The sequence below is a fragment of the Proteus mirabilis ATCC 29906 genome, assembly GCF_000160755.1.
Classification (GTDB): Bacteria; Pseudomonadota; Gammaproteobacteria; order Enterobacterales; family Enterobacteriaceae; genus Proteus; species Proteus mirabilis.
Genome location: NZ_GG668583.1, coordinates 69,563 through 184,905 on the forward strand (window position 1 = coordinate 69,563; position 115,343 = coordinate 184,905).

106 protein-coding genes (2 of these 106 running past the window's edge) are annotated in these 115,343 nt (G+C 38.7%); 59 read left to right on the forward strand and 47 right to left on the reverse strand.

Annotation, left to right across the window (positions count from 1 at the left end):
• From HMPREF0693_RS16260 to HMPREF0693_RS16270, 3 genes are all read left to right on the forward strand, one after another.
• On the forward strand, positions 1 to 495 hold the 3' portion of the coding sequence (locus HMPREF0693_RS16260) for a dihydrodipicolinate synthase family protein (RefSeq protein ID WP_004246689.1). Its footprint begins 399 nt before the window's first position; the window shows 495 of its 894 coding nt (coding positions 400–894); its start codon lies beyond the left edge, outside the window; its stop codon occupies positions 493 to 495.
• A 178-nt stretch (positions 496 to 673) separates the two neighbouring features.
• Positions 674 to 1,363, forward strand: a complete 690-nt coding sequence (locus tag HMPREF0693_RS16265) for a hypothetical protein (RefSeq protein ID WP_004246692.1) — start codon at positions 674 to 676, stop codon at positions 1,361 to 1,363.
• Between the two features lie 118 nt (positions 1,364 to 1,481).
• The gene (locus HMPREF0693_RS16270) at positions 1,482 to 3,461 is read left to right on the forward strand and encodes an acyltransferase family protein (RefSeq protein WP_004246693.1); all 1,980 of its coding nucleotides are present in this window, start codon (positions 1,482 to 1,484) and stop codon (positions 3,459 to 3,461) included.
• A gap of 90 nt (positions 3,462 to 3,551) precedes the next feature.
• On the opposite strand, the gene HMPREF0693_RS16275 is transcribed toward HMPREF0693_RS16270, so the two are convergent.
• From HMPREF0693_RS16275 to HMPREF0693_RS16285, 3 genes are read right to left on the reverse strand one after another with little or no spacing between them, the layout of a single operon-like run.
• On the reverse strand, positions 3,552 to 4,265 hold the full coding sequence (locus tag HMPREF0693_RS16275) for an MgtC/SapB family protein (protein ID WP_004246695.1): 714 nt from the start codon (positions 4,263 to 4,265) through the stop codon (positions 3,552 to 3,554).
• Positions 4,266 to 4,303: 38 nt separating this feature from the next.
• Positions 4,304 to 5,551, reverse strand: a complete 1,248-nt coding sequence (locus HMPREF0693_RS16280) for an MFS transporter (RefSeq protein ID WP_004246696.1) — start codon at positions 5,549 to 5,551, stop codon at positions 4,304 to 4,306.
• Between the two features lie 13 nt (positions 5,552 to 5,564).
• Entirely contained in the window at positions 5,565 to 6,386 is an 822-nt protein-coding gene (locus HMPREF0693_RS16285) for an MBL fold metallo-hydrolase (protein ID WP_004246698.1), read from the reverse strand.
• Between the two features lie 344 nt (positions 6,387 to 6,730).
• On the opposite strand from HMPREF0693_RS16285, the gene HMPREF0693_RS16290 reads away from it, so the two are divergent.
• Positions 6,731 to 8,932, forward strand: a complete 2,202-nt coding sequence (locus HMPREF0693_RS16290; RefSeq protein ID WP_004246699.1) for an extracellular solute-binding protein — start codon at positions 6,731 to 6,733, stop codon at positions 8,930 to 8,932.
• A gap of 72 nt (positions 8,933 to 9,004) precedes the next feature.
• On the opposite strand, the gene HMPREF0693_RS16295 is transcribed toward HMPREF0693_RS16290, so the two are convergent.
• The 3 genes from HMPREF0693_RS16295 to HMPREF0693_RS16305 are packed head-to-tail and all read right to left on the reverse strand — an operon-like array spanning position 9,005 to position 12,956.
• Positions 9,005 to 9,904, reverse strand: coding sequence for a dimethyl sulfoxide reductase anchor subunit family protein (locus HMPREF0693_RS16295; RefSeq protein WP_004246704.1), 900 nt, complete (start codon positions 9,902 to 9,904; stop codon positions 9,005 to 9,007).
• Positions 9,901 to 10,542 carry a DMSO/selenate family reductase complex B subunit gene (locus tag HMPREF0693_RS16300; RefSeq protein WP_004246705.1) on the reverse strand — a complete coding sequence of 214 codons (642 nt, stop codon included), beginning with the start codon at positions 10,540 to 10,542 and terminating at the stop codon, positions 9,901 to 9,903. The genes HMPREF0693_RS16295 and HMPREF0693_RS16300 overlap by 4 nt, the downstream gene beginning before the upstream one ends.
• Positions 10,539 to 12,956, reverse strand: coding sequence for a DMSO/selenate family reductase complex A subunit (locus HMPREF0693_RS16305; RefSeq protein WP_004246706.1), 2,418 nt, complete (start codon positions 12,954 to 12,956; stop codon positions 10,539 to 10,541). Before HMPREF0693_RS16305 ends, HMPREF0693_RS16300 begins: the two co-directional genes overlap by 4 nt.
• A gap of 410 nt (positions 12,957 to 13,366) precedes the next feature.
• Here HMPREF0693_RS16305 and HMPREF0693_RS16310 point away from each other — a divergent pair, with 410 nt between their 5' ends.
• On the forward strand, positions 13,367 to 14,137 hold the full coding sequence (locus HMPREF0693_RS16310) for an AraC family transcriptional regulator (protein WP_004246707.1): 771 nt from the start codon (positions 13,367 to 13,369) through the stop codon (positions 14,135 to 14,137).
• A 24-nt stretch (positions 14,138 to 14,161) separates the two neighbouring features.
• On the opposite strand, the gene HMPREF0693_RS16315 is transcribed toward HMPREF0693_RS16310, so the two are convergent.
• Positions 14,162 to 15,661 carry an MFS transporter gene (locus HMPREF0693_RS16315; RefSeq protein WP_004246708.1) on the reverse strand — a complete coding sequence of 500 codons (1,500 nt, stop codon included), beginning with the start codon at positions 15,659 to 15,661 and terminating at the stop codon, positions 14,162 to 14,164.
• A gap of 91 nt (positions 15,662 to 15,752) precedes the next feature.
• Here HMPREF0693_RS16315 and HMPREF0693_RS16320 point away from each other — a divergent pair, with 91 nt between their 5' ends.
• Positions 15,753 to 16,304, forward strand: coding sequence for a TetR/AcrR family transcriptional regulator (locus tag HMPREF0693_RS16320; protein ID WP_004246709.1), 552 nt, complete (start codon positions 15,753 to 15,755; stop codon positions 16,302 to 16,304).
• A gap of 61 nt (positions 16,305 to 16,365) precedes the next feature.
• On the opposite strand, the gene HMPREF0693_RS16325 is transcribed toward HMPREF0693_RS16320, so the two are convergent.
• From HMPREF0693_RS16325 to HMPREF0693_RS16340, 4 genes are read right to left on the reverse strand one after another with little or no spacing between them, the layout of a single operon-like run.
• Positions 16,366 to 17,121, reverse strand: coding sequence for an iron ABC transporter ATP-binding protein (locus tag HMPREF0693_RS16325; protein ID WP_004246710.1), 756 nt, complete (start codon positions 17,119 to 17,121; stop codon positions 16,366 to 16,368).
• A gap of 1 nt (position 17,122) precedes the next feature.
• Positions 17,123 to 18,130: an iron chelate uptake ABC transporter family permease subunit gene (locus HMPREF0693_RS16330; protein WP_004246711.1), complete on the reverse strand. Its 1,008-nt coding sequence runs from the start codon at positions 18,128 to 18,130 to the stop codon at positions 17,123 to 17,125.
• The gene (locus HMPREF0693_RS16335; RefSeq protein WP_004246712.1) at positions 18,117 to 19,079 is read right to left on the reverse strand and encodes an ABC transporter permease; all 963 of its coding nucleotides are present in this window, start codon (positions 19,077 to 19,079) and stop codon (positions 18,117 to 18,119) included. The genes HMPREF0693_RS16330 and HMPREF0693_RS16335 overlap by 14 nt, the downstream gene beginning before the upstream one ends.
• A gap of 9 nt (positions 19,080 to 19,088) precedes the next feature.
• Entirely contained in the window at positions 19,089 to 20,048 is a 960-nt protein-coding gene (locus tag HMPREF0693_RS16340) for a siderophore ABC transporter substrate-binding protein (RefSeq protein ID WP_004249039.1), read from the reverse strand.
• Between the two features lie 453 nt (positions 20,049 to 20,501).
• On the opposite strand from HMPREF0693_RS16340, the gene HMPREF0693_RS16345 reads away from it, so the two are divergent.
• The 6 genes from HMPREF0693_RS16345 (at position 20,502) to chbG (ending at position 25,854) form a co-directional block, all read left to right on the forward strand.
• Positions 20,502 to 20,828: a PTS sugar transporter subunit IIB gene (locus HMPREF0693_RS16345; protein ID WP_004246718.1), complete on the forward strand. Its 327-nt coding sequence runs from the start codon at positions 20,502 to 20,504 to the stop codon at positions 20,826 to 20,828.
• A gap of 89 nt (positions 20,829 to 20,917) precedes the next feature.
• Positions 20,918 to 22,276, forward strand: coding sequence for a PTS N,N'-diacetylchitobiose transporter subunit IIC (gene chbC, locus HMPREF0693_RS16350; RefSeq protein WP_004246720.1), 1,359 nt, complete (start codon positions 20,918 to 20,920; stop codon positions 22,274 to 22,276).
• 61 nt (positions 22,277 to 22,337) lie between these two features.
• Positions 22,338 to 22,685 (forward strand): PTS N,N'-diacetylchitobiose transporter subunit IIA, encoded by a 348-nt coding sequence (gene chbA / locus HMPREF0693_RS16355; RefSeq protein WP_036932496.1) that lies wholly within the window; start codon positions 22,338 to 22,340, stop codon positions 22,683 to 22,685.
• An 8-nt stretch (positions 22,686 to 22,693) separates the two neighbouring features.
• Positions 22,694 to 23,542 carry a transcriptional regulator ChbR gene (gene chbR, locus HMPREF0693_RS16360; RefSeq protein ID WP_004246722.1) on the forward strand — a complete coding sequence of 283 codons (849 nt, stop codon included), beginning with the start codon at positions 22,694 to 22,696 and terminating at the stop codon, positions 23,540 to 23,542.
• 160 nt (positions 23,543 to 23,702) lie between these two features.
• Positions 23,703 to 25,055, forward strand: a complete 1,353-nt coding sequence (locus HMPREF0693_RS16365) for a 6-phospho-beta-glucosidase (RefSeq protein WP_004246723.1) — start codon at positions 23,703 to 23,705, stop codon at positions 25,053 to 25,055.
• A 37-nt stretch (positions 25,056 to 25,092) separates the two neighbouring features.
• A complete protein-coding gene (gene chbG / locus HMPREF0693_RS16370; protein WP_004246724.1) occupies positions 25,093 to 25,854 on the forward strand; it encodes a chitin disaccharide deacetylase in 762 nt (253 codons plus the stop codon).
• 108 nt (positions 25,855 to 25,962) lie between these two features.
• Here chbG and HMPREF0693_RS16375 read toward each other — a convergent pair whose 3' ends face one another.
• Entirely contained in the window at positions 25,963 to 26,529 is a 567-nt protein-coding gene (locus HMPREF0693_RS16375; protein WP_004246725.1) for an Ail/Lom family outer membrane beta-barrel protein, read from the reverse strand.
• A gap of 200 nt (positions 26,530 to 26,729) precedes the next feature.
• Positions 26,730 to 27,425, reverse strand: coding sequence for a hypothetical protein (locus tag HMPREF0693_RS16380; protein ID WP_004246726.1), 696 nt, complete (start codon positions 27,423 to 27,425; stop codon positions 26,730 to 26,732).
• Between the two features lie 434 nt (positions 27,426 to 27,859).
• Here HMPREF0693_RS16380 and HMPREF0693_RS16385 point away from each other — a divergent pair, with 434 nt between their 5' ends.
• The 6 genes from HMPREF0693_RS16385 (at position 27,860) to HMPREF0693_RS16410 (ending at position 33,675) form a co-directional block, all read left to right on the forward strand.
• Positions 27,860 to 28,639 (forward strand): class I SAM-dependent methyltransferase, encoded by a 780-nt coding sequence (locus HMPREF0693_RS16385; RefSeq protein ID WP_004246727.1) that lies wholly within the window; start codon positions 27,860 to 27,862, stop codon positions 28,637 to 28,639.
• A 21-nt stretch (positions 28,640 to 28,660) separates the two neighbouring features.
• Positions 28,661 to 30,238, forward strand: coding sequence for a nickel ABC transporter substrate-binding protein (gene nikA / locus HMPREF0693_RS16390; RefSeq protein ID WP_004246728.1), 1,578 nt, complete (start codon positions 28,661 to 28,663; stop codon positions 30,236 to 30,238).
• A gap of 62 nt (positions 30,239 to 30,300) precedes the next feature.
• Positions 30,301 to 31,227 (forward strand): nickel/cobalt ABC transporter permease, encoded by a 927-nt coding sequence (gene opp1B / locus HMPREF0693_RS16395; protein WP_004246729.1) that lies wholly within the window; start codon positions 30,301 to 30,303, stop codon positions 31,225 to 31,227.
• Between the two features lie 2 nt (positions 31,228 to 31,229).
• A complete protein-coding gene (opp1C, locus tag HMPREF0693_RS16400; protein ID WP_004246730.1) occupies positions 31,230 to 32,099 on the forward strand; it encodes a nickel/cobalt ABC transporter permease in 870 nt (289 codons plus the stop codon).
• Positions 32,077 to 32,886 carry an ABC transporter ATP-binding protein gene (locus HMPREF0693_RS16405; RefSeq protein ID WP_004246731.1) on the forward strand — a complete coding sequence of 270 codons (810 nt, stop codon included), beginning with the start codon at positions 32,077 to 32,079 and terminating at the stop codon, positions 32,884 to 32,886. Before opp1C ends, HMPREF0693_RS16405 begins: the two co-directional genes overlap by 23 nt.
• Positions 32,887 to 32,922: 36 nt before the next feature.
• Positions 32,923 to 33,675, forward strand: a complete 753-nt coding sequence (locus tag HMPREF0693_RS16410; RefSeq protein ID WP_004246732.1) for an ABC transporter ATP-binding protein — start codon at positions 32,923 to 32,925, stop codon at positions 33,673 to 33,675.
• A gap of 216 nt (positions 33,676 to 33,891) precedes the next feature.
• Here HMPREF0693_RS16410 and HMPREF0693_RS19600 read toward each other — a convergent pair whose 3' ends face one another.
• On the reverse strand, positions 33,892 to 34,155 hold the full coding sequence (locus tag HMPREF0693_RS19600) for a hypothetical protein (protein WP_004246733.1): 264 nt from the start codon (positions 34,153 to 34,155) through the stop codon (positions 33,892 to 33,894).
• 436 nt (positions 34,156 to 34,591) lie between these two features.
• Between HMPREF0693_RS19600 and HMPREF0693_RS16420 the strand changes: the two genes are divergently transcribed.
• The 9 genes from HMPREF0693_RS16420 (at position 34,592) to HMPREF0693_RS16460 (ending at position 45,283) form a co-directional block, all read left to right on the forward strand.
• A complete protein-coding gene (locus tag HMPREF0693_RS16420) occupies positions 34,592 to 36,178 on the forward strand; it encodes an FGGY-family carbohydrate kinase (protein WP_023843633.1) in 1,587 nt (528 codons plus the stop codon).
• 50 nt (positions 36,179 to 36,228) lie between these two features.
• Positions 36,229 to 37,875: a hypothetical protein gene (locus HMPREF0693_RS16425; RefSeq protein ID WP_004246735.1), complete on the forward strand. Its 1,647-nt coding sequence runs from the start codon at positions 36,229 to 36,231 to the stop codon at positions 37,873 to 37,875.
• A gap of 10 nt (positions 37,876 to 37,885) precedes the next feature.
• Entirely contained in the window at positions 37,886 to 38,815 is a 930-nt protein-coding gene (locus tag HMPREF0693_RS16430; protein ID WP_004249052.1) for a dihydrodipicolinate synthase family protein, read from the forward strand.
• 22 nt (positions 38,816 to 38,837) lie between these two features.
• The gene (locus tag HMPREF0693_RS16435) at positions 38,838 to 39,890 is read left to right on the forward strand and encodes a sialidase family protein (protein WP_004246737.1); all 1,053 of its coding nucleotides are present in this window, start codon (positions 38,838 to 38,840) and stop codon (positions 39,888 to 39,890) included.
• Between the two features lie 20 nt (positions 39,891 to 39,910).
• Positions 39,911 to 40,885 (forward strand): tripartite tricarboxylate transporter substrate binding protein, encoded by a 975-nt coding sequence (locus tag HMPREF0693_RS16440; protein WP_223293382.1) that lies wholly within the window; start codon positions 39,911 to 39,913, stop codon positions 40,883 to 40,885.
• A 57-nt stretch (positions 40,886 to 40,942) separates the two neighbouring features.
• Entirely contained in the window at positions 40,943 to 41,404 is a 462-nt protein-coding gene (locus HMPREF0693_RS16445; protein WP_004246739.1) for a tripartite tricarboxylate transporter TctB family protein, read from the forward strand.
• A gap of 19 nt (positions 41,405 to 41,423) precedes the next feature.
• Positions 41,424 to 42,938, forward strand: coding sequence for a tripartite tricarboxylate transporter permease (locus HMPREF0693_RS16450; RefSeq protein WP_004246740.1), 1,515 nt, complete (start codon positions 41,424 to 41,426; stop codon positions 42,936 to 42,938).
• 60 nt (positions 42,939 to 42,998) lie between these two features.
• Positions 42,999 to 44,003 carry a LacI family DNA-binding transcriptional regulator gene (locus HMPREF0693_RS16455; RefSeq protein ID WP_004246741.1) on the forward strand — a complete coding sequence of 335 codons (1,005 nt, stop codon included), beginning with the start codon at positions 42,999 to 43,001 and terminating at the stop codon, positions 44,001 to 44,003.
• A gap of 689 nt (positions 44,004 to 44,692) precedes the next feature.
• Positions 44,693 to 45,283 carry a DUF4291 domain-containing protein gene (locus HMPREF0693_RS16460; protein WP_004246743.1) on the forward strand — a complete coding sequence of 197 codons (591 nt, stop codon included), beginning with the start codon at positions 44,693 to 44,695 and terminating at the stop codon, positions 45,281 to 45,283.
• Between the two features lie 48 nt (positions 45,284 to 45,331).
• On the opposite strand, the gene metF is transcribed toward HMPREF0693_RS16460, so the two are convergent.
• Positions 45,332 to 46,231: a methylenetetrahydrofolate reductase gene (gene metF, locus HMPREF0693_RS16465; protein ID WP_004246744.1), complete on the reverse strand. Its 900-nt coding sequence runs from the start codon at positions 46,229 to 46,231 to the stop codon at positions 45,332 to 45,334.
• 287 nt (positions 46,232 to 46,518) lie between these two features.
• Here metF and HMPREF0693_RS16470 point away from each other — a divergent pair, with 287 nt between their 5' ends.
• Positions 46,519 to 46,875, forward strand: coding sequence for a DUF488 domain-containing protein (locus tag HMPREF0693_RS16470; protein ID WP_004249056.1), 357 nt, complete (start codon positions 46,519 to 46,521; stop codon positions 46,873 to 46,875).
• Between the two features lie 133 nt (positions 46,876 to 47,008).
• Here HMPREF0693_RS16470 and glpD read toward each other — a convergent pair whose 3' ends face one another.
• The 6 genes from glpD to HMPREF0693_RS16500 all read right to left on the reverse strand — a co-directional run bounded on the left by glpD (position 47,009) and on the right by HMPREF0693_RS16500 (position 52,293).
• Positions 47,009 to 48,502: a glycerol-3-phosphate dehydrogenase gene (gene glpD, locus HMPREF0693_RS16475; RefSeq protein ID WP_004246748.1), complete on the reverse strand. Its 1,494-nt coding sequence runs from the start codon at positions 48,500 to 48,502 to the stop codon at positions 47,009 to 47,011.
• Between the two features lie 297 nt (positions 48,503 to 48,799).
• A complete protein-coding gene (locus HMPREF0693_RS16480) occupies positions 48,800 to 49,558 on the reverse strand; it encodes a DeoR/GlpR family transcriptional regulator (protein WP_004246753.1) in 759 nt (252 codons plus the stop codon).
• 38 nt (positions 49,559 to 49,596) lie between these two features.
• Positions 49,597 to 50,436, reverse strand: a complete 840-nt coding sequence (gene glpG, locus HMPREF0693_RS16485; RefSeq protein WP_004246754.1) for a rhomboid family intramembrane serine protease GlpG — start codon at positions 50,434 to 50,436, stop codon at positions 49,597 to 49,599.
• A gap of 18 nt (positions 50,437 to 50,454) precedes the next feature.
• Entirely contained in the window at positions 50,455 to 50,781 is a 327-nt protein-coding gene (glpE, locus tag HMPREF0693_RS16490) for a thiosulfate sulfurtransferase GlpE (RefSeq protein WP_004246755.1), read from the reverse strand.
• 180 nt (positions 50,782 to 50,961) lie between these two features.
• Positions 50,962 to 51,540: a Fe-S biogenesis protein NfuA gene (gene nfuA / locus HMPREF0693_RS16495; protein ID WP_004246756.1), complete on the reverse strand. Its 579-nt coding sequence runs from the start codon at positions 51,538 to 51,540 to the stop codon at positions 50,962 to 50,964.
• Between the two features lie 60 nt (positions 51,541 to 51,600).
• Positions 51,601 to 52,293 carry a DNA utilization protein GntX gene (locus HMPREF0693_RS16500; RefSeq protein WP_017827133.1) on the reverse strand — a complete coding sequence of 231 codons (693 nt, stop codon included), beginning with the start codon at positions 52,291 to 52,293 and terminating at the stop codon, positions 51,601 to 51,603.
• A 39-nt stretch (positions 52,294 to 52,332) separates the two neighbouring features.
• Between HMPREF0693_RS16500 and bioH the strand changes: the two genes are divergently transcribed.
• Positions 52,333 to 53,118 (forward strand): pimeloyl-ACP methyl ester esterase BioH, encoded by a 786-nt coding sequence (gene bioH, locus HMPREF0693_RS16505; protein ID WP_004246758.1) that lies wholly within the window; start codon positions 52,333 to 52,335, stop codon positions 53,116 to 53,118.
• Positions 53,119 to 53,143: 25 nt separating this feature from the next.
• On the opposite strand, the gene HMPREF0693_RS16510 is transcribed toward bioH, so the two are convergent.
• The 6 genes from HMPREF0693_RS16510 to yihI form a co-directional block, all read right to left on the reverse strand.
• Positions 53,144 to 53,590, reverse strand: coding sequence for an OsmC family protein (locus tag HMPREF0693_RS16510; RefSeq protein WP_004246759.1), 447 nt, complete (start codon positions 53,588 to 53,590; stop codon positions 53,144 to 53,146).
• Positions 53,591 to 53,807: 217 nt separating this feature from the next.
• Entirely contained in the window at positions 53,808 to 54,041 is a 234-nt protein-coding gene (locus HMPREF0693_RS16515; RefSeq protein ID WP_004246761.1) for a FeoC-like transcriptional regulator, read from the reverse strand.
• A gap of 20 nt (positions 54,042 to 54,061) precedes the next feature.
• The gene (gene feoB, locus HMPREF0693_RS16520) at positions 54,062 to 56,392 is read right to left on the reverse strand and encodes a Fe(2+) transporter permease subunit FeoB (RefSeq protein WP_004246762.1); all 2,331 of its coding nucleotides are present in this window, start codon (positions 56,390 to 56,392) and stop codon (positions 54,062 to 54,064) included.
• A gap of 49 nt (positions 56,393 to 56,441) precedes the next feature.
• Entirely contained in the window at positions 56,442 to 56,678 is a 237-nt protein-coding gene (feoA, locus tag HMPREF0693_RS16525) for a ferrous iron transporter A (protein WP_004246763.1), read from the reverse strand.
• Positions 56,679 to 57,070: 392 nt separating this feature from the next.
• Positions 57,071 to 58,519: a DUF4026 domain-containing protein gene (locus HMPREF0693_RS16530; protein WP_004246764.1), complete on the reverse strand. Its 1,449-nt coding sequence runs from the start codon at positions 58,517 to 58,519 to the stop codon at positions 57,071 to 57,073.
• A 213-nt stretch (positions 58,520 to 58,732) separates the two neighbouring features.
• Positions 58,733 to 59,233 (reverse strand): Der GTPase-activating protein YihI, encoded by a 501-nt coding sequence (yihI, locus tag HMPREF0693_RS16535; protein ID WP_004246765.1) that lies wholly within the window; start codon positions 59,231 to 59,233, stop codon positions 58,733 to 58,735.
• A 189-nt stretch (positions 59,234 to 59,422) separates the two neighbouring features.
• Between yihI and HMPREF0693_RS16540 the strand changes: the two genes are divergently transcribed.
• Both HMPREF0693_RS16540 and HMPREF0693_RS16545 read left to right on the forward strand, forming a co-directional pair.
• Entirely contained in the window at positions 59,423 to 60,898 is a 1,476-nt protein-coding gene (locus HMPREF0693_RS16540) for a glycosyltransferase family 39 protein (protein ID WP_004246766.1), read from the forward strand.
• 1 nt (position 60,899) lies between these two features.
• Positions 60,900 to 61,448, forward strand: a complete 549-nt coding sequence (locus HMPREF0693_RS16545) for a GNAT family N-acetyltransferase (RefSeq protein ID WP_004246767.1) — start codon at positions 60,900 to 60,902, stop codon at positions 61,446 to 61,448.
• Positions 61,449 to 61,524: 76 nt separating this feature from the next.
• Here the strand turns inward: HMPREF0693_RS16545 and HMPREF0693_RS16550 are convergent, their stop codons facing one another.
• Positions 61,525 to 62,883: an NCS2 family permease gene (locus HMPREF0693_RS16550; protein WP_004246768.1), complete on the reverse strand. Its 1,359-nt coding sequence runs from the start codon at positions 62,881 to 62,883 to the stop codon at positions 61,525 to 61,527.
• A 450-nt stretch (positions 62,884 to 63,333) separates the two neighbouring features.
• Between HMPREF0693_RS16550 and HMPREF0693_RS16555 the strand changes: the two genes are divergently transcribed.
• The 14 genes from HMPREF0693_RS16555 to HMPREF0693_RS16620 all read left to right on the forward strand — a co-directional run bounded on the left by HMPREF0693_RS16555 (position 63,334) and on the right by HMPREF0693_RS16620 (position 78,700).
• Positions 63,334 to 65,850, forward strand: coding sequence for a two-partner secretion domain-containing protein (locus tag HMPREF0693_RS16555; protein WP_004246769.1), 2,517 nt, complete (start codon positions 63,334 to 63,336; stop codon positions 65,848 to 65,850).
• 74 nt (positions 65,851 to 65,924) lie between these two features.
• A complete protein-coding gene (gene acpS / locus HMPREF0693_RS16560; RefSeq protein WP_004246770.1) occupies positions 65,925 to 66,293 on the forward strand; it encodes a holo-ACP synthase in 369 nt (122 codons plus the stop codon).
• Positions 66,294 to 66,314: 21 nt separating this feature from the next.
• Positions 66,315 to 67,070: an SDR family oxidoreductase gene (locus HMPREF0693_RS16565; protein WP_004246771.1), complete on the forward strand. Its 756-nt coding sequence runs from the start codon at positions 66,315 to 66,317 to the stop codon at positions 67,068 to 67,070.
• Between the two features lie 12 nt (positions 67,071 to 67,082).
• Positions 67,083 to 67,661 (forward strand): hotdog family protein, encoded by a 579-nt coding sequence (locus HMPREF0693_RS16570; protein ID WP_004246772.1) that lies wholly within the window; start codon positions 67,083 to 67,085, stop codon positions 67,659 to 67,661.
• A gap of 12 nt (positions 67,662 to 67,673) precedes the next feature.
• Positions 67,674 to 67,994, forward strand: coding sequence for an acyl carrier protein (locus HMPREF0693_RS16575; RefSeq protein ID WP_004246773.1), 321 nt, complete (start codon positions 67,674 to 67,676; stop codon positions 67,992 to 67,994).
• A 30-nt stretch (positions 67,995 to 68,024) separates the two neighbouring features.
• A complete protein-coding gene (locus HMPREF0693_RS16580; RefSeq protein ID WP_004246774.1) occupies positions 68,025 to 69,173 on the forward strand; it encodes an aminomethyltransferase family protein in 1,149 nt (382 codons plus the stop codon).
• Between the two features lie 63 nt (positions 69,174 to 69,236).
• Complete coding sequence (locus tag HMPREF0693_RS16585; RefSeq protein WP_036932498.1) at positions 69,237 to 71,798, forward strand: beta-ketoacyl-[acyl-carrier-protein] synthase family protein; 2,562 nt, start codon at positions 69,237 to 69,239, stop codon at positions 71,796 to 71,798.
• The gene (locus tag HMPREF0693_RS16590; protein WP_004246776.1) at positions 71,795 to 73,012 is read left to right on the forward strand and encodes a beta-ketoacyl synthase N-terminal-like domain-containing protein; all 1,218 of its coding nucleotides are present in this window, start codon (positions 71,795 to 71,797) and stop codon (positions 73,010 to 73,012) included. Before HMPREF0693_RS16585 ends, HMPREF0693_RS16590 begins: the two co-directional genes overlap by 4 nt.
• Complete coding sequence (locus tag HMPREF0693_RS16595; RefSeq protein WP_004246777.1) at positions 73,009 to 74,043, forward strand: hypothetical protein; 1,035 nt, start codon at positions 73,009 to 73,011, stop codon at positions 74,041 to 74,043. Before HMPREF0693_RS16590 ends, HMPREF0693_RS16595 begins: the two co-directional genes overlap by 4 nt.
• Positions 74,016 to 74,762, forward strand: coding sequence for an ATP-binding cassette domain-containing protein (locus HMPREF0693_RS16600; protein ID WP_223842436.1), 747 nt, complete (start codon positions 74,016 to 74,018; stop codon positions 74,760 to 74,762). Before HMPREF0693_RS16595 ends, HMPREF0693_RS16600 begins: the two co-directional genes overlap by 28 nt.
• The gene (locus HMPREF0693_RS16605) at positions 74,743 to 75,411 is read left to right on the forward strand and encodes a hypothetical protein (RefSeq protein ID WP_004246779.1); all 669 of its coding nucleotides are present in this window, start codon (positions 74,743 to 74,745) and stop codon (positions 75,409 to 75,411) included. Before HMPREF0693_RS16600 ends, HMPREF0693_RS16605 begins: the two co-directional genes overlap by 20 nt.
• Entirely contained in the window at positions 75,411 to 76,718 is a 1,308-nt protein-coding gene (locus HMPREF0693_RS16610; RefSeq protein WP_004246780.1) for an ABC transporter permease family protein, read from the forward strand. The genes HMPREF0693_RS16605 and HMPREF0693_RS16610 overlap by 1 nt, the downstream gene beginning before the upstream one ends.
• An 11-nt stretch (positions 76,719 to 76,729) precedes the next feature.
• On the forward strand, positions 76,730 to 77,668 hold the full coding sequence (locus tag HMPREF0693_RS16615; RefSeq protein ID WP_004246781.1) for an ACP S-malonyltransferase: 939 nt from the start codon (positions 76,730 to 76,732) through the stop codon (positions 77,666 to 77,668).
• 153 nt (positions 77,669 to 77,821) lie between these two features.
• Positions 77,822 to 78,700, forward strand: a complete 879-nt coding sequence (locus HMPREF0693_RS16620; protein ID WP_237612767.1) for a hypothetical protein — start codon at positions 77,822 to 77,824, stop codon at positions 78,698 to 78,700.
• A gap of 57 nt (positions 78,701 to 78,757) precedes the next feature.
• Here the strand turns inward: HMPREF0693_RS16620 and HMPREF0693_RS16625 are convergent, their stop codons facing one another.
• From HMPREF0693_RS16625 to greB, 11 genes are all read right to left on the reverse strand, one after another.
• Complete coding sequence (locus tag HMPREF0693_RS16625; RefSeq protein ID WP_004246783.1) at positions 78,758 to 79,507, reverse strand: amino acid ABC transporter permease; 750 nt, start codon at positions 79,505 to 79,507, stop codon at positions 78,758 to 78,760.
• A 1-nt stretch (position 79,508) separates the two neighbouring features.
• A complete protein-coding gene (locus tag HMPREF0693_RS16630; RefSeq protein ID WP_004246784.1) occupies positions 79,509 to 80,246 on the reverse strand; it encodes an amino acid ABC transporter permease in 738 nt (245 codons plus the stop codon).
• Between the two features lie 97 nt (positions 80,247 to 80,343).
• On the reverse strand, positions 80,344 to 81,183 hold the full coding sequence (locus HMPREF0693_RS16635) for an ABC transporter substrate-binding protein (RefSeq protein WP_004246785.1): 840 nt from the start codon (positions 81,181 to 81,183) through the stop codon (positions 80,344 to 80,346).
• A 202-nt stretch (positions 81,184 to 81,385) separates the two neighbouring features.
• A complete protein-coding gene (phoU, locus tag HMPREF0693_RS16640) occupies positions 81,386 to 82,120 on the reverse strand; it encodes a phosphate signaling complex protein PhoU (protein ID WP_004246786.1) in 735 nt (244 codons plus the stop codon).
• Positions 82,121 to 82,134: 14 nt separating this feature from the next.
• The gene (gene pstB / locus HMPREF0693_RS16645; RefSeq protein WP_004246787.1) at positions 82,135 to 82,911 is read right to left on the reverse strand and encodes a phosphate ABC transporter ATP-binding protein PstB; all 777 of its coding nucleotides are present in this window, start codon (positions 82,909 to 82,911) and stop codon (positions 82,135 to 82,137) included.
• A gap of 30 nt (positions 82,912 to 82,941) precedes the next feature.
• A complete protein-coding gene (gene pstA, locus HMPREF0693_RS16650) occupies positions 82,942 to 83,844 on the reverse strand; it encodes a phosphate ABC transporter permease PstA (protein ID WP_004249075.1) in 903 nt (300 codons plus the stop codon).
• Between the two features lies 1 nt (position 83,845).
• Positions 83,846 to 84,805, reverse strand: a complete 960-nt coding sequence (gene pstC / locus HMPREF0693_RS16655) for a phosphate ABC transporter permease PstC (RefSeq protein WP_004246789.1) — start codon at positions 84,803 to 84,805, stop codon at positions 83,846 to 83,848.
• Between the two features lie 75 nt (positions 84,806 to 84,880).
• Entirely contained in the window at positions 84,881 to 85,921 is a 1,041-nt protein-coding gene (gene pstS / locus HMPREF0693_RS16660) for a phosphate ABC transporter substrate-binding protein PstS (RefSeq protein ID WP_004246790.1), read from the reverse strand.
• A 202-nt stretch (positions 85,922 to 86,123) separates the two neighbouring features.
• The gene (envZ, locus tag HMPREF0693_RS16665; protein ID WP_004246791.1) at positions 86,124 to 87,464 is read right to left on the reverse strand and encodes a two-component system sensor histidine kinase EnvZ; all 1,341 of its coding nucleotides are present in this window, start codon (positions 87,462 to 87,464) and stop codon (positions 86,124 to 86,126) included.
• Positions 87,464 to 88,186, reverse strand: coding sequence for an osmolarity response regulator transcription factor OmpR (gene ompR / locus HMPREF0693_RS16670; RefSeq protein WP_004246792.1), 723 nt, complete (start codon positions 88,184 to 88,186; stop codon positions 87,464 to 87,466). The genes envZ and ompR overlap by 1 nt, the downstream gene beginning before the upstream one ends.
• Positions 88,187 to 88,334: 148 nt before the next feature.
• Positions 88,335 to 88,814: a transcription elongation factor GreB gene (gene greB, locus HMPREF0693_RS16675; protein WP_004246793.1), complete on the reverse strand. Its 480-nt coding sequence runs from the start codon at positions 88,812 to 88,814 to the stop codon at positions 88,335 to 88,337.
• A 181-nt stretch (positions 88,815 to 88,995) separates the two neighbouring features.
• Between greB and HMPREF0693_RS16680 the strand changes: the two genes are divergently transcribed.
• The 5 genes from HMPREF0693_RS16680 to hemN all read left to right on the forward strand — a co-directional run bounded on the left by HMPREF0693_RS16680 (position 88,996) and on the right by hemN (position 95,727).
• Positions 88,996 to 91,329, forward strand: a complete 2,334-nt coding sequence (locus tag HMPREF0693_RS16680) for a Tex family protein (RefSeq protein WP_004246794.1) — start codon at positions 88,996 to 88,998, stop codon at positions 91,327 to 91,329.
• Between the two features lie 453 nt (positions 91,330 to 91,782).
• Entirely contained in the window at positions 91,783 to 92,463 is a 681-nt protein-coding gene (locus tag HMPREF0693_RS16685) for a CsgG/HfaB family protein (RefSeq protein WP_012368537.1), read from the forward strand.
• A gap of 24 nt (positions 92,464 to 92,487) precedes the next feature.
• Positions 92,488 to 92,838, forward strand: coding sequence for a DUF4810 domain-containing protein (locus tag HMPREF0693_RS16690; protein ID WP_004246796.1), 351 nt, complete (start codon positions 92,488 to 92,490; stop codon positions 92,836 to 92,838).
• A complete protein-coding gene (locus HMPREF0693_RS16695) occupies positions 92,835 to 93,491 on the forward strand; it encodes a DUF799 domain-containing protein (RefSeq protein WP_004246797.1) in 657 nt (218 codons plus the stop codon). Before HMPREF0693_RS16690 ends, HMPREF0693_RS16695 begins: the two co-directional genes overlap by 4 nt.
• An 862-nt stretch (positions 93,492 to 94,353) precedes the next feature.
• A complete protein-coding gene (gene hemN, locus HMPREF0693_RS16700) occupies positions 94,354 to 95,727 on the forward strand; it encodes an oxygen-independent coproporphyrinogen III oxidase (protein ID WP_004246798.1) in 1,374 nt (457 codons plus the stop codon).
• A gap of 29 nt (positions 95,728 to 95,756) precedes the next feature.
• On the opposite strand, the gene glnG is transcribed toward hemN, so the two are convergent.
• From glnG to glnA, 3 genes are all read right to left on the reverse strand, one after another.
• Positions 95,757 to 97,178 (reverse strand): nitrogen regulation protein NR(I), encoded by a 1,422-nt coding sequence (gene glnG / locus HMPREF0693_RS16705; protein WP_004246799.1) that lies wholly within the window; start codon positions 97,176 to 97,178, stop codon positions 95,757 to 95,759.
• 10 nt (positions 97,179 to 97,188) lie between these two features.
• On the reverse strand, positions 97,189 to 98,235 hold the full coding sequence (gene glnL, locus HMPREF0693_RS16710; RefSeq protein WP_036932500.1) for a nitrogen regulation protein NR(II): 1,047 nt from the start codon (positions 98,233 to 98,235) through the stop codon (positions 97,189 to 97,191).
• Positions 98,236 to 98,414: 179 nt separating this feature from the next.
• The gene (gene glnA / locus HMPREF0693_RS16715; protein ID WP_004246801.1) at positions 98,415 to 99,824 is read right to left on the reverse strand and encodes a glutamate--ammonia ligase; all 1,410 of its coding nucleotides are present in this window, start codon (positions 99,822 to 99,824) and stop codon (positions 98,415 to 98,417) included.
• A 359-nt stretch (positions 99,825 to 100,183) separates the two neighbouring features.
• On the opposite strand from glnA, the gene typA reads away from it, so the two are divergent.
• Positions 100,184 to 102,019, forward strand: coding sequence for a ribosome-dependent GTPase TypA (typA, locus tag HMPREF0693_RS16720; RefSeq protein ID WP_004246802.1), 1,836 nt, complete (start codon positions 100,184 to 100,186; stop codon positions 102,017 to 102,019).
• 330 nt (positions 102,020 to 102,349) lie between these two features.
• Here typA and HMPREF0693_RS19710 read toward each other — a convergent pair whose 3' ends face one another.
• Positions 102,350 to 102,484: a hypothetical protein gene (locus HMPREF0693_RS19710; RefSeq protein WP_004246803.1), complete on the reverse strand. Its 135-nt coding sequence runs from the start codon at positions 102,482 to 102,484 to the stop codon at positions 102,350 to 102,352.
• Positions 102,485 to 102,809: 325 nt separating this feature from the next.
• On the opposite strand from HMPREF0693_RS19710, the gene HMPREF0693_RS19605 reads away from it, so the two are divergent.
• The 7 genes from HMPREF0693_RS19605 to rluF all read left to right on the forward strand — a co-directional run bounded on the left by HMPREF0693_RS19605 (position 102,810) and on the right by rluF (position 107,996).
• Entirely contained in the window at positions 102,810 to 103,496 is a 687-nt protein-coding gene (locus HMPREF0693_RS19605) for a hypothetical protein (protein WP_004246804.1), read from the forward strand.
• A complete protein-coding gene (locus tag HMPREF0693_RS16730; RefSeq protein ID WP_004246806.1) occupies positions 103,474 to 103,890 on the forward strand; it encodes a hypothetical protein in 417 nt (138 codons plus the stop codon). Before HMPREF0693_RS19605 ends, HMPREF0693_RS16730 begins: the two co-directional genes overlap by 23 nt.
• 328 nt (positions 103,891 to 104,218) lie before the next feature.
• Positions 104,219 to 104,527 carry a helix-turn-helix domain-containing protein gene (locus tag HMPREF0693_RS16735; RefSeq protein WP_004246808.1) on the forward strand — a complete coding sequence of 103 codons (309 nt, stop codon included), beginning with the start codon at positions 104,219 to 104,221 and terminating at the stop codon, positions 104,525 to 104,527.
• 341 nt (positions 104,528 to 104,868) lie between these two features.
• Positions 104,869 to 105,486, forward strand: coding sequence for a glucose-1-phosphatase (gene yihX, locus HMPREF0693_RS16740; RefSeq protein WP_004246809.1), 618 nt, complete (start codon positions 104,869 to 104,871; stop codon positions 105,484 to 105,486).
• A gap of 80 nt (positions 105,487 to 105,566) precedes the next feature.
• Positions 105,567 to 106,004 (forward strand): D-aminoacyl-tRNA deacylase, encoded by a 438-nt coding sequence (dtd, locus tag HMPREF0693_RS16745; protein WP_004246810.1) that lies wholly within the window; start codon positions 105,567 to 105,569, stop codon positions 106,002 to 106,004.
• Positions 106,005 to 106,027: 23 nt separating this feature from the next.
• Positions 106,028 to 106,942 carry a fatty acid biosynthesis protein FabY gene (gene fabY, locus HMPREF0693_RS16750; protein WP_004246811.1) on the forward strand — a complete coding sequence of 305 codons (915 nt, stop codon included), beginning with the start codon at positions 106,028 to 106,030 and terminating at the stop codon, positions 106,940 to 106,942.
• A 175-nt stretch (positions 106,943 to 107,117) separates the two neighbouring features.
• A complete protein-coding gene (gene rluF, locus HMPREF0693_RS16755; protein WP_004246812.1) occupies positions 107,118 to 107,996 on the forward strand; it encodes a 23S rRNA pseudouridine(2604) synthase RluF in 879 nt (292 codons plus the stop codon).
• Positions 107,997 to 108,083: 87 nt separating this feature from the next.
• Here rluF and HMPREF0693_RS16760 read toward each other — a convergent pair whose 3' ends face one another.
• From HMPREF0693_RS16760 to HMPREF0693_RS16770, 3 genes are all read right to left on the reverse strand, one after another.
• On the reverse strand, positions 108,084 to 108,323 hold the full coding sequence (locus HMPREF0693_RS16760) for a hypothetical protein (protein ID WP_004246813.1): 240 nt from the start codon (positions 108,321 to 108,323) through the stop codon (positions 108,084 to 108,086).
• 83 nt (positions 108,324 to 108,406) lie between these two features.
• Complete coding sequence (locus HMPREF0693_RS16765; protein WP_004246814.1) at positions 108,407 to 110,095, reverse strand: AsmA family protein; 1,689 nt, start codon at positions 110,093 to 110,095, stop codon at positions 108,407 to 108,409.
• A gap of 245 nt (positions 110,096 to 110,340) precedes the next feature.
• Positions 110,341 to 111,732, reverse strand: a complete 1,392-nt coding sequence (locus HMPREF0693_RS16770; protein WP_004246815.1) for a uracil-xanthine permease family protein — start codon at positions 111,730 to 111,732, stop codon at positions 110,341 to 110,343.
• Between the two features lie 242 nt (positions 111,733 to 111,974).
• Here HMPREF0693_RS16770 and gltS point away from each other — a divergent pair, with 242 nt between their 5' ends.
• Complete coding sequence (gltS, locus tag HMPREF0693_RS16775) at positions 111,975 to 113,189, forward strand: sodium/glutamate symporter (protein ID WP_004246816.1); 1,215 nt, start codon at positions 111,975 to 111,977, stop codon at positions 113,187 to 113,189.
• A gap of 112 nt (positions 113,190 to 113,301) precedes the next feature.
• On the opposite strand, the gene recG is transcribed toward gltS, so the two are convergent.
• On the reverse strand, positions 113,302 to 115,343 hold the 3' portion of the coding sequence (recG, locus tag HMPREF0693_RS16780) for an ATP-dependent DNA helicase RecG (RefSeq protein WP_004246817.1). It continues 46 nt past the right edge of the window; only the last 2,042 of its 2,088 coding nucleotides appear in the window; the start codon falls outside the window, past its right edge; the stop codon is at positions 113,302 to 113,304.

Below are 115,343 nucleotides of genomic sequence, written 5' to 3' on the forward strand. Positions count from 1 at the left end.
TTCTACTATTATCATTCCACCATGTCAGGATTAAGCATTGATATGGAAAAGTTTTTACAAGCAGCAGGTAAAGTGATCCCCAATTTATCTGGTATGAAATTTAACTCCCCTGATATGTATGAATTTCAGCGTTGCTTACGGGTAGAGGGAGGCAAATATGATATTCCATTTGGCGTTGATGAATTTATTCCGGCAGGATTAGCTTGCGGTGCATTAAGCGCTGTAGGTAGCACCTATAACTACGCTGCACCGTTATATCTTGAGTTAATTGAGAAATTTAATCAGGGTGATCACCAAGGTGTGGCAGATTGCATGGATAAAGTTATCGCTATTATTCGAGTTTTAGTCGAATACGGTGGCGTTGCTGCAGGCAAAGTAGCAATGCAATTGCATGGTATTGATGTTGGCGCTCCTCGTCGTCCTTTACGCCCACTGACAGCTGAACAAAAAGCAGATGCATTGGCGAAATTTAAGGCGGCAAATTTCTTATCATAAATTGCGTTTTGCTTAGAGCATAACATTGTAGATAAACCTATCCTTTAACATCTCCCCCATTGGATGTGACAGTGGCTTTCTCTTGAGAGCCACTTTTTTATTATCTACTTTATGACTTGATTTTAAGTACCATTCAATTCAATGTACTAATAACAATCTTCGTTACCGAGGTTTATCGATGGCCTATTCATTTTTAACCCAAGCAACAGTTAAAAAATTATCGCGCAATGAAAAGTGGTTACAACAGATTAATAATGAAGATATTATCGATTTGAGTTTAAATGCGGGGCAGCTCATTATTGATAAACCAAAGGTGGATGAGGATTTTATCCCTTTTAGCCAACAATTAGATGTTTATTGTCAGCAAATTGCTCAGCAATTTCCTTTTATAGCGGTGACTCCACAATTACAACTTCATTGCACTTTGTTGACCATTTTTAATCAACCTATAGCGTTATTTGAGCCTCAGAAATTAATGTTACTGGCTTGGTGTCAAAAAATAACGAATATCTTTAATAAGATAGGAAAGATTGAGATCCTATTTAATGATATTATTTTAACGACTAATGGAAGCGTGATATTAATAGGTGTATCAAAAACATTAACGCAGTTTAGACAACAGGTTTACCAGCAAATCCCCATTGATCATCATCTGCATAAAAATATTATTCACATTACGCTTGGGCGCTTACAGGAAAGCGTGTCATCAGAAAAAATAACACCACTTTTTCAATTTTTAGCACATAATCGATTATCACTTCCAATCAATATTAAAACCAGCATTAACTATCCTAAATTTGTGGTGAGCAAAGGCTCACTATCGTCTGAGATATTGTTAAATAAGACGATAGAGTTTAATCAACAGTAACAGTAGATATTTGAAATCATTTATATCAATATTAAAAATATTCTCTTTACAACTAAAGTGATATTTTTAATTGATGTATAATCCAGCAATTCTTTTTATTTGGATAGTACATTGAGTTATGAATATAAAATATCGTGCTGATATTGACGGTTTAAGAGCAATTGCTGTTATTTTGGTTATCTTCTTTCATTTAGATAATCGCTTAATACCATCAGGTTTTATTGGTGTTGATATCTTTTTTGTGATCTCGGGTTTCTTGATCTCGTTAATTATTAAAACATCACTTTTACAAGGTCATTTTTCATTTGGTGATTTTTATATTCGCCGATTATGGCGTTTACAGCCACTCTATCTTTTTGTTTTAGTAGCAGTTCTTGTAATTTCAGGTATTTTCTATCTACCTAGTGATTATCTTGATATCACTAATAGTGAAAAATATGCTTCAGCTTTTCTGTCTAACAAATATTTTGCAAGAGCAACGACTAGTTATGCAGCGCAAGATGCACTCTTCTTACCGTTATTACATACATGGTCTTTAGCAATAGAATGGCAGTGGTATCTATTCTTACCTTTTGTACTCTATTTTCTTCACAAAATTAATCATAAAGAGAAAATAAATAATTTTTATTTTATTGTTTTTATTACAATAATTTCTTTCTCCTTGGTGCTTGTTTATCAAAAAGATCAACCTAAGAATTATTATTACTTTAGTACGCGTATATTTGAGTTTATGTTAGGGGCTTGTGTTGCTTATTTACCCGTAAAAGTAATCATTAATCAAAGAGTTAATAGTGTTATTAGTCTCATCGCCTTAGGGGTTATCTTTTGGGTAGCCGTTCAAAAAGATGTGATTGCTGGTTATCCGAATTTCAATACGTTATATGTTTGTCTTAGTGTTGCACTAATTATTTATACAGGACAACATGGCAGTATTATTCAAAAAGTGTTGTCATTAAAGCCAATAGTGATCATTGGATTATTATCTTATTCACTTTATTTATGGCACTGGCCCTTATTTGCTATTGCGCGTTATATAGGCGTATTTAACACCGAGATACAAAAAGGGTTATTTTTAGCATTAACATTTTTACTCTCTATTTTTTCTTACCTTCTTATTGAAAAACCGTTTAGAAGACAGCGTTTGAACTTTAAATATTCGATAACATTATTGTTTGTTATACCTATTTTATTGGCTTTAGGATTAAATGCATTAAATGAAAAGTATCATGGATTTGGAGTAAGGCTTGGGCAAAATTACGTTAATTTAGAAAACAAACTCAATCAATTCGATTATCCCAATCGAGGTAATTGTATGAATTTTCAAGCCTCTGATCCTGATAAGATGTGTCATATTGGTAAAGTGGGTAGCCAGAAAAAAGCCTTTTTATTAGGGGATTCCCATGCTAATCATTTTTGGGGATTTATGGATATTTTAGGTAAAGATGCTGAGCTTGATGTCTATGCGCAAGCAACTTCATCATGCATTACTATTCCTAATATTTATCTTTATGATTGGTCTAATCATAAGAATACGGTTTATCAACGTTGTTATGATCAAACAGCAAAATATTACCAGATTATTAAACATAATCGGTTTGATTATGTGATTTTTGGACAGGTTTGGAATAATTACGCCTCAAATCATGTTATTAATAAAATAGGTGATAAAAGAACGGTTGAGGCATCTCGTCAACGTGTGGAAAAATCGATGCGTGAAGCGCTTGATATCATTGTTGCTACTGGAGCCAAACCTGTTTTTATAAAAACCGTTTATTCAATGCCTAGTGGTTTTATGACCTGTTTTTATGAAAATGCCAAGTTAAGAAAAGATTTTGCTGATAACAACTGTAATCCCAAAAACTATAAAGGTGAGGGGAATACATGGATGAACCAATTATTTGCTAAATTAAAACAGGACTATCCAAGCTTAATTATTATCGATCCTAAAGATGTACAATGCGATAAAGATACCTGCTTAACAGATATTGAAGGAGTGCCGGTTTATCGTGATGTAGGACATATTACTGATTATGCATCAACGATTTTTGGCATGATGTATCTTAATAAGATGGGTAATCCATTTAAAGAGAACCAATAACCAAGCTGTTTTTACTTAGATTATAATAGTGCCACCTATTTAAGAATATAGGGGCACTATGGTTGTTTCTCTATCAATAATAGAATTAATTTAATGATCTAGCGAAACAGAATGTACATGCTGTAATTGTTTTAATGAGCAATAAAACTCTGGTAAGGTTATTTTTTGTCGCACAAGTAGTTTTAAGTTAACTTCAACGCGCTCCTTTTTAATATCACGAATAGTCAGGTTTTCAATAACGTTTTTGTTGCTTTTTAAATAGTCAATTAAAAGAGGAACACCACTTTCATGAGTAAATAGCATTCGCACTTTAATTTTACCTAAGCGTTGATTATTCATTTGAAACAGCACTACTTGTGGGCTCAGTTTAATAGCCATAAAAAAGAGGAAAGTCACAACGATAGCATGCCAATAAAAGCCGGAGCCACAGGCGATACCCACTCCCGCAGATGCCCAAACAATGGCCGCAGTCGTTAATCCTGAAATGGCATCATCTCGTCGATGTAAAATAACACCAGCGCCCAGAAAGCCGACCCCACTGATAATTTGTGCAGCTAACCGCATGGGATCACTGCGAATATTGTCAGAAATATTGGCGTAATATTCGGCTGATTGAATAGAGACAATGGTTAATAAACAACTGGCAACAGCAATAATGACACAAGTTTTAAAACCAACTGGTTTTCCCTTTGATTCACGCTCTAAGCCAATAAGACCGCCTAAGATAAAGGCGGCCAGTAATTTAGCAATACTTGATAGTGATAATGGGCCAATAGTGTCAACAAACTGTATTAATGCATCCATGGTTTGCTCCTGACGTTGGCTTATTTTTTATTTTAAAATTAAGGTGCTGTAATTCCTCGTGATGTTTCTTTATTTTCACTATTTCTTTTTTTAGAAACATCATCTTTAAAGAAGAAAATAAAGAATAGGGTTACCACCGCCGCTACAATGGCAGGATAGACCCAGAATGTTGACCATTGTGGTAATGCTGCATCACCTGTTTCAGTTACGGTTGTGTTAAAGATTTGACCACAAATAGTGGAAGCAAATAGTAAGCCGAAACCATTAGAGACAATAAAGCGCAGACCTTGTGCTTGTGCACGAATTTCAGGTTTTGCTTTGCGATCGACATAGATATCTCCTGCAGTAAAGAAGAAATCCCAACATAATCCCTGTAGCATTAATCCGATGACGATAAAGTAAAGCTCTGTATTTACTGCAGCATAAGAGAAAAACATAGAGCGTATGATCCAGCTCACGGCTCCTAGCAGTAGTGTAATTTTGAAGCCAAATTTCATTAAGAAGAATGACAAAACAAACATAAACAGAACTTCGCAAGCGATCCCTATTTGCATAATAGAAGCTGCATTATCAAAGCCTAATGCTTTAATAAAGACAGGAATATAAGCAGAATAAGCTGTTTTGGGGATCATTAAAATAAAGATGCTAAACATCAAAATAGCAAAGTGGCGATCTTTAAATAAAGACAATGCATCTAAACATAAAATATCGCGTAGTGAGAAAGGCTGGCCTTTCGCTTTAGGTGGCGTATTAGGTAATGTAAAACAATAGAAACCGAGTAATACACCAACTGCAGAAGCGATATACCAAGTCATTGTGCTACCAGAGAAGCCCATTTCACCCAATATAAAACCAATTGCCATAAAACCAAACGTACCAAATACGCGAATAATTGGGAAATATTTAACCCCATTAATATGGGAGAAACTAATGCTATTAGATAGCGCAGTGGTTGGATAAAACAATAAGCCAATAATAAAAATTAAAAATAATGTCATGCCACTGTTTTGTGCTTCAATAAATTGGGGAACACAGAGAATAACGACGGCATTAATTAAATGAAGTATCCCCATGACTTTTTGTGAAGCAAAGAAACGATCTGCGACCATACCAATAAATAAGGGGGAGATAATTGTCGCGACACCTAATAAGGCATAAGCATTGCCGATAATGCTTGCCATACCATAACTACTTAATACGAGTCCCATGGTCATATTCCATGCTCCTTGCATGAAATATTGCACAAACATCATAATAAGTAGGCGAGAAGTTATTTTCATATCCATTGTCGTACCCCTCTTAATTGGTTTCTAACGTTAATCCGTCGTAGGCAACACGGATATGATGAGGAGCACAAACCGTTTCTAATTCATGATGCAGTAATTTACCGCTATGTGAGATATGCGAAACGACAATCTGTGTAGCTTGATGTAAACAGCCTTGTTGTTGCAGTTTTTCTTTGGCGGCAAAAACCGTTTCTAAGCTCATATGATTATCTGTACGATCTTTTCCATTTAAGCCATAAGTACACTCAAAAACAACAATATCAAGCGGTTTGTTTTCTAACCATTGCCAAGTTAATTCTGGGAACCAACCCGAATCATGGCCATAGAAAATAGCTTTGCCGTCTTTTTCAATATGATATACATAACAAAGTTCCCATTTCGCATGATTAGCAAGCAGCGGCGTAATTTTATAACCATTTCTTTCGACCGTAACGAAAGGGATTAAGCAATGAAATGCAAATCGCTCTTTCGTATAACCTGGTAATACTTCAATACAGCCATTGATAGCGCGATCGTTACCGAAAATATGTAAAGGATGGTTAATTTTAAAACCATAGCCTTCCATTCTGCTAAATAGTTCACCAACATTAAAATGATCAGGATGAGTATGAGTAAATAGCAAACTTTCAAAATGTGTTGCGTCCATACCATCACGCATCAGTTGGTAACTAAAAGTGGGGGAGACATCGATCAACATAATGTCATCCACAATAGCAGAAGAGTGCGTTCTAATATCTTTACCGGCTAATTTTCTTGCTTTCAGACAGTGTTCACAACGGCAGAAGGGATTCGGTATGCCTTCTGAGGCAGCCGTCCCTAAAAAATGAAGCTTCATAATAAATCCCCTTATCTTATTGTTTATTAGTATTTTATTAATTTTCTGGTGTTGGCTATTTGTAGGTTACAAACAAATTTGAACGTTCCAATAATAAAATGACATGTGTTATTTGCCAATAAATGAAGATCAGATCAGTGATCTTATTCAAATATTATTTACTAATATATTGATTAATATATGTATTTATTTTAATTGGTATTGATAATTATTTATTATCTTTAATTTTTAATAGATTGATTTATCAGCTAATTGTAAGTGGAACGTTCAAATCAATTATCAGTAGTCGTGATAAATAATTCAGGTATGCTAGTGAAGGTGGAAATAGAGGTGAAAGAAGAGAAATGGCGACGATCAAGGACATTGCAAAACTAGCGGGTGTTTCGCATGGTACGGTATCTAACGTATTGAATAAACGTGGAAATGTAAGTGTTGAAAAAATTGAAGCAGTCTATCAAGCTGCTAAACAGATGGGCTATCAATTAAATACACAAGCCCAACTACTAAGAACCAATAGAAGCCATAAAATTGCGATCTTATTACCCCAACTGGTTTCTGAAAAATATGCGATCTTCTTTAATGCTTTTAGACAGTCGATCGTTAATTTTCCAGAGATCAGCTACGATCTTTTTTTAACAGATCTTCTTGAGACCACTGAGCGTGATCTACTACAAAAAATTGCTGCAGGTGGCTATAAGCAAGTAGTCACCGTAAGTTGTCTTAAAGATGCTAAATACTATTTTGACACGTTAAAACTTCCACCTTCACAAATTATCTTTATTTATCACAAACCCCTCAATGCACAACGTTTTTTTACGTTAGATTTTGCACAAGCGGCGGAGTCAATTTGCCAGCAAGTGTCACAAACAGCTGGCAAGGTGGTGGGGATTTTTGGCGATAATCAAGATGAATTAAATAGTCAGGTTTTTGCTAATCAATTGCAAATACGGCTTTCTCAAACTGCACCCGATAAAAAATGTGTCATACTTAGCGCTTCTGATGAAGAGAGTTATAAAATTGCTTTTGATTTCTTTTCTATGGAGCAAGTCCCCGATATCTTTGTCACACAAGATATTGAGAAAGCTCGCTATTTAACACAAGCAAGCTATTTTGGCAGTTCTTCAGATTGTCCTATTATCTTTGCTCTAAGTGATAATATTCCGCCGGTAATAAAAGGGTTATATTGTTTTCCAATGAACTATGCTCAGCTTGGTTTGGAAGTCGCTGAGGCACTATTAATCGCAGAGCCGCATGAGTATAAAAATAATAATGTATCTGTCGCAAATCGAAGTTCATATCTGTATACGGCAACACCAGCAGTAATGAGTGATGATAAATCACAAATTAGTCTTAATTTACTAACGTTGCCAAGCCCTTCAACAACGGCATTAAAAAAACTACTTCCTCATTTTTATCGTCAAACTGGTATCAAGGTGAATTTAGCTATTCATCCTTATGATGAAGTCTATCAAATTTTAAGCCAACTTCATTTACACCCTTATTATGATCTGTTGCGTATTGATATGGCGTGTTTTCCATGGTTTGCTGAGCGAATATTGCGACCATTAGATAAAATTGGTGATGGATTAACTGATTTATTGAGTCACTTTTCCTTACCTACGCAACAAAAATTTGGTTTGGTTAATGATGTCGCTTATGCAATGCCGTTCGATGCTAGCGCTCAATTACTGTTTTATCGTAAAGATCTGTTTGAAGATACTATTTTAAAAAGAATGTATTACGAAAAAACAGGTAATGAATTAACTGTGCCGACAACCTTTGAAGAGTACGATAATGTGACTCAGTTTTTTACTGAGTTGCATCAAGCCGGGCAAGCTCATTGTCCGATGGGAGCTTCAACCACATTAGGAAGTGCGGGATTAATCGCAACTGAATACTTATTACGTTATTACGCTAAAGGTGGGCGTTTAATCGGTAGTGATAATATTCCGCGCTTAGCGATGCCCTTGGCCGCTGAGGTATTAGCAGATTATTTGCATCAGTTGTCGATCACCGAAAATATCAACCATAAATGGTGGAGTGGCTCGGTCAGACAATTTGAGCAAGGTCATCTGGCAATGCTTATCTCTTATATGAATTTATTTAATGATGTCGCACATAGCGATATTTTACCTAAAATTGGTTTTGCTCCCGTTCCAGGTGGTGTACCACAATTAGGGGGTGGGGTACTTGGGGTGTCGCGTTACAGTAGAAAATCATCTTACGCTGAACTGTTTTATCGTTGGCTTTATTCTCCTGTTGTGATGGATCACTTAATTTTATTGGGTGGAAATAGTAACCATGAAAATTTTAGTCATAACCAAGAAATTAGCCACCGTTATCCATGGATGACACTAGCTTATCAGGAAATTAATCAAGGAATACGAGAATCATCAGTGCCGAATGGTAAATTATTTAACTTAAGGCAAGCTGAGATTATTATTGGTCAGGGTATTACTAATGTGATTAATCATATTATGACAATAGAAGAAACGATTGATTATATTAATCAACGTCTATTGATTGATACTCAGGGTGAACGATGATCTTTGATAAAAAAATCAGGGGCTAATAATTCCCCTGATAATTGTCATCTTCAATAACTGGCTGATCGTGATTTAGTGAATTGAATAAAACACATAACGCAAAGCAAATTCTGCAATAATTGCCATGATACCGCCATAGACAAAAATGGACTCCGTTGATTTTTGCTGAGTTTGGCCCATCAAATATTTTACTAAACTATAGCCACACACCAATACAGCCAAAGTTGCTAAGATCCAACTGGTCATACGTAATGGGCCAATGGAGTAATAGACTTCAATAGGTGATAACGGAAAGGTTACCGATGTTTGGCTATAGAGCGTACGAGTTAAATAGTGTTCATAAAAAGGTTGATAGAGTAATCGGCCAATTAAACTAAATGCCATGATCCCCCACAATTGCCATTTCCAACGGATAGGGAAAGGGGCTGATGGTATTTCTATCCCTAATTTATTGCCTATACGCTGCAATATCTTTAGCAGCAAAAAGAATATTGTTGCCCCTAATGTGAGCATCGCGCCAAAAAACATCACATAAGTGTTGTTATCCATCCATGTTAAAATGGAAGTATGGCGATAAATGGATGCCATGCAATAAATGTCAAACAGACCAATCAGAAGGCTTGCACTAAATAGCAGCATCGAAAATTTACCGGTACGCCATAGCCATAAAAAGGTGATCCCTAAACATCCTACAAAAATGGCAGTGACAGCAACTTCGCGACTTAACCAAGCTGAAAAGACATTTCTAATGGCATTCGGAGCATTTAACGGTACGCCTAAGTGAGTAATGGAGGCAATAGAGCCTAAACCGGCTAATCCACAAATCACCAATAAGGTTAGTAACATAAAGCGATAATAGCTTTCAGCACTGAGATAATGTGCAAGACGGCGTGCAAAAAGGCCTGTTATGAGTGTTAAGCCAATAGTGGCATTCATCATAAAGGTGAAAATCAATAATGACCATTCATTCATTTTATTTCTCCTTTATTATTTATAGTGTCATTATTTGCCCCTTGGTGAGGGTTGATCACTAGGTTTGGATGAGTTATTTCAGGAGAAGGCAAACCAGTGACATAATTAACTTCACCATAGCGTTCACGTAGTTCATCAATTGGACCAAATTGAATGGCCCCAAGTGGGCAGGTCGCAACGCAAACAGGCTGTTCACCTTTTTGTTGTAAGTCGATACAAAAATCGCATTTTGACATCTGCTTGGTTTCAGGATCCATTTGCGGTGCGCCATAAGGACAAGACCACGCACAGGCGCCACAACCAACACATTTGTCAGTATCTACCATCACAATGCCATCACCTTCGCGTTTATGCATTGCGGTAGTTGGGCAGTTTTTAACACAAATGGGATCATCGCAATGATTGCAAGAGATAGATAAAGTGTAAGCAAAGACATTATTAATTAATGCACCGTTAGTATTACGGCTATAACCACCACCAGTGATTTCATATACACGGCGAAATTTGCGGCCAACATCGAGGTTATTTTTATCTTTACAAGCAACCTGACACGCCTTGCAGCCCGAACAGCGAGCACTGTCGATATAAAACCCTAGCTGTTTACTGCTTACTGCGGGATAAACGATAAATTTACTCATGCTTTTACTACCTCGACCAATAAAGTTTGGTGAGCATTACCGTGTGCCATAGCGGTGCTACGGGATGAGGTTAAGACGTTGGCACATCCCCCTTGATCGATACCTTGTTTATCTGGTTGCCACCAAGCACCTGCTTGTAAGGCAACGACACCAGGCATAATGCGTTGTGTGAGTTTGACGGGTACTAAGGTGATCCCACGGTCGTTATAGACTTTGACTTTATCGCCTTGTTTGATATTTCTATCTTCGGCATCTAATGGGTTGATCCATAATTCTTGACGTTGTACTTCTTGCAGCCAAGGATTAGCAAATTGTGTTGAGTTTGCGCGGTTACGTCCTTTCCACGTGATGAGTTGTAGTGGAAATTTATCTGTTAACGTATCTTCGGGCCCTTCAATGGCAGGCACATAATGAGAAAGTGCGGGGATCTCGCTATTCTTCATCTCATATAAGCGTTTAGAGAAGATCTCAATCTTTCCTGATGGGGTTGGAAATGGATTATTTTCTATATCTTGAATATTTTTCTCAAACGCAACATTTTGGGTATGAGGGCGATGTTTTAGCAGATGACGACGTTTAACCAATAATTCATCAAAGGTAGGAATACCATCTTCAGGACGTTTAATACTGGCATCATTGACTAAATATTCAATCCAGTCGCGATCAGTGGCTTTACCTTCGCTAAATTGTTCACCGACCCCCAGTTTATCAGCCACTTCACGTAACCAATCGTAGTCGGTACGACGTTCAAACTCTGGCTCTATCACTTTTTCGGACAGAATAATATAATCGCCATAACTCCATGTGCCTCCAATATTCCAGCGCTCTAAAAAGCTGGTTTCAGGCAGTAAGATATCCGCATATTTGGCGCTAGGTGTTAAATAGAGGTCGCTACAGACGATAAATTCAACTTTTGATTCATCTTCAAGCACTTTAGCGGCATGAAGAATATCGGTATTTTGATTCACCATATAATTACCCGCCATTGAGAAAATCATCTTGATTTCAGTATCAAGTTTCTCGGCATTGAGTAAGCCATTTTGTGGTGTGACCAAATTTTTATCTTCACACGCTTGCACCCAATTGGTGATATTGATTTTTGCTTTAACGGGATTGGTCAATAAACTTGGGCCGGCAATGGTTTTACGTAACTCAGAGTTTAATGCCATGCCATAGCCAGCCGCCCAGCCACCGCGTACACCAACGTTGCCGGTAATAGTCGCTAACAGTGTCGCACCGCGTGCCGTCCGTTCACCACAAATATGACGTTGTGGCCCCCAACCTTGGATTAATGCTGCCGGTTTTGTAGAAGCATATTCACGGGCTAATTGACGAATAGTATCTGCGGGTACTTTAGTGATAGGCTCCGCCCATTCAGGGGTTTTCTTGATCCCGTCTTTCTTCCCCATTAAATAGGCAACTAAAGACTCATTTTCACCAACGCCTTCTGGCATCTGATGCTCATCGAAACCAAGGGTGTATTTGTCGATAAAGGCCTGATCATGCAGGTTTTCACTGACAATGACATACATCATGGCATCTATCATCGCGTTATCAGTGGTCGGTAACAGCGGGATCCACTGGTCAGCTAAAGAAGAGGCAGTATCGGAATAACGTGGATCAACGACAATAAATTTAGTGCCGTTTTTTTTCATTTTTTGGAAGTAATGATTGGAATGCCCAAAAATAGTTTCATTAGGATTATGTCCCCATAGAATAACTAAAGGGGTATTTGCTAATGTATCTAATGTACTTCCGCTAGCGGCTGTACCGTAAGTATAAGGGGTAACGGCAAGGGTGTTACCATTACTCACGGAGTGATAATTCTCCAGAAAGCCGCCGGTTAGGTTAAACAGACGGCGTAGCATATTAGCACCAGAAAAAATGCCACCAGTCACCCCAGTGCTTAAACTGACAAAACGTGAGGCAGGGCCATATTGCTTGGTAATGCGTTGCATATTTTGTGCAATAAGCGTCGTAGCTTCTTCCCAAGTGATGCGCTCAAATCGACCTTCACCACGCTTACCTACTCGCTTCATGGGATATTTTAATCGATCAGGATGATAGACAAATTTACGATAACCACGACCCCGTACACAGGCTCGCATGATAGGCATCTCTTCATCTAAATCGGCGTCAGGTCGAGTGCTAATACGTGTCACTTTGCCATCTTTAACGTGCGCGCGAATATCACATTTTCCGCCACAGTCAAAACTACTACAGGTAGAGACAACACGCTCATTCTCTTTGGCGTCAATCGTTTTTTCAGCTATTGCATGATCTTGTGTTGCCGCCATCGTGTTGGAGGAAAAAAAGGGCAGTGTGACTAATGCCGAACTCGCTTGAATAAAATGGCGACGACTTATATCACCGGAAATTGGCTTAATACTATGATGATCGGACTGATTGCTCATATAAATGCTACCTTAGACATAATAAGCGGAAGCCAATTTACCCGATACTTGATATAAAGATGTGTATGCGTTTTCTAGACTATTGATATGGGGATATCTGGTTTCCGCTGCATTATTATTGAATGCATACCGCGTTGCAGAGCGCCTGAAACAACCTCTGCAAGAGGGATAGTAGAGGATTAATCGCTTTCCAACATGCCAAGATCAGACAATGACATTAGAATTTCGGCCTATTTATTGACAGTGTTAATAATAAGTTTTATAGCTGTTAACGGGATAGGGTGGCTAAATAGCGAAAGGGGTTAATTCGCCATCTTGCAATGTGATAGTGACCAGATTTGCTCATCAGCAACAGTAGACAAGTTGCGCTATTAATCAGTCAGCAAGAAAGATAAAAAAGTAGGTTTAATGTGAGAAATGTGCCGTTAGAAAGTGTTGATCTCCTTGAGAGAGATGTGATTGCGCTGGGTACAGATTATCTGCCTAATACGCTATTAGAAACGCATCGACATCGACGAGCGCAATTTTTATATCCCGCTACCGGATTGATTGAAGTGAGCACAAATGATGGGGAATGGGTTATCCCTCCCTCTTGTGGTGTGTGGATCCCTCCTCAGACGGGGCATGAAACACGCATGTTAGATGTGAGTACCAGAAGTTTATATATTGAGCCAGCGGCAGCTCCTCGTCAGAGTCAACAGTGTGAAGTGTTAAGAGTGTCACCGCTTTTACGTCAATTACTTCTTGAAGCCGTTGATGTGCCTGCGCAATATGATAAAAAAGGGCGCGATGGTATTTTAATGCAACTTATCTTATATGAGTTAGCGAAAGCAGAACCTTTGCCTTTCTTTGTTCCTATTCCACAGGACAGTAAATTAGCTAAATTATGTCGCGATTTTATTCGTCAGCCCAAAATTGACGCTCTACCTCAGCAGTGGGCCGAGAAATTACATAAAAGTGAACGCTCGTTTAGCCGTTTTTTCCGCCAACAGACGGGAATGGCATTTTCACAATGGCGTCAGCAAGTCTGTCTTTTAAACTCACTCACGCAAATTTTATCAGGGCATAGCATTACCGCTGTGGCTTTTGATTTGGGCTATAACAGCGCTAGCTCTTTTTCTACTATGTTTAAAAAGCAGATGGGACAATCACCTTCTGATTTTGTGAGAAACGCGCCATAACGGCGCGTTTTCTATGAGCTTGAATTAGTGGCTGGGCTTGTTTTCTCTTACCGCATTACGCAAGCAATAAGGGAGTGCAATTAAGCTTATTGTAGTCACAATGGCTGTGGCGATCAGAACGATAGAAAAAGCATATTCAAACGCACTATTAGCCTGTGCGATTAAGAGGGTCGCCGCTGCTTCGGGAAGCTTTTCAGCGACAATAAGTGCTTCATCTAAACTATCATAAACGACACTATTGACGTTAAGCGTATCCGGTAAAGTTAGTTTTAAGGTATAGAGGGTGCTCATTAAACTCCCCATAAAGGTCACGCCAATCACGCTACCCAACTCATAGGCGATATCTTCAATAGAAGCGGCCATACCTGCTTGTTTATCGTCGACACTTAGCATAATAGAGGTCGATGCGGTGGTAAAAATAATGCCTAAACCAAAGCCAATCAAAAAGAGGCTACCCATTAGCATTATCGGTGAGTTTGAAATGGCAATTAACCATAAGTTACCCATTAATGTTAGGGCGAATCCGATAATAATTAAGCGCACTGCACCTAAACGCGCTAGCCAAAACCCAGCCAAAGGAGAGGCTAATACTGAGCCGATAGGGATAGGTAAAATCACTAAAGCTGCATTCAGTGGTGTAAAGCCGGCGACTAACTGTAAGCGTTGGCTTAGCAGAAATTCAATACCCACGATGATCACCATAGAAAGAGTCGACATTGCCACACCGACACTGAAATAGCGCTTTTTAAATAGGCTAAAATCAATCATTGGATGCGTTTGACGACGTTGGCGCCGCGCAAATAGTGTGAGAAAAATAATGGCAATAAGGGTGGCGATGATCACTTCATTCCATTGTGTATAAGCCTTACCTATCTCTTTTAAGGTATAAATAGCGCTGACTAAGCCAATCAAAATAAGTATTGAGCTTAAATAATCAATTTTATGCTGCCGTTGTCCCGAAAAGTGAGGAATTAGCCAAATCGAGAAAGGAAGCACAAGTAGTACAATAGGGACATTGATCAAAAAGACTGAGCCCCACCAGAAATGGTTTAATAGCAACCCACCAATTAAAGGCCCTAATGCCGCGCCACCAGAAGCAACAGCAGACCAAATACCGATGGCGACGGCACGCTCTTGTGGATGAGTAAATACTTGTCTCACAATAGACAACGTTGCAGGCATGCTCATAGCAGCACCGATGGCCAAGAAACCACGAGAAATAATTAAGCTGGTGGCACTAGGGGAATAAGCCGCACATAATGAGGCGATGGCAAAAAGGGGTAATCCGCTAATAAATAACGTCTTATGACCTATTCTATCAGTAAGCATACCTGCTGCTGGCAACAGCCCTGCGACAATCAGCGGATAGGCATTCATGATCCATAGTTTTTCTGAGGCGCTCGCATTGAGATCATGAGTTAAACGCGGTAGTGCGGTATAAAGTACGGTAACATCAACAACAATTAGAAACAGCATACTTGATACTAAAAGTAAGACTATCCAACGCTTATAATCTTTTATCATATAAAGTCTCAGTGGTTATCTTAGGTGTTATATTTAGCTAGGAATAATAATTTTAAATCCATACGGTCGTATTGAAAAGAGGTTTTTTTAAATGGGACGCCAAAGAACGATTGATAGAGAAAAGTTACTTGAGGCTATTTTTGACATCGTGATGGAGCAAGGGGCTGCCGCTCTGACTATCGATACGGTGGCCAAAAAAATGGGGATTTCTAAAGGTGGTGTCCAATATTGCTTTAATAGTAAAGAAGCGATGATTGATGCCATGTTTGAACATTGGGAAGGAGGATATGAAGCGCGATTTAATCAGGTGGTTGCCAATGATAACTCAGCCAATAATCGCGTTAGAGCACATATTCATGCAACTCATGATCACGATAAGCTCTCTTTTGCCAAAGGAGCCAGCTTAATGGCTGCGTTACTGCAAACGCCAGAATATTTGCAAAGTACTAAAGCGTGGTATCAGCAAAGATTAGCGGGTGTCGATACCACAACAGTAGAGGGAAAACGGGCGAGACTGGCTTTTTTAGCCACCGAGGGGGCTTTCTTGCTACGTTATTTTGGTTTAATGGATATTGATGATAATGAGTGGGAAGAGATTTTTAGCGATATCGATTCTGAACTGGTTACAGTGACTACGAAGTAATTAAACAGCATATTGTTTAAAAGTAACAATATGCTGTTTGGCTTTTGGTGAAATAGCAATATTAGTAATACATCGCGATAAGCTTATCATCCAACTCTTTAACGTCGACGGGAGTATCGAAAATATCTTCGATAATATCGGATTTCATGATCTCTTTAGGTGAGCCATGATAGTAAAGTTGCCCGTTGCGCATGGCTAAAATATAGTCGGAATACACAGAGGCGAAATTGATATCATGAATGACGATGATAATGGTTTTTCCTAGCTCATCGGCGGCTTTACGCAGTAATTTCATCATAATGACCGCGTGTTTCATATCAAGATTGTTAAGCGGTTCATCAAGCATCACGTATTCAGTATCTTGACATAATACCATTGCGACATAAGTACGCTGGCGTTGCCCTCCGGATAATTCATCAAGATAACGGTGACGAAATTCAGTCAAATTAAGAAAATCGAGTGATTCATCAATCACTTTCTTATCTTCTAGCGTTAAGCGTCCTTTACTATAAGGGTAGCGACCAAAACCGACTAACTCTTCAACAGTTAAGCGACTCACAAACTGATTTTCTTGGCGTAGTATGGAAAGGTTTTTGGCTAATACATCACTCTCTGTAGCCGCAACATCCATGCCATTTACACTGACCATACCGCTTTCTGGCATCAGTAGACGGCCTATTACAGAAAGTAAGGTAGATTTACCCGCACCATTGGGTCCGATGATTGAAGTAATACCGCCACGTTGAATGGTTGTTGTAATATTATCGAGCACCGTTGTGTCTTGATAACGTTTTGATATCTTACTGATTTCAATCATATTAAAGTCTTCTTAATACCAAATAAATAAAGAACATACCACCAATAAACTCAATCACAACAGAGAGAGTACCTGTCATTTTTAAGCCATACTCTAAAATCAATTGTCCGCCAATCAGTGCGATAGTGCCTAATAAGAATGCCACAGGCATTAAAAAGCGGTGCTGACTGCTACCACTAATATGATAAGCCAGATTAGCAACAATTAAGCCTAAAAATGTCAACGGCCCTACTAATGCTGTTGATACCGCAACCAGAACAGAAATAAGTAATAGAATATAAGTCGTTTGCTTACGATAATTAATACCAAGATTAATCGCATTCGCCTGGCCTAAGGCCATCACATCAAAACTATAACGCATACGCCAAAGTAATACGCCGACGACGACAATAATGGCTAATGCACATAAGATAAGATCAGGAGTGGCTCGAGTAAATGTCGCAAACATACGGCTTTGTAAGACAGAAAACTCATTTGGGTCCATGAGGCGTTGTAATAGCGTTGCACTGCTACGAAATAGGGTGCCTAAAATAATACCAATCATAAGGACTAAATTGATATTAAAGCGCACTGAACTAAATAGCCAACGATATAGAACCACCGAAAATAACACTAATAAGGCCGACTCTAAAAAGAACTTCGTCAGATTGGCCATCCAAGAGGCGGGCATATCCCCTTCAAAAAAGATAAAGAGCGTTTGTAGCAATACAAACAGAGCTTCTAAGCCCATTAATGAAGGAGTAAGAATGCGGTTATTGGCGATAGTCTGAAACAGTATAGTAGAAACGCCTGCCGCAAAGGCGACGATGATCATCGTCAGAATAATATAAGCGCGGTGTGTCAGAATATAAGAGATATTACCGTTTAGGTTGATCGTCATAAACAGCGCAATGGCTAATAATGAGACGCCAAGTAAGAGCCAAATACGCGCCATAGGTGAGAGGCGCACTTTCTTAGGTTGAACAGCGCCAGTATATTTGCTAATCATGGATGAATTAACTTTTTGCATAACGTTGCTGCTTCAGTAGTAAGAAAAGGAAGATCACAGCACCTACCGCCCCTAAAATGACACTTGCGGGGATCTCAAATGGATAACGGATCAGGCGACCAATCACATCACAGAGTAAAACAATGGCTCCACCGCTTAAGCATACCCACGGGATGGTTTTGCGAATATTATCTCCCATCACTAGGCTAACTAAATTTGGCACGATCAAACCAAGGAAAGGTAGAGCACCAACAACAGACACCACCACACCACTAATTAAAGCGATAATAGATAAACCGATAATCATCACTTTACGATAGTTAAGTCCAACGTTGATGGAAAATTCACGTCCCATACCTGCCACGGTAAAGCTATCCGCGACCCAACACGCCATTAATGCAAGGGCACCGACAAGCCATAGCAGCTCATAACGACCTTGTAAGACACTGGAGAAGTCTCCGCTAGTCCACGCATCTAGTGATTGTAGTAAATCAAAATAGACGGCAAGAAAGATGGTTAGAGCACCTATCACTGCACTTAGCATAATACCGACAAGTGGCACGATTAATGCGGTCTTTAAGGCAATTCTCTGTAGCAACAACATAAATAACACAGTGCCTAAAAGTGCAAAAACAGTGGCTACCATCATTTTGGTGAAAATGCCTGCCGCGGGGAAAAGCAACATCACGACTAATAAACCGAGACTGGCTGATTGTGTTGTACCTGCAAGAGAAGGCTCAACAAAGCGGTTTTGCGTGAGCAGTTGCATGATTAAACCAGCAACACTAATTGCGCCCCCAGCAAGTAATAATGACAGGGTTCTTGGTACGCGACTAATAAAGAAGATATCGCGCATATCGGGATCAGTAAAAAGCGAAGCAGGAGTGATATCTCCTGCGCCGATAAATAGACTGATCATTGAGAGGATAGCGATAAGTCCTATCCCCAATGATAAATGGAACGTTTTCATTCAGTTACTTTATTTTTTTTGATCCAACGCCTGATTAATTGTATCCATTAAGCGAGAGTAAGTTTGTATCCCACCTGAGATATAAATCGAGCTGGCATCAAGATAGATAATTTGGTCTTTATTCCATGCATTAACCTTTCTAACTAGGGCATTATCAAGCACTTGTTTTGCAGGTTGTGAATCTTCACGACCAATTGCTGCATCACGGTCAATGACAAACATCCAGTCTGGATTAAGTTTTAGCAGTAGTTCTGAGTTAACAATATTACCGTGAGAGCCTGGGCTATCGAAAGTATATGCAGGTTCAAAGCCCAATACATCGTAGATAAAACCAAAGCGAGAGCCTGGGCCATAAGCGGAAATTTTACCGCCACTGACTAATACGACCATTGCTTTACCCGCATCTGGGGTTTTTGCTTTTACCGTATCAATTTTGCTATTGAAGTCAGCTAATAATTTTTTAGCTTGTTCTTCTTTACCAAAAATTTGACCTAAAGTCGTTGTACGCTCAGTGAGACTGTCAATAAAGCGTGTGCTGTCGATATCCATAGAAATGGATGGTGCGATTTCACTTAATTTGGCATATGCATCGCGAGCACGACTACCCGTTAAAATCAGATCAGGGGCAGTAGTACTGAGTTTTTCGTAGTTTGGTTCAAACAGGCCACCTTCGTTGATGTACTCATTTTCGTTGGTGTATTTCTCTAGAAATTTAGGTAGGTGGACGTTTGTTTGTGGTAGGCCAACAACAGGTACGCCAAGAGCATCAACAATATCAAGTGTTTCCATGTTCATCACAACCACTTTTTGTGGGTGAGCAGGGATCTCAGTGGTGCCTTGAGCATGTTCGATAGTGAGAGTTTGTTTCTCTGTGGATTGCGTTGTTGAGGTATCTTGTGCGTTATCACAACCTGCGATAACCAGAGAAGACAGCAATAAGAACAGTGGGCTTAATGATTTTTTAAACATTCTCTTTCCCATATTGTTGCGATATGAAATAGCACAGTTTACTAGCTGTGACCTAATAATGAGCTTCACAAAGGAAACAATGATTATACCAAAAAACTAAAGAGTAATGATACTAATTCACATTCTCACAATAATAAAGGATTAACTTATATTATTGTGCTGAATCTTTGCATCAGATCATGTGAAGAGAAGAATGGACAAATTTTGTAACGCGAAACAATGCTAAAGATTTTTTGCTTAATTTGTGAAGAGGGTCAATACGCTAGGTCAATCAGAGACAATTATGAGTCAGTAAAAAATATCGTTAGTGAGTATCATTGCGTATACTTTATTCAATCAGAAACAATCTTAATTGCTAAATTTTACTTTAATTCTGTACTGACATCTTAATCAATGCACATGAGAAAGTAGCATTATCTCTAGGGCAGAGTGTGGCCAATTTGAGAGGGTTTTATGCAAAAGAAATATATTTATCTATTTTGTTCTGCTGGCATGTCAACATCTCTGTTAGTGACAAAAATGCGTGCACAAGCAGAAAAATATGATGTACCCGTTATTATTGAAGCTTTTCCAGAAACATTAGCAGAGCAAAAAGGCCAAGAAGCGGATGTCGTTTTATTGGGGCCACAAATTGGTTGGATGCTCGCTGATATTCAAAAATTATTACCCAATAAACCTGTCGAAGTCATTGATTCATTGTTATATGGGAAAGTGGATGGATTAGGTGTATTAAAAGCAGCAGTAGCTGCCATTAAGAAAGCATCAGCAACAACTAATTAATTTTTTTATTGTTATTTTTATTTATTCCAGTCAAAGAGTGAATTTTTCAGCTAGCCGAGCAATTAGCGGCATTTTAAGGGTATTTTTCTATGAGTAAGGTCATTGGTTCACTTGAAAAGGTACTCCTTCCTTTTGCGGTTAAAATTGGAAAGCAACCTCATGTTAATGCGATAAAAAATGGTTTTATCCGTTTAATGCCATTAACACTTGCCGGGGCAATGTTTGTACTTATCAATAATGTTTTTCTCAGTTTTGGTGAGGGCTCCTTTTTTTACTCTCTTGGTATTCGTTTAGATACCTCAACAATTGAAACACTTAATGGTTTAAAAGCCATAGGTGGTAATGTCTATAACGGTACGTTGGGAATAATGTCATTGATGGCGCCGTTCTTTATTGGTATGGCGCTGGCGGAAGAGAGAAAAGTCGACCCTATTGCGGCGGGATTACTTTCTATCGCCGCCTTTATGACGGTAACACCTTATGACGCTGGTGGCGCTTATGCTGTGGGGGCGAACTGGTTAGGAGGTGCCAATATTATTTCAGGGATTATTATTGGCCTTGTGGTTGCCGAAATGTTTACCTTTATAGTGCGTCGTAATTGGGTTATCCGTTTGCCCGATAGTGTACCTGCCTCCGTTTCGCGCTCTTTTTCTGCCTTAATTCCTGGTTTTATTATTTTATCAATTATGGGAATTATCTCTTGGGGATTAGCGCATTACGGTACACATTTCCATCAAATCATTTTAGATTCTATTTCAACGCCATTGGCTTCGTTAGGATCAGTTGTTGGGTGGGCTTACGTTATTTTTACCTCTTTGCTGTGGTTCTTTGGTATTCATGGTTCACTGGCGCTGGCGGCACTTGATAGCGGTATTATGACACCTTGGGCATTAGAAAACGTCTCTATTTATACCGAGTATGGTTCAGTTGAGGCGGCACTTGCTGCAGGCAAAACGTTCCATCTTTGGGCAAAACCGATGCTAGATTCGTTTATCTTCTTAGGAGGAACAGGGGCGACGTTAGGTCTGATATTAGCTATCTTTATTGCATCGCGTCGAGCAGATCACCGTCAAGTGGCGAAGTTAGCATTACCTGCAGGTCTATTCCAAATTAATGAACCTATTATTTTTGGTTTACCTGTGATTATGAATCCAGTGATGTTTATTCCTTTTATTCTTATTCAGCCAATCCTTGCTGCTATTACCGTAACCGCTTATTACCTTGGGATTATTCCGCCGGTCACAAATATTGCACCTTGGACGATGCCAACAGGGTTAGGGGCATTTTTTAATACCAATGGCAGTATTGCCGCACTGTTATTAGCACTCTTTAACTTAGCTGTTGCAACACTGATTTATCTGCCTTTTGTGATTATTTCGAATAAAGCACAAACCGAAATTGATAAAGAAGAAAGTGAAGAAGATATTGCTAATGCATTGAAATTTTAACGAATAGACAATGGCTGTGCAGCGCTTATTTTGCACAGCTAAGCACCAAAGAGGGGGAATGATGTTAGATATTGAGAGTTGTGTTGATAGCTCAGCGACAGATGATGAATTTGAAGAAATTATCATGGGGTTAATTATTAATTCAGGGCAAGCACGAAGTATCGCTTATGCAGCGTTAAAAAAAGCGAAGCAAGGTGATTTTGCACAAGCCAAGAAAATGATGGAACAATCTCGAGCAGCATTAAATGAAGCTCATAAAATACAGACCCGCTTAATTGGTGATGATCAAGGATTGGGTAAAACGAAAGTGAGCTTGGTACTGGTGCATGCTCAAGATCATTTAATGACATCTATGTTAGCCAGAGAGCTTGTCACAGAGCTTATCGAGTTACATGAAAAAATAAAGTAAGGCGAATGATGATGCACTCATTAAAAGCGCAAGCTGAAATACGCATGGTATATGAAAACCAATTATTTAATGGTAAGAATTTTCATGTGTTTATTTATAACAAAACAGAAAGCGTCAGTGGGTTGCATCAGCATGATTATTATGAATTTACTATTGTTTTAACAGGGCGCTATTATCAAGAAATTAACGGTAAAAAGGTGTTATTAGAGCGTGGTGATTTTGTCTTTATTCCTATTGGCTCGCATCATCAAAGTTTTTATGACTTTGGTGTAACTCGTATTTTAAATGTGGGAATAAGCAAAGCTTTTTTTGATAAACATTATCTTCCTTTATTGCCCGCTTATTTTGTTGCTTCTCAAGTTTATGCATTAAAAAATGAGTTTCTTTCTTATATTGAATCCGTGATTAGCTCATTAAATTTCAGACATACAGAATTTAATGAATTTATTGAAATTGTCACCTTTAATGTGGTGAATAGATTACGACATTATAGAGATGATGGTATTGAAGATGATATTCCCTTATGGCTAAAAGACGCCATTGATGGAATGCATGATAAAAGCCGATTTGGGGAGAATGCATTAGCAAATATGGTGCAATTATCAGGAAAATCGCAAGAGTATTTAACTCGAGCAACTCGCCGTTATTATGATAAAACGCCGATGCAAATTATTCATGATATTCGAATTAATTTTGCTAAAAAACAATTAGAAATTACGAATTACTCCGTTACCGATATTGCTTTTGATGCAGGTTATAGTAGCCCGAGCTTATTTATTAAGACTTTTAAGAAGATAACATCGCTCACACCAAATAGTTATAGAAAGAATTTATACAGTATTAAAGAGACTAACTAATTTATAATTAAGCGTAAAAAGCAATCAATAATATCAATTGATTTTTATTAAATAGAGAGAGAAAGAAGAAAATAACGTTATTTTCTTTAGGGATTTTTACGCCTTAATTTTGCCATTAATAGACAAATAACAGCATGATTGTGCTGTATGGGAGTATTTTATGAGTCATAAGTTAAAAGTGGTCACCATTGGTGGAGGAAGTAGTTATACACCTGAATTATTAGAAGGATTTATTAAACGTTATCATGAATTGCCGATCACGGAATTATGGTTGGTTGATGTTGAAGAAGGCAAAGAAAAACTGGATATTATTTTTGCGCTTTGCCAGCGTATGATAAAAAAAGCGGGTATCCCTTTAACCATTTATAAAACACTTGATCGTCGTGAGGCATTAAAAGAGGCTGATTTCGTCACAACACAGTTGCGAGTTGGTCAATTAAAAGCAAGAGAATTGGATGAAGCCATTCCGTTAAGCCATGGTTATTTAGGCCAAGAGACCAATGGTGCCGGTGGGCTATTTAAAGGATTACGTACTATTCCGGTTATTTTTGACATTATTAAAGATGTTGAAGAAATTTGCCCTAATGCGTGGATCATAAACTTTACTAACCCTGCAGGTATGGTGACGGAAGCGGTTTATCGCCATACCAATTTTAAGAAATTTATTGGTGTTTGTAATATTCCTATCGGTATGAAAATGTTTATTACTGATGTGCTTAAGCTAACGGAGCAAGATACGCTTTCTATTGATCTGTTTGGCTTAAATCATATGGTGTTTATTAAAGATGTAATTGTTAACGGTCAATCCCGTTTCCCTGAATTATTAGAAGGAGTTGCTTCGGGGACGTTAACCGCAGGCTCGGTGAAAAATATTTTTGATTTACCTTTTAGTGAGGGGCTAATTCGTTCTCTTAATCTGTTGCCATGCTCTTATTTACTTTACTACTTTAAACAAAAAGAGATGTTAGCCATTGAAATGGGGGAATACTATAAAGGTGGTGCTAGGGCTAAGGTTGTTCAGCAAGTCGAAAAACAACTGTTTGAATTGTATAAAGATCCGCATTTAAATATTAAACCTAAAGAGTTGGAATTACGTGGAGGGGCTTATTATTCTGATGCTGCTTGTGAAGTGATTAATGCGATTTATAACGATAAACAGGCGGAACATTACGTCAATATTCCTCATCATGGTCATATTGATAATATCCCTGCAGACTGGGCAATTGAAGTGACGGCTATTTTAGGTAAAGACGGAGCCAAACCACATCCACGTTTAACCCATTTTGATGAAAAAGTGCTGGGGCTTATTCATACTATCAAAGGGTTTGAGATCGCAGCCAGTCAAGCGGCTATTAGTGGTGAGTTTAATGATGCATTACTTGCGATGAATTTAACGCCGCTGGTACTTTCCGATAAAGATGCTGAAGTACTGACTCGTGAGATGTTATTAGCACACAAAGCGCACTTACCTAATTTTGCTCATGCGATTGCCCAATTAGCAGCATCAAACTAAGTGATTTAGACTCAATAAATCATAAAAAGGAGACAGAATGGCACATTTGTTAATTGTCAATGCCGATGATTTTGGGCTGAGTAGAGGGCAAAATTATGGCATTGTTGAATGTCATCGTCATGGCATAGTGACATCAACGACAGCGTTGGTGAATGCTGAAGGTATTGAGCATGCTGCACAATTATGCAAGGAGCTACCTCATCTTGGTGTCGGGCTTCATTTTACATTGACTATGGGACAGCCGCTGTCTCCTATCCCTTCTTTAACGCGTAATGGGGTGTTAGGTAAATGGCTATGGCAAATGGCAGAGCAAGAGCAGTTACCTTTAGATGAGATACGAGTGGAGCTTAATGCACAATATCAGCGCTTTGTTGAGTTGTTTGGTTGTCCCCCCGACCATATAGACAGCCATCATCACGTGCATATGTTTAAACAAATTTTCCCCATCGTGGCAGAGTTTGCACAACAAAAAGCATTACCGATACGTGTTGATAGACTGTTGGCACAAAAAGAAAGTCTTAATACTCAAGGGGTTATTAGTAGTGATGGTTTTGATAGTCAATTCTATGGTGATGAAATCAGCCAAGCCTTATTTTTAAAGACACTGGATGACGCTAAAGCACGTGGTGAACAATCACTTGAAGTGATGACACATCCTGCTTTTATTGATAATCCTTTACGTGCGAGTGGTTACTGTTTCCAACGTTTAACGGAATTAGAGGTGTTGACGCAATCATCGTTAAAACAAGCGATTGCTGAGCGTGGATATCAATTAGGTACTTATCAAGATTTAATTTAATAATATTATCTCGTATTTTAAAAATATCCCAGAGTGTGTCTGTGAAATAATTTGCCTCTGTTATTGATAATGACAGAGGCTTTTTTTATAATTTAATTAAATCAATAATTAGAAGCTATAACCAATATTTGCAATAAAGCCATCAATAATTAATTTATTATCACTTAATTTATTCATTTTATAACGGCTGTTTTCATAGCCAACGGAAACAGAAAGCATATCGATAGGGTTAATGGTAACACCGGCTCCCCAGCTAAAAGCATTTTTCTTGATTATACTTTCAGGTACTTGTCTAGTATCTAAACCTTTAAATTCGATTTGAGCCATACCTGCCACACCATATACACTAATATAGTCATTGAGGCGCAAGGTTGGCCCCGCCATCACTGAATAATAGCGGGCATCAACATCTTTTATTAATTGTTTTAAAGGCTTATTTAAATCATATTCATTTTGCGCATAGGTAGCAATTGCCATAATACCTAGCTGTTGATTGAATTCTTGACGTATAGAGAGATTACCACCGCGCATAATGCCTGATTGGCCGGCAATTTTTATTTGTGCATAACCTGCAGAAATTGTTGTTTTATCTAATGAGGTATTTTCATGTGCTTGAACGGTAGAAATAGAAAATATTCCACTGATAAATAATGCTGATAATAGTTGTTTTTTCATTTTTAATATCCCATTTGCTTACTATTTAGAATGGTGAATTATAGTAATGACAATTGTTTAAATTGGAATAAAAAAAGATAAATGAGATAAAATAGGTTTTTTTATATAAAAATAATAATTTATTGGCGTGTTTGTTTTTATAAATAAATAGCGTTTATATCAATATAAAACGCTATTTTTTATTTTATTTAATACCTAAGTTATTTATTTGTTGTTAGGTTATCTTGCTTATTAGTCGTATTAGTTGTAGCTGTCATCGTTGAGGTAGAGTGAGTTGCGACAGCGGTCGCTGAAGTATTATTGATAGAAGGCGTTGTATTGATATCAAAACATCCTCTTAACCATGAGACTAAGGCAATTAAAACCAATAATAATACCAGTAACCAACGTAACCAACGGTGGCGAGTTTTTGGTGATATTTTTGCAAGCGCCGCTCCGGCAGCCGCTGCACTAGAGCCAGCAGTGACTTGTGCAACAGTCGGCGCTAAAGGTGTGGTACGAGGCCACCAAGTAATAATGGGTTTTCCATTAATGATATAGATGCTCTCTGCATCGGGTAGGGTTGAGGCGGTATCAAGCAGATGGCGCTCTTCATCGGTAATGCGTTGCTGTGAAGCAAGTAATGCCGTTTGCTCTTTAAGATTTTTTAAATCATCATCGAGAGCATCTCTTATCTCTTGGCGTTGTTGCTCTGACAATGCATTTAATGCCACTGGCTGACCGGATAATTCACCATACCATTCAATAGTATCTTCTGCGGTTTTTTGCGGGGTTGCAAACAAGGTGTGATATTTAGCAGGAAAGTGTTGTATCAGTAACTGTATTAATTGCTGTTGATGAGCTAAGGCAAAATCAGCACGAGTGGTATTGGTTGTTAATCGTGAAATGAGATCCATATGAGAGTGCCTTTATTGATAGCGAAAAGAAAATTATCAATCAACATGACTATCTAATCACTATAGCGCTTTTGTGTGCAAGAAGAAATCAAGGCCGCTATTTTTTATCCTTAATAAGAACACTATTTGGGCGACGTAATAGCGGTTATTAAGCTATCTGCGCAAATTGTTTCTAGATCTTCTCTATCGTCAGTATTAGCCTAAATTCTGTTTGCTTGGTATCCATTTTACACCTTACGATAACGCGTTTCGGTAAAAATCGATGTGAGTCAACGAAAGCCAGCTTGCCTTTGGAGAGCTAAAAATCATTGATATAGCACATGGAGGATCTCGAAACTAAAAGGTAAGGTGGCTGACGAAGACACACAATCCCCTTCTTTTTCTCGTTTAGGGAATTTTTACCTCTCTTATGTTGATACAACAGCAGGTTTTTGATGACAAATAAAATCGATAATAACCAATTACTTCATGATGTGACCCGTTACTGGAATATCCGCGCTGAAAGCTATAGTGCTGCCAACCAGCAAGAGTTATTAAGTGAAAAACAGCAAAAATGGCGTCAATTATTGTTAAGCCATGTCAAAGAAGGGGAGACATTAAATGTTCTTGATATCGGTACGGGGCCGGGATTCTTTGCTATTTTATTAGCGTTGTCTGGCCACCAAGTCACTGCAATTGACGCCACGTCTGGGATGTTGCTTGAGGCTAAAAATAACGCCAGCCAGCATAATGTTTCTATTAACTTTGTTTGTGGTGATGTGCAAGATCTTCCCTTTGGCGATGAACAATTTGATTTGGTCGTCAGCCGTAATGTGACATGGAATTTAAAATCACCCTGTGAGGCTTATCAAGAGTGGTTTCGCGTATTAAAACCTGGGGGAAGCTTAATTAATTTTGATGCCAATTGGTATTTACATCTGTTTGATGATGAATATTGGCAAGGTTTTCTTGCTGATAGAGAGCGAGCGGCGCAAAAGCAAGTTGCTGATCACTATGTTAATACCGATACAAAAGAGATGGAAAGAATTGCTCGCCAATTACCATTAAGCCAAGTTAAGCGTCCACAGTGGGATATTAATACACTACTAGATATCGGTTTTATTCGTTATAGCGTGGATATTCGTATTGGTGATCACGTTTGGGATGAAGAAGAAAAAATTAATTACGGCTCAACCCCTATGTTTATGATCCATGCTCAGAAAAATAATCGATGAGAATGATAAAAGGAAAATAATGTGAAACCTCTATTTACAGTTATTCCTACACTATTATTAACATTGGCGTGCGTATTTCCTGCTTTTGCCAATCAAAGTAATAATATATTGGATTATGCCAGTACAAAAGATATCCGTGATATTAACCCCCATCTTTATTCCGGTGAAATGGCTGCACAAAACATGGTATTTGAACCCTTGGTTTTAAATACCGATAAGGGTGTTGCACCTTATTTAGCACAACGCTGGGAAATTTCTCCGGATGGTAAAAGTTATACCTTTTTCTTGCGCCAAGACGTTACATTTAGTGATGGCGAACCTTTTAATGCGCAAGCGGTAAAACTTAATATTGAGGCTGTATTAGATAATTATCAGCGTCATGCATGGCTAGAATTGGTACGTCAAATCGACAGTGTCGAGGTTATCGATCAGTATACTGTTAAGCTAAATTTAAAAAATCCCTATTATCCAACCTTAACTGAACTTGGCTTAACTCGCCCATTTCGTTTTATTTCACCTAAATCATTTATTAACGGTAAAACTAAAACAGGGGTGAGTCATTATATTGGTACGGGGCCTTGGGTGCTCACGGAACATAAGAAAGATCAATATGCTGAATTTAAGGTTAACCCTCATTATTGGGGGCAAAAACCAGCATTAACTGGGGTGATGTGGCGAGTGATCCCCGATAGACAGACAATGCTATTATCCTTACAAAAAGGAGATATTCAGCTAATTTTTGGTGCAGATGGCGACATGTTAGATATGGACTCTTTTGACGCATTAATGGCATCTGATAAATTTAAAACACAAATGAGTGCACCTATTGCTTCTCGTGCTATTGTGCTCAACAGTAGTCGCCCTATTACTTCAAGCCAAAAAGTACGCCAAGCATTAGAGTATGCCGTTGATAAAGAAGGGATTGCTCAAGGTATTTTAGCGGGAAGTGAAAAAGTCGCTGATACATTAATGGCAAGAAGTGTACCTTATTGCGATTTTGATTCACCAACTTATATTTATCAACCGGAAAAAGCTGCCTCGTTATTAGAAGAGGAAGGCTGGCTATTACCTGCGGGTAAAACAGTGCGTGAAAAACAGGGAAAACCGTTGCAGTTATTGCTCTCTTATAATGTGAATAATGCGGTTGAAAAAGAGATAGCCGAACTATTGCAAGATGATTTTAAGAAAATTGGCGTTGCACTGACGGTATTAGGGGAAGAGAAACAGGCCTTTTTAGATAGACAGAAAAGTGGTGATTTCGATTTACAGTATTCTCTTTCGTGGGGAACACCTTACGATCCCGCCTCTTTTGTCTCATCCTTTAGAATTCCAGCTCATGCTGATTACCAGGGACAGAAAGGGTTAGCCAATAAAGCACAATTAGATGCGATGATTGGCGAGTTGTTGATTACGCCAGATGAACATCGCCGTCAGACATTATATCAACGCTTATTTACCTCATTAGCGGAGCAAGCCGTCTATATACCATTAACCTATTCGCGTACTAAAGCGATTTACCGTAGTGAATTGGAAAACGTTGGTTTTAATCCATCTCAATATGAAATACCTTTTGAAAAGATGCGTTTTAAAGCCGAATAACCGATTAATTTAAGAGGTTACTTCAATATGGCACTGATCCGGTGCCATATTGGTTAAAGCAGATGTTACGTTATCTATGTTGGCGCCTATTGGCGATATTGCCACTAGTGTTGATTATTTCGTTTATTGCCTTTGTTTTGCTGAATTTAGCACCGTCTGATCCGGCAGAAGTGGCTTTGCGTGTTAACGAAATTGTACCGACGCCCGAAGCGATTGAAGGTATGCGCCGTGAGCTTGGTTTAGATAAGCCTTTTTTCACACGCTACTTTTTATGGCTTTTAGCGGGATTTCAACTGGATTTTGGCACCTCTTTTTTGACCCGAAAACCGGTGATACAAGAGATGTTAACTGCTCTCCCCCCCACGCTTTGGTTAGCGGCTACCGCATTATTATTTACGCTTATTATCGCGTTACCTTTAGCCTTATGGTGTGTGGCAAAACCACATAGCTTGATAGACAAAAGTATTCGGCTGATTGTTTTTGTGTTAACCGCAATTCCTAATTATTGGTTAGGGTTGTTGTTAATTTGGGCGGTGGCGGTTCATTTAGATTGGTTACCTGTCAGTGGTATGTTGACACCACAATCGGTCATTTTACCGGCATTTGCACTCTCTTTAGGTTATATCGGCACTTATTTACGTTTGTTACGGGGCGCAATGCTTAATCAATGGCATCAGCCTTATGTATTTTATGCCCGAACAAGAGGATTACCTGATAAGCTGATTTTGCGTCGCCATATATTACGTAATTCACTCGCTTCTGCGCTGACGGCGCTAGGAATGAGTATTCCGAAACTTATCGCGGGCACGGTCGTGATCGAGAATATTTTTGCATGGCCTGGGGTGGGGCGACTGTGTATTAGTGCCATATTTGGACGCGATTATCCGATGATACAAGCTTATATTTTAATGATGTCATTGTTATTTCTCTTTTTTAATTTTCTGATAGATATCATTCAGATGAAAGTCGATCCTCGTCTAAGGCGGTAACAATGTGGCGGTTATTCTGGCAACGACTTGCGCAAGATAAAAGTGCACAACTCTGTTTATTGGTGATAGTGATGATTACCATCGCCGGAATAGGCGCACCTTGGTTTGCACCTCATGATCCCACTTTAACATCGATACGCTTAAAATTTCAGCCAATCAGCTTTCACTATCCACTGGGTACAGATAATTTAGGGCGTTGTGTGTTTTCACGTTTACTCTTTGGTATTCGAACCACCGTTTTTTATGCCATATATGCGATGGGTATAACACTGCTGATCGGTTGGCTAATGGGGATGTTGGCGGGCTATTTTCACGGTAAAACGGATACAGTGATTATGCGTTTATGTGATGTGGTATTGTCATTTCCTGCGGAAATTATGATCTTAGCCTTAGTGGGCATAATGGGGCCTGGAATAGGTAACATCTTGATTGCGGTGATCTTGGTTAAATGGGCTTGGTACGCCAGAATGATACGAGGCATTGTTCGACAATATTCACATCGTCACTATATTGCTTATGCTCAAGTGATTGGCGCACCACCAACACATATTTTACGACGCCATTTATTACCCGTGACATTAGCTGAAACTATCGTTTTAGCCTCAAGTGATATTGGTAGTGTTATTTTAATGATCTCTGCTCTTTCATTTCTGGGGTTAGGGGTACAGCCACCCACCCCAGAATGGGGTAATATGCTGAGTGAAGCAAAAAATGTCATGGTATTACATCCCGAACAAATGCTACCTGCGGGGATAGCGATTACGGTTGTTGTTACGGCATTTAACTTTTGGGGCGATTTTTTACGCGATGTGTTCGACCCCGATAATCGTCAATCAGTCGGGGATAAATATGAACAATTTACTGACGCTTAATCAAGTCTCAATCTATGATCCTCACAGCGAAAAAAAGCGGGTAGATAATCTCTCCTTTAGCCTTAAACAGGGGCGAACGTTAGCTATTGTCGGTGAGAGTGGTAGTGGTAAAAGCTTAATCAGTAAAGCCATTATTGGCTTACTTCCAAGTACACTTGCACTATCGGGAGAAATTTTTTTTGATGAAAAGCCCCTTCATTTATATTCAGAGCAACAACGGCGTGCCCTATTAGGGACATCGCTAGGTATGATTGTGCAAAACGGCATGAGTGCTTTTGATCCGTTGATAAAAATAGGCAAGCAAGTTAGCCAAACTTTAATTTACCATTTTTCTTATACTAAATTACAAGCATTCAATGCCACTAAACAAGCATTGGATGAGGTGTTTGAGCATCAATCTTTAATGATTATGCAGGCATTTCCTCACCAATTAAGTGGGGGGCAATTACAACGTGTGATGATTGCCATGGCTTTGGCGTTATCACCAAGGTTATTAATTGCTGATGAACCTACTACCGCATTAGACGCTCCCTTGCGCAGAGAAATATTACAGCTATTGCAACGTATCACGATATCTAAAAACACCACCTTAATTTTTATCTCCCATGATCTAGGATTAGTCAGTCAGATTGCTGATGATATTTTAGTGATGAAAGAGGGAAAATTAATCGAGTTTGGTGACAAAAACAGCGTATTAGATACACCTAAGCAAGCCTATACCCGTTATTTAATTGAGGCTAGAGCTAAGCTTTCCCAACGTTTTGCACAGGTGCTTTATGCTCGGTGATCAGCATGAAACGGCGATAAACAACAAGAGGATCGAATGCTATTACGAGTAGACAACGTCAGTAAATATTATTATCAAAAAGGGGCGCGCTTTTTTAAAGAAAAAGTGACTATTCTCGATGCGCTCTCTTTTAATATACAAAAGGGTGAAGCTTTCGGGTTAGTTGGAGAAAGTGGCAGTGGAAAAAGTACCCTTGCACGGTTAATCAGTGGCTTAGAATTACCTGATCAAGGGGCTATTTATTTAAATGATAAGCCAGTGACGAAACGATGTTATCGACAAGGTGTAATAAGTATTGTGTTTCAGGATCATATCGCTTCAGTCAATCCGACTTTTACAGTGGGTGAAATGATTGCTGAACCTATTAAACTGATTAATCCGACTCTCCGTCATAACGAGTTAGAAACAATTATTTTTTCTTTTTTAGAGAAGGTGCAATTACCTAAAAGTTGTTATCAGCGTTATATTTTTGAATTGTCTGGTGGGCAAGCTCAACGAGTTTGCTTATGTCGTGCGTTAGCATCTTACCCACAACTAATTATTTTAGATGAGGCAATAAGCTCTCTCGATATACCTACACAAGTTGAAATATTGGATTTATTAAAATTATTAAAAGAGGAACTCCAATTATCCTATCTTTTTATTAGTCATGATATTCAAACAGTGACTTATTTTTGCGATAAAGTCATGTTTATTTTACAAGGTCAACAAATTGAATTATGCGAGATAAATAAATTAAGTACTGTTACTCATCCTTATGCTAAAAAATTAATTCAATCTGTTATTTAATCAACAAGCAATAATGTATTATCGCATCATTGCTTGCTGTATTTACTCTATTTAGAGATTATTCATTAAATGCGTTTGAATAGCGTTGGCATCATTTGCAGCATTAAAATCAATACCAAAATTCAGTGTCCCATCTTTAAGTTCAATACTACGAGGTGACGCTTTAGAGCAGGTAATATTCTGTATTTTCTCTTTTACGGTTTCTTGTGCTATTTTCTAGCTTTCACAGGTATTAATGACACCTTTTAACCCTTCACTGCAATAACCATCAATACCTGTTGTTTTTAGATCCTCAACAGTAAATGCCGACCAATCAAACGCAACTTTTATATTAGCATCACAGCTTTTATTTAAGTCAACAACACGAGATTGAATATTTTCTTCAAATTTCTGTTGTAATTCTCTTTCTGCCAGTGTGGCTGAAAAAGCCGAAGAAGTGATAAGAAGTAAAGAAAGACTGATAGCAATATTTTTCAACATAATTTAATACTCCAAAAGTGAATATATAACTAAAGATTAGTCTATTAAAAATAAAATGATTGAATATGATAAAAATAGAAAAATGGTTATTTTTAACATATTACTCTTTTTAAAAATAAATTTTACTATTAGTTAGGTATATTTTAATAACATCCTATATTGATAGTGATATTAATATGTTAACCACGGTTTTTACTCTCATTGATAGTTAAATGTTCGTTTGTTTTATAACGAACATAATCGTTTCAGTTCGCTATTAAAATGGTGAACAAAGTGAAATAAATAAATTTCTTTCTAAATCAATGTATTAAATTATTGATGTAGATCTGCATCACAAACCAATCCTATTGTGATTGTTTTTTCTCCATGCTCGAATTAACTTGCTAACTCGAAGTAGCAAAAATTAGCATAGCGTTAGCAAATGATGAGGGTTCGCATGGAACAACAATATTTTATTGGCGTTGATGTTGGCTCAGCCAGTGTCCGTGCAGCAGTATTTGATAGCTTTGGAAAGCGTCTGGGCTTTTCAGTGCGTCCAATTGCACAATTTCGCCCGAAAACGGATTTTGTCGAGCAATCTTCCGCTGATATTTGGCAACAAGTATGCACCACTGTAAAAGAGTCGGTGAAATTATCAGCCATCGATCCTCTCCATGTGAAGTCTATTGGTTTTGATGCCACCTGCTCTTTAGTGGCCGTTGGTAAAGAAGGGCAAGCACTTTCGGTTTCACCCAGTAATAAACCTGAGCAGGATATTATTATGTGGATGGATCACCGGGCAGTACAAGAAACAGTGACCATTAATCTGACTAACGATCCCGTTTTGCGGTATGTCGGGGGCGAAGTGAGCATTGAAATGGAATTGCCTAAAATTCTATGGTTAAAAAATCACTATCCGGAGCGTTATAAACATGTCTGGCGATTCTTTGACTTAGCTGATTTTTTAGTGTGGAAAGCAACCACTGCTGATGTTGCCAGTATCTGTACATTAACGTGTAAATGGAACTATTTGGCACACCAAGGGCATTTTAGTGAAAGCTTGTTAGCTGATGTAGGTTTGGATGAATTATTAGAAAAAGTACCACAAACCATTTTGGCTTTAGGTGAATCGGCCGGATGTTTAACGACCTCTGTGGCTGAGGCTTTTGGATTACATACTGGCGTCATAGTTGCTAGTGGCATTATTGATGCTCATGCGGGTGGGTTGGCGTTAACCGCATCACAACCTGAGGGAAGTTTGGCCATTATCAGTGGTACATCTAACTGCCATATGATTGTCAGCCAATACCCGATTATGGTGCCCGGGGTGTGGGGGCCTTACTTTGGCGCAATGTTACCAGAGTTATGGCTAAACGAAGGGGGGCAAAGTGCTGCCGGTGCGCTCGTTGAATGGTCTATCCGCCGTCATGAGTCATGGGCTGACTTAGAACAAGAAGCGAAAGAAAAAGGTGTTAGTTACTATACCTTATTAAACCAAGCCGTCGCTGAATTGGAAGAAAATGAACCTTATCCAACAGCACAATTTCATGTTTTAGCTGACCATCATGGCAATCGCTCTCCACGCGCTAATCCTGCCGCCAAAGGAATGGTCAGTGGATTAACCCTTGAAAGTGGTCGGGTTGCCTTGGCTCGTTATTATCTTGCGACACTGCAGTCTATTGCCTATGGCACTCGCCATATTATTGACACCCTTGAAGATGCAGGGCACCAAATTAATCGCCTTGTTATGTGTGGGGGAGCGACCAAAAATCCACTGTGGTTACGTGAATATGCCAATGCAACAGGTCGTGAGATCCATTTAGCGCAAGAAGAAGATGCGGTGAATCTAGGCGCTGCTTTATTAGGCGCCGTGGCATGTAAAGCCTTTAATAACTTTTCTCAAGCAGCAAATACCATGGTACGAGAAGGCGGCGTTATTACACCTGATAGTGACACCTTTGCTTTCCATCAAGCGAAATACCAAGTTTATTTACAGATGTATCAAGATCAGCAGCGCTATAACGACATGATGGCAGATTGCTGACCATAAATTTTTCCGATTATGAATCGAGTTTACCTTACCAGGGATATCTTATGTTGAACTTAAATCTACCAAAATTACCGGACGTTATCAGTGCAGAAGCTAATGAGATCCTGATGGTTACTAATGCAGACTTACGTGAGCCTGCAAACGTAACATGCTGGCCTGTGCAGAAAAAATTTGAAGATAAGCTAGCCGCTGCATTAAAAGCACAAGGTTACACCATGAAACGTGCACATAAAATTGATGAAGCACGAGGCCATGGTTTTATCAGTAGTCAGCGTGAAGGTTGCGATATGTTTGCGGCTATCGATCCTGATGCACCCGTTATTGTGCTATTAACCGCATGGCAATACTCACACCATATTGCCTCTTCATTAGCGCATCATCGCGGGCCAATTCTGTTGCTGGCTAATTTTGATGGTACATGGCCGGGGCTAGTTGGCATGTTGTGTTTAGCGGGGACGTTAACCAGTTTAGGTAAAAATTATTCACGCTTATGGTCAGAAAATTTTGACGATACATTTTTTATTGATGGCTTAGCTACATGGTTGAAATATGGTTATGTAAATCATCAGCTTAGCTATCTTAAAGAAGTTGCGCCAACACACAGGGTAATGGCGACAGAAGCTGGCGAAGTGGGTCGAAAAGTCGGCGAATATATAATTAAAAATAAAGAAATAATAGGTTTGTTCGATACATTCTGTATGGGAATGATTAATGGGGTCTTCCCACAACAGGCAATGATCGATATTGGTATGCCCATTGAATCACTCTCTCAATCTGCATTATTGGTCGAAATGGCAAAAGTACCTGATGCATTAAGAGAAGAGTGTGTGCAATGGTACGAAAATAATGGCATGACGTTTAAGTTTGGTACAGATGATAAAACTGAACTGACTCGTGAACAGGTGAAAGAGCAGTGTGCCATGATGATTGCAATGGCGCGTTTCGTTAAACGCTTTGGCTTAACCGCTGTAGGCGTGCAATATCAGCAAGGATTGAAAGATTGTTGTCCTGCCTCTGATTTTGCCGAAGGTGCAATTGGGTCAACGGCACGCTTCCCGTTACCGGATGAAAATGGCGACATTATCAGCCCTAACACACCGATCCCTTGTATCAACGAAGTCGATATGGGTACAGCTATTCCACAAACGATGTTATGGCGTTTATTAACCTCGTTAGGCTTGCCTGCAGAAACAACATTACACGATATTCGTTGGGGGAGTGAGTATCAGGGAACCTTCTACTGGGATATGGAAATTTCCGGCTCTGTGCCTTTTGAACACCTTAAAGGTGGGATCAAAGGCGCAACAGGTTACCGTCAGCCAGCTATGTTTTTCCCTAAAGGGGGATCAACTATAGCGGGTCAAGGTAAAGCAGGGCGTTTGTTATGGGCACGTGCACACTATCAAGGTACAGATGTGATTATGCATATTGGTACAGGTATGGCGGTGGAATTACCGGAGGCAGAGTTTGAACGTCGCCGTCGAGCCACTAACTACGAATGGCCATTACTCAACTGTACTTTAGATGGTGTAACTCGTGATGATCTTATGGCGGGACATCAAAGTAACCATATTACAGTGGCTTATGTTGATGACGATAAATTGGCGTTTGTGCTACAAGCCTTTGTTGCTCAAGCACTGACTCAAGGTATTCAAGTGAAAGTGGCAGGTGATGCCATTAATTTACTGTAAGGAATTTATAATGAGTCAGCAAAAATACGTTGGTGTTTGGCCTGTGATGCTCACTCCTTTTGATACTAAAGGAGAGATTGATTGGGCGTCATTAGAGCGCCTTGTCGATTGGTATATCGATGCAGGTGTACATGGGTTATTTGCCGCCTGTCAATCAAGCGAAATGTTTTATTTGAGTGATGAAGAAACACAAGCACTCACCCGCTTTATCGTTGAAAAAGCGGATGGAAGAGTACCTGTTGTTGCTTCTGGCCATACGGCAACGGCCTTAAGCCAGCAAAAAGAACAACTGCAGGCAATGGCGAGTACCGGCGTTGATGGTGTTATTATGATCAGTAATCGCTTAGCGCAAGTGGGCGAGTCTGATGATAAGGCGCTGGAAACGCTACAATCCTTAACCCATGCTGTACCTAAAGAGATTGATTTGGGTATTTATGAATGCCCTTATCCTTACAAACGCTTGTTATCTGAAGAGATAGTAGAGTGGTGCGCACAAAGTAATCGCTTTACCTTTATTAAAGATACTTGCTGTTCTCTTCCTCTCATAGAACGTCGCTTAGCATTATCAAAAGGAAGTCGTTTGCATCTAGCCAATGCTAATAGTCAAACCTTATTAGCGTCATTCCAAGCAGGATGCCAAGCATATAGTGGTGTTATGGCTAACTTCCACCCCGAACTTTATGTCTGGCTGTATGAAAATTGGCAGGATAAACCAGAGCAAGCTGCGCTATTAGCTGATTATTTATCAACAGCTGCGATGACTGAAACGCTGGATTATCCTGCCTGCGCTAAATATCATCAGCGCCTGATCGGCAATTTCGCGACACTGGTTTGCCGCTCTCGTAATAGTAGTCAGTTTGAAAACTCATTTTTCCCTTCTGCTGTTAATAGCATGACGGCATTGGGTGAAAATATGAAGAAGTGGCTTTCGTTAAATTAATTTAGGACACAGGAGTAGGAATATGCCTTTCGTGATGAAGGAAACCCAGTTTGTGCTGGATAATGCACATTCACTTTTTAATCACTGCCATGCTTCAACGATTGTGCGTGTGCCTAACTCTGAGCGTTTATTAACCGCTTTTTTTGCTGGCGATAAAGAGGGTAGCGGTAATACCGCTATCTGGTTGGCGATAAAAGAGGGAAATGATTGGCAACCCGCTCAACCTGTGGTTAAAAATCCAGGTGTTGCGCACTGGAATCCAGTTTTACATGTTGACCCATCAACAGGTAATATCTGGCTGTTTTATAAAACGGGTCCTGATGTACATAGTTGGACGACCCAATACGTTATCTCGAAGGATGGCGGAAATAGCTGGAGTTTACCAAGTGAATTGGTTTCGGGTGATGTAACACCTAGAGGTCCTGTGAAAAACAAAGTATTAGTGATGTCAAACGGCGAGTGGTTAGCACCGGGGTCGGTGGAGGATGATCGATACTGGGATGCGTTTGTCGATATTTCTAGCGACAATGGTCAACACTGGCAGCGAGTGGATATTCCGATTGCCCATCATCAAGGAGGGCAAGCGGAGCATGAAATCTGGCAAGGGCTAAAGGACGATGCCTTGTGGGAGACTGATCTACAACGTGTTTTTCAATGGGATGGCGTGATACAACCAACACTATGGGGATCTCAGCCTGGACATGTGCATGCCATGATGCGCAGTACGCGCGGTAAAATTTATCGTAGCGATTCAACGGATTATGGGCGCAGTTGGTGTCCGGCTTATGCAACAACCTTACCAAATAATAATAGCGGCATTGATGTCGTCTCCTTCGCAGATGGTCTGTTGGCATTGGTATATAACCCGAATTCAGGCAACTGGAGTCGTCGTTATCCTATCTCTGTCAGTCTTTCATCCGATAATGGCAGTACTTGGTCTGAACCATTCGATTTACTCGATGGGGAAGGCGAATTTTCATATCCGGCTATTATTGCTGAAAACAATACCCTACATGTGACTTTTACTTGGAACAGAAAAAACATTGTTTATCAGCAGTTAATAGCTACTCAATAAAAATGTGGAGAAAGGGTTTTATGAAAAAGAGTCTACTCGCAGCGTTGGCGCTTACGATGACATTGGGCATGGGGAATGCTGTAGCCCAACAGTTAACGTATCCTACTAAAAATATTGATGTGGTTATCCCAAAAAACCCGGGGGGAGGTACTGATACTTCTGCACGGACTATCATTGAATTTGCTAAAGATGTGATGCCAGCAGGGCGTATCTTTGTACCGGTTAATAAACCCGCAGGTAATGGTTTAACTGGGTTAATTGAAGTGGCAAATGCGCGTCCTGATGGCACTAAATTAGTCATGACGACGGTTGAATTAGCGATGTTCCCACATCAAGGTAAGTCACCCGTGACCTATAAAGACTTTACCCCGATTGCGACAACGATTGCTGATCCGGTTGTGCTCGTGGTGAATGCTAATTCACCTTATAAAACATTGGAAGAATTTATTGCCGGAGCAAAAGCGAACCCTGGTAAATTAAAAATTGGTAACTCAGGTATGGGAGCTATTTATCACCTCGCGGGGGTGAATATCGAACGTACTACGGGAACTAAGTTTAATCATATTCCTTATAACGAAGGTACAGGCCCCTCTATTGCTGCATTAGTGGGCGATCATATCGATGGCGTATTAACCACACCCGGTGCGGTTAAATCACAAGTTGATGCGGGTATTTTGCGCATTCTCGGTGTGATGGATGAACGTCGCTTCCCACTTATTCCGGATGTTCCAACCTTTAAAGAAGCCTTAAATCTCGATACCAACGTGAAAATGCGCGCATGGGCTGTATTAGCCACAACAGCAGGTGTGCCTGATAACGTTAAAAATGAGTTAGTGGGGGCATTTTCAGAAGTGGTTCAAAAACCAGAATATCAAGAAGCATTGAAAAAACAAGGTATTATGCCAGTATTTATCGTCGGTGACGATGCGTATCAAATGATGAAAGAAGATCATGAGATGTATGCTGAATTAATCTCAGCCACCCTGAAAAAATAACCTTTCTATAATAAACCACCCTATCCGCAAGTCGGATAGGGTCGGGGAGATCCCGACATGACTAAAATCAATACAATCATCGGTGCGATTTCAGTAGCTTTTGGGCTACTTATTATCTATCTCTCCCGTGATATGAGTATGTTTGATGAATATGGTGTACCTGGGGAGCGTTTTTGGCCTTACGGTTTAGCCATCTTATTTATTTTACTGGGGATTTTTCAATGGATAGGTGTCGTGGTTGATAAAATTAAACATGTACACCAGTCCGTAGATTTAAGTTCGACCGCAGTTAAGCGTGCTTATGGCTTAGGCATTTTTATGCTGCTATATGCAACAGGTTTATATCTATTTGGCTTTATTGTTCCATCATTGCTTCTTATCCCAATCATTATGTGGTTGATGAATGAGAGGAAACCTATTGCCATGGTGGTGATCCCGATTGTGATTGTAGCCGCGGTTTATGTTTTCTTTGACATTATTTTTAATTCACCTCTGCCAACCTCTGTCTTTTTTGAGTAAGCGGTAAAGGAGCCTTGGTATGGAAATTTTAGATGCTTTAATGGTCGTTTTTAGTTTAGAAACGATAACAATGATCCTGTTAGGGGTTTTCGCGGGGATTATTATCGGCGCATTACCGGGTTTAACAGTGAATATGGGCATTGCACTGTTACTCCCACTGACTTACTCCTTTCAAGGAATGACGGGGATCTTATTATTATTGGGAATGTATTGTGGGGCTGTTTATGGTGGCTCCATTACCGCGATATTAATTAGTACACCGGGCACACCTGCATCTGCAGCCACCGTCTTAGATGGCTATCCGATGGCTAAAAAAGGTGAAGCAGGGCGAGCATTAGGCTTATCAACCATGGGGTCGATGTTTGGTGGTGTATTTAGTACTATCGCTTTAATTGTTATTGCTCCTCAATTGGCAAAAGTGGCGACGGGATTCTCTGCTGCTGAATATTTTGCTCTTGCGGTATTTGGCATAAGTATTATTACCAGTGTATCATCGCAATCGATTGTGAAAGGATTAATGGGGGGCGCGATTGGTCTTGCAATTGCCACTATCGGGCTTGATCCTATGACAGCAGGGCCACGTTTTACGTTTGATACCGTGTATCTTATGGGGGGCGTCTCGTTTATTCCAATCCTCGTGGGACTCTTTGCATTTTCTCAAGGCTTGATTAGCTTTGAAGAAGAGTATCGTGAGCGCAAGCAGAAGAAAAGCGAGAAAATTAATGCCCGTATTCATCGTGTATTACCTACGTGGCTCGATTTTAAACGTGTTTTACCTACCTATTTTCGTTCATCAGCGATAGGAACGGCTATTGGTGCTATTCCTGGGACTGGGGGAGATATTTCATCTTTTATCTCGTATAACGAAGCAAAACGTTGGTCAAAACACCCTGAAGAATTTGGAAAAGGATCACCCGAAGGGGTTTCAGCACCGGAAGCGGGGGCTAACTCGGTGACGGGTGGCACCATGGTACCTCTAATGACTTTAGGTATTCCCGGTGATGGCGCAACGGCGATTATTATGGGAGCTTTTATGGTGCAAGGATTAGCGCTAGGGCCACAGTTATTTACGGATAATCCCGTTGAAGTGAACAGTATTTTTATCGGCTTAATGATGGCGAATATTTTTCTCGGTATCTTAGGCTTCTTGTGTATGAAACTGTTTGTACGTGTGATGGATGTACCACGAAGAGTATTAGTACCCATTATCTTTGTGTTGTGTAGTGTGGGGGCTTATTCAGTTAACCATAGCATCATTGATGTTTTTGTGATGATGGGGGCAGGATTACTGGCTTATATTATGATTAAGCTCGATTTTTCGATGTCTCCGGTGGTGATAGGTATTATCCTTGGGCCAATGGCAGAATCTAACTTACGCCGTGCTTTAATGATGTCTCAAGGGGATTTATCGATTCTCTATACACGACCTATTACTGCGACATTCCTCGCTATTGCACTATTAACACTGCTGTTACCTATTGTCGGACCTGGGTTAAAATCAATGTGGAAAAAATGGCGTAGTCAATCTGCTTAATAAAGGTTAATCCGCCCTCATTGTTAGCAAAATGAGGGCAATATCAATGACGGAACATTAATGGCAAAAACAGTTGAACAAATTGCAAATGATCTGAATTTATCTATCACCACAGTACGATTAGTACTCAATGGTAAAGGTGATCAATATCGGATAAGTGCAAAAACCCAGAAAAAAATTGCTGATTATGTCGAAGTTTTTGGTTATACCGTTAACCATGCGGCAAGAAGCTTAAAACTCAATAAAACAGATACCTATGGTCTGGTTATTCCTCGGCTGTCCAACCCCTTCTTTGCTGCTTTAGCGGAAAAGTTAGAGATGCATTGTCACCAAATTGGTTGCCAGCTGATGATAAGTTGTACCTATGGTGATATTAAAAATGAAAATAAGCTCGTAAAGTCTATGGATGAGCGTAATGTTGATGGGATTTTTATTGTTTCAGCGAGTCGAAAAAATCAGCAACATCACGTTAAACATCGTCAAAAGCCTTTAGTGTTCTTAGATAGAGATTTTTCTGTTAGTAATGCAATTTGCGTGGCGTCTGATAACTGTGATAGTGGTGCACAATTAACGAAAGCGATGATACAGCAAGATGCGCCAATCCACTTTTTTGCCGGTGATGCTCTTCTTCCTACTATTGCAGCCCGTTTGCGCGGTTATGTTCAGGCGATCAAAGCCCATTATGGTGATGAAAGCCATGTAACCGTTTCCTATGCAGAACATAACACCACCAAAGATGGTGAACGGATGATGAAGCAATATCTTGAACAACATCGGCAGATCCCCAGTCATTTTATTGCCTCATCACTGCCCATTTTAGAAGGCGTATTAAGTGCTATTCGCCAAACAGAAGGTGTTATTCCCGCACATATCAATATAGGTACTTTTGATGATCACGTTATGTTAAGTTTTTTACCCAATAATGTCTGGTCAATGAAGCAAGATGAAACCTTATTGGTAGAAAAAGCCTTTGAAATCATGACAGCTAAGATAGCTGGTAACGTAGTGAAAGCACCTCCATTAATTAAAACACAACTTATCAAACGCCTAATTGCAGGAGCATGAGTCAAATATCGTGATTATTCGCCTCACTTTGTGAGTAGAATAAGCTTTCTATTCGCCTCATTGGGGGGATGTATGTGGTTAATGGCTACCCATTCTCTTCTGATATGATGAATGTTATATCATCAGATATGCGACTTTAATGTAGGCTATGTATGAAAAAAATATTTTCTTTTTTTTAAAAGACTTTAAACAATCTTTAATATTAAGCATTATTGCTATTTTTTTGTTCTTTATAGTGTTTTGATTGTTCGGTTTTTTCCCTATTTCTATGGTCGAATACTATTAGTATCATTTGTGATTATTTGCTTAATATTTTCCTTTCTTCCTATAAAGAAAGAAGGAAAGAGAAAATAATTATTTAGTCAGCGCTAGTGATCAGAAAATAAAAGAGAACTTAATATAAATTTCGTGATCGAGTCGTTTTGATAATCAGTACAATGTATTGAGCGCCTTGGGCGCTGGTGGACGTAGTGTAAGATATATTTTGCAAGATTAAATTTTTTATTATTGCAGCGATAATGGCCATTTTAATTTATGCGCTTTATGATCATTCTTTTGTATGGCTTGTCACGGTGTCATATTCTATTAAATCCCTAATGAAAATAGGGACTCTTGATTATCTCTGGTTAGAGGCTCATAATTTAAGCAGATAGCTCCATTTTATTAATATAAAAGGATATTAAAGAAAGATGAACGATGATGTTGACCGATGTCCTGAGTGTCAAGTAAGGGCATATTATACGGATGATTTTGTCCGTGTTTACCAAGCCTATTCTACTACTATCGCTCAGAGCGCAGTCGCAAATGGTACTTTTGTTTCTCCCCCTTTTAGTATGACCCGTATGACTTGGGTAAAACCCTCCTTTCTTTGGATGATGTATCGCTCAGGGTGGGGGCGCAAAGATCCCAATCAAGCGTCTATTTTGGCTGTTGATATTACCCATGAAGGCTTTCAACAGATGCTAACACAAGGTGTGGTCAGTCATTTCGATCCAGACCACTATGTGAGTGCCAAAGAATGGCAAGAAGCAACAGAAACCAGTGATATTCGTATTCAGTGGGATCCTGAACGAGATATTTATCTTAATCGCTTAAGTTATCGCACTATTCAAATAGGGTTACGTAATCAAGCAGTAGAAAAATATTGCAATGAGTGGATTGTTAATATTACCGATATTACTGATAAAGTGCGTAAAATAGATACTTGTATTACTAATGGCGATCTAGATACTGCATATAGTTTACTTCCTATCGAGCAACCTTATCATTTTGCAAAATAATCTCGCCTAGAAAAACCCCGCCAATAGACTATGGGCGGGGTGATAAGACTAAACCTTCGCAAGTTGTGGGCGAACACCTAATGTATGGCAAATGGCGTAGGTCAATTCAGAGCGGTTAAGAGTGTAAAAATGGAAATCTTTCACGCCCTCACGGCTTAAAATTTTCACCATATCAATAGCGATAGAAGCCCCAACCAGTGCGCGAGTTTCTGGATCGTTATCTAAGCCATCAAACATTTTATGCATCCAACCGGGGATCTTCACATTGGTTAATCCGGCAAAACGTTTTAACTGTTTAAAATTGGTGACAGGTAAAATACCCGGAACAATTTCTACATCAATACCCGTTGAAACACAGCGATCACGAAAGCGTAAGTAACTTTCTACATCAAAGAAAAATTGTGTAATGGCTCGATTAGCGCCCGCATCAACTTTCTTTTTTAAATTAATAAGATCAGCCTGTGCGCTTTTAGCTTCGGGATGCACTTCTGGATAAGCAGCAACCGAAATATCAAAATCTCCTACATCTTTCAGTAAATGAACCAGATCAACGGCATACATATCTGGCTTCTGGCTGTTATCAGGTAAATCTCCCCGTAGCGCCACAATATGACGAATGCCACTTTGCCAATAGTCTTGGGCAATATGCTGTAATTCTTCACGACAGGCATCAATGCAGGTTAAATGTGGTGCCGCCTCAAGGCCTGTACGCTCTTTTATATCTTTAATAATGGCATGTGTTCTATCTCGTTCACCTGAATTTGCACCATAAGTGACCGAAACAAAGCTAGGTTTTAAGGTATTTAAACGAGCCAGTGATTGCCAGAGTGTATTTTCCATCTCTTGTGTGCGAGGAGGAAAAAACTCAAAAGAAACTTGGATCTGGCCATCTAATTCAGCAAGATTTTGATTAAGCGCTTCATGCTGGCTTGCGTGATAAAAGCTCATACCTATACCTCATCAATCGTTGTGTCACATGTTGTTATTGTTATTCCGTTAAGTATCGCTACTTATTTACCCATCTAACCATTTAGACGTCTAGATGTAGATTCTCTTAATTCGGTTATTTAGTCAACAGTTATTCACCTTAGTTTCAATGAGGATAATTCAATCGGAAGAAGAGAAAATTTCATGTTGTACGATGACAACCTTAAATAACGTAAAGTCGCAGGAGGGATACGTTTGAAGATTTTCTTCTATAATAAAATTAACTCATTGATTGAATGGGAGTAGAAATGATCACTTGTAAACGTGTCTATGATGATAAAGACGGTAAGCATGAAGGTTATCGTGTATTAGTGGATAGATTATGGCCTAGAGGGGTGAAAAAGAGCGATTTTCATTATGATGAATGGAATAAAGCGCTCGCGCCTTCTACTGAATTAAGAAAATGGTTTCATGAAAATGGCGATTTCACACAATTTACGGCTCGCTATATAAAAGAATTAGAAGCAATACCGGAAAGTTGGCAACCACTATTGAAGGTAGCCAAAGAAAAACCATTAGTGTTACTGTATTCCGCTAAAGATGAAAAACAGAATAATGCTGTGGTTTTAATGGAATTTTTGCAAAAACAGTGCAAAACCAGCTGAAGCAATTATCGATGGGTTTGTCAGGTGTAATGTCAATAGCATCATATGCGGCAATAAAAAAAGTGGCGCTATTATCGCGCCACAAAAATTGCTAATAAGAACATTGAACAGAGTCAGAGAATATTTTACTGCATTATGCTGTGTGCGTATTTGCCTCTAACCATTGCGTAATACGTTGTTTTTGTTCATCATTAAGCCACATACCAAGTTTGGTACGACGCCAAATAGCATCATCAAGCTCAATCACCCACTCATGTTTAACTAAATAACGTAATTCAGCTTCGTAAAGATTATGACCGAAATTTTCGCCCATTCCGGCTAAATCAGTAATTCCTTCTAGCAACACTTCAGTATTGCTACCATAAGTGCGAGCAAAACGTAGTGCTAATGCTTCTGGTAACCAAGGATGACGTTGGCGAATAAGGCGTGAATAGCCATCACGATCGTAACCTTCTAAGTTCCCCCCCGGTAATTGACCCTCTTTTGTCCACGCTTGACCCATATTAGGGAAATAAGCATTTAGCTTATCAACCGCGTGTTCACCGAGTTTACGATAAGTCGTTAATTTACCACCAAACACAGAGAGTAGTGGTGTTTTACCATTATCATCATGTACATCTAAGGTATAGTCACGAGTGATAGCTTGTGGCGAATCGGATTCGTCATCACATAATGGACGCACCCCTGAATAATTCCAGACGATATCGTCTTTGGTCAGTTGTTTCTTAAAGTGGTCGTTATAGACTTTTAATAAGTACTCAACTTCATTGTTATCAATAGCCACATCTTTTGGATCACCTTTGTATTCAACATCAGTGGTACCAATAATAGAGAACTCATCCATCCAAGGGATCACGAATACAATGCGGTTATCTTCATTTTGTAAGATATAGGCTTGGGGTTCATCGTGAGCACGTGGGATCACAATATGGCTACCTTTGATTAAGCGAATACCATAAGGTGATTTTAATTTTAACCCTTCATCGAATAATGTTTTAACCCAAGGACCGGCTGCATTCACTAATGCTTTTGCTTGGTAGCGAGAAGTTTCTCCGGTGCGTAAATCTTGTGCTTCCACCATCCATAAATCGTTTTCACGCCAAGCGCGCGTCACTTTGGTACGAGTACGAACTTCACCGCCACGACGAACGATCTCTTGCGCATTTAATACGACTAAACGAGCATCATCTACCCAACAGTCGGAATATTCAAAACCACGAGTTAATTCAGGTTTTAAGACAGAGTTAGCCCCGAATTTAATACTTTTACTGCCCGGTAAACTGACACGTTTGCCTAGGTGATCATAGAGGAATAAACCAATGCGGATCATCCATGCTGGGCGTAGATGAGGTTGATGCGGTAAACGGAAACGCATCGGAAATGCGATATGAGGCGCCAAACGCAATAAAACTTCACGTTCAGCCAATGCTTCACTGACTAAACGGAATTCGTAATGCTCTAAATAGCGTAAGCCACCATGAATTAATTTTGAGCTAGCGGAAGATGTTGCACTGGCTAAGTCTTGAGCTTCCAGCATTAATACTGAAAGGCCTCGGCCTGCTGCATCCGCCGCAATTCCAGCGCCGTTTATTCCGCCGCCGATGACAATCAAGTCTTTAGTTTCCATAACATCCTCCTAAGAATGCGCGAAACAATTCTTTAATGTTCGTTTTCGCTCATAATTGTAATGAATTTTGTTGGAAATGCCAACTATATAACCGATAAAAAACATTACTGCGTGATATAAATAACAATTTATTATCATATCCCTACATTTAGTGTGCTTATTAACTGAAAAGAACAAATGATGTTATTGATAAGAATAGGAAAGGGAATGAGGTTTGACAAAAGAATAAATAGGTAAAAAAAGCGGAAAATTTTAGGAAAAAGTACCTCGAAAGGTACTTTTTAATAGAGGGTTATCCTAGCAAAGCTCAAGCTGAACGTTATGTTGTTCAATAATTTTTTGAATGCCTGATGGTGGCTCTTGGTCGGTGAAAAGGTAATCAATCAGATTCATATTACCAAGATTGACCATCGCGTTACGGCCAAATTTAGAGTGGTCGGTCACTAGCATAACACAACGAGAATTTTCGATTATGGCACGTTTAGTGCGGACTTCATGGTAGTCAAATTCCAACAAAGATCCGTCCATATCAATACCACTTATCCCTAAGATGCCGTAATCAAGGCGGAATTGAGAGATAAAATCCAGGGTGGCTTCACCGACAATACCACCATCACGGGTACGCACTTCGCCACCCGCTAAGATCAAGCGAAAGTCTTCTTTATCCATCAATAAAGTGGCGACATTCAGATTATTAGTGACGATACGCAGATTTTTATGGTTAATCAGTGCATGGGCTACGGCTTCAGGGGTAGTACCAATATCAATAAATAGTGTTGCACCATCAGGAATTAAGCTAGCAACACGTTGGGCAATACGTGATTTTTCATCAGACCACATGATCTTACGGTCGTGGTAAGCGGCATTCACTGAGCTAGATGGTAATGCAGCGCCTCCATGATGACGTTGGATTTTGTTCTTTTCCGCTAATTCATTTAAATCACGTCGGATAGTCTGTGGGCTGACCTCAAAATGTTCCACCAATTCTTCGGTGCTGACATAGCCTTGTAAGCGTACCAGTTCGATGATGGCATCATGCCGTTGTGTTTGCTTCACAGGTGTCCCCTAAAGTTAAAAATATCATGTTAATTTTATTATGATTGACGAGATAATTGATGTCGATTATCCCACAAAGCCATCAATAAGCCGATAAGGAAGCCGGCAAAATGTGCAGCATTTCCGATAGAATCACCTAAAACGCCCATATAACCCGCGATTATCCACAATATGGAAAAAACAATTAAGCCGGTAGGAACACCGATCCCTTTTTCTGGAGCCCGCAAACCTGTTAAGCCAACATAGCTAATTAGCGCGTAAACAACACCAGAAAGTCCACCAAAGTTGGATTCTGCAAACAGTGATTGTGCCCAATTACTAAATAGCGCAGAAATGAGCATAATGACAAATAATTTGCCTGTACCCAGTTGTTTTTCTGTTTGGCTGGCTAAATACCACCACATCGCTAAATTAAAGGCGATATGCATGAGCGAAAAGTGAACAAATGCTGGGGTGATATAACGCCATAGTTCAAAATCGAGACTAGCATCGTATGGCCATGCAAGGTGTAACATGACATTGTAATCGCCCACTATTTGCTGCCAGATAAAGACGAGCACACATAAAATAATGGTCAAAACCGTTAAAGGGCCTGATTGTTGCACCATGCTTTTGATTGAAAAAGCCGGGCGATATTGTAGACCCGTACGTTGAGGCGTACCTGTTTGCCAACTTGCCGCTTGGTAACGAGGGTGAAAAGGTTCACGAAGAAAGGTTTTTAGCTCACTTTCAACCTGATTGAGTTGTTGTTCGTTTTCCAACCAAAGGCTGACTTGTTGATTTTCTGTTTTTGCGTGGATCCGAACACCTTTTGTCGCCATATAATTGACGAACATATCAGCAAGTTGCGGGTTAGATAGTGTGATAATGTGGATCATTGAGAAACTCATCTGTAATTATTGCAGAGAAGTTATCGCTTGAGGAAACTCTCTTAGCCATGCTTCAAAACCGCCATTAATACTATATACGGTTTCAAAGCCCATATTGACCAGATATTGTGCTGCGCCTTGGCTACTATGACCGTGATAACACATCACCATCACAGGAACATCAAAATCCGCATCTTGTAGAAATTGGTTAAGCGTATCATTTGTTAAATGAAAAGCGCCAGTGGCATGACCAAGACGATAACTTTGCGGATCTCTTACATCAACTAAAATAGCCGATTGAGATACCCAAAATTGATAGGCTTGTTCAATACTAAGAAATTGAAAACTATCCATAATTGTCTTATTTATTATATTGTTAATTACATTGTTATGTTCTGAGCGAGAGAACGATATCACTATAATAACGTCAAATCAGTAAAGATGGCGTTACCTTTTGTAAATGATAATGGCATATACACAAATCCCCTAGGATATCTGTGCAGGTGAATATCAAAGGGGATTTGTAATAGAGGATCAGTAGTAGGAGTGATCACCACGTTGGTGTTCGGTTAAATCTTTCACGCCTTTTAACTCTTCTGGGAACAGGTTAAGTAGCTCTTTTTCGATACCATCTTTTAAAGTGACATCAATCATGGAGCAGCCATTACAACCACCACCGAATTGTAAGATAGCATAGCCATCTTCAGTGATTTCCATCAAGCTTACGCGGCCACCGTGACTCGCTAACTGTGGGTTGATTTGTGATTGCAGTACATATTCAACACGTTCAATTAAAGGCGCATCGTCAGCCACTTTACGCATTTTTGCATTAGGTGCTTTTAATGTTAATTGTGAGCCTAATTGGTCTGTGACAAAGTCAATTTCTGCATCTTCTAAGAAAGGTGCACTGATGTCATCAACATAAGCAGAAAGTTTTTCAAATTTAATTTCTGTGTCGTTCGGCTCTACTGCATCGGGTGGACAGTAAGAAACGCCACACTCAGCGTTAGGTGTTCCTGGGTTAATGACAAAAACACGGATTTGAGTATTGGGTTCTTGATTAGCCAATAGTTTGGCGAAGTGTGCCTGTGCGGCATCAGTAATAGTAATCATATCGTCTTGCTCAATAGTTGACTGTTCTGGTTGGTTATCATACGCCCAATTGACGGTTAACTACAAGGTTCGGCAAATAGCCCATACCTCAACAGAGCGTGCTCCAGCACGAAATAGCAAAGGTACAATAGCATTGAGCGTTGCGCTTGTGGTGATAACATCATCAATCAGTGCCAGATCCTTGCCTGCCACTGACACTGTGCGATTTACGATAAAGGCATTATCTAAATTTTGTTGCCTTTGTTTGGCATTAAGATGTGTTTGTGCCAGTGTAGCACGAGTTCTTATCAAGGTATTAGGGTGATAAGGACAATTTAACCATCTTGCCAAAGGTTTAGCGATAGCCTCAACTTGGTCGAAGCCTCTACGCCAACGACGATGTCGATGTAGCGGTACGCTAATAATTTGCTCTGGCTTGCGAACTAAATTCTCGCGACGATGAGCAAGCCACCGTAATAAAAAAAGTTTCGCAAGACATAATGCTATCTGAGGGCGAGGATGATATTTATAAAGGTGTAATAATTTATTAAGCGGTGGGCGATAGTCAGTGACTGTCAACATCTGTTTCCAGCGAGGTGGTGATCGCAAACACCGTCCACACAATATCATTGAGTGGGTAGAGGGATACAAACATCCCGGACAACGATTATTTTGTTGTGGCAGATGACGAATACAACTTGAACAAATGCTGTGGTTACCATACCGCAATGGTTGACGACATAACCAGCAATATCCTGCTATTGTTATCAGCATAGTGAACATCCCTGTAAAATAAGAGAAGAGAGCATAACAATGAATAAATTGTATTGGCAGACTTTAGGTGAAGGAAAAACGCATCTTGTGCTGTTGCACGGATGGGGCTTGAATGCTCAGGTTTGGCAATCAATCATCACGCGATTAAGCTCGCATTTTACCCTGCATCTGGTTGATTTACCGGGATACGGCAGAAGCCAAGGTTTTCCTGTGCTAACGCTTAAAGAGATGGCTGATATTGTTTTTTCACAGGCACCTGAAAAAAAAGCCATTTGGCTAGGATGGTCATTAGGGGGATTAGTGGCAAGCCGTATTGCACTTGATAATCCTAATAATGTACGGGCGTTAATTACCGTTGCCTCTTCCCCCTGTTTTGCTGCTCATGAAACATGGCCAGGAATTAAGCCAGACGTGTTAAAAGGTTTCGAGCAGCAATTGAGTGATAACTTTCATCGAACGGTTGAGCGCTTTTTAGCCTTGCAAACACTCGGTACTCAAAGTGCTCGTGAAGATACTAAGGCCTTGAAAGCGGTCGTGTTGGCACAACCTTTGCCTTCCGTTGAAACATTAAACGGCGGGCTGGAAATTTTACGTACAGAAGATTTGCGAGAACAGCTTACTACCTTATGTTGTCCTTTTATTCGGCTTTATGGTTATTTAGATGGTTTAGTGCCAAGAAAAGTCGCAGCTTTATTAGATGCTCATTATCCTGACTCTCCTTCGGTTATTTTTCGCCATGCCGCACATGCTCCCTTTATTTCTCATCCGGATGAATTTAGTGAAACCTTGTTAAAGCAGTGTGAGGCCTTATCAATTCTGGCATGAATGAAGAGGTTATAACGCTAATAGACTATTCAAGATGATATAGAGTTTCGCATTCTGGTGGGTTGGTTATGGTATCTAATATAGGGCAGGTTCGTTCAATAAAGGCGATAAAAGCTTCTATTTCTGTTTTACTATTATCTGCTTGGATATAGAAATGCGTCGTTATCTTACTAAAGCCGATTTTAGCCTGTTTATTCTTTCCCATAAAGCCATCGATATCTAGCTCGCCTTTTACCTCAATACGAATATTATGGAGATTAATATGGTGTAGGCGGGCGAAGCTCTTAGCAACAATGCATTTACAAGCACCGAGTGTGCCAAGTAGCGCTTCAACGGGGGTCATCGCGGTGTCGTTTCCACCCAATGAAATAGGCTCATCAAGTAATAATTGAAATTGGCGAGAAGCACATTGCATCTGCAACCCACCTTGTGTACCCGTAGAGATAATGGATGAGAATTCAGTGATCGGCATAATTTATTATCCTAATAAAGGTAAATGTATATAATTTCATTTTGGACATTTAGATGTCTTTATGGCTATTTAAGGATTGGATTATGCGCAGGTGGTGGGAAAAGTAAAATGAAGAATAACCAGCAAAAGTTGAAAAAAATTCATTTTGATTATCAGAAAAACCCCCTGTGAGATAGCAGGGGGATATGGAAGGTATATGTTTAAAAGAGACAGTGAGTTAGGAGCGTAACTGATAAACTTTAGTCTGACATGCGGTGGCTTCAGGGCAGCTTTTACAGCTACCCACCAAGCACTCTTCTACATCGACCTCTTGTAATTTACCCATTAACGTAAGCCGCTCTAACATCGCTTTTACCATAGGTTCAGGCATATTAAGCTGATGGCTGACAAGACGAGCATCAGCCCGACCGTTAAGCGCGACACAATCACGAACTTGCATCAAACTTGCCATCTTATTTTTCCTTTTGTGACTTAGTGACAGCTACCTTGTTTACCACAGCACTGTTTCGCTAATGAGCGTTTGTTACTTAAATTAAAACTGAGACGATGACGAGATTTACGTAATAGTACAAAGATAATTAAGTTAAATATCAATACAGCAGCAATGGTGATGGTACTACTTTGTGGATGTTCGCTAAATGTCGCTGTTTGGTAGAATAACGCGGCAAGTGAGTAAGCAATATTTAATCCCCAAAGAATAGAGAATGTCATCCAACCACGACTGGTTTCACGAGCAATAGCTCCCATTACGGAGACACAAGGCACATATAGTAGAACGAAAATTAAGTAGCTATAGGCCGCTATTGCACTACCAAATTTGCTGCCCATGGTACCCATAGTCCCCGTATCCATTTCACCATCACCTTTACTTGCCTCAATAGGATTGGAAAGTGCGGCGAATGTAAAGGTTTCTTTTAAGCTATCCCAAGTTTCAGCAAAGGCGTCACCAATTTCGCCCCATAGATCAAACTCTTCAGGAACGAAAGGTTCATTAACAATACTTTCTGCGGTGTACAGTGTATTTAATGTTCCCACAACCACTTCTTTTGCCATTGCCCCAGTGACTAAACCAACGGTAGCTTGCCAGTTATCGTTATGCACACCAATAGGTTGCAATAACGGAGTGATTACTTTACTGACGGAAGCGAGGGCAGAATCATTAATACTATCAGCCGCTTTACCGGAAAAAGTGAAGCTATTTAATGCACCAATAAACATACTGGCGATGATAATCACTTTACCCGCGCGGATAACAAAGCCTTTTAAACGTTGCCAAGTTTGTATTAATAAGGTTTTGATATGGGGAACGTGATAAACCGGCAACTCCATGACAAAAGGAGAAGCTTCACCTCGCATAATGGTATGTTTGAGTAGTAAACCCGTCAAAATAGCAACAAGGATCCCTAATAAATAAAGTGAAAAAACCACGCTGGCGCCATTTTTACCAAAGAATGCGGCAGCAAAAACAGCAAATATGGCTAAACGTGCACCACAAGACATAAAGGGAGCCATTAAGATAGTAATTAATCGCTCTCTTGGGGCGTCTAGAGTACGTGCCCCCATAATAGATGGGACGTTACAACCAAATCCAACAATCAGCGGTACAAAGGATTTACCGGGCAATCCTAGCGCTTGCATTAATCTATCCATCACGAAAGCAGCACGTGCCATATAGCCAGAGTCTTCAAGGATAGATAAAAAGAGATACATCATGCCGATTTGTGGTACCAGAGGGAGTACAGTATTAATACCACCACCAACACCTTGAGCAAGGAAAATAGTTAACCATTCAGGGAAATTGAATGTTGCACCTAGCCATTGGATCCCATGTATAAAGATAGCTTCAGAGCCACCTTCAAACGCGGGCTGCAATGCTCCACCAATATTGATGGCAAGCACAAACATTAAATACATGACAAACAAGAAGATAGGAACACCTAACCAGCGATTTAATATCACTTTATCGATATTTTGTGTGAGCTGATTGGGCTTAATGGACTCCATATTAATGACTGCATGGCAAATACGCTCAATGTTTTGATAACGTGCATCGGCAATCACTAATTCTGGCTCATTACTATGCTCAGTTTGAATGCGCTGACGAATGGCTTTTATCTCTTGTGAGGTAATTTCAGCACGTTGATGAGTATAGATATCTCCTTCTAAACATTGTAATGCCATCCAACGGCGTTGCTGTAAATTGAATTCATCGTGATTAATTTTTTCAGCTAAAGATTCAACTTCGTTTAATAACCATATTGGATAAGAAGTTAGTAACTCTTCGGGTTTTCTTTTGGTAGCAGGAAAGCTATCAATAGTGTCTTTCAGTTTATCAATCCCTGATGCCTTGGTTGATACCATAGGGATCACTGGACAACCGAGTTGTTCAGAAAGCGCTTGAATATCAATTTGCATATTTTGGTGTTCAGCAATATCAAGCATATTTAGTGCCACGATACAGGGAATACCGAGTTCAAGCAGTTGTAATGTGAGATAAAGATTACGTTCAAGATTGGAAGCATCTACAACGTTAATCAACATATCTGCTTCATTACTTAAGATGAAGTGACAAGCAATTTGCTCATCAAGAGAGGTCTGTTCTGAAATTGTTGTTAAAGAATAAGTGCCCGGTAAGTCAACTAATTCAATTTTATGATTTTTGGTTGTAAAGCGACCTACCTTACGTTCAACAGTAACACCCGCCCAGTTACCGACACGTTGACGAGAGCCTGTTAACTGATTAAAAAGCGTTGTTTTACCCGCATTAGGATTACCGATAAGACCAATAGTAAGAGGAGTCATAATAGTGATGCCAGTAGTTGTATTGCCTGAGTAGTTGATAAATAAGCTGTTATTTTTCGTTATGAGCGATTTCGCTAAGATTTATCAAAGCGAGATCTTTTTTACGCAAAATTAAAGAGACCCGATGAGTTTCAATTTGGATAGGATCACCTAAAGGTGCGATACGGATCACATTGAAAATAGCGCCTGGCAGCATCCCTAATGATAATAGCTTCTGCCGATAGGCAGGGCTAATTTGCGGGGAATAGCTGAGGATCTTGTAGCTATGATTTGGAATGAGAGACATAAAACGTCCTTCCACTAATTATATTGATACAAAAAATAATGATACTGATAATTATTAACGCATTTAAAAAGAAAACGCACAAGAAAAATAGGGTGATTAGGTAAATATTTAATGCAAATGAGAATTATAACCATCTTTATTGAGTATAATTTAGCCCACAATGGCTATGTGTTCTCTTGATGTACATCAATTTAATTTATAATAATGGTCGAAAAGCTATCAGATAAATGCCGTGAAGGCTGTACTGTTATTCATCAAAAAACAAACTGTAACAGTTAGAGATAATTGCGCATCATTAGTGTAACAATCAGTGAATGCTATTAACGGGATCTATCATTAAGGTCATACTGACAGATCCCGTTGCAGAGAATAGTGCTAGTTAATTAGTGGGATTAGTGAGTCTGCTGGTGGCTAAAAAGTTGATAAATCGTATTAGGGGTATAACTATAACCTTCATAAGAGATAACCCAATCAGTGATGAACGCAATATCAATGGGATAAATGCCACCTTCTTCCATTTCTTGTACATAGAATGGTACGTTAAGTAACTTAGCATAAATTCGGTCACCTTCTCGAGACTGAGGGATAAACCACATGTGCTCAAGCTCTTTTTCTTCCTTATCACCATAAGGAATACCAAACTTAATCATAAATTGCCATGGGCTCTCAGTTTCTTCATTGCTCTCTTTACTACCTAATAATTTTGCCAAGAAACCGGTTTTTTTCTCTACGGGGGGCTGATTGTAGTTATCAAACATGGAGAGAAAATATTGCCAACGCCTTTTGGCCTTTTCTGCCATTTCGTAGGTTTCTTCGTTACTGCGTAGTAGCATCATGGCTTGTTGTTCTTCATAACCTTTAAAGAAAGTTTCTAAAATAGGGTTTTCTTCATTAGTTCTAAATAACATCGATGATGGGTGCTGATGATATTCGTCTCTATCAGCCATATCGCCCAGAAATACGCCATGTGGTGCCCCTTGAGTGTTATAACGCATCTCTTCTAATGGTCTAAGACTATCTAAAGGTGTGGACTGATTAACGTGACGTATACCTTCTTCAAAGGGTAGCGCGACTAAATATTCTAATCCTGACGAAGTTTGTCCACAAAGCATCGGCTCGCCAAATTCAATTTGGCGGTTGTTAATACTGTTATTGACGAAGCAACGGAAAAGATCAGGAATACCGTAGTAAGATTCCAACATGCTTGGGATAACTAAATCAACTTCAGTTAAGCCACAACGTTGCAAGCCATGGGTATGAAACCAGAACATGGTTGGTGGATCATTTTCTGTATCGTAAACTGCATGAATAACATACAAACTTTCTACTTCAGGATAGAGATCGGGTGTCTCCAATTGAAAGCGTATCCATTCGGGAGTTAATCCTTTACCTGCGGCAGATTCATCCAGTGCGAGGATCATTTCTGGCGCAATTATGTTCAGTAGATTGAGCTGATGGCGATAACTCGCTAAAGGATGTAGGGTGTCAGAGAACATCGTTTCTAATAAGATGTCTTGAGTGGTGGCATTGGCATGGGCTAATAGCTCAGGAGTCATCTCATCTGTCGCATACATAGGACGTATTTGATAATCTTCTGATCGTGGTAGCAGACAGATAAAAAAATGGAGCTCATCATCGCCATGTTGGCAATGATAGAAAAAACCTTCATCAAGATCATCACTAAGATAGCTTATCTCACCATCTGTGTATTCGGTCTGTTCTTCTAGGCGTTGTTCTATCAATGCATAGTTTAGTGGCTGTGCAGGGAATGCCACTATACGAGAGGGCTCTTTTTTTCCTTGCCCTGCGGCGATATCTAAATAGTGTTGTTTATTATCCATACTTATTATTACTCGTATATTAAAAGAAGAAAAATAGAATATCAGGGTTAATTAATAAGAAATAGATAGAGTTGTCTGAGCTTTTATTTAAAAAATAAATTTAAATAAAAAATCATAATTTCTAATTATGACTCTCTAAAATAGAGAGAAAGGAAATGAACAGATACCAATATATATTTGGTATCTGTCAGATTAAGATAGGGTAACGATAAATTACTTACCTTTTAATAACTGCATAATATCTTCTGTTTTTTCTTCATCGTCATCTTCTTCAAACTCAATGCCTAATTCCGCCATTAACGCATCGATGCGATCAAGGGTTTTTTCAGTATAAGCTTGCTCTTCTGGATTGAGTTTACCCCCTTCTTCCAGACGAGAGAGTAATTCATCTAAACGAGTATCATTCTCTAAGAGTGCTAACTCTTCTTCTAACGATAAGCGCATAGGCTCCATTTTTGCTGGCGCGGATTTTTTCTTATCTACTTTAGGCGCCTGATTATCCACGATGAGTGGAATTGGTTTTTTACTACCAATACGTGGATCTTTCTGTTCATTGGTTTGCGCTTGCTCTTTTTTCATCGCTTCCTGCTGACGGTTACCAGCAGGATTGCCACGATGCTTTTTCTGGCGCTTACGTTCACGTCCTTCTGCATTTAGCTCTTCACGTGTTTTTTTACGCGTTTTAGCTGCGGGTTTTCTTTTAATCATATTCATAATGGTAACTCGATTTGTGATCTTATTGGTTGCGCAATCTATCAGAAACTATTTTGCGATAAAAGCACGAATTTAAGACAATTTAATATTTACTCACGTACAATGTAGCGCTCGGTTTACTATACTTTACTGTATTGTGATAGCAATTAACTATAAATTTAAACTAATTAACTTAACATTCTGTTTATTATGACATTATCATTTGCTCGATTACGCAAACCAGTTTATTGGTGGATAATTGGTTATGCGGTTTTATGGATTATCGTCAGCTATTTATTTGATCCCACCGTACCTTATGATGCCGTAGAAGCGGTTAACTGGGGTACTAATGGCGGTTGGGGCTCACCTAAAAACCCTTGGTTTGTTGGTTTTATTATGTGGCCAGCCATTTATGGTGGTATTGATTTTAGCTTTTATTGGTATTTTATCCACTTTGTGATGATAGCCATCGGCTTATTAGGTGTTTGGAATTTAGCCTATAAGTTAACCAAAAATTATCACCTAGCTTGGTTTGCCATGTTAGGTTTAAATTTATCAGGAATTATTAATTTCGATATCATTCCTTATAACGATAATTATATTTTAGTGGGTTGCTGGCCTTGGGCGCTCTATTTCTTTTTATGCGCTATCAATGACAACCCCAAATATTGGTGTGGATTCGCTGTAGTGATGGGAGTGGCTACTATGGGGAAATACTCCTCATTAGCCCTGATTGGTGCGGTATTCTTATTAAGCGTATTAGTACCTAAAGTTCGTCAAAGCTATCGCTCCCCTTATTTTTACTTTGCGATAGCTATCTGGTTGGCGTTTGTCATACCTAATTTTATTTGGTTGTGGCAAAACGACTTTGCCGCCTTTAAATGGGTCGACTCACAAATAGAAGCACGTTTTAATTTACGTACGTTACGTGCCGCTTTAACGGTTTTCTATCCAGTGCTACTAATGTGGGGAATTGTACGTCTTTATGGTGGGCGAGTTAGTTGGCGTACTTCTCAAGATAGTCAATTATTGAATTTTATTTTGCTATTCCCATTAGCGATTATTTTTATTTGGTTTAGTTTCCATGAAGGGGGACGCATCACTGAGTGGTTACAACCTTTTATGTCAGTGGCTACCGCTCTTTTTGTCGGCTCAATTAGTGTCATACCTAAGCGTTCATTACGTGGTGTGTTATATGGTTTAGCGGTTTTTGGTATGTTAGTGGTATCTGGTTATACGGTAGTACAAGCTGCTAATGTGCGTAATGCGGGTCAAAAGTTTATTGGTGTTAAAACCTTTGTACAAGATGTCGAGAATGCTTGGCATCAGCATTATCATCAGCCTTTATCTTATGTAGGGGGTGAGTATATGCATGAGTGGGTCACTTTTTATGGCAAAGATAGACCGCTATCAGCCCAACCCTGGATTGTCGAGAAAGATGTTCAGCCCCCTAATATTTATAACCGTCATATTACGTTGGCGCAATTAGAGGACAAAGGTGTCTTATTGATTGGCCCGGTGGGGTATTACTGTGATAAAGCCCATTTCGATGCGGGATTACAATATTGGCCGAGTTTAAAAATAGCAGATACTCAAGAAGTCATGTTTCGCTCTGAGCCCGATGCACTGGCAGAGCCGGTATGTATCGCTTTTGTCTCGCCTAAACAGCAATCAGAGAAGTTGTAAAATGCGTTATGCTGATATTCGTATTGAAACAGAGCGATTATTATTACGCTCTTTTGCCATGAAGGATGCTCAAGAGTGGTTCCAGATTATGAGCTCTCCTGAGGTTACTCGTTATTGGAGCCATCTTCCTTGGCAAAATATACAACAAGCGAAGGAAGATATTATTCAGGATATTACGCATATGGAGCGTAAGGAATATCTGCGTTTAGCCATTATTGATAAAGCAACAGATAAACTTATTGGCATGTGTGTATTCTTCAATCATCATCTCCATTCTTGCCGTGGTGAAATTGGTTATTGTCTTGATAACGCCTTTCAAGGAAAAGGGTTGATGTATGAGGCAATGATTGCTTTTATTGATTATTTAAGAACACATCTATCAATACGCCGTTTAGAAGCGGATATACATCCCGATAACCAAGCCTCTAGGGCATTATTAACCAAGCTTGGTTTTGAGCAAGAAGGCTATTTAAAGCAACGCTGGATTGTCGGTGATGAAGTGTCTGATTCCGCTATTTTTGGTTTGTTGCTACCAACTTATATTAAGTAATTTAAGATAATAAAAAGCACCAGTAATGAATATTATTGGTGCTTTTTTTATTATCAATAAATTAATTTATTAAATATTAAAATAAATTATTTAAATCAATGACGTGAGTATCAATTAATAATATTTTTAGAATAAATAACAGTGAAACGATCACCACACAGAGATTAATTTCTTTCCAGCGTAGAGTACCCACTTTCATCACACAATAGGCGATAAAGCCAAGGGCGATACCTTCGGTGATAGAAAAGCTAAATGGCATCATCACGGCGGTAATAAACGCTGGTACGGATTCAGTTAAATCATCCCATTTTACGCGCGTTAAGCTGGAGGTCATCAGCACCCCGACGTAAATTAATGCCCCTGCGGTAGCGTAGCTTGGCACCATGCCAGCCAGTGGTGATAAGAAAATGGCGAGTAAGAAAAGAATACCGACCACAACTGCAGTTAATCCGGTACGACCACCAACAGAAACACCAGAGGTACTTTCAATAAATGCGGTAACAGATGATGTCCCTATGGCGGAGCCTGCGACAGAGCTTAAACTATCTACATAGAGCGCTTGTTTCATTCGTGGGAATTTACCTTTATCGTCTGTTAAACCTGCCTTATCGGTGACACCAATTAATGTACCGGATGAGTCAAATAAGTTAACCAACATAAAAGCAAAGATAACCCCAGACAAGCCAATATCTAATGCGCCAACAATATCAACCTGCCCTACAACGGGAGCAATAGAAGGGGGGATATCAAAGATACCTTGATATTGAACATCCCCTAATAACAGGCCAATCACCGTAGTGATAATAATCGATATTAAGATTGCCGCATGAATATTACGAGCTGCAAGGATGGCGATAATAAAAAAGCCTAGAGCACCTAATAACACATTGTGGGAGGCAAAATTACCGATAGTCACAATGGTGTCGTTGTTAGGAATAATGATCCCAGAGTTTTTTAGGCCCATCATGGCAATAAACAGACCGATACCGCTGGTGATCCCAACACGTAAACTAAGCGGAATATGCGCTATTATCCAATAGCGTATACGAAAGAGAGTAAGCAAAAAGAGACCTACTGCGCCCCAAAAAATAGCGCCCATGGCCACTTGCCATGAATACCCCATCGCTCCTACTACGACAAAGGCAAAAAAGGCATTTAGACCCATCGCGGGTGCGACGGCGATAGGTAGATTAGCCACCAGTCCCATTAAAATACTACCGAACGCGGCAATTAAGCAGGTAGTAACAAACACTGCTTTAATATCCATATGGGCTGCAGCAAGAATTTGTGGGTTAACAAAGATAATGTAAACCATAGTTAAAAAAGTGGTGACACCGGCGATCAGTTCTGTGCGAACCGTGGTGCCGTGTTCCTGAAGTTTAAACAGGCGTTGGAGCAAACTCTGCGGAGCAGAATTTGATGATGACATGCTCATAGACAAAAGATCCCAAAAAAAATGTTTTTCGCTTTATCCTACACAAATAAATTAGAAACTGCACCTAAAAAGTAATCGATTGCGTTTTAAGACGAACATATCACGAAAAAGTGTTGTAGAGATAAAGGAGGTATAGGTTTTAATTAAGCATTAATACCTATAGTAATAAGACTTGTTATTGGAAATAAAATGATATCTCTATTGGTATTATTTTTATCAGAGTAATTATTTATATTGTTTTCATTTTATTTAGTTCGGGATCTAATTAATTATGAATATGCTTTCCTATTGCCAAATAAATATATTTCTCTAAAGTTAACTCACCAGTAAATTTCAATCGATTTTTTGTTTTATATTTTATTTGTCACCTGTTAGTGCTTAATAGATCTTTTAAATAAAGAGAGATCTTATTATTTAATTAACTTTTGTGCTTAATATAAGGTAATTATAATGAATAGGAAAAAAATTGTTTCTTTTAAAATTAATTTATTAGTTTTCTCTGTATTATCAACGTTAAATATGGCGACTGTAGTACAAGCTGATCCGTCTGCTCATATTGTTGTGCAACAACAGCAAAAAAATAGTAGTGTTGATATTCTTAATATTGCCGCAGCGATTAATGGCTATTCCAGTAATTCATTAACCAGTTTTGATGTTTCTGAAGCAGGGTTAATATTAAATAATAGTCCTGATGGTGCTGATACTCAATTATCGGGGCATATTGACGGTAATAGTAATTTATCTAGCGGTGCGGCAAAAGAGATTACTCTTGAGGTTAATGCTAAAAAAGCCATTACGTTAAATGGCCCTGTTGAGGTGGCCGGAACAAAAGCACGGGTTATTTTATCTAATCCTGCTGGAATTATTTGTAGTAGCTGTAACTTTCTTAGTGCTGACCGTGTTGTGTTGACTACTGGGAAAGTGAATACACAAAATGATACCGTTGATAGTTATAAAGTGGAAAAAGGGAATATTACTGTTAAAGGTAATGCCACTTTTGATAAAAGTGCACAACAGATTGATTTAATTGCCCGCAATGTTTCTATTGAATCGCCTCTTGATGCATCTGGTATTAATGTGAATGTGATAACTGGCGCTAATGAAGTTAAAGCACAAGATAATACGGTGGTTGCACAAAAGCCAACAGGCGTTGCTAGTAAATATAGTTTGCAGATAGTCAAGAATGCAGGAGTGAGAAGCTCATCGCTAAAATTTATAGGTACTGAAGCTAACTCACCACTGAAAAATAATGGTAATGTTGAAACTGCTGGGGGAGGGATCGAGCTTATTCATAGCGGTGCACTTGATAATAATAAAGGTAACTTCTTATCTGAGGGGGATATCTATTTTGCTTTCGATAAAGGTGTTACAAATAGTACTGGTGAAATACAAAGTACTAAAACTATCTCAATAGAAACCAAAGAAGCGAAAGTTGATAATATCTCTGGTGGTAATATTTCTGCTGATGGAAATGTAATCATCAATAGTGGTGAATTTAAAAACAATGCCTCCTATATTGCAAGTAAAGATAAATTAGATATTCAGACAAACGGTAAACCAATAACGAATACTGCAACGGTCGGTGAAGGCGTCGGTATTTCTGCTACTAATGGTATTAAAATTAATAGTGGCTTATTTAATAATAAAGAGGGTCAAATTAATTCTAAAAGTGTCATTGATATTAATACTAACCTAAAAGATTTCAATAATATTGATGCTTATATTGATGCGTCAGGGGATATTAGTATTAATAGTGGCGCAATGAATAATACCCATAGTCGCCTACGCTCAGTTACTCGTGTTGAAATTGATACTAATGGTAAGGCACTGAAAAATACCGGTATGACTGCAGATACTGCTAGCGATGATTCATTAGGTATTCTTAGTGGTCTGGATGGTATGACAGTTAATATTGCTGGACTGAATAATGACCAAGGGATTATTGCCACCGATGGCGATATGAACTTCACTAATAAAGGCGACATTACCAATAAATGGGGACATATAAAATCAGGGGGGTACTTGACATTTAGTAGTGATAAGATCAAAAACCTCTATGGTGGCTTAGCATCTAAAACCGGTGCTAATGTGACTTTCTCCCAGACATTAGATAATAACTTTGGTGTTTTTTACTTAGAAGGCGATAGTGTCACCATCAGTGCGCCTTATATAAATAATAATAAAGGTGTTATTAAAGGAGACGCTATTTATTTTAAAACAGATAAATTTAATAACACATCAGGATTTGTGATCACTGAACAGAAATTAGAGATTGATACACCAGAACTGACGAATAACAGCAGTTTAGATTTCAAAACAGAAATGGGCTTTTATCTGGGGCAACCTGATCAGAAAGGGGGATTAATTAGTAAAGGAGAAATGAAATTAAGCGGTAATAAATTAGTGAGTAATAAAGGACGTATTGTAACAGAAAATGGGGATATGGAGCTTAAATTCACCTCTGTTGATAATACCAGTGGTACTATTGCATCACATAAAAATGCTTCTGTAGTGACAAGCACCTTTACCAATTCACAAGGCACATTGTTTGGCCAGGATAAATTAACACTGCAAACCGATACACTGAAAAATAACAGTACAGGTTCGGTTGAAAGTAATACCTTAAAAGGTGTTATTGCGTCGAGTGGTGATACTGAAGTGACGGTTAATCGTGATTTTGAAAACAATGGCGTCATTTCTGGTGTAGAACATTTACGTGTAAATATAAATGGTAAATATACCAATGCCAGCAATAGTATTATGTCAGGTAAAAATAGTTTCGAATTAGGTGTGACAGGAAATATTATTAATCGCGGTATTCTTAATTCAATAAAAGACACGACTATTTCTGGTGAGAATATTACTAATGAAAAATCAGGTATTATTGTTGGTAGAGAAAGTATTACTATCGATAATAAAGGCACTTTTACTAATAAAGGTAAAGTTGTCGGGCCGTTAAATAAATAACATTTTAGCCTATCTATGAGCGATATTTTGTCGCTCATAGATCAAAGGATACACCATCTTGAGTATGAAATAATATGGGAATAGGAACTGATATTATAGAAATAAAAAAGGTGGCTATTGCAATATGTAGAAGTGGTGAACCGTTAACTCAGCGATTATTAACTGAATATGAAAGAAACAGTATCGGTAGAATTCATGAAAATTATCATCGTGTTGCAGGGTTTTGGGCTGCTAAAGAAGCCGCTGTAAAAGCAATAGGTACAGGATTTCGTTTGGGAATTTTATTTCATGATATTGAAATAAGGCATGATGAATATGGCGCACCTTGTTATTTTTTTACAGGCCATTTTTCTAATTTATTAAAGCAGAAAAAAATAACCCAATCATTATTAAGTATTTCTCATTGTGATCATTATGCTGTCGCTGTTGCAATTTTTAATTGATGCTTTTATAGGTGTTTTATTATGTTTATATATTCTGATCTAAAGAATAAGAATGTGATTGTTACAGGAGCTAATGGTGATATAGGTATTGCAATTTGCCAGAAATACCTTGAACAGCAGTGTCATGTTTATGCATTATATCACCAAAATAGAAATAACTTAGATAAGCTAAAAAAAGAGAGTGAATATTGTCACCGCTTACATATATTACAATGTGATATCAATAATGATAAATCAATTCATGATTTTTTAGATAAACTAAAGGCATATGCTAGTGTTATTCATATATTAATCAACAATGCAGGTGTGATTAAAGATGAATTATTTTCTGCTATAAATATAAGTGAATTTGAATATGTTATTAAAACCAATTTATTAGGAACTTGTCAATTTACTAAACAGTTATTGCTTTTATTAAGATCGGCAGAAAAAGCGACCATTATTAATGTTGCTTCTATTGCAGGGATTGTTCCAAGTATTGGTCAAAGTAACTATAGCGCCGCTAAGGCTGGAATTATAGGTTTTACTCATACGTTGGCTGCAGAGTTGGCAGGTAAAGGAATTCGAGTCAATGCGGTGGCACCGGGTATGATTGAGTCTGACATGGTCAAAAAAGTGTCACGCCAAGTCGTACGTCATATTAAATCGGTTATTCCATTACAACGATTGGGAGCAAGTGCTGAAGTTGCCAATACCATTGTATTTTTAAGCTCCGAGGCATCCAGCTATATTGTTGGGCAAACATTAATCGTTGATGGTGGGATGGTGATGCGATGAGAGGTAACCCTTATGAGTCTCTATAATCAATCGTTATTGCCTCCTACACTATTTTTAAAATTAGGCGCATGGCGACAACCGACCATTATGGTTGATAGGATTGTCGATTTTGTCCCTAGTGAAAAACCTATTATCAAAACGATTAAACATGTCACCTTTAATGATCCCTATTTATTAGGACATTTTCCAACCGATCCTGTTATGCCAGGGGTTATGGTGGCGGAAATATTTGGTCAAACGAGTGAGTATTTATCTTTTATTGATGACTTTTGTTCAATTTATAAAATAGAACATAATATTGAATTAAATACATTTAAAGAAATAGCCAAAGCCCTTAATGAGCCGAGATCAGAACGAATTTTAATTCAGCATCGAAGAAAGGTTTCCGGTGTATTGGCCTCACAAAATTTAAGGTATAAAAATGCTGCTTACCCAGGGGATACCATAGAGATAACAAGCATTCTATTATTTTCTGATAAAAGCAATTTTAAACACTATTCTGTTGAGGCAAGAGTGGGAAAGAAAATCATTGCTAATGGCACCATAGTTAATTTCAGAGAATATAATCACTCTGAACAAAATAAAAATTAGGATATTAATAGTATGGAAAATGACGATAAGTTAAATGAAAAAATTGAACAAAGAAAAAAAATGTTAAAGCGAGTCAAAGAAGGGCTTATTGAACGACTCAATTTAAATAAGAGTATTAATCAAATTGATGATGATACTCCGTTATTTGGTAGTGGTTTAAAATTAGATTCTGTTGATGCCACAGAGATAATTGTCTTTCTTAATGATGAATTTAATATTCAAGTTACAGAAGGTGATGATCCTTCTTATATGAGAACAATAAATAGCCTAACAACCTTTATTTTAAATAAACAGCGAGAAAAACAAGAAAAAAATGAGAGTAATAATAATTAAGTTATATCATTTTTATTTATTGGAGATGTTATGAAATACTTTGAAATGGAAAATAAAGCGAATGTATTATTCGGTGAATATAATGGAGTGACACTTCCCAAACGTTATACTAATGAACATGAGGCTTATTTCTCGGTAAGAAATAGCATATTAATGACAGACTTTTCTCATTATGGCATGGTGAAAATTTCTGGTGAAGATGCTTGGCGGTTACTCAATTATCTTATTTCTGCAGACATTTCATCTATTCGTGATGAACAACTACTTTATACATTGTTGCTAGATAAAGAAGGGAAAATAATAAGTGATGCCTATGTACTATGTGATAATGAACACTATTTTTTAATTTCAGAGTGGATGAATAGTGATGCCATATGCCAGCAGATAAAAAAAGTATTAGATAAGCAAGATGAACGGGGTGAATGCTACCAAATTGATGCTATCGCTTCTCTTACTCCAGATTGGCGTATGATCTGTCTAGAAGGCCCCTATGCTTGGGAAATTTTATCTGAAATCGTCGGTATGGATATTATTGGATTACCTTTTCATGAGTTTATGTATGTTGATGAAGATGTCATTACTATGCGTGTTGGTAAACACGGTGAATATTGTTATCACATTATGGGAGATGAAGAGAAGTTAATGTCTATTTGGCGACATTTATGCATTTTATCTGAGAAATTTGATTTAAAGATTGGCGGGGTTGATGATTTAAAAAATATACGACTAGAAAACCCTTGTTGGGAGCCTCAAGTGATTAATCCTTTTAGTCGCTGTCCTATTGAGTTACAAATGCAATGGGCGATTAGTTACGATAAAGATGTATTTATTGGTCAAGATGCAATAAAACAACGTGCTGATAATGGGGTAGATCAGAAAATAGTGGGCGCAAGAATAATTAATATGCCTCAGAATGCTGCAATTTTACAAGGCGATGCAATCTATTACCAAAATGAACAAATAGGCGTAGTTATTCAAGCGGGATACTCTTTTATATTAAAAGAACATATTGCTAGAATATTATTAAAACGAGAATTTGCTTATGTTGATATTGATGACTATAAAATAAAAACGGCTTATGGTGATATTGATTTTATCACAACGAGTATTCCCTTTGTTAATAATTTAAGTTTAATAATTAATCCAACCGAAGATAGTTATCTTGAAAGACATCAATAATGAAAGATTAAATTTATAGCAAAAATATTTATTAAACATAATAAATATTATATAGGAATTAACATGAATAGTAGACGCCGTCGGGTTGTAATAACCGGAATGGGGGTTTTATCATCTTTAGCTAAAGATGTGCCTCAATTTAAACAGGTTCTTTTTAATAGACAATGTAATATTAAGCCCAGCCAACGTTATTTAAAATGGTTTAAAAATGCCAATGCATCTGAGATTGAGATGGCATTAGATTATTCAGATATACCGCAGCATATCGCTCGATCACTAGATAATGCGGCATTATGGGCATATCGAGTCTGCAATGAGGCATTACAACAAGCAAACTTAATAGATAATCAGTCTATTTTAGATAATACCGCGATGATCGTGGGCGTCTCTTCAGCAGGAACGGAAGCCTTTCTGCCATTATTTGAACAACATATTGATGATTTTTCGATAAAAAAAGCCATTTTATCCGGTGGATTTTCATCATGTTGTTCGAGTGTATCAAGTCTACTTGGCTTACGTGGTGGTCTTGAATTAGTGGCGACGGCCTGTACCGCAAGCCCTAACGCGATAGGTATGGGGTATGATTATATCCAAAATGGCAAAAATCCTGTTGTGCTAGCGGTCGGAACAGAACCCATTTATCTTCCTACCTTTGCGGGTTTTTATGCCCTTAATGTGATGAAAACAACACCAACTTCCCCATTTTCAGGTACTCCTGGTATGTCTATTGGTGAAGGTGCAGGAGCGTTAGTATTAGAAGATTATCAACATGCGGTTGAACGTGGTGCGACAATATATGGTGAAATTGTCTCTTATGCGACATCTTGTGATGCTTACCATGAAACTAGCCCTGATCCTCGAGGAAATGGTGCAGTGCAAGTTATGTATAAAGCACTGGATAATGCGGGTATTACTCCTAATGATATTGATTATATAAATGTGCATGGTACAGGTACTGAAGCAAATGATCGCATTGAAACCATGTCGATGAAAAAAGTATTTCCTAATATTTATCATATCCCATTAAGTTCAACAAAATCTTATGTTGGTCATAATATTGGTGCTGCAGGTATTGTTGAAATCATCGCGTGTTTTATTTGTTTAGCAGAAGACAAACTTCTCCCCACATTAAATTTCACTCAGCCAAGGCATAGCTGTGATTTAAATTATGTACCGAATTTCTTTCAAGATAAAAAAGTAAAATTTTTTATGAAGAATAATTATGCTTTTGGAGGAAATAACTGCTCTATTATCGCAAGCCCTTATATTACAGATAAAACACCGACGGAATATAAAGCTAAAAAAGTGGTTATTACCGGAGTGGGGGCGATTACGTCTATTGGCAATAATGTAATGGAGATACTAACAGCGATTTCGGCAGGAGATAAAACAGGTACATTAAAACCTATCGTATTTGCGAGTGATGTGCAGAAAGATATCGACAACTTGATGTCTGTTGTCATAAAAGATAATGATTTTGAGCAATCGTTAGGACATCCTTATTTTGATCTCGACATTGATCATCGCTTAAAAAATAACGCCTGTTATCATGCTATCACTGATGTTAATCCGAAAAAAACATTACGTTATTATGATCCAAGAAAAGCTATTCCTAGCGGGACTTATGCCTTATTCGCTTTAAATGAAGCACTTGCTAATGCTGGACGCAAAATTAAACGTGATGGTGATAACTTAGGTTTTATTGTTGGAATGTCAAAAGGGCCACAAAGTACCGTTAATCGTTATTTACAAAGTTTAATTCCTGATCCGCAAAAAGTAAGAACATCAGAATTTCCTGGTACTTTAATGAATGCAGTACCGACATTTTGTGCCATTACAGAAGGAATAAAAGGCTATACCACGACATTGGCAACAGGGGTTAATGCTGCATTAGGGGCGTTAACTTATGGTTATGAAATTATCAGGCAAGATCTACAACCTCAGGTAATTGTCGGAGGGGCAGATGAGCACTTCAGTTCTATTTCACTCTATTTTCAAGCGATGAGTAAGAAAGTTAATCTGACCAAGAATGCGACAGATTATCAGGTTTATTCTAATGCAAGTGCCGGCTATATCCCCGGAGAAGGGGCAGGGATGTTATTTCTTGAAGATAAAGAGTATGCCAAGCAACGAGGCGCTAAAATTTATGCTGAAATTATTGGCTACGGTAAAGCTAATGATAATACTTTTTTAGTAGACGAAAATATTACTGATAGAGTGGCCGCCTTATGTAAGGCTATCCAACAAGCATTATCTGAGGCGCAACTCAGTTGCCAAGATATTGATATTATCTGTGGTACCAGTGATGGTAATAAAGAGAATGATGAAGTTGAAATCCGTGCGATTCGGCAACTATTTTATCAAGCGGCAAATCATGTACCAGTAGTTAATTACAATGCCTTTTTTGGTTTAGTTGAATCATGCGCTGGGATATTGGCGATCTCTTTAGTGATTCATATGATGCAAAGCAACACGATAATACCTATTCCTTATACAAAAAGTTTTATAGCTGATGATATTCATTTTGTTACCCAACCGATTAATAAGCAGATAGAAACTGCTTTAGTTCTTGGTTCATCAGAAGGATGTAACCACTATGCAATTATCATCAGGAAACCGTTATGAAAAATGTTGCGATAAGTGGATGGGAACTTAATTTACCTTCAATAGTAAATTTTGAACAACTTTCTGAACAACTCTTATTAAAAAGAACAATTAAAACAGAGAAATACTTCTCTGATGATTATTTTGTAGAATATTTTAAATTTAATCATAATCCGGCGGTGATCCCCTATCAAAATATTCCCAATGATCATTTTGAAATATTAACGCGATTAATTCATAACAGTTTAAAACGGGCTAATATCACCCTAGAAAAGCTTCGCGCTTCACGTACCATAATGTATCTTGCAGGTCACGGGCCTAGAGCTGATTTTATGGATTACCAAGGGTTTTATGATAAAAACGATGCCGAAGACGTTCAATATTCTCCACAGATAAAATCACTCCATGCAGCCTCTTTTGCACAGGATGAATTAGCGAATAAATTGTGGGCTGAATATCAGTTAGATTTCCCACCTATTCCTATCTATTGTGCTAGTAATTCTGCGTTAATGGCTGTGCATATAGGACATAATGAAATAAGCCAAGATATGGCGGATATTGTAATAGTATTGTCGTGGAATAGCTTACTTTTACAAGATATAGCCTTTATGGATAGCCAAGGCATGTTAGTTGAAGCGCACGCTCAACCTTTGAGTAAATACAGCGATGGGGTCACCTTATCAGACGGTTATGCCGTGATGATTTTAGAAAGCCAACAACAGATAAACTCGAGACAATATCTTGCACCTGCTTATATCTATCATTCCGTTTTTATGCAAAGTAATGCTGAACGGACAATGGGAGGCACATTATTTAACTTTTATACGATATCAAAAGTGATTTCTCAGCTTCTCGATCTTAGTCATTATTTACCAAGTGATATTGGTGCTATTTTTATTCATGGTAATGGTTCGATTATTAGTGATAAAGCTGAGACGGTAGCTATTACTAACATCTTTAAACAACCCATCCCTATTATTAGCTATAAAGGGCAGATAGGTTATATTTCTAATTGCTCTGGTATTATTGATTTAATGATTATAGCTGATTCATTAAAAAATAATCGATTGATCCCCTCGACTACACATTATCCAATAGATGATGGAATGGAGGTTAATTTCCTCACTAATCAAGAGTGTGTGAACTATAGCGCTAAACCTATTTTAAAAATCGGCTTAGGTATGGATGGCTCTATTATTGCCATGTTATTAATCGCAAATGGAGAGCAAGGATGAGGCGATTATTACCCACTGGTGCTATTAATTTAGCCGCTTATGCTTTTTTTGAGCCACAGGAGCCACTGATCCCTTTTATTCCTTCATGGTATAACGTATGGGAATCTCATATGTTACGTTTAGCGGGTAAAAAAAGCGCAGGAAAAAGTTGGAGTTTTCAACGCTATGGGGTCAATCATGATATGTATCTACGTGAAGGAATAAGAAAAACAAATTGTCGTCCTTACCTATCTGCAATAGAGCATGTGGTCGATCATGCTGTTGGTCAATTAGATACAAAATCACAATTCCTCTTAAAAAAGGAGCGAAATGGACTGATTTATATTGATGCATGGGGAGAGCTAACGGCTTTCGAGCAGATAGATAGTTTAAGAGATGTGTTCACTCTTAATATTATTCCTAGAAATATCATAAAAAAATATAGTATAAAAAATTTCTCTTGCAAAATAAGAGGTGAACGTAATGGTATGATGTCGGCACTATTATTAGCACAAAAGCTCATTAATAGTGATTTACTTGATAATATATTTATTTGTGGTGGTTTTCGGGCTGTACCAATTTTATCTTTTAGTGAAATAGAAAGACAACCGATAACCCTTTTTTTCAAGCCTAACTCGTTGGAAAATATAAATAGTATTGAAAGAGTCGCCTGCATTATTATCAATAAAAAACAGTGTTCAGATATTTCAATTTCTATCAATCATTATTTTTCTATGAGTAAAAATAGAAAAAAAGCAATAAAGCAATTAGTTAAAAATTGGCACCGTTGTATTAATAAACAGACGGGTTCAATTTATATAACTGCGTTACTGACTTATAAATATATTTCTATACTTGAAACCGCATTCACAGCATTACCTGTTAATCTTAATTGCTATTTTTTAAATCGTCTTTATGGTGATAGTGGGTTTATCACACCGGCTCTTATGTTCGATCATTTACAAAAAGTAGCAGATAGTGCCTCTCATTACCTTTTGAGTGCGTTTGATGGAGAAAATGGTGTTTGGCTGGTGGATTGTTGGAAACAATAATAAGGTATTTTATGTATGGAATAACAAAAGCACGCCAATTAGCACTATTTTCACTAACAAATATTAATAAATTTAATCATGATAAAAGTAACGCTGAAATAATTTTTAAAAATCTCACATTCGATATTAATAATGAGCATTTTACATTGATAAAATATCAACAAGAGAATGAAAAGAATGCATTGATTGATATTATTTCAGGAGTTGATATTCAATATGCTGGTTATACTTATTTTTTAGGTAATTATATATCTATTCTAGATGAAAAGCAGCGAGCTTTGTTAAGGAATAGAATGATCGGTTTTGTTTTCAAAGAAAATTACTTTTTTAATCATTGTAATGTATTTGATAATATTTATTATTCAGTAGTCGATCATAAAGATAAAAAAAAGCTAAAGAATAATATTATAAATACACTTAAATCTATGGGCATAGAGAAACTCTATAATAAAACCCCAAAATCGTTATCAACAGATCAATTACTAAAGGTTGCCTTTAGCAGAGCTTTAGTGAAAAAACCTAAGTGTATCATTGCTAATTATAATAATGATTGTTTCAGTCAGAATAACTTTGATTATTTTATCCAATTATTATCACAAGTACATAAAGATTTATCTATACCAATATTATTAATCACTAATTGTAATCATCTAAACATGACTGTAGATAAAATTATAACACTTAAACATGGAGAGTTATATGATGGGGAGAAAACTTAATTGTATCGGTATTATTTTAATAATAATTTCTCTATTGTTCTCGCAAGTAGAGAGTAAAATAGACATTAAAAATAGCGATAAACGTTTTTTATTATTTATATCACTGAATACATTTACTGCCAGTGATAAATTGACCTCATTAATTTCAGAGTTAGAATACAGTATAAAACAAGGTGATCATCCATTTGATAAAGTCATTTATGGTTATGTCAGTGTATTTTTATCCGCTTATTATCATAAAAATAAAGCTTATTCTCAGGCTGCACAGACAATAAAAAAGGCCTTTTTTTATCTTGATGAAGTTGTTGAACAAAATCCAACTAATTGGCGGTTGATCTATCTAAGATTAAGAATGGATGCTTTTACAGCTCGTTATTTAGGGCGCTGTGTGGTGGCTAAAAAAGACAGTCAGCAATTACTTGAGAATATTAATATCAATAGTGAACTTATACCCATGATTAACTATATGTATGCGCGTGCATTATTTAGTTGTGAGCAAGTGACACAAGCAAAAAAGATCATGGCTCAATTACTTCAAGAAAATGAAGCGAGTAAAAAAATTGCTCGATATAGTTTCACTAGTGTTCCTCCTTGGTTATCTATTGAAAAGACCGCGGTTATTCAACCAATAACATTAGAGAGTGATTAATGGAAAATATTATTATATTCATCTCAATATTTATTTTGATAGGATTACTTTCTAGTTCATTATCTTGGTTTTATATCAAATACACATTAGGGTTACTTTATATAACCCTTAGCCATTTCTATCGAAATTTATGTTTTATCGTTTTACTCTGTGTCGCCATCTCGATTTTGGAGGGTTTTTATCATCACCTCACACTACTGCTCAAAGAGCAAGTAGCATATTCCAATTTAGGGCATATCGAAATTTATAAAACAGATAATAAACAGGATATTACTAATAAGAAAGATTATTTGGAAATAACCAATGCTGAAGAAATCATCCATTTATTAACTTATGATAAGCAGTTATTAGAAAAAATTCAGGTAATTTCACCACAAATTATTTTTTCAGGCATGATAGAAAATGTTATCAATAAAAAAACAGCATTGTTTTCTGGCCTAGCCATCGAGCCTAAGTCATTATTAACCATAGGAGCATACGATCTAACTGTTTCAGGGAGTGAATTGTCTCATGTCAGAAGAACAGAAATCACGATAGATAAGTTTATTGCTGATGCTATAAATATAAACTATGGGGATTTAGTTAATGTTGTATTTATTCATAATAATGAAAAAATGGTATTACCAACTTATGTACGTGGTATTTTTAACACACAAATAAATAGTTATCCTTATGCCATGATCAAAATTCCATTAGAAACACTACAATATATAAAAAAAAGTAAAAGTGTCTCAAAAATAAATATTCTATTAAAAAATGTGCATGATATTGATAGCGTAATAGCTAAAATAACAAGGATTAATAAAGAAAAATCTTTAAATTTGCAAGTGATCCCTGTTATTGAGAGACAAAGTTATATTATTTCTATTGTGACATTCTTTAAGTGGTCAATGCTATTATTGTATAGCATTATTGCTATTTATTATTATTTTTTAGTGAATAAAATCATTATCATCACTATCAAAAAAGCTATTGGTGATCTGTTCGAATTTAATCGATTAGGTATTTGGCGAGGTAGTTTTTCTCGATTATTTATTTTATTGGCTATTTTTATGACTATAACAATTTCTATAACGATATTATTAACTCATCAGCTATTATCTTGGTTGATTAATTTGAAACAAATCAATATTTCTTTATCTGATAATAATAGCTATTCATTAATGCTCCCTTGGCTATGGCAATATGATGCTATGTTTAAAATCCCTCTATTATTATTTTTTTCCGCAACAATCGCTTCGTGTATCTCTATTTTTAAAGTTAGCCACTATTTACAAAAATATCAAAAAAATAATATTACTATTTAGGAGTATGGTCTATGCCATTGAGAGAGAAAAAGTATCACCAAAATCAAGAGAGCATTTTATTTTTTCCAGGTCAGGGTAGGCCTTATTTAGGTATGGGAAATAGGGTATATCGTGACGTTCCATCAATAAAAGAAGTATGGAATTGTGCGAGTGAAATAGCAGGGTTCGATGTAAGGACTGTTTGTTTAAAAGGGCCCATGAATAAATTGGTACAAACCTGTTATCAGCAAGTGGCGTTAACAACTATCAATATTGCTTCTCTTTATTTACTGCGTGAGCATTGTTGTGTGAATGAGGCGGGTTATTCAGGGCACAGCGCTGGAGAATATTCAGCGTTATTTGCGGCGAACGTACTGGAACTTGAATCTGTCTTTAAGTTAATTAGTTATCGCGCATCTATCATGCAACAGCTCGCTAAGAATAACAAAGGGGTAATGTATGTTGTTAAAAATTGCTCTTATCAGACGTTATCAACATTGATTGACCAGCAAGATCTCGCAACAAAGGTGAATATTTGCTGTGATAACAGTGAACTTCACCAAGTTATTGGGGGGGAGTATGCAAGTGTACGTAAGATTGTTAATCAATTAGCTAATATGAAAATAGAAACGAATAAATTAGCCGTTAATGGTGCTTGGCACACTGAATTGATGAGCGAAGGGAAAAATTTACTTGCTCACTTTTTACAGACAATCCCTTTTTCAATTCCAGATAAACCCCTAGTGATGAATGTTTCTGCTGAGATTGTTAGCGATATTGAGACAATTAAACAGAATTTAGTTAATCAACTCACAGAAACCGTAAGATGGACAGCAACTATGGCGCTATGGTGTCATTTAGGCTATCACAATTTTATTGAACTTGGTGATAGCAAGTCATTGTATTATTTAGCGAAAAATTCACATATGCTAAAAGATAAAAATATATTGCATGTTAATGATTATATTTAATTATCTTATATAGGAGCAATTATGTTGCCTAATTATCATTATTATATGCAAGCGCATCATCATACTATGCTAACACCTATTTATATCGCCTCGATAGTATTAAGTTTATGCTTTATTAATAATTATAATGAGTTAAGTTTTTGGTTATTATTTATGGGTAACTTTGCTATTTTTATTGTCATCTTACTCAGTGCAGTGATGAATGAGCGAATATATTGGCGATACTGTCTCTTTTCTGAAAAGTTTTATTTAAAAAATAATAATAAAAGCGAGATAAAAAGGACGATAATATCACGTTATTTTACTGTTTTTTCGTTAAGCTATATAATTGGGGTTATAATAATATTTCTTGTTACCTCTTATTTAATCGAGATTGTTTTTGATAGCCAAATATATATTATTATTTTTCTTGGTTTTTTCTTGTCACCATTAATGATATGGTTTTTTATGTATTTTTTGATCAAGTTTTATGTCAGTTGTTCAATTCATTATTTGAATAACTTTTCTTTATATAGCCGTGAGAAGAAAAAATTTAACATATCCTATCTTATTGTTAATGAGGTTTTTTTAAGTTTACTTGTTAATTTTCCTATTGTTTTTCCGCTCCAGAACAGTGCTACTTTCTCGTTAGAGCAAGGTTATCTTAATATTGAGTTTATTGTTGCATTAATCATTCTTTTATATAGTGTTCTGTTTGTTATGCTTTTTTTATCGAAGGCGAGTAAAATTAATTACCTAATGGGGATGATTATCTGTTATAGCTTTGAAGAAGATTTTGCTGAGGTAAAAAAAAGAGGCCTGTTTTGCCGTGTATTATGGTTTCTGATTTTGATCCCTTTAGGTACATTGTTACTCTGTTTATTATTCTATTTGCTGAATATAAAAGAGAATTTCTTTTTAATTTATTCGGTGAGTTTATCTTTAGTTATTTATCTCTATTTTATTGAGCGGAGAAATAAACTCTATCAGGAATTTATATTAGCATTTGATATGATCTTACGTTTAAAAGCACTAAAAAATTTTAAGGAGTAAGACATTGTGATGGTTATTATTTAATCCCCTAATCAATATTATTAGGGGATGAATAAGTTAAATAATTTTTTCACTCAGTGAAGGCTTTTTATTAGGGATAACATATTGCCAAAAAGAGCGTTTTTCTTTTTGGGGGGTAAATAATTTCCCCACTCGGTTGGCAATTAACTCTAATGAAAAACAGAGCACAAAGTAAATAAAGGCAACAAATAAAAAAACTTCCATCGGGTACACCATGCTGCGATTATTAACTTGTGTTGCTAAGAATGAGAGTTCACCGACACCTACAACATAAGCGAGGGAAGTATCTTTAATTAAGGCTATCCATTGATTGATAAAAGAGGGCACCATCATACGTAATGCTTGTGGTAACACGATATACCAAAGCGTCTGCCAGCGATTAAATCCTAACGATAAACCTGCTTGCCATTGCCCTTTGCCAATAGCGAGAATACCGGCTTTAACACCATGAGCGATATAAGAGGAGGTAATAAGTGCTAGAGCACAGATCACGGTGGTTATCTCAGGAATTTCCATTCCTAATACCACGGGTAATAGAAAATAGAGCCAAAAAATCAACATAATGACCGGAATAGCACGGAAAAAACCTAAAAAAGCGGCAAATAAGTTAACCCATACCCCTTTAAGCATGGCGAGAGCGATCCCCCCAAGCGTCCCTAATATAATAGATACAATACCGGCGATCACACTAATAAATATGGTTAAAGCCGCACCTTCTAATGGCCCATCAGGATACGCGCCAAAAAGTAGATACTGCCAATTATCAGCAATAACAGTAAAGTCCATATCAATATCCTTGCGCTAATTTTCGTTGCTGATGCCATTGCCCCCAAGCTTCCATTAATGCAATGGCAGCGATATACAGTATGGTGGCGACGCCGAACGCTTCAAAAGTACGTAATGATTCAGTTTCAACTTGCCTTGAAGCATAAGAAAGCTCTGCGACACCTATGGCCATAGTGAGAGAGGAGTTTTTGATAATATTCATATATTGACCCAACAATGGCGGAAGGGCGATACGAAAAGCTTGCGGTAAAATGACATAACGCATGGATTGCCAGTGGGTTAATCCTAACGCTAAAGCTGCATATTTTTGGCCTTGTCTGACTCCCTGTATTCCTGCTCTTAGCTCTTGGGCAATAAAAGGTACAGAGTAAAAGGTAAGCCCAATAATACCGGCTAAAAATTCAAAAGAGGGCCAAGAGAGCGTTAAGCCAAATAAAGAAAGTTCATGTGGGGTGTTAAGCCATATCATGGCCGTTTGTGGCAATAGTTCACCAGAAGCAAAATACCAAAAGAAGAGCTGAACCAATAATGGGGTATTACGAAAGAGTGAAGTATAAATGGCCGCACACCAACGTAATGGCGCGATATGGCTATCATAGGCAGCACTGAGAAGAAAACCTAGTAATGTGGCAATAATGATAGTCCAGAAAGAGATAAGCAAGGTGATTAAAAAACCTTGCCACAGCCAACTTAAGTAGTGAGGCTCAAGAAGATAGTGAGAAAGAAACTGCGCAAACATAATTATTACCTATTGCAGACGCCAAACCCCGCAGTAGCGGGGTTGGTGTTTTATCAATAAATCATCGCGATAAATTAAGTCGTTATTTGCTCTACCATTAGGATTGAGGCGCTTGCTCAGAAAGTGGGGCAAACTTAAAGTCACCACGAGGTTGAGCGGACTTAGTATCAGGGCCAAACCAACGATTATAAATTTCGTCTGCTTTGCCTTCTTTCTCTAATCTTAATAGCGTGTTATTAATCTCGTTAATTAAACGCTGTTCACCTTTAGCTGCGGCAACGGCTTGATATTCTCGTGTAATACTAAAGGGCGATATTTCAAAATCAGCTTTGATTTTCTCAGGTAAATTAGCTAATAACCCTACTAATTTAGCATCATCTTGGGTTATCGCTTGTACATTGCCATTGCGTAATGCGGCAAACGCAAGAGGGGTATCGTCATAGGAGATGACTTTAGTTTCAGGATAGCGTTCACGTAAGGTAATTTCCTGTACGGTGCCTTTGTCAGCCCCAATGCGTAATGACGCAATTTGCTCAGGGCTGGTTAATACGCCTTTGCGCGCGATAAATTTCTGTCCAGTAGCAAAATAAGGTACAGAGAAATCGACTTGTTTTGCTCGCTCTTCGGTAATGGTGAAGTTGGCGGCAATTAAATCGACTTTTTTGGCGTTAAGTAGTGGAATACGGTTAGCTGGGTTAGTTGGACGTAATTCCAATTTTACCCCGAGATCTTTGGCAATTTCATTCGCAATATCTGCATCATAACCTGCCAATTTTTTGGTTTGTGGATCGATAAAACCAAACGGTGGGTTACTATCAAAAATAGCAATGCGTACCACACCTGCCTGTTTTATATCGTCTAATTTATCGGCTTTTGCCAGACCAGAAAAAAGCACTGAGCCAGCAATTAATGCCGTTGCCAAAACACGTAATTTCATTATTCACCCCAAAAAAGTATTCTCATTGTTATGTTGCCTATCACGCTATCAAGTTGTTCTAAGTTCATAAAATAATAAAAAATGATATGGATATGCTTTTATAGAATAAGTTAAGGAGAGATAGTGACTTTATAAACATAAATAAAAAAACAGAGGCAAATAATGCCTCTGTTTCAGAGCGTAAAGAGAGTGAATAAATTATTTAATTAGCAGAGTGACTATCATCATTTTTTGTCAGCATTCTTTCTACTTGGTCACCCCCTAAATGACGGAAGTCATGACCCTTGACGTAGTAGAAGATAAACTCACAGATATTCTGGCAACGATCGCCAATACGTTCGATAGAACGAGCACAGAATAATGCCGTCAGTACGCTCGGGATAGTGCGAGGATCTTCCATCATATAAGTCATTAATTGACGAACAATACCTTCATATTCGTTATCAATTTTTGCATCTTCACGATAGACTCGAATAGCTTCTTCTAAGTCCATACGAGCGAAAGCATCAAGAACATCATGGAGCATTTGTATCGCATGTTGGCCTAAGGACTCTAAACTTACTAGCAGTGGTTGATGTTGATGTGAAAATTTCTCAAGGGCCGTTTTACAGATTTTTTCTGCCACATCACCAATACGCTCTAATTCGGCGATAGTTTTAGAAATCGCCATAATAAGGCGTAAATCACTGGCGGTGGGCTGACGTTTGGCAATGATACGCATACAGGCATCATCAATGGCAACCTCCATCATATTGACTTTTTGATCACCTTCAATCACTTCATTGGCTAATGCTTGGTCTTGGTTATGCATTGCGGTAATGGCTTTTTTTAATTGCTCTTCAACTAAGCCACCCATGACCATCAGTTCTGTACGGATATGCTCTAACTCAGCGTTAAATTGACCAGAAATATGTTTATTGTGGTTTAAATTATCCATGATTTGCCTCGTTATCAGCCATAACGCCCAGTGATGTAATCTTCAGTTTGCTTCTTCGCTGGACGAGTAAATAATGTATCCGTATCACTGAACTCGATTAATTCACCCAAATACATAAATGCAGTGTAATCAGAACAACGTGCAGCTTGCTGCATATTGTGGGTGACGATCACCACGGTATATTCGGATTTTAGTTCACTGATAAGCTCTTCAATACGACCTGTAGAGATAGGATCGAGTGCAGAGCATGGCTCATCCAGTAATAATACTTCAGGACGGATAGCAATACCGCGTGCGATACATAAACGTTGCTGCTGTCCCCCAGAAAGACTATAGCCACTTTGATGTAATTTATCTTTGGTTTCATTCCATAATGCGGCTTTGGTCAGCGCCCACTGAACGCGTTCGTCCATTTCAGCACGAGACAGTTTTTCAAATAAGCGTACACCAAAAGCGATATTGTCATAAATCGACATTGGAAATGGTGTAGGTTTTTGGAATACCATGCCTACTTTTGCGCGTAATAGCGCAATATCTTGTTTATCTGTCAGAATATTGTTGCCATCTAACAAGATTTCACCTTCAGCACGCTGTTCGCCATAAAGCTCATACATTTTATTAAAAGTACGCAGTAAAGTGGATTTACCACAGCCAGAAGGGCCGATAAATGCCGTTACTTTATTTTTGGCAATATCTAATGAGATATTTTTCAGCGCATGGAACTTACCATAGTAGAAGTTCAAGTCACGAACTTGGATTTTGTTTCCAGCGTTATCATTAGCCATAGTCATTCAACGTTCTCTCTTGCTTAACTTTCTGCGTTAGCCATGCTTATTTTTAGCAAACAGCACGCGCGCGATAATATTGATAAATAGAACACAGAGGGTGATCAGTAATACGCCAGCCCAAGCAAGCTCTTGCCATTGTGAGAAAGGGCTCATGGCGAATTTAAAGATAGTCACAGGTAAGTTGGCTATCGGTTCGTTTAGATCTGTGCTCCAGAATTGGTTAGATAGTGAAGTAAATAGCAGTGGTGCTGTTTCACCCGCAATACGCGCAATCGCTAATAATACGCCCGTGATAATACCCGATACGGAGGCTTTTAACGTGATTTTAGCGATCATCTTCCACTTGGGCGTCCCTAATGCATAAGCCGCTTCCCGTAAGCTATCAGGGACTAACTTCAACATATTTTCCGTGGTGCGAATAACAATAGGTATTTGTAATAACGCTAATGCCACAATACCCGCCCAACCAGAGAAGTGCTGCATTTGTGCCACCACAATGGTATACACAAACAGTCCAACAACAATCGATGGGGCTGATAATAAAATATCGTTGATAAAGCGTATGACTTCCGCTAACCATGAACGACGCCCATACTCAGCAAGGTAGATACCCGCTAAGATCCCCAAAGGAGTACCAATGACCGTCGCCCATAAAATAAGTAGACCACTACCCACAATGGCGTTAGCTAATCCGCCACCATCGGTGTTAGGGGGCGGTGTCATTTCTGTGAATAAGGCCCAAGACATGCCATCAAAGCCTTTGGTTACTGTAGAAAACAAGATCCACATTAACCAGAACAGACCAAATGCCATGGTAGAGACAGATAAAAACAGTGCGATACGGTTTTTTTGACGACGCCAAAGTTGGCGTTTATGGCGTATATGCAGTTCTTTTTCTGTTTGAACTTGTAATGAAGAAGAGGATGTTTTAGCCATCTTAACGTGCTCCTTCATTCTTAGATAAACGTAGTGTCATAAACTTAGAAATCGCAAGGACGATAAAGGTAATGACAAATAAAATCAGACCTAATTCCATTAATGCAGCGGTATGAAGGCCCGTTTCTGCTTCGGCAAATTCGTTGGCTAATGCAGAGGTAATACTATTGCCCGGCATAAAGAGTGATGCAGAGTCTAACTGGTAGGTGTTACCAATAATAAAGGTCACTGCCATTGTTTCCCCGAGCGCACGACCTAATCCAAGCATCACACCACCTATCACACCGTTTCGGGTATAAGGTAAAACGATATTCCAAATCACTTCCCATGTGGTACAGCCGATACCGTAAGCGGATTCTTTCATCATCACCGGGGTCTGTTCAAATACATCACGCATTACAGACGCGATATAAGGGATGATCATAATTGCGAGGATAACCCCTGCTGCTAATATACCGATACCAAACGCAGGACCAGAGAATAACTCACCGACAATAGGGACTGATGAGAGCACGTTGCCAACAGGCTCTTGGAAGTATGTGGCAAAGAGCGGGGCAAAGATAAAGAGTCCCCACATACCATAAACGATACTTGGAATAGCGGCTAATAACTCAATAGCGATACCCAATGGGCGTTTTAGCCAATTGGGTGCCAGTTCTGTTAAAAAGAGTGCAATACCAAAACTCACCGGAACCGCAATGATCAGGGCAATAATTGAGGTAACGACAGTACCGTAAATTGGTACTAAAGCACCGAATTCCTGTGCGGGTGGATCCCACTCTTTCGTCCACAAGAATGACAGACCAAATTGTTGAATACTTGGCCATGAGGCGAAAATCAGTGAAACAATGATACCTGCTAAAAGCAAAAGTGTAATTAACGCAGCTAGTCGAACTAGTGCGCTAAAAATAACGTCCCCTCGTTTACTCGGGGCCTTTATTACCGTTGTATGCTCGGCCATAAAGCCTCTTTAATTTATTACCCCCTGTGTTGCAGGGGGTGAACGTTAATCTATTTTTTAATGGTAACCCTTTGGTTAGTAAATTGGTTTACCATTACTGTCTTTGATGCTTGTTTTCCAAGCGGCACGAATTTGTTCTACCACTTCTTTTGGCAATACGGCGTAATCAAGATTTTTCGCTTCATCATTGCCTTTTTCATATGCCCAGTTAAAGAAATTCAGTACTTCTTTTCCTTTAGCCGCATCTTTTTGCGTTTGATGCACTAAAATGAAGGTAGTAGAAGTAATTGGCCAGGCATTTTCGCCTTTTTGATTCGTTAGGTCTTGTGCAAAGCTCTTACTCCAATCAATTTTTCTCGCTGCTGCGCTAAAACTATCGGCAGTAGGAGGAATAACTTCGCCATCTGCAGTGACTAATTGAGTATATGCAAGATTGTTTTGTTTTGCGTAAGCGTATTCAACATAACCAATTGAGCCTGGTAGACGTTGAACAAAGGCTGCGATGCCATCATTTCCCTTACCACCTAAGCCTGTAGGCCATTTAACGGTAGAGCCTGCGCCTACTTCATCTTTCCATGCGCTATTTACTTTAGATAAGTAGCTAGTAAAAACGAATGATGTGCCTGAACCATCAGCACGACGAACAACAGCAATGTTTTGGTCAGGTAGATTGAGTTTTGGATTTAGTTTAGCTATAGCAGGATCATTCCATTTTTGGATCTTGCCTAAGTAGATATTCCCGATAGTCTCACCGTCTAAGACAAGCTCACCGGATTTAATACCTGAGATATTGACTGCCATCACCACACCACCGATGACAGTTGGAAATTGGAATAAACCGTCAGCCTTGAGTTTTTCATCAGCTAATGGTGCATCAGAAGCACCAAAATCGACAGTATTAGCAATGATCTGTTTTACACCACCAGAAGAGCCTATGCCTTGGTAGTTAACTTTGTTGCCAGTTTCTTTTTGATAGCTATCTGCCCATTTTGCATAAACTGGAGCAGGGAACGTTGCGCCAGCACCAGTCAGTGAGGTCGTTGCCTGTGCAGAAAGAGCCGTCATTGAAAGTGCAGCGGCAATGACACTGGTCAGGGTGGTACGCATCAGTTTCATAATCCCTCCTGTGGGATAGGTAGAATAACTTTTCGACATCTATCAACTTCGGTTACGGTACGCACAGACAATAGGTCAGTTAGATGACAATTAAATGTCTTAATTGTGACAGTTTTATGACAAAGCAGAAAAAGAGTGAAAATAATGCATAAAAACAGGTGAGAAAAAATAAGAAGGGCGTTAACGTTAAAAAGTGAGGATATTAATCATCTTCGTCTTCTTGCACTTTTAACGGAAAGTTGGCACGGATAAGTAACCCGCCTTTCGTGCTATCGCCGAGTTCGACAAAGCCACCATGGGCATCCATGATCCGACGAATAATAGATAGACCTAAACCCGCACCGGTTGAACTTCGTGCTTGTTCCCCTTGAACAAAGGGTTGGAATAAACGTTGTCTATCTTCTTTGGCAATGCCTGGACCATCGTCTTCAACTTGAAACCAAGCATATTCTTCATTTTGATTACTTGTGATGCTTATCCAACCATGTCCGTAGCGTGTGGCATTAACAATCATATTGGTAAGCGCCCGTTTGACGGCAATTGGGTTTGCTGTGATATTGATAGGATAAGGGTATAAATGCTCTTCGCTGACTTTGCCTGAGTTAGATTCAGCGCAGATCACTTCACGCAATAGACCATTCATATCACATAATTCTAAAGACATCTCTTTGCCTGTGCGCATATAGTCTAAAAATTGACCGATAATGGCATCGCAATCTTCAATATCTTTATTGATAGAATCAGCAAGATAACTATCTTCAGGACTCATCATTTCTGTAGCAAGACGAATACGCGTTAACGGAGTGCGTAAATCATGGCTTACTCCTGCCATCACCAGTGTTCTATCATTATCTAATGAGCGAATATCTGATGACATTTGATTAAATGCTCGAATAATTGAACGCATTTCAGCAGTGCCAGATTCAGGTATTGGCGGAGGGATCACCCCTTTACCAATGCGTCGTGCTGCATATTCAACTTCATGCAATGGACGATTTTGAAAACGGTTATATAACCAGAAAAATGCCACTACGATGATGATAAAAATAATGGCTTGCCGATAAACGGGTAATAAGAAATTTTGCCCTAATTCGGTAAGTGGTACGCGTATCCATAGCGTGGGTGAGAGTTGGGTATTAATCCATAAAATAGGATACTCTAGGGTGTTTTCTAGCCAAATCGTCGTATCACTATTGAGATAATCCGTCATCTGCTGGCTAAGTTCTAAATCTTCTCTTGCCCACTCTAAACCGGCTTTTAAAGCGGCGTCTTTATCAAAAAATGAGATACCTAACTCGTTGTAAATTTTATTACGTAGAGCGGGAGAAATTTTAAGTGGGGTGCCATCGACTAAGATCAGTTCTTCCGGTACTAGCGTACGAATTTCATACGCTAATACTTTATTAAATTGCTGGAGGCTTGGCCCGACAATAAGATGCTGTACAACAACATAACTGGCTATCAAGCTAAAAAAAAGTAATAAGATAACCAGAAATAGAGAGCGAGTGAGCTTATTGTGGGGTGAAAGCCTCAGCCTTCTCATTATGATACGCTCGTTCCATCAGGTACAAAGACATAACCCAGTCCCCAAACCGTTTGAATATAGCGAGGATGGGTGGGATCTTCTTCAATCATGCGACGTAAACGAGAAATTTGCACATCAATAGAACGCTCCATCGCACTATATTCACGACCTCGCGCCAGACTCATTAATTTATCACGTGATAATGGCTCTCGGGGATGTGAAACAAGGACTTTTAATACGGCAAATTCACCACTGGTCAAAGGCATATGTTGATCTTCGTGGAACATTTCCCGCGTACCGAGGTTAAGCTTAAATTTACCAAATGAGACAATCGCATTGTCTTGTGAAGGTGCTCCCGGTAGTTCGTTGGCTTGGCGACGAAGCACCGCACGAATACGGGCTAATAGCTCTCTTGGGTTAAATGGTTTTGAGATATAATCATCAGCACCAATTTCAAGTCCGACAATTCTGTCAACTTCTTCCCCTTTGGCAGTCACCATAATAATAGGGATAGGATTGTTTTGGCTTCTCAAGCGACGACAAATAGATAAGCCATCTTCGCCAGGAAGCATTAAGTCGAGGACAATAAGATGGATAGATTCGCGAGTAAGTAAACGATCCATTTGATCGGAGTTTGCCGCGGTGCGGATTTGAAAACCCTGCTCTGTCAAATAGCGCTCTAATAGTGAACGTAGACGTAAATCATCATCCACAATCAGCACTTTATAACTGTCTTGCATCTTTAAGCTCCCGAAGTGCAAATGCTTTTATTAGCGAATTCTATCATTGATAAGAATATTAAACCAAAAACAAAGAATAAATATTAATGATTTATAGGCAAAACTTGTTCTGACTTTGTATCTTAGAATATCACACTATTTATTTATCTTATTCCGAATAATATTTGATAGATAATACGCAGTAATTAACGATGCCACCTGGCGTTTGCACGCTAACTTCATCATCCACTTTTTTACCGATCAGCGCTCTTGCGACAGGGGAATCAATAGAAATCCACTGTTTTGCTGGGTCAAATTCATCAGGGCCGACTAGTCTAAATGTCTTAATGTTTTCATCATCGTCTTCAAGGGTTACCCAAGCGCCAAAATACACTTTTCCTTCTTGACGAGGATCTGGGTCAACAATTTTTAATTCATCAAGACGTTTGGATAAAAAACGAACTCGTCGGTCTATTTCACGTAATCTTTTTTTACCATAGATATATTCAGCATTTTCCGAACGGTCACCTTGAGCCGCTGCTTCAGAGACCGATTGAGTGACGCGAGGACGCTCTTCTTTCCAAAGATATTTTAGCTCTTTATCCAAGGCATGCCAGCCATCACGAGTAATATAGTTACTTTTTGCCATTACCAATAAATACGATCATCAACATTGAATTTCATACAGATACTATAGCGCGAATCACAGAATAATCTGTTATTTTCCTCATAAATGTCATGCTTGGCCTATAATAAGCGGAATTTTTTTCTTATTGCGCGTGTATAATAGCCATCTTTTTTAACCACTCCTCTCGGTAGGTAAATATATTATGAATGAATCATTAAGCCGAATTATTGCACAAGAGCTATCAGTAAAGCCCCAGCAAGTACTTTCGGCCATTACGTTACTGGATGAAGGGAATACGGTGCCTTTTGTGGCCCGTTACCGAAAAGAGGTAACTGGTGGGTTAGATGATACTCAGCTTCGTCAATTGGAAACCCGCCTGAGTTACTTACGGGAACTCAATGATCGTCGCCAAACTATTTTAAAATCAATTGAAGAGCAGGGGAAACTCACAGAAGAATTACGCTCTTCGATTAATGAGACGCAAAGTAAAACAGAACTTGAAGATCTCTACCTTCCTTATAAACCGAAACGTCGTACTCGTGGGCAAATTGCAATTGAAAATGGCTTAGAGCCATTAGCTGATTTGTTATGGAATGAACCACAACATACTCCTGAAGACGCAGCAAGTGCATATATCAACCCTGAAAAAGGAATAGATGATAGTAAAGCAGCCTTAGATGGGGCTCGCTATATCTTAATGGAACGTTTTGCAGAAGATGCTGGATTATTAGCTAAAGTTCGCCAATATTTATGGAAAAATGCGCATCTTGTTAGCAAAGTTGTTGACGGAAAAGAAGCAGAAGGCGCTAAATTTAGCGATTATTTTGATACTCATGAGCCGATTGCTCATGTACCTTCTCACCGTGCATTAGCGATGTTTCGTGGTCGTAATGAAGGTATTTTACAGTTATCACTTAATCCTGATCCACAATTCGAAGAAGCTCCCAAAGAGAGCTATGGCGAACAGTTGATTACGGAGCATTTAGGCTTACGTCTTAATAATCAACCCGCAGATAGTTGGCGTAAAGCCGTTGTCAGCTGGACTTGGCGTATAAAAGTGTTAATGCATCTTGAAACTGAGTTAATGGGTCAGTTACGCGAGAAAGCGGAAGATGAAGCCATTAATGTGTTTGCACGTAACCTAAAAGATCTCTTAATGGCCGCACCTGCAGGTATGCGAGCTACGATGGGGCTAGATCCTGGTTTACGTACTGGGGTTAAAGTCGCGGTGGTGGATAGTACCGGTAAGCTGATTGCGACAGATACTATTTATCCTCATACCGGACAAGCGGATAAAGCCGCTGCTAGTGTAGCGGCATTATGTATTAAGCATAATGTAGAATTAGTGGCGATTGGTAACGGTACTGCATCACGTGAAACAGAGCGCTTTTTTGCTGATACAGTAAAACGCTACCCAGAAGTTAAAGCACAAAAAGTGATCGTGAGCGAAGCCGGGGCATCGGTTTATTCGGCATCAGAGCTGGCAGCGAAAGAATTTCCGGATTTAGATGTTTCTCTTCGTGGCGCTGTTTCTATCGCTCGTCGCTTACAAGATCCATTGGCGGAATTGGTAAAAATTGACCCTAAATCTATCGGAGTGGGTCAATATCAGCATGATGTGAGCCAAACGTTATTGGCAAAAAAATTAGATACTGTTGTTGAAGACTGTGTAAATGGTGTCGGTGTTGATTTAAATACAGCCTCTGTACCGCTATTGACGCGAGTGGCGGGGCTTAGCCAATCTATTGCTCAAAATATTATTGCTTGGCGTGATGAAAATGGCCGTTTTGTGGATAGAAAACAGTTACTCAAAGTGGCGCGCTTAGGGCCTAAAGCGTTTGAGCAGTGTGCGGGATTTTTACGTATTCGTGATGGTAAAAATCCACTTGATGCCTCAACGGTTCACCCTGAAGCCTATCCTATTGTTGAAAATATCTTGCAATCAATACATCAAAAAATTGATCAAGTCATGGGCAATAGTGCATTACTTTCACAAATCAATGCCAGAGAATTTGTCACCGAGCAGTTCGGTTTACCTACCATTAATGACATCTTAAAGGAGCTTGCTAAACCGGGGCGTGATCCTCGACCTGAGTTTAAAACAGCCACCTTTGCCGAAGGTGTTGAAACAATGAATGATTTAGTCAGTGGTATGATATTGGAAGGTACTGTAACTAATGTGACTAATTTTGGTGCCTTTGTGGATATTGGGGTACACCAAGATGGGTTAGTGCATATTTCATCACTGTCGGATAAATTTGTTGAAGATCCCCATACTGTGGTAAAAACCGGCGATATTGTGAAAGTAAAAGTCCTTGAAGTCGATTTACCGCGTAAACGTATTGCGTTAACCATGCGTTTAGATGAAGTGGCTGCTGATAGTGATCATAAACGCCAGTCAGTGACTAAGGATAATGCTTCTAAACATAGTCGCGGGCAAAAACCGACCAGAAACCGCCAATCAAATACGGGTAACAATGCAGGTAATAGTGCGATGAGCGATGCATTGGCCGCAGCATTTGGTAAAAAACGCTAATATCTTATAGGCAGCCATCAATATTAACGTGAAGTAATAAATTGTATTACTTCACGTTTCATAACTATTCACTCAATCTATGGTTTGATGAATAAAAAGCCAAAAGTAATCAGCAATTAAATTATTTTGTTAATATAAAATATACTTTTAGTCTTTTGTCTGAGTCTGCTTTTATCTAACTTAAGGTATATTGCTAATATAATAGATAGAATATAACGTATTTTATCTTTATATTCATTTGTTGTTTCTTTTATCAACATTTTTCTATTTTCCCTATGGGTGATTAATTTTATATTAAAAATAAGTTGATCCCATTATTAACCTTACTACTGTTATGGTTTAATGGCGGGTAAAATAGAAACGTAAATTAAAATTTATCTTATTTTATTGTTCGTCATAGGATTTGCACAACAAAAATCAATGACGATAGGTTTATTTCACCGATATTGGATGATGAAAATGACATTTAATAAATTATCATTAGGGGTAGTTTTACTTTCTGCTTCATTACTAGCAGGTTGTGCCTCAGAATCTTCTCGCTCTTTAGAGGTTGCTAAAGTGGCTACCTATAATACGACTTACTCAGGACCTAAGAGTGCCATTGCTATTGGTAAGTTTGATAACCGTTCTAATTACATGAATGGTATTTTTTCTGATGGTGTGGATAGATTGGGTAATCAATCTAAAACGATTTTAATTACACATTTACAACAAACAGGCCGTTTTAATGTTTTAGATCGCGCTAACTTAACGGAGTTAACACAAGAAGCGAAGATTAAAGGCCAAAGTCAGCAATTAAAAGGCGCAACTTACGTTATTACTGGTGATGTGACAGAGTTTGGTCGCAAAGAAGTAGGTGATCGCCAACTATTTGGTATCTTAGGACGTGGAAAAACCCAAGTTGCTTATGCCAAAGTGAACTTAAATGTTGTGAATGTGAATACCTCTGAAGTGGTGTTCTCTACGCAAGGTGCGGGGGAATACGAGCTTTCTAATCGTGAGATTGTTGGTTTTGGTGGCACAGCAAGTTATGACTCAACACTTAATGGTAAAGTGCTTGATTTAGCCATTCGTGAAGCGGTGAATAATTTAGTTGCAGGGATTGAAAGCCATGCTTGGCAGCCTGAGCAGTAACCCCAATTTTATAAGGATATAAAAATGTCAAAATCATTGCTGGGGTTGCTATTTGCCTCGTTGTTATTGGTTGGGTGCCAAGCGCCAAAGCCTCTTTATAACTGGGATAGTTATCAAACGGTGGTATATCAATATTATCAACAAAGTGAAAGTGATCCTCATGCGCAAATCGATGCATTGAAAAAAAGCATCGAGGTTGCCCGAGCAAAATCATTAGGCGTTCCACCGGGGTTACATGCACATTTGGGCATGTTATATGTGACCACTGGCGCATTAGACTTAGCCATGAGTGAGTTTGATCAGGAGAAAACCCTTTATCCTGAATCAGCAAAGTTTATGGATTTTCTGATGAAAAATAAGGGAGCACAAAAATGAATCGCATTTTAACGTTAGTTTTTGTGGCATTTGCTTTTGTGTTATCAGGATGTGCAGAGCCAGTCAAAACAGACTATACCGCCTTTAAAGCAAGTAAACCAAAAAGCATTTTAGTGCTGTTACCTAAAAATCAGACTCCAGAAGTAGAAGCTGCCCATAGCTTTTTATCTCAAGTGACTTATCCTTTGGCGGAAGCTGGCTATTATGTTTTTCCTGTCGCGGTTGTTGAAGAGACCTTTAAACAAAATGGTTTGTCAACGGGAAGCGATATCCAAGCGGTGAGTCCTAGTAAGTTACGTGAGATTTTTGGTGCGGATTCTGTGCTCTATTTGGATGTCACCCAATATGGTACTTCTTATCAAGTGATCGCCAGTGAGACGCGTGTCAGTGCCAGTGCTAAATTGGTTGATTTACGTAATGGTGCCTTACTGTGGAGTGGACATGCCAGTGCATCGAGTGCAGAAGGGGATACAGCATCGAATGGTTTGGTGGGCATGTTAGTTTCTGCAGTAGTGACTCAAATTGTTGATACTATTGCAGATAAAAGTCACGAAATTGCAGGAGTAGCAAGTGTGCGTTTACTCTCTGCTGGACATGCCAATGGGATCTTGTATGGTCCTCGCTCTCCCCACTATGAAAAAGAGGGACAATAACAGTTTGTTATAGTGATTACTCTTTTAAAAGACGCGGTTTATATTGTAAATATAAGCCGCGTTTTTATTTATCTATTATAAATAATAATTATTCTTATTTATATTGGGTGATTTTATCTGCATTTTATATAAACAGCGTGCGACTACTGATTTGAGAGTGAAACATTAAGGGGGGGAAATGATATATCGCAGAGAACTAACCATCCTTGGTTGATTGTCCATTTCCTTCCGTGGCGCATAATCCTTAATTCGGAATATATAAAGAGACGATTAAATAAGAGAAATATCAGAATGAATGCGAAAAGGTAATGGGGAGTGCTATCTTTCCTTGTAATATAGCGACCTTTATTCTTTTACTGAGCCTCAAATTTAAATCAAAACACGACTTAATTGGATATTAATCAATGTTTAAATATAGAGTATGTAATATTATAAATTAGGTAAAGGGCTAATTATCATTATAATTATAACTATCGAATTATGAGAGAATAAAAATATAATAAAATTAATAAAACGATATATTTATTTATTTTAAAGTGTATTTTGAGTAATATATTTTTTTTAATGTGTTATAAAAATAATCGAAAAAAGATGTGTCATTAAAATGCGCTACTAACATATTGAATAAACTTAAATTATTCATAAATAAATTTTAACAGTAATACTATTTCCGTTTAATGTGATCTATATCATATTTTTTACTTGAGTGATTATTTACAGATAGAGTGAAAAGATCAAAAACAGGATCTTTTTTTCTCTCGTGTTCAGTTAAGCATTTATTGGTTACACTATTATTTCTGGTGGTCATAATGTCTGTTGGCTGGTATGGCACATCGGCGGTTCACTTTTGGAAGGTAGAAGCATGTCAGAACAAACAATTATTTGGGATCTTGACCTGATCCATAAGTATAACTATTCAGGTCCGCGCTACACATCATACCCAACGGCATTGGAATTTAATCAGCAATATAGTGATGCGGATTTCGAACAAGCAACAAAGCGTTATCCCGAACGACCTCTGTCACTGTATATTCACATTCCTTTCTGCCATAAGTTATGTTATTTCTGCGGTTGTAATAAAATTATCACGCGCCATAAACATAAAGCTGATGAATATCTTGATGTTTTAGAAAAAGAAATTATTAATCGCGCTCGCTATTTTAAAAATAGAAAAGTGACCCAAATGCATTGGGGGGGCGGTACTCCCACTTTTCTTGATAAACAGCAAATTAGTCGCTTAGTCGCCTTATTAAGACAACATTTTCATTTTGTGGAAAATGCTGAGCTCTCTATTGAAATTGATCCCCGTGAGATTGAGTTAGATGTTATTGATCATTTACACAATGAGGGATTTAACCGCCTAAGTATGGGGGTGCAAGATTTTAATAAAGAGGTGCAACAAAAAGTTAATCGTGAACAAGATGAAGCATTTATCTTTTCATTAGTAGCAAGAGCGCGTGAAGTGGGCTTTCATTCTACCAGTATTGATTTGATCTATGGGCTACCTAAACAGACTAAAGAAAGTTTTGCTTTTACGTTAAAAAAAGTGATTGAATTGTCCCCTGATCGCTTAAGTGTGTTCAATTATGCACATTTACCTAATTTATTTGCCGCACAACGTAAAATTAAAGATGAAGATTTACCACTTGCAGAAGAAAAGTTAGAGATCTTGCAAGAGACTATCACCACACTCACCACAAATGGTTATCAGTTTATTGGTATGGATCACTTTGCTAAGCCTGATGATGAATTAGCGGTTGCACAGCGCCAAGGTATTCTACATCGTAATTTCCAAGGATATACCACTCATGAAGAGTGTGACTTATTGGGAATGGGCGTTTCAGCTATCAGTATGCTGGGTGATCACTATGCGCAGAACGAAAAAGTGCTAAAAGAGTATTATGCTCGCGTAAATAGCGAAGGGCATGCGTTGTGGCGTGGACTCTCTCTAACTCATGATGATTGTATTCGTCGCGATGTTATTAAGACCTTGATTTGTAATTTCCATCTTAACTTTACTGAGATTGAAAATCTATATCAGCTTGATTTCCAAGATTATTTTAAAGAAGACTTAGCATTGCTTGCACCAATGGCAGAAGATGGATTGGTGGAGATCAGCGCAGAAAAAATTCAGGTCACTCCAAGAGGACGTTTATTGATCCGTAATATTTGTATGTGTTTTGATACTTATTTACGTAATCAAATGCGCCAACGCCAATTCTCTCGAGTGATTTAGTGGGCAAAAATAAAAGGGAGGGGAGTGACTTAAAACTCCTCTATACCTAACTCTTTTAATTTACGTGTCAGCGTATTTCTTCCCCATCCTAATAAACGAGCAGCATCTTGTTTATGGCCTTTTGTATAGGAAAGCGCACTGAGTAGTAAGGTGCGCTCAAATTGCGGTAGAGCGTCATTAAGAATATTTTCTTTGCCTTCACTGAATACCTCATCCGCCCATAATGAAAGATGTTGTGACCAATGTTGAGAGGAGACTCGAGGTATCGATTTGCTCTTCTCATCTGATTGGCGGATCTCTTGAGGTAAATCTTGCGGCATAATCTCTTGGCTAGCGGTCATAACCGTTAACCAACGACATACGTTTTCTAATTGTCTGACGTTACCTGACCAGTGGTATTCCATCATGCAATGTAAACTTTGCTGGTGGAGCACTTTGGTTTCAACACCAAGCTCTCGAGCGGTTTTTTGGAGAAAATAACGCGCTAAGCTTGGAATATCTTCTGTTCTATCACGCAGTGGGGGCAATTGAATACGTATTACATTGAGTCGATGGTAGAGATCTTCACGAAAATCACCTTCCATTACGCGTTTTTCTAAGTCTTGATGAGTCGCGGCAATAATACGCACATCGACTTTCACAGGGGCATAACCGCCAACACGATAAAATTGTCCTTCAGCCAAGACGCGTAATAAGCGGGTTTGAATATCCAGTGGCATATCGCCAATTTCATCAAGAAAGAGGGAACCGCCATTTGCTTGTTCAAAACGGCCTTGGCGTACTTGAGATGCACCAGTAAATGCCCCTTTTTCATGACCAAAAAGTTCTGATTCAATTAAGTCTTTGGGAATAGCCGCCATATTGAGTGCAATAAAAGGGGCTTGTGCTCTCGGACTATGGCGATGAAGAGCATGTGCAACTAATTCTTTACCAGTACCCGACTCGCCATTGATAAGCACACTAATTGATGAGCGAGAAAGGCGACCAATAATGCGATAAACCTCTTGCATCGCAGGGGCTTCGCCAATCATGTCAGAGACAGATTGAAGGTTAGTTTCTGTTGTATTAGGTTGTTTTTGCTCTCGATAGTGCGTAATAGCACGATGAATGAGTGCAAGTGTATCATCAATATCAAAAGGCTTGGGGAGATAATCAAATGCCCCTTGCTGATAAGCATTTACCGCGGCATCAAGATCAGAATGCGCTGTCATGATAATAACCGGCAACGTAGGGTGTTGCTCTTTAACGCTTTTTAATAGAGATAAACCATCAATATCAGGCATACGAATATCTGATAATAATACATCGGGAAGTTCACTATTGAGTGCACTGAGGACGTCATTAGCGTGTTCGAAGGTTTTACATGTAAGGCCTTCTCGTGTAATGGCTCGCTCAAGCACCCAGCGAATAGAGCTATCATCATCGACAACCCATATATTTCCTTTTTGCATTGGTTATCTCCTATTTTATTGGCAAGTAAATAGAAAACTCGGTATTTCCCGGCCAACTGGTAAACTCAATTTTACCGGCGTGTTGGTCGACTAAGCTACGTGCAATGGATAAACCAAGGCCATTTCCGCCTTCTCTGCCACTGACCATCGGGTAAAAAAGCGTGTCTTGTAGATGAGGAGGAATACCCACGCCAGTATCAATCACATCAATGCGAGCCACTAGTCGATGACGTTCACCCTGCAGTGTGACTTGGAACGCTGTTCGGGTTCGCAAAATAATAGTTCCCCCAGTTTTCTCCACTGCCTGTAATGCATTGCGGGTGATATTTAACAATACCTGCTCAATCTGATCCGGATAGTGTGAAAGCTCAGGTAGACTAGGATCATAATCTTTGAGTAAGGTGACATTTTCAGGGCATTCTAATGTGATAAGTTGTGCAACACGCTCTACAACATGATGAATACTCTGAAAGGTTTTGGTGCCGGGATGTTGTGGACCGAGTAACCTATCCACAAGCGCTCTTAGGCGATCGGCTTGTTCAATAATGACTTGGGTATACTCAGTCAGCGCAGGATCAGGTAATGATTTTGCTAATAATTGAGCCGCCCCTCGTAATCCACCGAGTGGATTTTTAATTTCATGTGCCAGCCCCCTAACCAATTCCCTAGCTGCCATTTGTTGTGCTTGTTGTATCTGCTCTTGGCTTAACCGGCGTTGACTATCCATAGGCGCCAGCTCCAACAAAATGTGTTGCTCGGAAATAGGCTGGGCACTGAGCGACATAGTGTGTGATTGGTTATTAATAACCAAAATCACTTCGTTATCAGTGAAGCTTTGCCCATTTGCTAATGTTTCACGCATTAACTGTTCATCAAAAGAGGAATAACTAAACAGTGCGCTAAAAGGGGTTTCAAATAATTTGCGACGACTTTGAGCCAGTAATTGCAATGCAGCATGGTTTGCATAGCAAATAATAAACTCTTGGTTGATAACCAATACTGAGTGGATTAATGAATCCAAAATAAGTGTGTTATCAGGTAAATCCGCCGTTTCCATATTGAATACTCCCATTGCACCATTTTAGTGCATCTTACCTTTTTTTTCATAAATGAACAGATGCGTAATTTATTAACAGATGCCTCATTAGAGAGAAAAGAGCCCATCCGAAGATGGGCAAAATAGCTTCACGGCAACAAAAAAATCATAAGCAAAGTAAGTACGTTAACTATTGTGCGTTACGCACTGTAATACATTTCAAATTCAAGTGGATGTGGTGCCATACGAACACGCTGCACATCAGTACGTAATAGCTCAAGATAAGCGTCTAAAGCATCATCAGTGAATACACCGCCACGGGTTAAGAATTCACGGTCATTATCAAGGGCATTGAGCGCCTCTTCTAATGAACCTGCCACTGTTGGGATCTCTTTAGCTTCTTCTGGGGGTAAGTCATAGAGGTTTTTATCCATGGCATCACCTGGGTGAATTTTATTGATAATACCATCAAGACCTGCCATTAATTGAGCTGCAAATGCAAGGTAAGGGTTAGCTAAAGGATCTGGGAAACGCACTTCGATACGGCGTGCTTTCATGCTAGCGACTACCGGAATACGAATGGATGCTGAGCGGTTACGGGCAGAATAAGCCAGCATAACAGGGGCTTCAAATCCCGGCACTAAGCGTTTATATGAGTTAGTGGTTGGGTTAGTAAATGCGTTTAATGCACGAGCATGTTTGATAATACCACCGATGTAATACAGCGCCATTTCAGATAATCCGCCATATTTATCACCAGCAAATAAATTGACACCATTTTTAGACAGTGACATGTGGCAGTGCATACCTGAGCCATTATCACCCACTAAAGGTTTTGGCATAAAGGTCGCGGTTTTACCAAATACGTTAGCGACGTTTTGTACTACGTATTTATAAATTTGAGTTTCATCTGCTTTTTTGGTCATGGTATTAAAGCGGGTTGCCACTTCATTTTGACCTGCAGTTGCGACTTCGTGGTGGTGTGCTTCAACCACTAAGCCCATCTCTTCCATGATATTACACATGGTCGAGCGAATATCTTGTGAGGAATCAACCGGAGGTAGAGGGAAGTAACCTCCTTTTACCATTGGGCGATGACCTTTGTTACCTTCTTCATATTGTGTATTGGTATTCCATGCTGCTTCAATATCATTGATGGCATAAGAAGCACCAGAGATATCATTTTTAAAACGAATATCATCAAAAAGGAAGAATTCAGGTTCAGGGCCAAATAGGACGGTGTCAGCGATACCACTTGATTTTAAGTAGTCTTCTGCACGTTTTGAGATAGAGCGCGGGTCACGATCGTAACCTTGCATAGTGCCTGGCTCTAAAACATCACAACGAATAATTAATGTTGGATCTTGGAAAAATGGGTCAAGCATCGCTGTTGTAGCATCAGGCATTAGCACCATATCTGATTCATTAATGCCTTTCCAACCACCAATAGAGGAGCCGTCGAACATTTTTCCTTCTTCAAAGAAATCATCGTTAACTTGATGCGCCGGAATAGTAATATGTTGTTCTTTACCGCGGGTATCAGTGAAACGTAAGTCAATATATCTAACTTTATGTTCTTCAATCATGGATAACACATGTTCAAGGGACATAGTAACTCTCCTGGCGAATGGTTTTATTAAGTGCAGTGGCCTTACACATTTTTCGGTGAATTTTTTGCTCACCTAAACTCTATTGCGAAAAGCATGCCAACTTATCTAAAAAGGGATATATACTGTATTGATGAAGTTTAGTGTAGAATATCCCCCGTGATTTTTTAATTATTGCACAAATTTGGTGCAAATTAAGTCTGAATAGTTGCACAATTTTGGTGCAATCGGTTCAAGACGACTTATTTCTGAGGCGTGAAAAGGATCACAATTCAATTAATTGCATATTGTTAAGCAATCATTATTGTGATCTTGTTTAGTCTCTCGTCTAAAGCGTGTACAATAACACGCTTATTTCTACAATGCCTGAGGCAAATTTTGTGATCGAAAACTTGCGTAATATCGCCATCATCGCCCACGTTGACCATGGTAAAACTACTATTGTCGATAAATTACTACAGCAATCTGGCACGTTCGGTGAACGTGAAACCGTTGCTGAGCGCGTGATGGACTCTAATGATCTCGAAAGAGAGCGCGGAATTACTATTCTTGCGAAAAATACAGCGATTAAATGGAATGACTATCGTATTAATATCGTAGATACCCCAGGACACGCCGACTTTGGTGGTGAGGTAGAACGCGTTATGTCTATGGTAGACAGCGTTCTATTGCTGGTTGACGCGATGGATGGCCCAATGCCACAAACTCGCTTTGTGACACAAAAAGCGTTTGCTAACAACTTAAAACCTATCGTTGTTATCAACAAAGTTGACCGTCCAGGTGCACGCCCTGACTGGGTTGTTGATCAGGTCTTTGATCTGTTTGTTAACTTAGGTGCGACTGACGAACAACTGGATTTCCCAATTATCTATGCATCAGCATTAAATGGTATTGCGGGAACAGATTATAATGACATGGCTGATGATATGACTCCATTATATGAAGCTATCGTCAAATATGTAGAGCCGCCAAAAGTCGATCTGGAGGGGACCTTCCAGATGCAGATTTCTCAGTTAGATTATAATAACTATCTGGGTGTTATCGGTATTGGCCGTATTAAGCGCGGTAAAGTAAAACCTAATCAACAAGTGACTATCATCGATAGCGAAGGTAATACCCGCAACGGTAAAGTAGGTAAAGTATTAGGTCATTTAGGCTTAGAGCGTATCGATGTTGACGTTGCAGAAGCTGGCGACATCATTGCGATTACAGGTTTAGGTGAATTAAATATTTCTGATACGATTTGCGAAGTAGGTGCTGTGGAAGCATTACCTGCATTAGCCGTTGATGAGCCTACTGTTAGCATGTATTTCTGTGTTAATACATCACCATTCTGTGGTCGTGAAGGTAAGTTTGTTACTTCTCGTCAGATTTTAGATCGTCTGAAAAAAGAGTTAGTTCATAACGTAGCACTGCGTGTTGAAGAGACTGAAGATCCAGATGCATTCCGTGTATCAGGTCGTGGTGAATTACACCTATCAGTACTGATTGAAAATATGCGCCGTGAAGGTTACGAATTAGCCGTATCTCGTCCGAAAGTTATCTTCCGCGAGATTGATGGTCGTAAACAAGAGCCTTTCGAACAAGTCACTATCGATATTGAAGAACAGCACCAAGGTGATGTGATGCAAGCGATGGGTGAGCGTAAAGGTGAAATGCGCGACATGCAACCAGATGGTAAAGGACGTGTACGTTTAGACTACATTATCCCTAGCCGTGGTTTAATTGGCTTCCGTACTGAGTTTATGACGATGACATCAGGTACTGGTTTACTGTACGCAACATTCAGTCATTATGACGATGTGCGCCCAGGTGAAATCGGTCGTCGTAATAATGGTGTGATGATCTCTAATGGTCAGGGTAAAGCCGTTGCTTACGCGCTATATAGCTTACAAGATCGTGGTAAGTTATTTGTTACTCATGGTGCAGAAGTTTATGAAGGCCAAGTTATTGGTATTCATACTCGCTCTAATGACTTAACAGTAAACTGCTTAACAGGTAAAAAACTGACAAATATGCGTGCTTCTGGTACGGATGAAGCGACAACGCTGACGCCACATATCAAGCAAACATTAGAACAAGCATTAGAGTTTATTGATGATGATGAATTAGTGGAAGTGACTCCACAATCTATTCGTTTACGTAAACGTCATCTCTCAGAAAACGATCGTCGTCGTGCTTATCGTAGCAAAGACTAATTTGTTATTCTGATAATATAATTCTTAGGGCGCGTTAAGCGCCCTGAGTTTATAAAACCCCGTCACTTCAGTGAAGTGATCCTAGCTCTACCCTTGCGGTATCGAAAGATTACAGTGCGTACCTGATAAGAGCACCAATCAACGGACTAGAGATTTTTCGATTGCACCATCGAAAGAAGCCCAACCTAACCAGAAGTACCCAACTTAGCTAGTTGCACGAGCTAAGGCACAATAACCGAATCATAGAGAAAAGCAAAGACAGGAAGATGCTGTCGCTTCGCTCTGTTTTGATTAGTACCACATTGAGGCATTAGGTTTTTATGCTAAATGCTATAAGTCTTTCATATGACGTTTTATCGCCTCTTCACTTTCAGTAAGCCAGGCATCTCGTTGTTCTTGGTCTTCTTGCTCCTTTTTCCATAGTTCTATTTGCGCCGGACTAAACCGATTTTTCCTTTTGACCATTTGGTTGAGCCTTTTTCATTTGCGCATCTCAGTCTCGGGTTTTACTTTTTTCGCTTTCATCCGATATCTCATAAATCATTGACTACTTTTAAAAACGTTAATCGCATTTTTAAGTTTAAAAAAGAGATGCTCAGAACCACCCAAAAACCAACAGAAACTGTGCTAAACTGCCAATACAGATTTGGTATTATGAGATGCGTTTGTTGCTTAAAATTGTTTTGATGGGGAATTAGAGATAAATGGGCAGTTTTCACTAACTAACTAGGCCGTTTAACATAATGGGTCTTATCTGAAACTAAATTGCAATAACAAAAGATGAGTGATAATGACAAAAAGATCAGATATTGATGGAGGCAGACTTATCTATACCAAAGAAATTGGATGGATAGATAAAGGCCATGCAAAAGGTGAAGATGCATCCACTTTAATGAGTGTTCTAACTGCAGGAGACTATAGTACTAAAGAGCCATATTTTACCTTGAAGTACACTCAATACATGGGAAGAGGAAGAAGTTATGGGGTGTCAAAAATAACTCGATGGAAGGTTAGAAGAGGATTATCAGATAATGATAAAAAGAGAGTAGCTCTTACTATTATTATGTATACCACTCATAAATTTGAATCTCTTCAAGATTCTTTTCCTTTTAGTTGGTTTACGGATAGTGGTTATAGTGGAGAGGATTGCATATCAAACTTATTAGGATTTTACAGAGCAGTTAGTGACGTAGACCCAATGACATATTTAACAGTATTAAGTAAAGAAGAGGCTTATCGTCGCTGGGATTATTACGGCTCTATTGGTAAATATAAAAATAAGCTTTTCAAACCGTTAATTTTTCCTGATCCAGCTATTTATCCAAATAATGCAAGACCTTACTTCGTTTCATTACCATGCTATTTGGATCGCGTAAAACCGATAGAAGATATTAGAAATAATAGTATTTTAATTCATGTAAAAGATACAACAGGAATAAACATTGGAGCTGAAAGTGAATGGATTAAAATTGAATAAATTTTTTATTTTTCCAATATTATTGATTTTATCTTTAATGACGACCATCATTTTACTGATGTTTCCTGGTGACAGAGAATATACCAAGTTAAATTTCGTTTATTATTACCTATACACTTTTGATGAGGTCAAAAAAATAGATTTTATATCAGATGAATATATCATTATCTATAGACCCATAGATGGAAATTCAAATGAGTCCAATGATGTTATTTTTTTTAATATAAAACCTGAAAAGAACATAGCTCTTATTGATAATCTATCTAAAAATGGATTCACCTCTACATATGATGATTTCTATAAAGAAGAGCGATGGGTTAAAGATAATATACATATAAAAATATCTATTGATGAAAAATCAAGAACCACATCACTTTTTGTTGAGAAATCTTAAATGTTTTGACTAATACTATCACCTGACATTCCTGCACAAATGTGATCCCAAGATATACTTTCATATCTAATAGTAATATCTTCATATGGTTGTGCATTAGCATGAATAAGTGAGTTCGGATAATGCGCTGATATACCTATAATGCTAGCTTTTGTTATTTTTCATTCCTTGATTTCCATTTACAACTCAAGTGTTGTTTCTTGTCTTATATACAACTTGAAAGTTGTTTTTATTGCTGTATACAATTTATAAGTTGTTTTTTGTTTATATACAACTAAAATGTTGTATATAATGCTAATGTAATCACTGAAATGGTTTAGAGTTAATTATGAAGACTATTAATGAAATTGCTAATTTAATAGCGGAACAACGTAAAAAATTAGGTATTGAGCAAAAAGATATGTATCTACGTATCGGTATGAAACAGCAACAATACCAACGTATAGAATCAGGAAGTGATTTAAAACTATCAACCTTATTAAGAGTATTAGAAGGACTAGATTTAGAGTTATCAATTAAGGCTAAAAATTCTAATATAAACCCTATGATTGCAAGTACTGTGATAGCGAATAAAAGCGAAATTGATTTGAAAGATGATGGGGATGATCTCGACTTTTGGTTTAAAACAGAGGAATAAGGTATGAATAAACAAATCGAGAAAGTGGAAGGCCTTAATATTCAGCTACATGGCATTTTAAATGCTTGATGAGCATAAAGAGAAATTAGTATTACATTGGGCACAGTTGCATGATGATTTTAAAATCATAGGAAAATAAATGGGGAGAGAGTACCTTATCATCACATGGCAATTCCTTTATAGATAAGGATGCTTCTCGTCTTATTTTTCGTCTCTTCCCCTTCTGGTTTTATGTTTTTCAAAAAATTAGGTGTGAATATGGTATTTTTTATCGTTTAAGCCTATTCACTCAAGCAATTTATGATTAAAGTAAAACGAGTTTTCTATTATGGAGAGAATTTATGCTTTATATCTTTGATATGGGTAATGTGATTATCGATATTGATTTCAATCGTGTTTTTGCCGTGTGGAGTAAACTCAGTGGGGTTCCATTAGCCAGTATAAAAGATAATTTTACGACTGGGGAAACCTTTAAATTACACGAACGAGGCAATATTACGGATATAGAATTTGCAGAAGCTGTCTGTGCTGAGCTTGGTATTGGACTGAGTTTTGAACAGTTTGCGGAAGGATGGCAGGCTATTTTTATCGCTGTTCGCCCAGAAGTCATAGATATAATGAATAAGCTAAGAGAGCAAGGTCATCGTGTGGTGGTATTGTCAAATACTAATCGATTACATCAAGATTATTGGCCTCAGCACTATCCTGAAATTGCCGCTTCAGCGGATTTTCTCTATTTATCCCAAGATATCGGTATGAGAAAGCCAGATCCTGAAGTGTATAAATATGTGCTACAGTCCGAAGGCGTTGAAGCACAAGATGCTGTCTTCTTTGACGATTTACAAACTAATGTCGATGCAGCCATTGCGTTAGGTATTCAAGGTGTTCATGTCGTAGATAAAAATACGGTTGTTGAATACTTTAAAGATCATGATTTTACTCTCCCAGTAACAGAATAACGTTGTAATAGGATAACAATTAATTGAATTTGTTATCCTTTTTTTATAAACACATATTCGGTGTTAATCAGGAATACAGTATGATTGCGTTAATCCAAAGAGTGACACAAGCGAAAGTCGATATTGCCGGTGTGACTGTTGGTGCCATTAATCACGGCTTACTCGTGCTATTAGGAGTAGAAAAAGACGATAACCAACAGAAAGCAAAAAGATTGTGTGAAAAAGTGTGTGGTTATCGTATTTTCAGTGATGAAAATGACAAAATGAATCTGAATGTACAACAAGCAGGTGGTAGCCTATTAGTCGTATCGCAATTTACACTGGCCGCTGAAACCCAAAAAGGGATGAGACCGGGTTTTTCTAACGGAGCGCCTCCTGAAATGGCTGAAAATTTATATCACTATTTTGTTGAGCAGTGTAAGCAACAAGGTTTAGAAACCCAAACAGGGCAATTTGCCGCCGATATGCAGGTCACCCTGACTAATGATGGCCCAGTGACATTCTGGTTGCAGGTCTAGTTGAATTATAATAGGAGCTTACTATGTATCATTTACGAACCCCTAAGACGCAAGCAGAATTAGCAGCTTATTATACTTTTCGTTGGGAAATGCTTCGTAAACCGTTACATCAGCCCGAAGGCTCCGAAAAAGATGGTTATGATACCTTAGCGCATCACCAGATGGTGGTTGATGACAGTGGGCAACCCGTTGCTATTGGTCGTCTCTATATAAATGCCGATAATGAAGGTGCAATCCGCTTTATGGCGGTACGTGAGGATGCTCAAGGTAAAGGATTAGGCTCTTTAGTTGCCATGGCGTTAGAGTCTTTAGCTCGCCAAGAAGGGGTAAAGCGTATTGTTTGTAGCGCCAGAGAAGAGTCTGTTCGTTTCTTTGAAAAATTAGGTTATGAGAATTGTGGTTTAGTCACAGGTCCTCAAACTACCCCGATCAAACATTACTTTATGAAAAAAAGTATTGAATCATTAGATGATATTCTCCATCGTCCTGATTGGTGTGCGGAGTTACAAAAACAGTGGCATCAGCATATCCCCCTAAGTGAAAAAATGGGGTTACGTATTACGCAATATACGGGCACCCGTTTTTATACCACGATCCCTGAATCCGGTAATCAAAACCCACACCATACTATTTTTGCCGGTAGCCAGTTTTCTTTAGCAACACTGACCGGTTGGGGGCTGATTTGGTTGTTAATGCAAGAGCATAAACTGCAAGGCGATATTGTGCTGGTGGATGCGCATATTCGTTATCGTAAACCAGTCTCTGGTCGGCCGTCAGCCGTTGCTGATATGGAAAATTTAAGTGGTGATTTAGGACGATTAGCGAAAGGAAGCAAAGCACGTATTAAGTTAGATGTTGATATTTGTGGTGATGAAGGAACGGGGGCGGTTTTTAGCGGCACTTACATTGTGTTACCCTCACAAAATAAACAGTGCTAAATAATAAATCTCTATTTAATTGAAAATTAAGTTATTTATTGTTTTTATCTCTCTTTTTTTCTACCTTTTTCTTATCATGGAAATGGGGAGTGAGAAATCTCTGCTTTAGTGTCTACCTAATAGTGTTTCTATCGTCACTTAATTGAGGTATATTCCGCAGTTTACGGAGGGAAGCATGGACACCAATTTATCTACTCGTCTTAATAAATATATCAGTGAAAGCGGTATCTGTTCACGTCGTGAAGCCGACCGTTATATCGAGCAAGGTCTGGTTCTTATCAATGGTAAGCGCGCAGGCATTGGCGATCGCGTAACGGCTGGCGATGAAGTGAAAGTGAATGGACGATTAATTGAAGCGCAAGATAATTCTGAGCTGGTGTTGATTGCACTGAATAAACCTGTAGGTATCGTCAGTACCACAGATGAAGGTGAGAAAGATAATATTGTTGATTATGTTAACCATAGCACCCGTGTTTTCCCAATTGGTCGTTTAGATAAAGATTCTCAGGGACTGATTTTTTTGACTAACCATGGTGATCTGGTCAATAAAATCTTACGAGCGGGTAACTCCCATGAAAAAGAGTATTTGGTCACGGTTGATAAACCCATTACTGATGAATTTATTCGCGGTATGGGGGCGGGTGTTCCTATTCTGGGACAAAAAACCAAGAAATGTAAGGTGAAAAAAGAAGCCGCAATGGTATTTCGTATCACCTTAGTACAAGGTCTAAACCGTCAAATTCGTCGTATGTGTGAATATTTTGGTTATGAAGTCACCAAGCTTGAACGTATCCGTATTATGAATGTTAGTTTGGCGGGATTACCTGTCGGGGAATGGCGTGACTTAACGGATGATGAGCTGATAAAGCTATTTGATGCTATTGAAGCATCAAGCTCTGAAGCCCCTAAACAGAAGCAAAATAAACCTAAGAAACAGATAAGTAGTAATGCGAAAGCGTTAGGGATCCATATTCCGAAAACAAAAGCCAAAGAGACGGAAAATAATACGCGTAAACGCTTTGCACAACCAGGGCGTAAAAAGAAAAAACGTTAGTTTGTTTCTTTTATAATTCTGAGTTAAATAAGCGCCTATAGCGGGAGAAATTAGCGCTTATCCCGCTTTATTCCTCAGTGCAATCAATCACTCTAAATCCAGTTCATCGAGTTTCTTTTGGCGACGTTCAAGTACAATGGCGGCTAATTCTGCATCCATAATACGCCCCATTAGCGTGTCATAATCCTGTTTTGATAGGCAATAAAATAACGGAGTTTGGTTATTATCACACACTTCGACACTACTACTATTTTCAAGTGCGGTTAAGGGTGCTTGCTGAAATTCATCAAGAGTGATTGTTGGCAGGGAAAAATTGTCATCAGACATGAAAACTCCGCAATAAGAAAATAGAAAGAGTCTGCATTGTAACGCTTTTTGCAGCAGGCGCAATCTATGCGCCTGCTAAACCATCAAAAGGATAAATTATTTATTATTTCGCCGTCTTGCATCCTGTCATCGATAGGCGTTTGGTCATCTTTTTTACCTATTAATGTACCATTTAAGGTCGGTATAACAGCGTCAGCGGCTAAGTTGCCTTTCAGTTTTAAGGTAAATTGTCCTGTTTCATCGGTAGGTTGCGATAATTTCCAACCCATATTATTAGGCAAAGAGAGGGGCACATTCAGCCCATTGACGATAAGAGAAAATAGTCTTTGGTTATTGTTTTGTTCTAATGCAGCAGAGCCACGCACGATGCCTTTATCTACGAAAGCAGAAAACTGTGGAATAATGGCAGTATCTTGTTGTGTCATTAATGTTATGTCAGGGCGGCGAAGCTCTACGCCATTTAATGTACCACTATCAGCACTTAACGTCGCGGTGCCTTGCCATAATCCCCATTGCCCATCTTTGGCGATGATTAAATTTTTCAGTTGGCCTGTTAGGCCGGTAAATTGAAAAGGAAAGAGGGGATTAATATCAATGAGGATAGATTGGTTTAATGATAACTGCTTAATATTGATACTCTTCACATCTTGCTCAATAGGTTTAGCAAAGAAGGAGAGCCATTGCTCAGGTAGGGTATATAAAATACCTGAGAGTGTTGCATCTTCAATATTTAAAGTCTTTGTCTCGCTGTTCCATTGTCCTGCTAGTTTTATTAGCCCTTTTTCATAGCGTAAGCTTAAATTATCTATGTTAAATAAATTATCTTGCTGATTTAACTTAGCGATCACATCAGTGACATGTTGATTTTTATACACAATATCATCGGTGTTTAGCTCACCGGATGTCAGTGATAGGCTATTATTCCACGCAATTTGAGAAAACTGCCCAGCCAATCCACTTATTGCCCACTGTTTCCCTTCGGCAGTAAAATCAACAATGTTCAATTGCTTGATAGTCATTACTGGAGATTGACTTAATGATTGTTGTAACTCTTCTAAGGTTTTTGTGGATTGCCAACGCAGTCCGGTTAAGTAAACATCATTAAGTTGCCATTGGTTATCTTGATATTGGCCTGATAAAGAGAGTGAGCCATTAAGGAACTGGGTGGCTAATTTTTCAATCAAAATACGATTTGGTTGATATTCGCCAGCAACAATAAAATTATTAAAGCTATTTTTTCCTATCATGCCATCAGCAATGGAAAACTGAAAATGCCCCGCACCAATAGGATCGGTCGATGTAGGTTTCCAAGGTGTGATACCTCCCGTTATTTTGTTAGCGCTAAAGGTGAATGTTGTGCTAGATGTTGGCATGCTATCTAACTGCATATTTTTAAACTGGAGAATATCTGCACTAACAGGAAGGGGAGCTATTTTATTAGCTAAAATAATTTTACCATTCTCTAAAGTAATTTTTTGCAGATGAGACGGCGTAGTAAAAAATTGCCAGTTAAACCTAAGTTGTGCTGATTGGGCTAATACGGCGGTTTTATCTTGTTTGGGGTTAATGGACAGATCATAAACAACAATTTGTTCTGGTTGAGTTAAATCATGTTCAATACCGGAAAAGCGAATGTCATAATCACTATACTGTGTTAACCATTCACTGGTTTTTTGCGCACCCCATTGTGTTTGAAGAAAGGCATAAATCACAATAATAAATAAAATAACGATAAGTATCAGAGATACCAAACTTTTTATCAGCCAGCGCATAACCTTTCTCCTGTTTTATACTCCATCAAAACATCATACAGTTATGCCTGAAAATTGACTTTTGCTCAAGTATTCATCAATAAAAGAGTAATTATGACATTCTCTTTTATCTAGCCGATATTCTTGCCTAAAAGTAAATAATAATTTTATTGCCTTAAGTAATAATTAAATAATGTTATTAATCAATTTATTAAATGCGCTATTCCGATCAAAGAGTGAAATAGCGCCGGATTGTGTTTCAGCTATTATTTTTCGGGTGGAAAAATCAGGTTTAAAATAATAGCGGTTAGACCGCCTGCAGCAATACCGGATGACAGTAATGTTTTTAGCCAATCTGGTGCAAACTGTAATATTTGAGGTTGCTGTGATACCCCAAGTCCTACGGCCAAAGAGATGGCGAGGATCATAATAGCACGACGATTTAGCGCCTCTTTAGAGACGATACGCACCCCAGATGCAGCGATAGTACCAAACATAACAAGCGTTGCCCCTCCCAGTACAGGTTCAGGAATTCGTTGTACAAATTCTGCCACAGAGGGAAATAACCCTAAAATAATCAACATGGCTGCTACGACATAGCCCACATAGCGACTTGCCACACCTGTTAATTGAATAACGCCGTTATTTTGCCCAAAACAGGAGTTTGGAAAGGTATTAAAAAACGCAGAAACCATAGAGTTCAATCCATTTGCTAATACGCCCCCTTTAATGCGTTTCATATAAAGTGGCCCACTGACGGGTTGTTCTGAAACATCTGAGGTGGCAGTAATATCACCAATGGTTTCTAATGAGGTGATCATAAACACCAGCATTAGTGGGATAAGTAAATGCCAATCAAATGAGAGGCCATAATAGAAAGGTTCTGGTACGGTGATAATCGGTGTTTCTTGTTGTTCAGGCGGTGTAGGTAGCATATCTAGCCACCATGCCAAAATATAACCGACAGCCATAGCAATCACTAAAGAAGCGACACGTAAATAAGGGTTTCTTTGACGGTTAAGTAAAATAATAACCACTAATACCGAACCCGCTAATAAAAGGTTTTTAGGTGAGCCAAAGGTGTTACTTTCAATAGCGGCGTAACCACCACCAATAGAAGTAAGCCCAACTTGAATTAAAGAAAGGCCGATAATCATCACCACAATTCCTGATACCAATGGTGTGATAATCCGGCGAGCTAAATGTAAAAAACGCGATAATAGCACTTCGGTAAGTGAAGCAACCATTAAAGTGCCAAATAGAGCCGCCATCATTGTTGGAATATCCGCGCCACCATTTTTTAATGCCAATCCCCCCATAATCAGAGGAGCCACAAAATTAAAACTGGTGCCTTGAATTGATAATAAACCTGAACCTACGGGACCCCAAGCTCGAATTTGGATCAGTGATGCAATACCTGAGGCGAATAATGACATACTGATAATGCGTTGAGTGTCATGTGCAGGTAACCCTAATGCTTGGCAAATTAAGATAGCAGGGGTTATTACGGCGACAAACATGGCTAATAGATGCTGACAAGCCGCAAATAGTGTTTGTGGTAATGGGGGCTTTTCTTCTAAAGCGAATAGAAGCTCACTCGTTTTTTGGGGCGAAATCTGACTACTTTGTGACAAATTACGATTTTCTGAAGTAACCATGATGTGAATTTCTTATCTGGCAAAAAGCGTATTTTAATGATCTGCGCCACAAAAGCAATCGTTTGCGTAAAATTGATGTTATCAAAATGCATAAGAGGCGCTCACATTTTTATATGTTTTAACTTGTGTTTATCGTCGTTTTTTTTTCTAATCGGGGTATACCTGCTTTTGGCGTTGTTCATGGATGAACTTAGCGTCGTAGTTTTTTTATACAAAATTAACAAATAAGACGGGGTACATAAATGTATCATCTCGATGTTTATGGCACGCTAGTCGCGGCCACTTTGGTTCTTTTACTCGGACGTAAGTTAGTGAAATCTGTTCCTTTTTTAGAACGGTATACGATCCCAGAACCCGTTGCAGGTGGGTTACTTGTTGCAGCTCTTTTACTTGCATTAAAATCATTTATGGACTGGGAAATTAGCTTTGATCTCTCCTTAAAAGATCCACTGATGCTCGCTTTTTTTGCAACAATTGGTTTAAACGCGAACCTTGCCAGCTTAAAAGCGGGAGGAAAAGCGCTGTTTATTTTTGTGTTTGTGGTCGTTGGATTACTTTTAGTTCAAAACACAGTAGGTATTGCATTAGCAGAAATGCTAGGCCTTGATCCTCTTATGGGATTATTAGCCGGTTCTATTACCTTATCAGGTGGTCATGGAACGGGTGCCGCTTGGGGGAAAACATTCGTTGAAAGCTACGGCTTTATGAGTGCCTCTGAAGTGGCTATGGCTTGTGCAACCTTTGGTTTAGTGTTAGGTGGATTAATTGGTGGCCCTGTTGCGCGTTATTTAATTCGTAACATTCCAACCCCAGGCGCAGGCAGTGATGATCATGAAATGCCTACAGCCTTTGAGAAACCCGCTACGGGGAGAATGATCACTTCAATGGTGTTATTGGAAACCATTGCGATGATTTCTATCTGTTTAATGGCAGGGACTTTCTTATCTCAGTTACTAGAAGGTACGGCTTTCTCATTACCTACCTTTGTGTGTGTACTGTTCATTGGCGTTATTTTAAGTAATAGTCTATCAATGCTCGGTTTTTATCGTGTATTTGATAGAGCCGTTTCTGTTTTAGGTAACGTTAGCTTATCGTTATTTTTAGCGATGGCGCTGATGAGCTTAAAATTATGGGAGCTGGCATCACTGGCAATACCTATGTTGGTTATTCTCGGTGTTCAAGCGGCAGTAATGGCATTGTATGCAATTTTTGTCACTTTCCGTGTTATGGGTAAAAATTATGATGCGGCAATTTTGGCAGCGGGTCACTGTGGTTTCGGTTTAGGCGCTACGCCAACGGCTATCGCTAATATGCAAGCTGTGACAGATCGTTTTGGTCCTTCTCATCTTGCATTCTTAGTTGTTCCGATGGTCGGTGCATTCTTTATTGATATAGTGAATGCGATAGTGATCAAATTGTATCTGATGCTACCATTCTTTACGCCTATAGCAGGGTGATGACAGTGTTCATCTAGTTCGAATGAGAACGGCACAGATAAGTCTGTGCCGTTTTCTTTTATAACAAGTATTAAGCCCTCAAGTGCGCTCTAAGCCATTTAAACGGTGTCGTTTAAGCTTGGCTATATTGGGTCTTTGCAGGTAGCCAGCGTTCTATTAACGCTTGCGAATGCTTAGGATAATGTTGATGTAAATAACGAGCAATACGTTGTACTTCAGGAATAAGCGCCTGATCGCGTAATAAGTCTGCGACTTTAAATTGTGCATTGCCCGTCTGCTTAGTTCCTAATAGTTCACCTGGTCCTCTTATCTCGAGATCTTTTTGTGCAATAACAAAGCCATCATTACTGTCTCTGAGCACTTGTAAACGTAAACGAGCAGTTTGAGTTAAAGGCGTTTTATATAATAAGACACAATGGGAAGCCATTGCACCTCGACCAACACGCCCTCGTAACTGATGTAATTGTGCAAGACCTAATCGTTCAGGGTTATCAATGATCATTAAACTGGCATTAGGTACATCTACTCCGACTTCTATCACGGTCGTTGCGACCAAAAGCTGTAGTTTGTTTTCTTTAAAGTCGGCCATCACCGCCTGTTTTTCTGCCGGCTTCATTCGACCATGAACCAATCCAATCTTGATTTCCGGTAAGGCAATCGTCAGCTCATCATAAATAACTTGTGCTGCTTGTGCTTCAAGGACTTCGGAGTCTTCAATTAACGTACAAACCCAATAGGCTTGGCGATTTTCTTCGCTACAAGCCACCCTGATACGTTCAATGATGTCATTTCGCCGAGTGTCAGGGATAGCCACTGTCGTTACTGGGGTTCTACCAGGAGGTAGCTCATCGATAATGGAGGTATCCATATCCGCGTAAGCGGTCATCGCCAGTGTTCGAGGAATGGGGGTTGCGGTCATCACCAATTGGTGTGGATGAAAGCCTTGCTCTTCGCCTTTTTTCCATAATGCAAGGCGTTGATGTACTCCAAAGCGATGTTGCTCATCGATAATGACTAATGCGAGAGAGTGAAACTTAACTTGCTCTTGAAAAATGGCGTGAGTGCCAATAATGATGGAAACCTCACCATTAGCTATTGCATTTTGTTGTGCTTCTCGCGCTTTACCTTTTTGTTTGCCAGCCAACCACCCCACTTGAATACCAAAAGGCTCAAACCATTTTCTAAAGGTGAGGGCATGTTGCTCCGCTAGTAACTCAGTGGGCGCCATTAAAGCCACTTGTTTACCATTGGCTATCGCTCTTAATGCACTTAGTGCAGCAACTAAGGTTTTACCTGAGCCAACATCTCCTTGAATTAGGCGCATCATAGGATAATTTTTTTCTAGATCTTGTTCTATTTCATTGACGACGCGCTGTTGTGCTGTGGTGGGTGTAAAGGGCAATGTTGCAAGAAATTGTTCACGTAATGTTGAGCCATGTGGCATTAATAAGGGTTCTGCACGATAAGATTGTGCTCCTGCCCGAGCATTAAGCATACCTAAGTTATGCGCCAATAATTCTTCAATAATCAGCCGTTTTTGTGCAGGATGTTGCCCCTTTTCAAGTTCAGCAAACGCAATATCAGGGGGAGGATTATGTAAGGTTCGTAACGCGGTAGCGAGTGGCGGTAAACCATAAATAAATTGATCAGGAAGCAGTTCATTAATGGCACAAGTATCAAGTAAGGTTAAGGCTTGTTCTATTAATTTACGCAACGATGTCTGGCGTAAGCCTTCTGTTGTTGAATAAATAGGGGTAAGCGTTTCTTGTAACTTAACTTCTGAGCCAGCCACTTTAATTTTGTATTCGGGGTGAATAATTTCAGGGCCTCGACTTCCTCGTTTTATTTCACCATAAGCGATAACTTGCTTACCCTGAGCAAGGTTATTTTTCATGGCTGCCGTGAAGTTAAAGAAGCGTAAGGTTAAAATACCTGAACCATCAGAAATTTGGCAGGTCATCATTTTTCGACGACCAAAATTTACTTCGGTTCTTAAGATTTCACCGGAAACAGTGGCTGGAATACCAGGAAGTAGATCGCTGATGGCATATAGATGGGTTTGATCTTCATAGCGTAAAGGAAGATGAAGCAATAAGTCTTCCACAGTGACTAACCCTATTTTGGCCAGTTTATCTGCCTGACTTGCACCTACGC

Excerpts from the sequence above, each read along its gene's own strand:
- HMPREF0693_RS16265 (WP_004246692.1), top strand. The coding sequence starts at position 674 with ATGGCCTATTCATTTTTAACCCAAGCAACAGTTAAAAAATTATCGCGC.
- HMPREF0693_RS16430 (WP_004249052.1), top strand. The coding sequence starts at position 37,886 with ATGAGTCAGCAAAAATACGTTGGTGTTTGGCCTGTGATGCTCACTCCT.
- opp1C (WP_004246730.1), top strand. The coding sequence starts at position 31,230 with ATGTGGCGGTTATTCTGGCAACGACTTGCGCAAGATAAAAGTGCACAA.
- envZ (WP_004246791.1), bottom strand. The coding sequence starts at position 87,464 with ATGAGAAGGCTGAGGCTTTCACCCCACAATAAGCTCACTCGCTCTCTA.
- HMPREF0693_RS16330 (WP_004246711.1), bottom strand. The coding sequence starts at position 18,130 with ATGCAAAAAGTTAATTCATCCATGATTAGCAAATATACTGGCGCTGTT.
- HMPREF0693_RS16300 (WP_004246705.1), bottom strand. The coding sequence starts at position 10,542 with ATGAGTAAATTTATCGTTTATCCCGCAGTAAGCAGTAAACAGCTAGGG.
- HMPREF0693_RS16325 (WP_004246710.1), bottom strand. The coding sequence starts at position 17,121 with ATGATTGAAATCAGTAAGATATCAAAACGTTATCAAGACACAACGGTG.
- HMPREF0693_RS16575 (WP_004246773.1), top strand. The coding sequence starts at position 67,674 with ATGGAAAATGACGATAAGTTAAATGAAAAAATTGAACAAAGAAAAAAA.
- HMPREF0693_RS16545 (WP_004246767.1), top strand. The coding sequence starts at position 60,900 with ATGCGTTATGCTGATATTCGTATTGAAACAGAGCGATTATTATTACGC.
- typA (WP_004246802.1), top strand. The coding sequence starts at position 100,184 with ATGCCTGAGGCAAATTTTGTGATCGAAAACTTGCGTAATATCGCCATC.
- HMPREF0693_RS16550 (WP_004246768.1), bottom strand. The coding sequence starts at position 62,883 with ATGAGCATGTCATCATCAAATTCTGCTCCGCAGAGTTTGCTCCAACGC.
- HMPREF0693_RS16770 (WP_004246815.1), bottom strand. The coding sequence starts at position 111,732 with ATGGTTACTTCAGAAAATCGTAATTTGTCACAAAGTAGTCAGATTTCG.
- HMPREF0693_RS16275 (WP_004246695.1), bottom strand. The coding sequence starts at position 4,265 with ATGGATGCATTAATACAGTTTGTTGACACTATTGGCCCATTATCACTA.
- glpE (WP_004246755.1), bottom strand. The coding sequence starts at position 50,781 with ATGGATAGTTTTCAATTTCTTAGTATTGAACAAGCCTATCAATTTTGG.
- HMPREF0693_RS16615 (WP_004246781.1), top strand. The coding sequence starts at position 76,730 with ATGCCATTGAGAGAGAAAAAGTATCACCAAAATCAAGAGAGCATTTTA.
- bioH (WP_004246758.1), top strand. The coding sequence starts at position 52,333 with ATGAATAAATTGTATTGGCAGACTTTAGGTGAAGGAAAAACGCATCTT.
- HMPREF0693_RS16570 (WP_004246772.1), top strand. The coding sequence starts at position 67,083 with ATGAGTCTCTATAATCAATCGTTATTGCCTCCTACACTATTTTTAAAA.
- HMPREF0693_RS16530 (WP_004246764.1), bottom strand. The coding sequence starts at position 58,519 with ATGGATAATAAACAACACTATTTAGATATCGCCGCAGGGCAAGGAAAA.
- pstA (WP_004249075.1), bottom strand. The coding sequence starts at position 83,844 with ATGGCTAAAACATCCTCTTCTTCATTACAAGTTCAAACAGAAAAAGAA.
- HMPREF0693_RS16540 (WP_004246766.1), top strand. The coding sequence starts at position 59,423 with ATGACATTATCATTTGCTCGATTACGCAAACCAGTTTATTGGTGGATA.
- HMPREF0693_RS16410 (WP_004246732.1), top strand. The coding sequence starts at position 32,923 with ATGCTATTACGAGTAGACAACGTCAGTAAATATTATTATCAAAAAGGG.
- HMPREF0693_RS16605 (WP_004246779.1), top strand. The coding sequence starts at position 74,743 with ATGATGGGGAGAAAACTTAATTGTATCGGTATTATTTTAATAATAATT.
- yihI (WP_004246765.1), bottom strand. The coding sequence starts at position 59,233 with ATGAATATGATTAAAAGAAAACCCGCAGCTAAAACGCGTAAAAAAACA.
- HMPREF0693_RS16630 (WP_004246784.1), bottom strand. The coding sequence starts at position 80,246 with ATGTTTGCGCAGTTTCTTTCTCACTATCTTCTTGAGCCTCACTACTTA.
- pstC (WP_004246789.1), bottom strand. The coding sequence starts at position 84,805 with ATGGCCGAGCATACAACGGTAATAAAGGCCCCGAGTAAACGAGGGGAC.
- glpD (WP_004246748.1), bottom strand. The coding sequence starts at position 48,502 with ATGGAAACTAAAGACTTGATTGTCATCGGCGGCGGAATAAACGGCGCT.
- pstB (WP_004246787.1), bottom strand. The coding sequence starts at position 82,911 with ATGACTATGGCTAATGATAACGCTGGAAACAAAATCCAAGTTCGTGAC.
- HMPREF0693_RS16340 (WP_004249039.1), bottom strand. The coding sequence starts at position 20,048 with ATGTTTAAAAAATCATTAAGCCCACTGTTCTTATTGCTGTCTTCTCTG.
- HMPREF0693_RS16445 (WP_004246739.1), top strand. The coding sequence starts at position 40,943 with ATGACTAAAATCAATACAATCATCGGTGCGATTTCAGTAGCTTTTGGG.
- HMPREF0693_RS16625 (WP_004246783.1), bottom strand. The coding sequence starts at position 79,507 with ATGGACTTTACTGTTATTGCTGATAATTGGCAGTATCTACTTTTTGGC.
- HMPREF0693_RS16320 (WP_004246709.1), top strand. The coding sequence starts at position 15,753 with ATGGGACGCCAAAGAACGATTGATAGAGAAAAGTTACTTGAGGCTATT.
- HMPREF0693_RS16580 (WP_004246774.1), top strand. The coding sequence starts at position 68,025 with ATGAAATACTTTGAAATGGAAAATAAAGCGAATGTATTATTCGGTGAA.
- pstS (WP_004246790.1), bottom strand. The coding sequence starts at position 85,921 with ATGAAACTGATGCGTACCACCCTGACCAGTGTCATTGCCGCTGCACTT.
- HMPREF0693_RS16455 (WP_004246741.1), top strand. The coding sequence starts at position 42,999 with ATGGCAAAAACAGTTGAACAAATTGCAAATGATCTGAATTTATCTATC.
- HMPREF0693_RS16295 (WP_004246704.1), bottom strand. The coding sequence starts at position 9,904 with ATGAATGAATGGTCATTATTGATTTTCACCTTTATGATGAATGCCACT.
- phoU (WP_004246786.1), bottom strand. The coding sequence starts at position 82,120 with ATGGATAATTTAAACCACAATAAACATATTTCTGGTCAATTTAACGCT.
- HMPREF0693_RS16420 (WP_023843633.1), top strand. The coding sequence starts at position 34,592 with ATGGAACAACAATATTTTATTGGCGTTGATGTTGGCTCAGCCAGTGTC.
- chbA (WP_036932496.1), top strand. The coding sequence starts at position 22,338 with ATGTTAGATATTGAGAGTTGTGTTGATAGCTCAGCGACAGATGATGAA.
- HMPREF0693_RS16690 (WP_004246796.1), top strand. The coding sequence starts at position 92,488 with ATGTCAAAATCATTGCTGGGGTTGCTATTTGCCTCGTTGTTATTGGTT.
- feoB (WP_004246762.1), bottom strand. The coding sequence starts at position 56,392 with ATGACTCCTCTTACTATTGGTCTTATCGGTAATCCTAATGCGGGTAAA.
- HMPREF0693_RS16435 (WP_004246737.1), top strand. The coding sequence starts at position 38,838 with ATGCCTTTCGTGATGAAGGAAACCCAGTTTGTGCTGGATAATGCACAT.
- HMPREF0693_RS19710 (WP_004246803.1), bottom strand. The coding sequence starts at position 102,484 with ATGGTCAAAAGGAAAAATCGGTTTAGTCCGGCGCAAATAGAACTATGG.
- HMPREF0693_RS19605 (WP_004246804.1), top strand. The coding sequence starts at position 102,810 with ATGACAAAAAGATCAGATATTGATGGAGGCAGACTTATCTATACCAAA.
- glnG (WP_004246799.1), bottom strand. The coding sequence starts at position 97,178 with ATGCAAAAAGGAAATATATGGGTTGTCGATGATGATAGCTCTATTCGC.
- HMPREF0693_RS16280 (WP_004246696.1), bottom strand. The coding sequence starts at position 5,551 with ATGGATATGAAAATAACTTCTCGCCTACTTATTATGATGTTTGTGCAA.
- HMPREF0693_RS16380 (WP_004246726.1), bottom strand. The coding sequence starts at position 27,425 with ATGGATCTCATTTCACGATTAACAACCAATACCACTCGTGCTGATTTT.
- HMPREF0693_RS16510 (WP_004246759.1), bottom strand. The coding sequence starts at position 53,590 with ATGCCGATCACTGAATTCTCATCCATTATCTCTACGGGTACACAAGGT.
- HMPREF0693_RS16515 (WP_004246761.1), bottom strand. The coding sequence starts at position 54,041 with ATGGCAAGTTTGATGCAAGTTCGTGATTGTGTCGCGCTTAACGGTCGG.
- nfuA (WP_004246756.1), bottom strand. The coding sequence starts at position 51,540 with ATGATTACTATTACTGATGCCGCACAGGCACACTTCGCCAAACTATTG.
- HMPREF0693_RS16555 (WP_004246769.1), top strand. The coding sequence starts at position 63,334 with ATGAATAGGAAAAAAATTGTTTCTTTTAAAATTAATTTATTAGTTTTC.
- HMPREF0693_RS16590 (WP_004246776.1), top strand. The coding sequence starts at position 71,795 with ATGAAAAATGTTGCGATAAGTGGATGGGAACTTAATTTACCTTCAATA.
- glnA (WP_004246801.1), bottom strand. The coding sequence starts at position 99,824 with ATGTCCCTTGAACATGTGTTATCCATGATTGAAGAACATAAAGTTAGA.
- HMPREF0693_RS16460 (WP_004246743.1), top strand. The coding sequence starts at position 44,693 with ATGAACGATGATGTTGACCGATGTCCTGAGTGTCAAGTAAGGGCATAT.
- gltS (WP_004246816.1), top strand. The coding sequence starts at position 111,975 with ATGTATCATCTCGATGTTTATGGCACGCTAGTCGCGGCCACTTTGGTT.
- dtd (WP_004246810.1), top strand. The coding sequence starts at position 105,567 with ATGATTGCGTTAATCCAAAGAGTGACACAAGCGAAAGTCGATATTGCC.
- HMPREF0693_RS16680 (WP_004246794.1), top strand. The coding sequence starts at position 88,996 with ATGAATGAATCATTAAGCCGAATTATTGCACAAGAGCTATCAGTAAAG.
- HMPREF0693_RS16450 (WP_004246740.1), top strand. The coding sequence starts at position 41,424 with ATGGAAATTTTAGATGCTTTAATGGTCGTTTTTAGTTTAGAAACGATA.
- HMPREF0693_RS16765 (WP_004246814.1), bottom strand. The coding sequence starts at position 110,095 with ATGCGCTGGCTGATAAAAAGTTTGGTATCTCTGATACTTATCGTTATT.
- HMPREF0693_RS16315 (WP_004246708.1), bottom strand. The coding sequence starts at position 15,661 with ATGATAAAAGATTATAAGCGTTGGATAGTCTTACTTTTAGTATCAAGT.
- chbR (WP_004246722.1), top strand. The coding sequence starts at position 22,694 with ATGATGCACTCATTAAAAGCGCAAGCTGAAATACGCATGGTATATGAA.
- rluF (WP_004246812.1), top strand. The coding sequence starts at position 107,118 with ATGGACACCAATTTATCTACTCGTCTTAATAAATATATCAGTGAAAGC.
- HMPREF0693_RS16440 (WP_223293382.1), top strand. The coding sequence starts at position 39,911 with ATGAAAAAGAGTCTACTCGCAGCGTTGGCGCTTACGATGACATTGGGC.
- HMPREF0693_RS16385 (WP_004246727.1), top strand. The coding sequence starts at position 27,860 with ATGACAAATAAAATCGATAATAACCAATTACTTCATGATGTGACCCGT.
- HMPREF0693_RS16585 (WP_036932498.1), top strand. The coding sequence starts at position 69,237 with ATGAATAGTAGACGCCGTCGGGTTGTAATAACCGGAATGGGGGTTTTA.
- HMPREF0693_RS16595 (WP_004246777.1), top strand. The coding sequence starts at position 73,009 with ATGAGGCGATTATTACCCACTGGTGCTATTAATTTAGCCGCTTATGCT.
- yihX (WP_004246809.1), top strand. The coding sequence starts at position 104,869 with ATGCTTTATATCTTTGATATGGGTAATGTGATTATCGATATTGATTTC.
- HMPREF0693_RS16685 (WP_012368537.1), top strand. The coding sequence starts at position 91,783 with ATGAAAATGACATTTAATAAATTATCATTAGGGGTAGTTTTACTTTCT.
- glpG (WP_004246754.1), bottom strand. The coding sequence starts at position 50,436 with ATGATCCACATTATCACACTATCTAACCCGCAACTTGCTGATATGTTC.
- metF (WP_004246744.1), bottom strand. The coding sequence starts at position 46,231 with ATGAGCTTTTATCACGCAAGCCAGCATGAAGCGCTTAATCAAAATCTT.
- glnL (WP_036932500.1), bottom strand. The coding sequence starts at position 98,235 with ATGGAAACGGCGGATTTACCTGATAACACACTTATTTTGGATTCATTA.
- HMPREF0693_RS16760 (WP_004246813.1), bottom strand. The coding sequence starts at position 108,323 with ATGTCTGATGACAATTTTTCCCTGCCAACAATCACTCTTGATGAATTT.
- feoA (WP_004246763.1), bottom strand. The coding sequence starts at position 56,678 with ATGTCTCTCATTCCAAATCATAGCTACAAGATCCTCAGCTATTCCCCG.
- HMPREF0693_RS16345 (WP_004246718.1), top strand. The coding sequence starts at position 20,502 with ATGCAAAAGAAATATATTTATCTATTTTGTTCTGCTGGCATGTCAACA.
- HMPREF0693_RS16610 (WP_004246780.1), top strand. The coding sequence starts at position 75,411 with ATGGAAAATATTATTATATTCATCTCAATATTTATTTTGATAGGATTA.
- chbC (WP_004246720.1), top strand. The coding sequence starts at position 20,918 with ATGAGTAAGGTCATTGGTTCACTTGAAAAGGTACTCCTTCCTTTTGCG.
- acpS (WP_004246770.1), top strand. The coding sequence starts at position 65,925 with ATGGGAATAGGAACTGATATTATAGAAATAAAAAAGGTGGCTATTGCA.
- HMPREF0693_RS16405 (WP_004246731.1), top strand. The coding sequence starts at position 32,077 with ATGAACAATTTACTGACGCTTAATCAAGTCTCAATCTATGATCCTCAC.
- HMPREF0693_RS16620 (WP_237612767.1), top strand. The coding sequence starts at position 77,822 with ATGGGTAACTTTGCTATTTTTATTGTCATCTTACTCAGTGCAGTGATG.
- HMPREF0693_RS16365 (WP_004246723.1), top strand. The coding sequence starts at position 23,703 with ATGAGTCATAAGTTAAAAGTGGTCACCATTGGTGGAGGAAGTAGTTAT.
- HMPREF0693_RS16425 (WP_004246735.1), top strand. The coding sequence starts at position 36,229 with ATGTTGAACTTAAATCTACCAAAATTACCGGACGTTATCAGTGCAGAA.
- ompR (WP_004246792.1), bottom strand. The coding sequence starts at position 88,186 with ATGCAAGACAGTTATAAAGTGCTGATTGTGGATGATGATTTACGTCTA.
- HMPREF0693_RS19600 (WP_004246733.1), bottom strand. The coding sequence starts at position 34,155 with ATGTTGAAAAATATTGCTATCAGTCTTTCTTTACTTCTTATCACTTCT.
- HMPREF0693_RS16470 (WP_004249056.1), top strand. The coding sequence starts at position 46,519 with ATGATCACTTGTAAACGTGTCTATGATGATAAAGACGGTAAGCATGAA.
- hemN (WP_004246798.1), top strand. The coding sequence starts at position 94,354 with ATGTCAGAACAAACAATTATTTGGGATCTTGACCTGATCCATAAGTAT.
- HMPREF0693_RS16270 (WP_004246693.1), top strand. The coding sequence starts at position 1,482 with ATGAATATAAAATATCGTGCTGATATTGACGGTTTAAGAGCAATTGCT.
- fabY (WP_004246811.1), top strand. The coding sequence starts at position 106,028 with ATGTATCATTTACGAACCCCTAAGACGCAAGCAGAATTAGCAGCTTAT.
- opp1B (WP_004246729.1), top strand. The coding sequence starts at position 30,301 with ATGTTACGTTATCTATGTTGGCGCCTATTGGCGATATTGCCACTAGTG.
- HMPREF0693_RS16305 (WP_004246706.1), bottom strand. The coding sequence starts at position 12,956 with ATGAGCAATCAGTCCGATCATCATAGTATTAAGCCAATTTCCGGTGAT.
- HMPREF0693_RS16375 (WP_004246725.1), bottom strand. The coding sequence starts at position 26,529 with ATGAAAAAACAACTATTATCAGCATTATTTATCAGTGGAATATTTTCT.
- HMPREF0693_RS16500 (WP_017827133.1), bottom strand. The coding sequence starts at position 52,293 with ATGCTGATAACAATAGCAGGATATTGCTGGTTATGTCGTCAACCATTG.
- HMPREF0693_RS16635 (WP_004246785.1), bottom strand. The coding sequence starts at position 81,183 with ATGAAATTACGTGTTTTGGCAACGGCATTAATTGCTGGCTCAGTGCTT.
- HMPREF0693_RS16285 (WP_004246698.1), bottom strand. The coding sequence starts at position 6,386 with ATGAAGCTTCATTTTTTAGGGACGGCTGCCTCAGAAGGCATACCGAAT.
- HMPREF0693_RS16290 (WP_004246699.1), top strand. The coding sequence starts at position 6,731 with ATGGCGACGATCAAGGACATTGCAAAACTAGCGGGTGTTTCGCATGGT.
- greB (WP_004246793.1), bottom strand. The coding sequence starts at position 88,814 with ATGGCAAAAAGTAACTATATTACTCGTGATGGCTGGCATGCCTTGGAT.
- chbG (WP_004246724.1), top strand. The coding sequence starts at position 25,093 with ATGGCACATTTGTTAATTGTCAATGCCGATGATTTTGGGCTGAGTAGA.
- HMPREF0693_RS16565 (WP_004246771.1), top strand. The coding sequence starts at position 66,315 with ATGTTTATATATTCTGATCTAAAGAATAAGAATGTGATTGTTACAGGA.
- HMPREF0693_RS16695 (WP_004246797.1), top strand. The coding sequence starts at position 92,835 with ATGAATCGCATTTTAACGTTAGTTTTTGTGGCATTTGCTTTTGTGTTA.
- HMPREF0693_RS16335 (WP_004246712.1), bottom strand. The coding sequence starts at position 19,079 with ATGAAAACGTTCCATTTATCATTGGGGATAGGACTTATCGCTATCCTC.
- HMPREF0693_RS16735 (WP_004246808.1), top strand. The coding sequence starts at position 104,219 with ATGAAGACTATTAATGAAATTGCTAATTTAATAGCGGAACAACGTAAA.